This is a genomic window from Bradyrhizobium sp. 18BD, assembly GCF_054185225.1.
The window spans coordinates 1-113,172 of the sequence record NZ_JAVAYL010000025.1 but is presented as its reverse complement, the minus strand read 5'-3'; the positions used below and the strand labels follow the sequence as shown (position 1 = coordinate 113,172).

Annotated in this window: 104 protein-coding genes and 10 pseudogenes (1 of these 114 only partly in view); 57 read left to right on the top strand and 57 right to left on the bottom strand. The window is 63.1% G+C overall.

The window, feature by feature from the left end; genetic code table 11:
- From RAD16_RS34650 to RAD16_RS34635, 4 genes are all read left to right on the top strand, one after another.
- Positions 1–1,112: the 3' portion of an AMP-binding protein gene (locus RAD16_RS34650; protein ID WP_458162335.1), read on the top strand. The gene continues 382 nt to the left of window position 1, outside the view; 1,112 of the gene's 1,494 nt are visible here — the last part of the coding sequence; the start codon falls outside the window, past its left edge; it ends in the stop codon at positions 1,110–1,112.
- Positions 1,109–1,744, top strand: coding sequence for a TetR/AcrR family transcriptional regulator (locus tag RAD16_RS34645; RefSeq protein ID WP_458162334.1), 636 nt, complete (start codon positions 1,109–1,111; stop codon positions 1,742–1,744). The genes RAD16_RS34650 and RAD16_RS34645 overlap by 4 nt, the downstream gene beginning before the upstream one ends.
- Positions 1,741–3,651 (top strand): flavin-containing monooxygenase, encoded by a 1,911-nt coding sequence (locus RAD16_RS34640; protein WP_458162333.1) that lies wholly within the window; start codon positions 1,741–1,743, stop codon positions 3,649–3,651. Before RAD16_RS34645 ends, RAD16_RS34640 begins: the two co-directional genes overlap by 4 nt.
- A gap of 176 nt (positions 3,652–3,827) precedes the next feature.
- On the top strand, positions 3,828–4,463 hold the full coding sequence (locus RAD16_RS34635; RefSeq protein WP_458162332.1) for a DsbA family protein: 636 nt from the start codon (positions 3,828–3,830) through the stop codon (positions 4,461–4,463).
- 3 nt (positions 4,464–4,466) lie between these two features.
- Here RAD16_RS34635 and ald read toward each other — a convergent pair whose 3' ends face one another.
- Complete coding sequence (gene ald / locus RAD16_RS34630) at positions 4,467–5,582, bottom strand: alanine dehydrogenase (protein ID WP_458162331.1); 1,116 nt, start codon at positions 5,580–5,582, stop codon at positions 4,467–4,469.
- Between the two features lie 142 nt (positions 5,583–5,724).
- Between ald and RAD16_RS34625 the strand changes: the two genes are divergently transcribed.
- The 3 genes from RAD16_RS34625 (at position 5,725) to RAD16_RS34615 (ending at position 9,240) form a co-directional block, all read left to right on the top strand.
- Positions 5,725–6,204, top strand: coding sequence for an Lrp/AsnC family transcriptional regulator (locus RAD16_RS34625; RefSeq protein ID WP_458162330.1), 480 nt, complete (start codon positions 5,725–5,727; stop codon positions 6,202–6,204).
- A 96-nt stretch (positions 6,205–6,300) separates the two neighbouring features.
- Positions 6,301–8,658, top strand: a complete 2,358-nt coding sequence (locus tag RAD16_RS34620; protein ID WP_458162329.1) for an Orn/Lys/Arg family decarboxylase — start codon at positions 6,301–6,303, stop codon at positions 8,656–8,658.
- Positions 8,659–8,664: 6 nt separating this feature from the next.
- Positions 8,665–9,240 (top strand): N-acetyltransferase family protein, encoded by a 576-nt coding sequence (locus RAD16_RS34615; RefSeq protein WP_458162328.1) that lies wholly within the window; start codon positions 8,665–8,667, stop codon positions 9,238–9,240.
- A 3-nt stretch (positions 9,241–9,243) separates the two neighbouring features.
- On the opposite strand, the gene RAD16_RS34610 is transcribed toward RAD16_RS34615, so the two are convergent.
- Positions 9,244–9,456, bottom strand: coding sequence for a hypothetical protein (locus RAD16_RS34610; RefSeq protein WP_458162327.1), 213 nt, complete (start codon positions 9,454–9,456; stop codon positions 9,244–9,246).
- A gap of 170 nt (positions 9,457–9,626) precedes the next feature.
- On the opposite strand from RAD16_RS34610, the gene RAD16_RS34605 reads away from it, so the two are divergent.
- Positions 9,627–10,568, top strand: coding sequence for an ornithine cyclodeaminase family protein (locus RAD16_RS34605; protein ID WP_458162326.1), 942 nt, complete (start codon positions 9,627–9,629; stop codon positions 10,566–10,568).
- A gap of 24 nt (positions 10,569–10,592) precedes the next feature.
- Here the strand turns inward: RAD16_RS34605 and RAD16_RS34600 are convergent, their stop codons facing one another.
- Together RAD16_RS34600 and RAD16_RS34595 are read right to left on the bottom strand one after the other, a co-directional pair.
- Entirely contained in the window at positions 10,593–11,018 is a 426-nt protein-coding gene (locus RAD16_RS34600; RefSeq protein WP_458162325.1) for a flagellar basal body rod protein FlgC, read from the bottom strand.
- A gap of 116 nt (positions 11,019–11,134) precedes the next feature.
- Positions 11,135–12,184, bottom strand: a complete 1,050-nt coding sequence (locus RAD16_RS34595) for a hydroxyacid dehydrogenase (RefSeq protein ID WP_458162324.1) — start codon at positions 12,182–12,184, stop codon at positions 11,135–11,137.
- Positions 12,185–12,426: 242 nt separating this feature from the next.
- Between RAD16_RS34595 and RAD16_RS34590 the strand changes: the two genes are divergently transcribed.
- The 3 genes from RAD16_RS34590 (at position 12,427) to RAD16_RS34580 (ending at position 14,032) form a co-directional block, all read left to right on the top strand.
- Complete coding sequence (locus RAD16_RS34590; RefSeq protein ID WP_458162323.1) at positions 12,427–12,987, top strand: thiamine pyrophosphate-binding protein; 561 nt, start codon at positions 12,427–12,429, stop codon at positions 12,985–12,987.
- 8 nt (positions 12,988–12,995) lie between these two features.
- Entirely contained in the window at positions 12,996–13,592 is a 597-nt protein-coding gene (locus RAD16_RS34585; RefSeq protein ID WP_458162322.1) for a thiamine pyrophosphate-dependent enzyme, read from the top strand.
- Between the two features lie 77 nt (positions 13,593–13,669).
- On the top strand, positions 13,670–14,032 hold the full coding sequence (locus RAD16_RS34580; RefSeq protein ID WP_458162321.1) for a VanZ family protein: 363 nt from the start codon (positions 13,670–13,672) through the stop codon (positions 14,030–14,032).
- A 58-nt stretch (positions 14,033–14,090) separates the two neighbouring features.
- On the opposite strand, the gene RAD16_RS34575 is transcribed toward RAD16_RS34580, so the two are convergent.
- The 11 genes from RAD16_RS34575 to RAD16_RS34525 all read right to left on the bottom strand — a co-directional run bounded on the left by RAD16_RS34575 (position 14,091) and on the right by RAD16_RS34525 (position 27,193).
- Entirely contained in the window at positions 14,091–14,474 is a 384-nt protein-coding gene (locus RAD16_RS34575) for a DUF1236 domain-containing protein (RefSeq protein ID WP_458162319.1), read from the bottom strand.
- A 111-nt stretch (positions 14,475–14,585) separates the two neighbouring features.
- Entirely contained in the window at positions 14,586–15,473 is an 888-nt protein-coding gene (locus RAD16_RS34570) for a 2-hydroxy-3-oxopropionate reductase (protein ID WP_458162318.1), read from the bottom strand.
- Between the two features lie 12 nt (positions 15,474–15,485).
- Positions 15,486–16,271: a hydroxypyruvate isomerase gene (gene hyi / locus RAD16_RS34565; protein ID WP_458162316.1), complete on the bottom strand. Its 786-nt coding sequence runs from the start codon at positions 16,269–16,271 to the stop codon at positions 15,486–15,488.
- 11 nt (positions 16,272–16,282) lie between these two features.
- On the bottom strand, positions 16,283–18,073 hold the full coding sequence (gene gcl, locus RAD16_RS34560; RefSeq protein ID WP_458162315.1) for a glyoxylate carboligase: 1,791 nt from the start codon (positions 18,071–18,073) through the stop codon (positions 16,283–16,285).
- Positions 18,074–18,225: 152 nt separating this feature from the next.
- Entirely contained in the window at positions 18,226–20,028 is a 1,803-nt protein-coding gene (locus RAD16_RS34555; protein ID WP_458162313.1) for an adenine deaminase C-terminal domain-containing protein, read from the bottom strand.
- A gap of 85 nt (positions 20,029–20,113) precedes the next feature.
- Positions 20,114–20,911, bottom strand: a complete 798-nt coding sequence (locus RAD16_RS34550; protein ID WP_458162312.1) for an NYN domain-containing protein — start codon at positions 20,909–20,911, stop codon at positions 20,114–20,116.
- Between the two features lie 53 nt (positions 20,912–20,964).
- Complete coding sequence (locus tag RAD16_RS34545) at positions 20,965–22,464, bottom strand: tripartite tricarboxylate transporter permease (protein ID WP_458162311.1); 1,500 nt, start codon at positions 22,462–22,464, stop codon at positions 20,965–20,967.
- Positions 22,464–22,949: a tripartite tricarboxylate transporter TctB family protein gene (locus RAD16_RS34540; RefSeq protein ID WP_458162310.1), complete on the bottom strand. Its 486-nt coding sequence runs from the start codon at positions 22,947–22,949 to the stop codon at positions 22,464–22,466. Before RAD16_RS34540 ends, RAD16_RS34545 begins: the two co-directional genes overlap by 1 nt.
- Entirely contained in the window at positions 22,946–23,914 is a 969-nt protein-coding gene (locus tag RAD16_RS34535) for a Bug family tripartite tricarboxylate transporter substrate binding protein (RefSeq protein WP_458162309.1), read from the bottom strand. The genes RAD16_RS34540 and RAD16_RS34535 overlap by 4 nt, the downstream gene beginning before the upstream one ends.
- A 113-nt stretch (positions 23,915–24,027) precedes the next feature.
- Positions 24,028–24,870 (bottom strand): IclR family transcriptional regulator, encoded by an 843-nt coding sequence (locus RAD16_RS34530; protein ID WP_458162356.1) that lies wholly within the window; start codon positions 24,868–24,870, stop codon positions 24,028–24,030.
- A gap of 193 nt (positions 24,871–25,063) precedes the next feature.
- Positions 25,064–27,193: an acetate--CoA ligase family protein gene (locus RAD16_RS34525; RefSeq protein WP_458162308.1), complete on the bottom strand. Its 2,130-nt coding sequence runs from the start codon at positions 27,191–27,193 to the stop codon at positions 25,064–25,066.
- A 349-nt stretch (positions 27,194–27,542) separates the two neighbouring features.
- On the opposite strand from RAD16_RS34525, the gene RAD16_RS34520 reads away from it, so the two are divergent.
- The 4 genes from RAD16_RS34520 to RAD16_RS34505 all read left to right on the top strand — a co-directional run bounded on the left by RAD16_RS34520 (position 27,543) and on the right by RAD16_RS34505 (position 32,037).
- On the top strand, positions 27,543–28,238 hold the full coding sequence (locus RAD16_RS34520; RefSeq protein ID WP_157282741.1) for a GntR family transcriptional regulator: 696 nt from the start codon (positions 27,543–27,545) through the stop codon (positions 28,236–28,238).
- 72 nt (positions 28,239–28,310) lie between these two features.
- Positions 28,311–30,044 (top strand): oxalyl-CoA decarboxylase, encoded by a 1,734-nt coding sequence (gene oxc, locus RAD16_RS34515; protein WP_458162307.1) that lies wholly within the window; start codon positions 28,311–28,313, stop codon positions 30,042–30,044.
- A gap of 64 nt (positions 30,045–30,108) precedes the next feature.
- Positions 30,109–31,386 carry a formyl-CoA transferase gene (frc, locus tag RAD16_RS34510; RefSeq protein ID WP_458162306.1) on the top strand — a complete coding sequence of 426 codons (1,278 nt, stop codon included), beginning with the start codon at positions 30,109–30,111 and terminating at the stop codon, positions 31,384–31,386.
- 471 nt (positions 31,387–31,857) lie between these two features.
- Positions 31,858–32,037, top strand: a complete 180-nt coding sequence (locus RAD16_RS34505; protein ID WP_458162355.1) for a hypothetical protein — start codon at positions 31,858–31,860, stop codon at positions 32,035–32,037.
- Positions 32,038–32,049: 12 nt separating this feature from the next.
- Here RAD16_RS34505 and RAD16_RS34500 read toward each other — a convergent pair whose 3' ends face one another.
- From RAD16_RS34500 to RAD16_RS34490, 3 genes are all read right to left on the bottom strand, one after another.
- Positions 32,050–32,274 (bottom strand): hypothetical protein, encoded by a 225-nt coding sequence (locus tag RAD16_RS34500; RefSeq protein WP_458162305.1) that lies wholly within the window; start codon positions 32,272–32,274, stop codon positions 32,050–32,052.
- 54 nt (positions 32,275–32,328) lie between these two features.
- On the bottom strand, positions 32,329–32,571 hold the full coding sequence (locus RAD16_RS34495) for a transcriptional regulator (RefSeq protein WP_458162304.1): 243 nt from the start codon (positions 32,569–32,571) through the stop codon (positions 32,329–32,331).
- Positions 32,572–32,668: 97 nt separating this feature from the next.
- Positions 32,669–32,878 carry a cold-shock protein gene (locus RAD16_RS34490; RefSeq protein WP_026201564.1) on the bottom strand — a complete coding sequence of 70 codons (210 nt, stop codon included), beginning with the start codon at positions 32,876–32,878 and terminating at the stop codon, positions 32,669–32,671.
- A 434-nt stretch (positions 32,879–33,312) separates the two neighbouring features.
- Between RAD16_RS34490 and RAD16_RS34485 the strand changes: the two are divergent.
- Positions 33,313–33,388, top strand: a pseudogene (locus RAD16_RS34485) (30S ribosomal protein S21); the annotation flags it as partial.
- A 107-nt stretch (positions 33,389–33,495) separates the two neighbouring features.
- Here RAD16_RS34485 and RAD16_RS34480 read toward each other — a convergent pair.
- Positions 33,496–34,323, bottom strand: coding sequence for an alpha/beta hydrolase family protein (locus RAD16_RS34480; protein WP_458162303.1), 828 nt, complete (start codon positions 34,321–34,323; stop codon positions 33,496–33,498).
- Positions 34,324–34,578: 255 nt separating this feature from the next.
- The gene (locus RAD16_RS34475; protein WP_458162302.1) at positions 34,579–34,962 is read right to left on the bottom strand and encodes a tautomerase family protein; all 384 of its coding nucleotides are present in this window, start codon (positions 34,960–34,962) and stop codon (positions 34,579–34,581) included.
- Between the two features lie 533 nt (positions 34,963–35,495).
- Between RAD16_RS34475 and RAD16_RS34470 the strand changes: the two genes are divergently transcribed.
- Positions 35,496–36,185, top strand: a complete 690-nt coding sequence (locus tag RAD16_RS34470; RefSeq protein ID WP_458162301.1) for a hypothetical protein — start codon at positions 35,496–35,498, stop codon at positions 36,183–36,185.
- Positions 36,186–36,219: 34 nt separating this feature from the next.
- Here RAD16_RS34470 and RAD16_RS34465 read toward each other — a convergent pair whose 3' ends face one another.
- Positions 36,220–36,459, bottom strand: a complete 240-nt coding sequence (locus tag RAD16_RS34465) for a helix-turn-helix domain-containing protein (protein WP_458162354.1) — start codon at positions 36,457–36,459, stop codon at positions 36,220–36,222.
- Positions 36,460–36,470: 11 nt separating this feature from the next.
- Positions 36,471–37,037: a DUF2975 domain-containing protein gene (locus RAD16_RS34460; protein WP_458162300.1), complete on the bottom strand. Its 567-nt coding sequence runs from the start codon at positions 37,035–37,037 to the stop codon at positions 36,471–36,473.
- A 138-nt stretch (positions 37,038–37,175) separates the two neighbouring features.
- Here RAD16_RS34460 and RAD16_RS34455 point away from each other — a divergent pair, with 138 nt between their 5' ends.
- Together RAD16_RS34455 and RAD16_RS34450 are read left to right on the top strand one after the other, a co-directional pair.
- On the top strand, positions 37,176–37,613 hold the full coding sequence (locus tag RAD16_RS34455; protein ID WP_458162299.1) for a DUF2147 domain-containing protein: 438 nt from the start codon (positions 37,176–37,178) through the stop codon (positions 37,611–37,613).
- A gap of 166 nt (positions 37,614–37,779) precedes the next feature.
- Entirely contained in the window at positions 37,780–38,223 is a 444-nt protein-coding gene (locus RAD16_RS34450) for an SRPBCC family protein (protein ID WP_326898542.1), read from the top strand.
- Between the two features lie 281 nt (positions 38,224–38,504).
- Here the strand turns inward: RAD16_RS34450 and RAD16_RS34445 are convergent, their stop codons facing one another.
- The gene (locus tag RAD16_RS34445; protein ID WP_458162298.1) at positions 38,505–39,833 is read right to left on the bottom strand and encodes an Hsp70 family protein; all 1,329 of its coding nucleotides are present in this window, start codon (positions 39,831–39,833) and stop codon (positions 38,505–38,507) included.
- A gap of 334 nt (positions 39,834–40,167) precedes the next feature.
- Between RAD16_RS34445 and RAD16_RS34440 the strand changes: the two genes are divergently transcribed.
- From RAD16_RS34440 to RAD16_RS34375, 14 genes are all read left to right on the top strand, one after another.
- Positions 40,168–40,305, top strand: coding sequence for a hypothetical protein (locus RAD16_RS34440; RefSeq protein ID WP_220009704.1), 138 nt, complete (start codon positions 40,168–40,170; stop codon positions 40,303–40,305).
- A gap of 246 nt (positions 40,306–40,551) precedes the next feature.
- Positions 40,552–41,838: an oxalate/formate MFS antiporter gene (gene oxlT / locus RAD16_RS34435; protein ID WP_458162297.1), complete on the top strand. Its 1,287-nt coding sequence runs from the start codon at positions 40,552–40,554 to the stop codon at positions 41,836–41,838.
- A 263-nt stretch (positions 41,839–42,101) separates the two neighbouring features.
- The gene (gene oxlT, locus RAD16_RS34430; RefSeq protein WP_458162296.1) at positions 42,102–43,424 is read left to right on the top strand and encodes an oxalate/formate MFS antiporter; all 1,323 of its coding nucleotides are present in this window, start codon (positions 42,102–42,104) and stop codon (positions 43,422–43,424) included.
- Positions 43,425–43,610: 186 nt separating this feature from the next.
- On the top strand, positions 43,611–44,039 hold the full coding sequence (locus RAD16_RS34425; protein ID WP_458162295.1) for a CBS domain-containing protein: 429 nt from the start codon (positions 43,611–43,613) through the stop codon (positions 44,037–44,039).
- Between the two features lie 122 nt (positions 44,040–44,161).
- Positions 44,162–45,181, top strand: a complete 1,020-nt coding sequence (locus RAD16_RS34420; RefSeq protein ID WP_326898536.1) for a 2-dehydropantoate 2-reductase — start codon at positions 44,162–44,164, stop codon at positions 45,179–45,181.
- 11 nt (positions 45,182–45,192) lie between these two features.
- Entirely contained in the window at positions 45,193–45,966 is a 774-nt protein-coding gene (locus tag RAD16_RS34415; protein ID WP_458162294.1) for a fumarylacetoacetate hydrolase family protein, read from the top strand.
- Between the two features lie 346 nt (positions 45,967–46,312).
- Entirely contained in the window at positions 46,313–47,719 is a 1,407-nt protein-coding gene (locus RAD16_RS34410; protein WP_458162293.1) for a hypothetical protein, read from the top strand.
- A gap of 141 nt (positions 47,720–47,860) precedes the next feature.
- Entirely contained in the window at positions 47,861–48,577 is a 717-nt protein-coding gene (locus RAD16_RS34405) for a hypothetical protein (protein ID WP_458162292.1), read from the top strand.
- Positions 48,578–48,843: 266 nt separating this feature from the next.
- Positions 48,844–49,047 (top strand): hypothetical protein, encoded by a 204-nt coding sequence (locus RAD16_RS34400; RefSeq protein WP_458162291.1) that lies wholly within the window; start codon positions 48,844–48,846, stop codon positions 49,045–49,047.
- Between the two features lie 44 nt (positions 49,048–49,091).
- Entirely contained in the window at positions 49,092–49,742 is a 651-nt protein-coding gene (locus RAD16_RS34395) for a hypothetical protein (RefSeq protein WP_458162290.1), read from the top strand.
- 549 nt (positions 49,743–50,291) lie between these two features.
- Positions 50,292–51,287, top strand: coding sequence for an NAD(P)H-dependent flavin oxidoreductase (locus RAD16_RS34390; protein WP_458162289.1), 996 nt, complete (start codon positions 50,292–50,294; stop codon positions 51,285–51,287).
- Between the two features lie 25 nt (positions 51,288–51,312).
- Complete coding sequence (locus RAD16_RS34385; protein ID WP_458162288.1) at positions 51,313–52,281, top strand: zinc-binding dehydrogenase; 969 nt, start codon at positions 51,313–51,315, stop codon at positions 52,279–52,281.
- A gap of 263 nt (positions 52,282–52,544) precedes the next feature.
- Positions 52,545–53,918 carry a cation diffusion facilitator family transporter gene (locus RAD16_RS34380; protein WP_458162287.1) on the top strand — a complete coding sequence of 458 codons (1,374 nt, stop codon included), beginning with the start codon at positions 52,545–52,547 and terminating at the stop codon, positions 53,916–53,918.
- A gap of 224 nt (positions 53,919–54,142) precedes the next feature.
- A complete protein-coding gene (locus RAD16_RS34375; RefSeq protein WP_458162286.1) occupies positions 54,143–56,473 on the top strand; it encodes a PAS domain-containing sensor histidine kinase in 2,331 nt (776 codons plus the stop codon).
- A 103-nt stretch (positions 56,474–56,576) separates the two neighbouring features.
- Here the strand turns inward: RAD16_RS34375 and RAD16_RS34370 are convergent, their stop codons facing one another.
- Positions 56,577–57,470: a LysR family transcriptional regulator gene (locus RAD16_RS34370; protein WP_458162285.1), complete on the bottom strand. Its 894-nt coding sequence runs from the start codon at positions 57,468–57,470 to the stop codon at positions 56,577–56,579.
- A 224-nt stretch (positions 57,471–57,694) separates the two neighbouring features.
- On the opposite strand from RAD16_RS34370, the gene RAD16_RS34365 reads away from it, so the two are divergent.
- The 5 genes from RAD16_RS34365 to RAD16_RS34345 are packed head-to-tail and all read left to right on the top strand — an operon-like array spanning position 57,695 to position 63,666.
- Positions 57,695–58,171: a formate dehydrogenase subunit gamma gene (locus RAD16_RS34365; protein WP_458162284.1), complete on the top strand. Its 477-nt coding sequence runs from the start codon at positions 57,695–57,697 to the stop codon at positions 58,169–58,171.
- The gene (locus tag RAD16_RS34360; protein ID WP_458162283.1) at positions 58,168–59,724 is read left to right on the top strand and encodes a formate dehydrogenase beta subunit; all 1,557 of its coding nucleotides are present in this window, start codon (positions 58,168–58,170) and stop codon (positions 59,722–59,724) included. The genes RAD16_RS34365 and RAD16_RS34360 overlap by 4 nt, the downstream gene beginning before the upstream one ends.
- A 10-nt stretch (positions 59,725–59,734) precedes the next feature.
- Positions 59,735–62,608: a formate dehydrogenase subunit alpha gene (fdhF, locus tag RAD16_RS34355; RefSeq protein ID WP_458162282.1), complete on the top strand. Its 2,874-nt coding sequence runs from the start codon at positions 59,735–59,737 to the stop codon at positions 62,606–62,608.
- A gap of 4 nt (positions 62,609–62,612) precedes the next feature.
- Entirely contained in the window at positions 62,613–63,443 is an 831-nt protein-coding gene (gene fdhD, locus RAD16_RS34350; protein WP_458162281.1) for a formate dehydrogenase accessory sulfurtransferase FdhD, read from the top strand.
- The gene (locus RAD16_RS34345) at positions 63,430–63,666 is read left to right on the top strand and encodes a formate dehydrogenase subunit delta (RefSeq protein WP_458162280.1); all 237 of its coding nucleotides are present in this window, start codon (positions 63,430–63,432) and stop codon (positions 63,664–63,666) included. Before fdhD ends, RAD16_RS34345 begins: the two co-directional genes overlap by 14 nt.
- Here RAD16_RS34345 and RAD16_RS34340 read toward each other — a convergent pair.
- Both RAD16_RS34340 and RAD16_RS34335 read right to left on the bottom strand, forming a co-directional pair.
- The gene (locus RAD16_RS34340; RefSeq protein ID WP_458162278.1) at positions 63,641–66,610 is read right to left on the bottom strand and encodes a bifunctional [glutamine synthetase] adenylyltransferase/[glutamine synthetase]-adenylyl-L-tyrosine phosphorylase; all 2,970 of its coding nucleotides are present in this window, start codon (positions 66,608–66,610) and stop codon (positions 63,641–63,643) included. The genes RAD16_RS34345 and RAD16_RS34340 overlap by 26 nt on opposite strands.
- Positions 66,607–68,067, bottom strand: coding sequence for a sensor histidine kinase (locus tag RAD16_RS34335; protein WP_458162277.1), 1,461 nt, complete (start codon positions 68,065–68,067; stop codon positions 66,607–66,609). The genes RAD16_RS34340 and RAD16_RS34335 overlap by 4 nt, the downstream gene beginning before the upstream one ends.
- Before the next feature lie 283 nt (positions 68,068–68,350).
- On the opposite strand from RAD16_RS34335, the gene RAD16_RS34330 reads away from it, so the two are divergent.
- From RAD16_RS34330 to RAD16_RS34315, 4 genes and pseudogenes are all read left to right on the top strand, one after another.
- Entirely contained in the window at positions 68,351–69,604 is a 1,254-nt protein-coding gene (locus tag RAD16_RS34330; protein ID WP_458162276.1) for a tyrosine-type recombinase/integrase, read from the top strand.
- Between the two features lie 320 nt (positions 69,605–69,924).
- Positions 69,925–70,320: pseudogene (locus tag RAD16_RS34325) on the top strand (SOS response-associated peptidase family protein); the annotation flags it as partial.
- Positions 70,317–70,490, top strand: a pseudogene (locus tag RAD16_RS34320) (Y-family DNA polymerase); the annotation flags it as partial. The pseudogenes RAD16_RS34325 and RAD16_RS34320, both read left to right, overlap by 4 nt.
- Complete coding sequence (locus RAD16_RS34315) at positions 70,450–70,851, top strand: ATP dependent DNA ligase (protein ID WP_458162275.1); 402 nt, start codon at positions 70,450–70,452, stop codon at positions 70,849–70,851. The pseudogene RAD16_RS34320 and the gene RAD16_RS34315, both read left to right, overlap by 41 nt.
- A 107-nt stretch (positions 70,852–70,958) precedes the next feature.
- Here the strand turns inward: RAD16_RS34315 and RAD16_RS34310 are convergent, their stop codons facing one another.
- The 3 genes from RAD16_RS34310 to RAD16_RS34300 all read right to left on the bottom strand — a co-directional run bounded on the left by RAD16_RS34310 (position 70,959) and on the right by RAD16_RS34300 (position 73,564).
- Positions 70,959–71,186: a general stress protein gene (locus tag RAD16_RS34310; RefSeq protein WP_458162274.1), complete on the bottom strand. Its 228-nt coding sequence runs from the start codon at positions 71,184–71,186 to the stop codon at positions 70,959–70,961.
- An 84-nt stretch (positions 71,187–71,270) separates the two neighbouring features.
- On the bottom strand, positions 71,271–72,389 hold the full coding sequence (locus RAD16_RS34305) for a DUF305 domain-containing protein (protein WP_458162273.1): 1,119 nt from the start codon (positions 72,387–72,389) through the stop codon (positions 71,271–71,273).
- Positions 72,389–73,564, bottom strand: coding sequence for a zinc-dependent alcohol dehydrogenase (locus tag RAD16_RS34300; protein ID WP_458162272.1), 1,176 nt, complete (start codon positions 73,562–73,564; stop codon positions 72,389–72,391). The genes RAD16_RS34305 and RAD16_RS34300 overlap by 1 nt, the downstream gene beginning before the upstream one ends.
- A 131-nt stretch (positions 73,565–73,695) precedes the next feature.
- Between RAD16_RS34300 and RAD16_RS34295 the strand changes: the two genes are divergently transcribed.
- Positions 73,696–74,481 carry an SDR family NAD(P)-dependent oxidoreductase gene (locus tag RAD16_RS34295; RefSeq protein WP_458162270.1) on the top strand — a complete coding sequence of 262 codons (786 nt, stop codon included), beginning with the start codon at positions 73,696–73,698 and terminating at the stop codon, positions 74,479–74,481.
- Between the two features lie 18 nt (positions 74,482–74,499).
- Here the strand turns inward: RAD16_RS34295 and RAD16_RS34290 are convergent, their stop codons facing one another.
- From RAD16_RS34290 to RAD16_RS34265, 6 genes and pseudogenes are all read right to left on the bottom strand, one after another.
- The gene (locus RAD16_RS34290; RefSeq protein ID WP_458162269.1) at positions 74,500–75,441 is read right to left on the bottom strand and encodes an arginase family protein; all 942 of its coding nucleotides are present in this window, start codon (positions 75,439–75,441) and stop codon (positions 74,500–74,502) included.
- A gap of 428 nt (positions 75,442–75,869) precedes the next feature.
- Positions 75,870–77,144 carry a DUF892 family protein gene (locus RAD16_RS34285; RefSeq protein WP_458162268.1) on the bottom strand — a complete coding sequence of 425 codons (1,275 nt, stop codon included), beginning with the start codon at positions 77,142–77,144 and terminating at the stop codon, positions 75,870–75,872.
- A gap of 110 nt (positions 77,145–77,254) precedes the next feature.
- A complete protein-coding gene (locus tag RAD16_RS34280; protein WP_458162267.1) occupies positions 77,255–77,665 on the bottom strand; it encodes a response regulator in 411 nt (136 codons plus the stop codon).
- Between the two features lie 65 nt (positions 77,666–77,730).
- Positions 77,731–78,033 (bottom strand): annotated as a pseudogene (locus tag RAD16_RS34275) (ATP-binding protein); the annotation flags it as partial.
- A gap of 57 nt (positions 78,034–78,090) precedes the next feature.
- Positions 78,091–79,089 (bottom strand): annotated as a pseudogene (locus RAD16_RS34270) (PAS domain S-box protein); the annotation flags it as partial.
- A 48-nt stretch (positions 79,090–79,137) separates the two neighbouring features.
- Positions 79,138–80,445, bottom strand: a pseudogene (locus RAD16_RS34265) (PAS domain S-box protein); the annotation flags it as partial.
- Positions 80,446–80,739: 294 nt separating this feature from the next.
- Between RAD16_RS34265 and RAD16_RS34260 the strand changes: the two are divergent.
- Positions 80,740–81,018 (top strand): hypothetical protein, encoded by a 279-nt coding sequence (locus RAD16_RS34260; RefSeq protein WP_458162266.1) that lies wholly within the window; start codon positions 80,740–80,742, stop codon positions 81,016–81,018.
- Here the strand turns inward: RAD16_RS34260 and RAD16_RS34255 are convergent.
- Positions 81,015–82,100: pseudogene (locus tag RAD16_RS34255) on the bottom strand (NAD(P)/FAD-dependent oxidoreductase). The gene RAD16_RS34260 and the pseudogene RAD16_RS34255 sit on opposite strands and share 4 nt — an antisense overlap.
- 174 nt (positions 82,101–82,274) lie before the next feature.
- Positions 82,275–83,775: pseudogene (locus RAD16_RS34250) on the bottom strand (FAD-dependent oxidoreductase).
- Between the two features lie 209 nt (positions 83,776–83,984).
- Between RAD16_RS34250 and RAD16_RS34245 the strand changes: the two are divergent.
- The 3 genes and pseudogenes from RAD16_RS34245 to RAD16_RS34235 all read left to right on the top strand — a co-directional run.
- Positions 83,985–84,500 (top strand): YciE/YciF ferroxidase family protein, encoded by a 516-nt coding sequence (locus RAD16_RS34245; protein ID WP_458162265.1) that lies wholly within the window; start codon positions 83,985–83,987, stop codon positions 84,498–84,500.
- Between the two features lie 69 nt (positions 84,501–84,569).
- Positions 84,570–85,085 carry an inorganic diphosphatase gene (locus RAD16_RS34240; RefSeq protein ID WP_458162264.1) on the top strand — a complete coding sequence of 172 codons (516 nt, stop codon included), beginning with the start codon at positions 84,570–84,572 and terminating at the stop codon, positions 85,083–85,085.
- 485 nt (positions 85,086–85,570) lie between these two features.
- Positions 85,571–85,768, top strand: a pseudogene (locus tag RAD16_RS34235) (DUF6496 domain-containing protein); the annotation flags it as partial.
- Positions 85,769–85,842: 74 nt separating this feature from the next.
- Here RAD16_RS34235 and RAD16_RS34230 read toward each other — a convergent pair.
- The 3 genes from RAD16_RS34230 to RAD16_RS34220 all read right to left on the bottom strand — a co-directional run bounded on the left by RAD16_RS34230 (position 85,843) and on the right by RAD16_RS34220 (position 88,359).
- Positions 85,843–87,252 carry a carbohydrate porin gene (locus tag RAD16_RS34230; RefSeq protein ID WP_458162353.1) on the bottom strand — a complete coding sequence of 470 codons (1,410 nt, stop codon included), beginning with the start codon at positions 87,250–87,252 and terminating at the stop codon, positions 85,843–85,845.
- A gap of 141 nt (positions 87,253–87,393) precedes the next feature.
- Positions 87,394–87,903 (bottom strand): cysteine hydrolase, encoded by a 510-nt coding sequence (locus RAD16_RS34225; RefSeq protein WP_458162263.1) that lies wholly within the window; start codon positions 87,901–87,903, stop codon positions 87,394–87,396.
- 99 nt (positions 87,904–88,002) lie between these two features.
- Positions 88,003–88,359 (bottom strand): phosphatase PAP2 family protein, encoded by a 357-nt coding sequence (locus RAD16_RS34220; protein WP_458162262.1) that lies wholly within the window; start codon positions 88,357–88,359, stop codon positions 88,003–88,005.
- A 320-nt stretch (positions 88,360–88,679) separates the two neighbouring features.
- On the opposite strand from RAD16_RS34220, the gene RAD16_RS34215 reads away from it, so the two are divergent.
- On the top strand, positions 88,680–89,060 hold the full coding sequence (locus RAD16_RS34215) for a response regulator transcription factor (RefSeq protein WP_458162261.1): 381 nt from the start codon (positions 88,680–88,682) through the stop codon (positions 89,058–89,060).
- Between the two features lie 16 nt (positions 89,061–89,076).
- Here the strand turns inward: RAD16_RS34215 and RAD16_RS34210 are convergent, their stop codons facing one another.
- The 3 genes from RAD16_RS34210 to RAD16_RS34200 are packed head-to-tail and all read right to left on the bottom strand — an operon-like array spanning position 89,077 to position 92,173.
- On the bottom strand, positions 89,077–89,934 hold the full coding sequence (locus RAD16_RS34210) for a carbohydrate ABC transporter permease (protein WP_458162260.1): 858 nt from the start codon (positions 89,932–89,934) through the stop codon (positions 89,077–89,079).
- Positions 89,907–90,857: a carbohydrate ABC transporter permease gene (locus RAD16_RS34205; protein WP_458162259.1), complete on the bottom strand. Its 951-nt coding sequence runs from the start codon at positions 90,855–90,857 to the stop codon at positions 89,907–89,909. Before RAD16_RS34205 ends, RAD16_RS34210 begins: the two co-directional genes overlap by 28 nt.
- Entirely contained in the window at positions 90,854–92,173 is a 1,320-nt protein-coding gene (locus tag RAD16_RS34200) for an extracellular solute-binding protein (protein ID WP_458162258.1), read from the bottom strand. Before RAD16_RS34200 ends, RAD16_RS34205 begins: the two co-directional genes overlap by 4 nt.
- A gap of 313 nt (positions 92,174–92,486) precedes the next feature.
- On the opposite strand from RAD16_RS34200, the gene RAD16_RS34195 reads away from it, so the two are divergent.
- The 3 genes from RAD16_RS34195 to RAD16_RS34185 all read left to right on the top strand — a co-directional run bounded on the left by RAD16_RS34195 (position 92,487) and on the right by RAD16_RS34185 (position 100,643).
- Positions 92,487–97,991 carry a trifunctional serine/threonine-protein kinase/ATP-binding protein/sensor histidine kinase gene (locus RAD16_RS34195; RefSeq protein ID WP_458162257.1) on the top strand — a complete coding sequence of 1,835 codons (5,505 nt, stop codon included), beginning with the start codon at positions 92,487–92,489 and terminating at the stop codon, positions 97,989–97,991.
- Positions 97,975–98,607, top strand: a complete 633-nt coding sequence (locus RAD16_RS34190) for a response regulator transcription factor (RefSeq protein ID WP_458162256.1) — start codon at positions 97,975–97,977, stop codon at positions 98,605–98,607. The genes RAD16_RS34195 and RAD16_RS34190 overlap by 17 nt, the downstream gene beginning before the upstream one ends.
- A gap of 422 nt (positions 98,608–99,029) precedes the next feature.
- The gene (locus tag RAD16_RS34185) at positions 99,030–100,643 is read left to right on the top strand and encodes an ATP-binding protein (RefSeq protein ID WP_458162255.1); all 1,614 of its coding nucleotides are present in this window, start codon (positions 99,030–99,032) and stop codon (positions 100,641–100,643) included.
- Between the two features lie 804 nt (positions 100,644–101,447).
- Here RAD16_RS34185 and RAD16_RS34180 read toward each other — a convergent pair.
- Positions 101,448–102,398 carry a sensor histidine kinase gene (locus tag RAD16_RS34180; RefSeq protein WP_458162254.1) on the bottom strand — a complete coding sequence of 317 codons (951 nt, stop codon included), beginning with the start codon at positions 102,396–102,398 and terminating at the stop codon, positions 101,448–101,450.
- Positions 102,399–102,543: 145 nt separating this feature from the next.
- Here RAD16_RS34180 and RAD16_RS34175 point away from each other — a divergent pair, with 145 nt between their 5' ends.
- Complete coding sequence (locus RAD16_RS34175; protein ID WP_458162253.1) at positions 102,544–102,909, top strand: response regulator transcription factor; 366 nt, start codon at positions 102,544–102,546, stop codon at positions 102,907–102,909.
- Between the two features lie 246 nt (positions 102,910–103,155).
- On the opposite strand, the gene RAD16_RS34170 is transcribed toward RAD16_RS34175, so the two are convergent.
- The 3 genes from RAD16_RS34170 to RAD16_RS34160 all read right to left on the bottom strand — a co-directional run bounded on the left by RAD16_RS34170 (position 103,156) and on the right by RAD16_RS34160 (position 104,840).
- Positions 103,156–103,326: a hypothetical protein gene (locus RAD16_RS34170; RefSeq protein WP_458162252.1), complete on the bottom strand. Its 171-nt coding sequence runs from the start codon at positions 103,324–103,326 to the stop codon at positions 103,156–103,158.
- A gap of 65 nt (positions 103,327–103,391) precedes the next feature.
- Positions 103,392–103,709, bottom strand: a complete 318-nt coding sequence (locus RAD16_RS34165) for a hypothetical protein (protein WP_458162251.1) — start codon at positions 103,707–103,709, stop codon at positions 103,392–103,394.
- 24 nt (positions 103,710–103,733) lie between these two features.
- Entirely contained in the window at positions 103,734–104,840 is a 1,107-nt protein-coding gene (locus tag RAD16_RS34160; RefSeq protein ID WP_458162250.1) for a DUF1236 domain-containing protein, read from the bottom strand.
- A gap of 208 nt (positions 104,841–105,048) precedes the next feature.
- On the opposite strand from RAD16_RS34160, the gene RAD16_RS34155 reads away from it, so the two are divergent.
- A complete protein-coding gene (locus tag RAD16_RS34155; protein WP_458162249.1) occupies positions 105,049–105,276 on the top strand; it encodes a hypothetical protein in 228 nt (75 codons plus the stop codon).
- A gap of 270 nt (positions 105,277–105,546) precedes the next feature.
- Here the strand turns inward: RAD16_RS34155 and RAD16_RS34150 are convergent, their stop codons facing one another.
- The 4 genes from RAD16_RS34150 to RAD16_RS34135 all read right to left on the bottom strand — a co-directional run bounded on the left by RAD16_RS34150 (position 105,547) and on the right by RAD16_RS34135 (position 108,384).
- Positions 105,547–106,059, bottom strand: a complete 513-nt coding sequence (locus RAD16_RS34150; RefSeq protein ID WP_458162248.1) for a PRC-barrel domain-containing protein — start codon at positions 106,057–106,059, stop codon at positions 105,547–105,549.
- Between the two features lie 387 nt (positions 106,060–106,446).
- On the bottom strand, positions 106,447–107,529 hold the full coding sequence (locus RAD16_RS34145; protein ID WP_458162247.1) for a glycosyltransferase family 4 protein: 1,083 nt from the start codon (positions 107,527–107,529) through the stop codon (positions 106,447–106,449).
- Between the two features lie 131 nt (positions 107,530–107,660).
- On the bottom strand, positions 107,661–107,870 hold the full coding sequence (locus RAD16_RS34140) for a hypothetical protein (RefSeq protein WP_458162246.1): 210 nt from the start codon (positions 107,868–107,870) through the stop codon (positions 107,661–107,663).
- Positions 107,871–107,958: 88 nt separating this feature from the next.
- Positions 107,959–108,384, bottom strand: coding sequence for a hypothetical protein (locus tag RAD16_RS34135; RefSeq protein WP_458162245.1), 426 nt, complete (start codon positions 108,382–108,384; stop codon positions 107,959–107,961).
- A 57-nt stretch (positions 108,385–108,441) separates the two neighbouring features.
- Here RAD16_RS34135 and RAD16_RS34130 point away from each other — a divergent pair, with 57 nt between their 5' ends.
- Positions 108,442–108,885, top strand: a complete 444-nt coding sequence (locus RAD16_RS34130) for a hypothetical protein (RefSeq protein ID WP_458162244.1) — start codon at positions 108,442–108,444, stop codon at positions 108,883–108,885.
- Between the two features lie 63 nt (positions 108,886–108,948).
- On the opposite strand, the gene RAD16_RS34125 is transcribed toward RAD16_RS34130, so the two are convergent.
- Together RAD16_RS34125 and RAD16_RS34120 are read right to left on the bottom strand one after the other, a co-directional pair.
- Positions 108,949–109,368, bottom strand: coding sequence for a hypothetical protein (locus RAD16_RS34125; protein WP_458162243.1), 420 nt, complete (start codon positions 109,366–109,368; stop codon positions 108,949–108,951).
- 92 nt (positions 109,369–109,460) lie between these two features.
- A complete protein-coding gene (locus RAD16_RS34120) occupies positions 109,461–109,805 on the bottom strand; it encodes a DUF1236 domain-containing protein (protein WP_458162242.1) in 345 nt (114 codons plus the stop codon).
- A gap of 211 nt (positions 109,806–110,016) precedes the next feature.
- Between RAD16_RS34120 and RAD16_RS34115 the strand changes: the two genes are divergently transcribed.
- The 3 genes and pseudogenes from RAD16_RS34115 to RAD16_RS34105 all read left to right on the top strand — a co-directional run bounded on the left by RAD16_RS34115 (position 110,017) and on the right by RAD16_RS34105 (position 112,014).
- The gene (locus RAD16_RS34115; RefSeq protein WP_458162241.1) at positions 110,017–111,417 is read left to right on the top strand and encodes a TAXI family TRAP transporter solute-binding subunit; all 1,401 of its coding nucleotides are present in this window, start codon (positions 110,017–110,019) and stop codon (positions 111,415–111,417) included.
- 53 nt (positions 111,418–111,470) lie between these two features.
- A pseudogene (locus RAD16_RS34110) lies at positions 111,471–111,635 on the top strand (SOS response-associated peptidase); the annotation flags it as partial.
- A 127-nt stretch (positions 111,636–111,762) separates the two neighbouring features.
- Positions 111,763–112,014, top strand: coding sequence for a hypothetical protein (locus RAD16_RS34105; RefSeq protein WP_458162239.1), 252 nt, complete (start codon positions 111,763–111,765; stop codon positions 112,012–112,014).
- On the opposite strand, the gene RAD16_RS34100 is transcribed toward RAD16_RS34105, so the two are convergent.
- From RAD16_RS34100 to RAD16_RS34085, 4 genes are all read right to left on the bottom strand, one after another.
- Positions 112,015–112,254, bottom strand: a complete 240-nt coding sequence (locus RAD16_RS34100) for a hypothetical protein (protein WP_458159132.1) — start codon at positions 112,252–112,254, stop codon at positions 112,015–112,017. It abuts the gene before it with no gap.
- Positions 112,251–112,493: a hypothetical protein gene (locus RAD16_RS34095; protein WP_458162352.1), complete on the bottom strand. Its 243-nt coding sequence runs from the start codon at positions 112,491–112,493 to the stop codon at positions 112,251–112,253. Before RAD16_RS34095 ends, RAD16_RS34100 begins: the two co-directional genes overlap by 4 nt.
- 20 nt (positions 112,494–112,513) lie before the next feature.
- The gene (locus RAD16_RS34090; protein ID WP_458162238.1) at positions 112,514–112,834 is read right to left on the bottom strand and encodes a hypothetical protein; all 321 of its coding nucleotides are present in this window, start codon (positions 112,832–112,834) and stop codon (positions 112,514–112,516) included.
- A gap of 84 nt (positions 112,835–112,918) precedes the next feature.
- Positions 112,919–113,172, bottom strand: a 254-nt coding sequence (locus tag RAD16_RS34085) for an Hsp20 family protein (protein WP_458162237.1), incomplete at its 5' end; no start/stop codon positions are given.

The window sequence follows — 113,172 nt, the reverse complement described above, 5'->3', positions numbered from 1 at the left end:
GCATCACACACCTCGCAGGCGACGCCGCGCCCGCACCGATGCATGCGCGCGCGCCGTCCGACCTGATGCGGCTGATGTACACCTCGGGCACGACCGACCGGCCCAAGGGCGTGATGCTCTCTTACGATAATTTCTACTGGAAGTCGGCCGACCAGACGATCGCCCTCGGCCTCCGCGCCGACACGCGCCTCCTCGTCGTCGGCCCGCTCTATCACGTCGGTGCGCTCGACCTGCCCGGCATCGCCGTGCTCTGGCATGGCGGCTTCATCCGCATCGAGCGCAATTTCGAGCCGGAGACGGCGCTTGCGGCCATCGCGGAGGACAAGCTCAACGCCGCCTGGTTCGCGCCTGTCATGACCACCACGATGCTCACCTGCCCCACCCGTGACCGCTACGACGTTTCCAGCCTGACATGGGCGATCGGCGGCGGCGAGAAGACGCCGGAGCTGCGCATCCGCGCCTTTTCGCAACTCTTCCGCAATGCGCGCTACATCGATGCCTATGGCCTGACCGAGACTGTCGGCGGCGACACCTTCATGGAAGCCGGCCGCGAGATCGAGAAGATCGGCTCGACCGGCCGCGCCATCGCCCATGTCGAGATCGAGATTCGCGACGAGGACGGCAAGACGCTGCCACCGAACGTGAACGGCGAGATCTGTTTGCGCGGACCGAAGATCACGCGCGGCTATTGGAAAGACCCCGAGAAGACGGCGTCAGCTTTCTTCGACGACTGGTTCCGCAGCGGCGATGTCGGCTATCTCGACGACGAGGGCTTTCTGTACCTGACCGACCGCAAGAAGGACATGATCATCTCCGGCGGCGAGAACATCGCCTCCTCCGAAGTCGAGCGCGTCATCTACGATTTGCCCGAGGTGCGTGAGGTCGCCGTGATTGGCCTGCGCGATGCCCGCTGGGGCGAGCGCCCGGTCGCCATCGTCGTGCTGGCGGAAGGGGCCAGCCTGGCGCTCCCTGCTCTCACCGAACATTGTCGCGCCCGGCTAGCAAGCTTCAAGGTGCCGAAAGAGCTGATCATCCGCGACAGCCTTCCCCGCAATCCCAGTGGCAAGATCCTCAAGCGCGTGCTGCGCGCCGAGCTGGAGACGTCTGAATGAATCAAGCGAGCGCCAAGTTGACCAAGCTGAACCGCGTCGAGCGCAACGCCTGGACCAAGCAGAAGATCTTTGACGCCGCGACAAAAGTCGTCGGCAAGCACGGCTATGCCGAAGCCTCCGTCGCCCGTATCACCGAGGAGGCCGGCGTCGCGCAGGGCACCTTCTACAATCATTTCGAGAACCGCCAGGAGCTGCTGGATCAGATGCTGCCGAAGATCGGCCTCGACATGGTCGAGTTCATCCGCGCCCGCACCGGCACCGCAGATGCCGCGCGGCAGGAGATTTCGCGCTTCTCCGCCTTCTTCGACTTCATCCGCGAAGTCCCGGAGTTCCTGCGCATCCTCAACGAGGCCGAATTCTTCGCACCGATCGGCTACCAGAAACACCTCGACAACATCTCGGTCGCCTATGTCCGCATCCTACGCCGCGCGCGCGCAGCCGGTGCGATCCACGATTACAGCGACGAGGAATTCGAGGCCATCGTCCACATGCTGATGGGCTCGCGCGGCTATCTCAGCCGCCGCTACTCCTATTCGGAAGGCGGCGTCACCGCTGTGCCCGACCACGTCATCTCCGCCTATCGCAAGCTGATGACGCGCGGCCTCTTCAGCGCATCCGGGGACCAGCCATGAACATCGCATCTTCCCACAAGCCGCTCGACCTTGCCTCGGCGATTGCCGAAGCCGACATCCGCTGCCTGCTGATGGTGCTGGTGCACATGACGGGCGACGAGAAATGGCTCGAGCCGCCCTATCTGCCCAAGCGCGACATCCGCCTCATCCCCGATCCCGAGGCCGGCGTGCCCCGGGAAATCCAGGACGAGATCCGCGCCGCCGTGGTCAGGCTGTTTGCCGACGGCACGCCAAAGCCCGTCATCACCGATCCCGGCGAAGAGCTGCTGCTCAGGATGATGCGCGCCTGCCTCGGCGAGAACGTCGCGCCGGAATATGCGCCGCTGATGCGCGAGGAGATGGGCTTTGTGTCGCGCGAGGCGCGCTGGACCAGGAAGCCCTCCGACGACAAGCTCGCCGCGCAGCACGTCCTGATCGTCGGCGCCGGCGTCTGTGCCATCGCGCTCGGCGTGGCGCTCGGTCATCTCGACATCCCCTACACCATCGTCGAGAAGAACGCCGAGCTCGGCGGCACCTGGTGGATCAACCGCTATCCCGGCTGCGGCGTCGACACGCCCAACCACTCCTATTCCTACTCGTTCGGCTCCGGCAACGCCTGGACCCGCTATTTCTGCCAGCGCGAGGAGCTGCTCGGCTATCTGCTGAAAGTCGCCGAGGAATATGGCATCCGAAAACATCTGCGCGTCAACACCGAGCTGACGTCGTCCCGCTGGGACGAAGCCAAGCGCCGCTGGATCTCGACGCTGAAGACGAAGGACGGCGAAGAGACCTTCGAATCCACCGCACTGGTTTCGGCCATCGGCCAGCTCAACGATCCCTCCCGTGCGCACTTCAAGGGTGAGGAGAGCTTCAAGGGAACGATCTTGCATTCGGCGCTGTGGTCCGGCGACATCGATTTCGACGGCAAGCATGTCGCCGTGATCGGCACCGGCGCAACGTCGATGCAGCTGGTGCCAACGATTGCGGGCAGCGTCACCTCCGTCACGGTCTACCAGCGCAGCGCACAATGGGCGCGTCCGGTGAAGGGCTATTCCGATCCGATCACCGAGGGCGCGCGCTGGCTGCTCGCGCATCTGCCGTTCTATGTGCAGTGGTATCGCTTCAACATGTTCTGGCGCTATGGCGACGGCCTGCTGCCCTTCCTGCGCAAGGACCCGGCCTGGCCGCATCCCGAGCGCGCCGTCAACAAGGGCAATGACCGGCACCGCCAGGAACTGACCGACTTCATCCTGTCCGAATTGCAAGGCCGGCCCGACCTGATCGAGAAATGCGTGCCGACCTATCCGCCCTACGGCAAGCGCATCCTGCTCGACAACAACTGGTTCAAGACGCTGACGCGCGACAATGTCGAGCTCGTCACCGACACGATCGACCATTTCGACGCAACCGGCATCGTCACCGCCGACGGCAAGCACCGCCCGGCTGATATCATCGTGGTCGCAACCGGCTTCAAGGTCACGGAGATGGCCGCCCGCCTCAATATCAGCGGCCGCGGCGGCAAGGATTTGCGCAAGGCCTGGGCCAACGACAATCCGACGGCATTCCTCGGCCTCACCGTGCCCGATTTTCCCAACTTCTTCTGCATGCTCGGCCCGAACTCGGGCCCGGCCCATGGCGGGAGCGTCATCTTCCAGTCGGAATGCCAGAGCCGCTACATATCCGCCTGTCTCGCCGGCATGATCGAGCAGGACGTCGCCGCCATCGACGTCCGCCCGGACGTGCTCGACGACTACGTCCGCAAGGTCGATGCCGAGCACGAGACCATGATCTGGACCCATCCCGGCATGAGCACCTACTACCGCAACGCCAGCGGCCGCGTGTTTTCGGCGATGCCCTGGCGGTTCGTGGACTACTGGCGCATGACCCATGATCCGGATTTGGGGCAGTACAGGCTGACGAAGGCGTAACTTCTTGATCGACGCGAACGTGATGTCGATTTAGCCTACACTTTCACCACACCGTCATTGCGAGCGAAGCGAAGCAATCCAGGGTGCCTCCGCGGAAAGATTCTGGATTGCTTCGCTTCGCTCGCAATGACGAGGCTTGCGGCAGGCCGCGCCGCACATCCGAAAGGACGCCCGCCATGCCCAAGCCGATCGTCCGCGTCTACACCGACTACAAGAGCCCCTACGCGTTCGTGGCCAACAAGCGCCTGTTCGAGCTCGAACAGACCCACGGCGTTGAGCTGGAATGGCTGCCCTACACGCTGCGCATCGCCGAGTTCATGGGGAAGGTCGAGGAGCGCACGCCGCATTTCTGGCGCAAGGTGCGCTACCTCTATATGGACGCGCGGCGCTATGCCAATGCGCAAGGGCTCGTCATGAAGGGGCCGCGGCGGATCTATGACGCCTTCTACTCCAGCGCCGGCATGCTGTTCGCACAGGCCAACGGCTTCTTCCGCCCCTATCACGACACGGTGTTCCGAAAATTCTGGAGCCGTGAGCTGGAAATCGACGATCTCGCCGCCATCACGGACGTCGTCACCGGATGCGGCGGCTCGGCCGGCGCGTTCGAAGCCTATGTCAACGGACCTGCCCGCGCCGAGCATGACCGCGTCATCGACGAGGCCGAAACGCTCGGCGTGTTCGGCGTGCCGACCATGGTCTTCAACGGCGAGCTGTTCTGGGGCGGCGACCGCATCGACATGCTGATCGAACGCATCGAGAAGCCCGAGACGGTCGCGGCTGCTCTCGGCAGCCGCCATCGCAAGCCGGCCTAAGACTTACGCCGCCAGCCCACTATCGACCGGAGCAAACTCCAGCCCGAGGCTCTCGGCCACCGCCTTGTTGGTGATGCGGCCGCGATGCACGTTGAGCCCGTTGCGCAAGTGCGGATTCTCCAGCACCGCGGCAAAACCCTTGTTGGCGAGCATCAGGCCGAACGGCAGCGTCGCGTTGTTCAGCGCCTGGCTCGACGTCACCGGCACCGCGCCCGGCATATTCGCCACGCAATAATGCACGATGCCGTCGACCTCGTAGGTCGGCTCCGTGTGCGTGGTCGGATGCGAGGTCTCGAAGCAGCCACCCTGGTCGATGGCGACATCGACCAGCACGGCGCCCGGCCGCATCGACGTGAGCATCGCGCGCGTGACGAGCTTGGGTGCGCTGGCGCCCGGCACGAGCACCGCGCCGATCACGACGTCGGCATTGAAGACTTCGTCTTCGACGGACTCGATCGTGGAGAAGCGGGTGCGCACGCGTCCGATAAAGATGTCATCGAGCTCGCGCAGCCGGGAGACGGAGCGATCGATCACGGTGACCTCGGCGCCAAGGCCGGCCGCCATGCGTGCCGCCTGCGTTCCCACCACGCCGCCGCCGAGCACGACGACCCGTGCCGGCTGCACGCCGGGCACACCGCCGAGCAGCAGCCCGCGGCCGCCGGCCGATCGCTTGAGCGCGGCGCCGGCTGCCTCGATGGCGAGGCGGCCGGCGACTTCGCTCATCGGCGCGAGCAGGGGGAGGTGGCCAGCCGCGTCGGTGACCGTTTCATAGGCGATCGCCGTGCAACCGGAAGCGAGCAGGCCCTTGGCCTGTTCGGGATCCGGCGCAAGATGCAGGTAAGTAAACACGATCTGGCTTTCCCGGAGCTGGGCCCACTCGTTCTTCTGCGGCTCCTTCACCTTCACGATCATGTCGGACTTGGCGAAGATGTCGCGCGCACTTGCGGCGATGGAGGCCCCTGCCCGCTGATACACCTCATCGGACGCGCCGATGCCGCTGCCCGCGCCGGTCTCGACCGTCACCTGGTGCCCGGCCGCGACATATTCGCGGACGGCGCCCGGGGTGAGCCCGACGCGATATTCCTGGACCTTGATCTCCCTGGGCACACCGACGCGCATCTCGAGCTCCCTTCCAACGGATTGATTCCGGTGTTGATCGTACCGAGGGGGCCGGTTTGGTTTCGTGCAAATATCCGCTAGTTTCGGACCACGCGCGCCGGTTTCCGGCGCGGAAACGATCTTTCACGCTGGAAACAAAACATTGGCCCTCGACCGGAAAGATCTCACCATCCTCGCGGAACTCACCACCAATGCGCGCGCCAGCCACACCGAGCTCGCCAACAAGGTTGGGCTGTCGAGCACCGCGCTGGCGCGCCGGCAGAAGGCGCTGGAGGACGACGGCTATATCCAGGCCTACCAGGCCGCGCTCGACCTGGCGCAATTCGGCCTCACCACGACTGTGCTTGTGCGCATCGCGCTGGAGAGCCAGAGCGACGAGGCGCTGAAGGCGTTCGAGGCGGAGGTGGTGAAATGCCCCTCGGTGGTGCGCTGCTTCCTGATGTCGGGAACCGACGACTACATCCTGATCGTGCTCGCCCGCGACATCCAGGATTTCGAGCGCATCCACCGCACCGAGCTGTCGCGCCTGCCGCGTGTCGCACGGGTGCAATCGAGCTTCGCGCTGCGCGAGATCGTCAACCGCGCCGTGCCGACGGTGGTGTTCGGCGAAGGCAAGCGGTAGCGCGCCTTCCCCACTAACCTTGTCCCTGCCGTTATTGTCATAGAACTGTCATCGAATGTGCCGAGAGCTGTGTCTCCTGCATATTCGGGACAGCCAATGGATTATTTCAAGCGCTTCAACTTCCTGTTCGCCGCACCCGTGTTCGACGCCGACGATCTCGAGGGCATCCGCTTCAACCAGATCGTCGAGGAGATCCAGCGCTCCGGCTTCGAGGTGGTCCGGGCGCGCAAGCTGGAAGACGCCGAGATCGCGGTGCAGACCGATGCCGCGATCGGCTGCATGGTGGTGGACTGGGGCAAGAAGGGCCTCGAAGGCAAGACCTCCGCGCTGATCAATCTGATGCGGCGCCGGGGCCTCGACTTCCCGATCATCCTGCTGATCCGGCGCAAGCGCTTCGAGGACCTGCCGGTCGAGGTGCTCGACTTCATCGACGGCTATGTCTTCCTGTCCGAGGAGACACCGACCTTCATCGCCAAGAATTTGATCAGCCGCCTCAAGCAATATGCCGAGACGTTGAAGACGCCGTTCTTCGGCGCGCTGGTCGACTATGCCGAGGAAGGCAACCAGCTCTGGACCTGCCCGGGTCACAATGGCGGCGTGTTCTACAACCGTAGCCCGATCGGCCGGGTCTTCGTCGAGCATCTCGGCGAATCCGTGTTCCGCGACGACCTCGACAATTCCGTGCTCGATCTCGGTGACCTCCTCACCCACGAGGGCCCGGCGCTGAAGGCGCAGAAGGAAGCCGCGCAGATCTTCGGCGCAGAAAAGACCTATTTCGTGCTCAACGGCACCTCGACCTCGAACAAGGTCGCGCTCGGTGCACTCGTCACCGATGGCGACCTTGTGCTGTTCGACCGCAACAACCACAAGGCCGCCCATCATGGCGCGCTGATGATCAATGGCGGCATCCCGATCTACGTGCCGACCATCCGCAACGCCTGGGGCCTGATCGGCCCGATGCGCTGGGACATGCTCGACGAGAAGGCCCTGCGCGAGGCGATCCGCAACCATCCGCTGGTCACGGACAAGGAGGCCTGGCGCAAGGAGCGGCCGTTCCGCGTCGCGGTGGTCGAGCAATGCACCTATGACGGCTCGATCCACAGCGCCGAGATGATCCTGAAGCGCATCGGCCATCTCTGCGAATACATCCTGTTCGACGAGGCCTGGGCCGGCTTCATGAAGTTCCACCCGCTCTACGCCGGCCGCTTCGCCATGGGCCTGACCAACCTTCCGCCGGAGGCGCCGGGCATCATCGCGACGCAATCGACCCACAAGCAGCTCGCGAGCTTCTCCCAGGCCTCCCAGATCCACATCAAGGACCGCCACATCCGCGGCCAGAAGCGCCGCGTCGAGCATCGCCGCTTCAACGAAAGCTTCATGCAGCACGCGTCCACCTCGCCGTTCTATCCGCTGTTCGCCTCGCTCGACGTCGGCGCGCAGATGATGAAGGGGAGATCGGGCGAAGTGCTGTGGGACGACACGATCCGCCTCGGCATCGAGCTGCGCAAGAAGATCCGCGCGATGCGCCGGGAGTTCGAGGAGAAGGAGCAGAACCCGGACCGGCGCTGGTTCTTCGAGCCCTTCGTTCCGGATCGCGTCGCCATTCCCGATGTCAGCCGCCCCGGTGCCGCGCACAACGTCGCCTGGGAAACGCTCTCCACCGACGAGCTCGCGACCAATCCCGCACTGTGGCAACTCTCACCCGATACCAACTGGCACGGCTTCCCCGGTCTGGCTGAAGGCTTCGCCATGACCGATCCGAACAAGCTGACGCTGCTCACGCCCGGCTTCGACCGGGCCACCGGCGCCTATGCCGAGCACGGCATCCCCGCCCCGGTCGTCGCGCAATACTTACGTGAAAACCGCATCGTGCCCGAGAAGAACGATCTCAACTCCCTGCTCTTCCTGCTCACGCCGGGCGTCGAGGCGAGCAAGGCCGGCACGCTGATCTCCGGCCTCGTCGCGTTCAAGCGATTGCACGACGACAATGCGCTCCTGGCCGACGTGATCCCGGAGTTCTACCAGCGGCGGCAGGCGCGGTATGCCGGCGTGCGGCTGCGCGACCTCTGCGGCGAGATGCATCGCTTCTTCCGTGCCGCCGACGTCAGCGGCCTCCAGGCCCGGCAATTCTTGCCCGAGCACATGCCCGAGATCGCGATGTCGCCGCGCGACGCCGCGCGTTTCCTGTTCAAGAACGACGTCGACTATCTGCCGATCGAGGCGATCGCGGGCCGCATCGCCACCACGCCCTTCGTGGTCTATCCGCCGGGGATCGCCACCATCGTGCCCGGCGAGCGGCTGACGGAACGGGCCAAGCCCATGGTGGATTACCTGAAGATGTTCGAGACCTGCTTCAACACGTTCGCGGGTTTCGATGTGGAAATCCAGGGTGTCTACAAGGAGATCGATGCACAGGGCCGGATCGGGCTCTATACTTACGTCGTTGCCGAGTAGGTGCCGATGAACGAAACAGCTGCGCGCACGAGTGACGAACCGGTCCTGGTCAGGCCGTCACGCGAGAGCGATGTCGAGGCGATGCTGGCGATCTACCGCCATCACGTCCGCAATGGCGTGCCGCGCGACGTCGAGGGAACCGGCGCGCCCGAGCCGGACGACTTACGCGACCGCCGCAAGAACCTGAAGCAGACCCGCCTGCCGCATCTGGTCGCGACCTGGCGCGGCGAGGTCGTCGGCTATTCCTATGCGGTGCTGTTCCGCAAGCGCCCGGCCTATCGCTACACGGCCAAGCACTCGATCTATGTCCACCACGAGCATCTCGGCCGTGGGGTCGGGCGGATCCTGCTCCAGGACCTGATCGATGCATGTGCGGCGGCCGGCTTCCGCCAGATGATCGGCTATATCGATGCCGACAACGCACCCTCACTGGCGCTGCACGAAAAGTTCGGCTTTACGCGCGCGGGCCTCTTGTGCGGCGTCGCCTATCGCCACGGCCGCTGGTCCGACACCGTCATGGTGCAGCGTTCGCTCGGCGCCGGCGTCACGGCGCCGCCGCCTGTCACCGCGCCAGGGCGGTAGAACTCAAGATGGAAAGTCAGCCGGCCTGACGTGAATGCGGTCGGCATGCAGCGACCAGTGACGCAACGCCTGGTCCTTGCAGAACCTCGCCTTCGCCCGCTCCGTGGCCTCGGTCTCGTCGGCCGCGTCGATCTCGAGCGTACCCTGGCAGACCTCGATCTGCCGGCCGTACTCGCCAAGCACGTCCTTCATGAACCTGACGACATAAGTAGACATGGGACCTCCTGCTGCCCCGGCGGACGGCACTCTAATCTCATTTAGGCCGGACCGGGGAAGGAGATTTTGACGCGGATCAAGGCGGAGGGAGCGATGCGGACAATCCGTTGCGGAACCGGCCGCCTGGGGCTAAAGGCGGAAGGCCAGCCGCACGCCTTGAGGATTTCCCCTTGCACTTTGTCTCCGATACCGAAGTCACGAAAGTTCTGACCTTTCAGATCCTCGTTGCAGCCCTGGAAGCGGCGCATCGCCGGCCGAAGATGGAGGTGCTGGACGCCTTCCTCGGCGACGAGAAAGGGCAATACGTCATCCGCAGCGCCGTCGATCCCGGCCGGTACATGGCGAGCAAGATGTTCACCAGCTTCCCGACCAACCTCGCGGAAGGGAAGATGCCGGCGGTGCAGGCCGTATGCGTGCTGTTCGACGGCACCAACGGAAAGCCGCTGGCGGCGATGGACGGGACCGAGATCACGCATTGGCGCACCGCCGCCGATTCCGCGCTCGGCACGAAGCTGCTCGCCCCGCCCAATCCCGAGACGCTGCTCTGCGCTGGTGCCGGCGAGATGTCCGAATGGCTGATCCGGGGCCATCGCACCGTGCGGCCGTCGCTCAAGCGTGTGCTGATCTGGAATCGAAGCCCGGAACGCGCCGAGGAACTCGTCCAGCGTCTGACGAAGGACGGCGTCAAGGCGGAGACGATCACGGATCTCGACGCGGCGACGCGCGAGGCTGATGTCATCACTGCCTGCACCCGGGCGCATCAACCGCTGATCAAGGGTCGCAATTTGCGGCCGGGCACGCATCTGGACCTCGTCGGCGGCTACACGCCGCAAACCCGCGAGGCCGATGATGACGCAGCAAGGATGTCGCGTGTGTTCGTCGACATGCGGGAATCCGCCTTCCACGGCGTCGGCGATATCCTGCAGCCGATCGCGAGCGGTGCGATCAGCGAGACAGACGTCCTCGGCGACCACTACGATCTCGCCAGCGGTCGCGTACAGGGGCGCACCTCACCGTCCGACATCACCTTCTTCAAGAACGCGGGCGGCGGTCATCTCGACCTCATGACGTGCGAGGCCGTGTTCCAGCAGCTTGGCGCGAAGCTGGGGTAGGCGCCCTACCCCCGGCGTCAGCCGTCACGTCTTGATGTCGAGGAGCGTGTCTGTCGTTTCCGCGTAGGCCCGGATGACCTTCGCGTTGGCGATGAAGCTGTACTTTGCGGTCTCCAGCTCAACGAATTCGCCGACGAGGTCGACATTCGGCGCGGCAACCAGGCCATCCTGGTTGGCGAAGGGAGCGCCGGGATCGTATTGGGCGGTAAAGCTCGGGGACACCGTCGACACGGTCGCGGCCGTACCGCCCGGCGTCGAGACCTGATCGACCCGCAACGGCACATAGGCCGCGGGAAATGTCGGAGCAATGCCCGAGCCGGCCGTCGTGCCCGATCCGCCCGATGAGGGTAGCGGGCCGGTCGTGTTGGCATTGGCGATGTTGCTCGCGGCCACGCTCACGCGCAGGCTCGCTGCAGAAAGTCCTGAAGTCGCGATCGAGAGTATGCTCATGCTCCCTGATCTACAGGACAAGTCATACGCCTTCATTCACGCCATCGGTAAAATCCGCCGCTTTCTGTTTTGATCCTCGTAACCAGCGATCGGAGCACGATCCGACGTCGCGCTCCCTACCCCGGCATCACGCCAAAGGCCTGCTTGAAGCGCTCGGCATAGCGCGGCCAGACCTCAGGGTTGATGATGCGCGGCGGCCGCTTGCCGTCGAGCGTATCGAGCACCTGCTCGGCAGCGATGCGGCCCATGTTCTGGCGCGCCTCGATGGTGACGCCTGCGGTGTGCGGGCTCGCCAGTACGTTGTCGAACTGGAGCAGCGGATGCTCCGGCGGCGGCGGCTCCTTCGACCAGACGTCGAGGCCGGCACCGGCGATGCGCTTGTCGCGCAGGGCCTGGAGCAGCGCGTCCTCGTCGTGGATGAAGCCGCGCGCCGTGGTGATGAAATACGCATGCGGCTGCATCAGCGCGAACTCGCGCGTGCTGATCATGTTGCGGCTGCGTTTGTCGAGCGGGCAGGAAATCGAGACAAAATCAGCACGGCGCAGCAGTTCGTCGAGCTCAACCTTCTCCCCGCCCCGCTCGGCCATGACTTCGGCCGTGAGGTACGGATCGTAGGCCAGCACCTTCATGCCGAACAGGCTCTTGCACAGGGCGGCGATACGGCGGCCGACATTGCCGAGGCCGATGATGCCGACGGTCTTGTGCTCGATCTCGTTGCCGACGAGATCGTTGCGGTTGACGTTGGCCTCCCGGCGGAGCCTGCGGTCGGACTGGATGATGCGCTTGGACAGCGTCAGCATCATCGCCAGCGCGTGCTCGGCAACCGAATGGGCGTTGCCGCCAGACTGGTTGACGACCAGCACGCCCGCCTCGGTGCAGGCCTCGACGTCGACGGGGTCGAAGCCCGCGCCGTTGCTGGAGACCAGCAGCAGGTTCGGCGTGCGCTTGAGCAAGGCAGCGTCGACATGGAAATGCGGCGCCAGTTCGTCGCGGGCCGCGCCGATCTGGTAGACATGGGCCGCGCTCAGGATCGGCGCGTAGAAGTCCTCAGGACTCTCGTTCTCGATGCGATCGAGCCGCACGTCCGGCCGCGCCTTCATGATGTCGATATAGATCGGATTGGCCAGATATTTGACGTAGAAGACGCGCTTGTTGTTGACGGACATCAGGACCCTTCCGGCTCTCTCGCGGAGACCCGCAAGGCCGCCGCAACCCGCGCCCCGTCCATGCGTCCCTCCCGTTTTCTCGTTGTCGCCGCTTATGACATGGCGGTGCCGGCCACGGCAGGCCGTCTGGCGCAGATCACGGTGCCGGCCCGGACATGTTGACAATCCCGTCCGCTCCGTCAAGTTCGGCAGATCGCCGCGACGGACCAAGAAGAAGCATGCGCGGCATGAGGGAGAGCGCGATGGCGATTGCGGAACAGCCCGCCTCGGCGGGACAGGCGTCCAGCGACAAGAGCTGGCACAGCATCGTCCTGCAGACCCTGAAGCGGAACGAGATCAGCCTCATCCCTTACGTGCCCGACCGGGTGCTGACGCCGCTGATCAAGAACCTGCACGCCGATCCCTTCTTCACCACCTTCGCCACCGCCCGCGAGGAAGAGGCCGTCGGCATCGTCTCCGGCGCCTGGATGGGCGGACGGCGCGGCGCGGTGCTGATGCAGACCTCCGGCTTTGCCACGCTCGCCAACGTGCTCGCCTCGCTGGCGGTGCCCTACCAAATCCCGCTGATCATGTTCGTGTCCGAACGCGGCACGCTCGGCGAGTTCAATTACGGCCAGTCGCTGGTGTGCCGCACCATGCGCCCGGTGCTGGACTCGCTGGCGCTGGAGCACCACACCATCACCCGGCTGGACGAGCTCGAATTCATCGCCGACCGCTCGATCAAGCAGGCCGTCACCACGCAGGCGCCGGTGGCGCTGATCCTCAACCCGCTGCTCACCGGCGGCAAGACCTTCGACAAGTGAGCGCCGCCATGAATACGCGCAACACCAAGGTGATGAACCGGTTCGATGTGACCTCGCGCCTGATCGCAAAGCTCAAGCACGAGGAAGCCGTGATCGGCGGCATCGGCAACACCAATTTCGATCTCTGGGCCGCCGGCCACCGTCCGCAGAATTTCTACATGCTCGGCAGCATGGGCCTCGCCTTCCCGATCGCGCTCGGCGTGGCGCTGGCACAGCCCGATCGCCGCGTCTTCGCGCTCGAAGGCGATGGCTCGCTGCTGATGCAGCTCGGCGCGCTCTCGACGATCGCGACATTGAAGCCGAAGAACCTGATCATGATCGTGATGGACAACGGCATCTACCAGATTACCGGCGCGCAGCCGACGCCGGCTGCAAGTGTCGCCGACATCGTCGGTATCGCCACCGCGTCGGGGCTCGCCAACAGCACCTGGGCCGCGGACGAGGAGGATTTCGAGCGCCTGGTCGACGAGGCCATGGCCGCCTCGGAGCCGAGCCTGATCGCCGTCCGCATCGACGACAAGCCGGGCGTCGGCACCACCCGGCGCGATCCGGTCCAGATCCGGGAACGCTTCATGCACGGCCTCGGCGTGCGCGAGCCACTTTAACGCTTCGTCATTAACTACACGACGATCTGATCCCGCCTCCGCGACAGGCTGCTGCAAATCCGTGCTATGGGCACCGGATGTCCATTTTCGTTCGGTCTTTTGCCTGGCTGCTCGCCGCCGCCGTGACCTTCGCAACCCTCGGGCCCCCGGGCCTGCGGCCCCATTCCGACCTCGGTCAGGACGGCGAGCACGCGCTTGCCTTCATTCTGGTGGGGCTGGCCTTCGGCCTCGCCTATCGCAACCGGCGCTGGGTCGTCGCCGCCATCGCGGTGGCGCTGATCGGCGCGCTCGAGTTGATGCAGTTCCTGGCACCCGGCCGGCATGCGCGGCTGGAGGATTTTCTGGTCGATGCCGGCACCGCCTGCATCGGCTTTGCGCTCGCGGCGATCGCCGATTGGGTGATGACGCGCGTCCGCACCAATTCGGCCCTCACAAGCTAAGGCCCCGCGGAGCGATGCTCCGCAGGGCCCAGTTCTTCAAAGCCTGCGCTCTGATCGATCAGTCGATGATCCTGACGACCCGGCGCGTGCGCGGCTCGACGATCACGCGGCGATCGTTCACGACCGCATAGCGATACTCGGTGTAGTTCGGCACCGGGCGCAGCACCACGGTCGGAGGCAGCGGCTCGCCGACCACGACACGCTCGTGGATCACGACGGAATCATCGCGCGGGATTCCGCCCAGCACCGCATTCGGAATTTCCAATCCGGCGCCGACGGCCGCACCGACGGTACCGCCGACCATTGCGCCGATCGGGCCGCCGATGTCGCCACCCGCGCGTGCGCCGTCCCTGGCGCCCTGTTCGGTCGTCGACTGAGCAAAGGCTGCACTCGACGCCAGCAGCGAGGCGGCAGCCAACGAAATCGCAAGACGGGTCTTCATATCCACACTCTCCAGTGTTGTTGTGCGCCATCAACCGCGGGGCGGGAGCATTGTTCCCGTTCCCCCGCGATGAAACTCACATCAAATCGGAGACTGTTACCCCGTAACAGTTCAGGCCGCGGCGATCTCGTGACCGGCCATCAGTTCCAGCGCCCGCACCATTGCCGAGTGATCCCAGGCCTTGCCGCCATGCGCGGTGCAGGACGAGAACAATTGCTGCGCCACCGCCGTGCTCGGCAGCGACAGGCCGAGCGCACGCGCACCTTCGAGCGCGAGGTTGAGATCCTTCTGATGCAGCTCGATGCGGAAGCCGGGATCGAAATTGCGCTTCACCATGCGCTCGCCATGCACCTCGAGAATGCGCGAGGAGGCAAAGCCGCCCATCAGCGCCTTGCGCACCAGCGCAGGGTTGGCCCCCGCCTTGGACGCGAACAGCAGCGCCTCGCTCACCGCCTCGATCGTCAGCGCGACGATGATCTGGTTGGCGACCTTGGTCGTCTGACCGTCGCCATTGGCACCGACATGGGTGACGTTCTTGCCCATTTTGTCGAAGACCGGCTTCATGGTGCCAAAGGCGCGCTCGGGCCCGCCCACCATGATGGTGAGGCTCGCCGCCTTGGCGCCGACCTCGCCGCCCGACACCGGCGCATCGAGATAGTCCGCACCCAGCGCCTCGATCTTCTTCGCGAACTCTTTCGTCGCCAGCGGCGAGATCGAGCTCATGTCGACCACGATCTTGCCCTTAGAGATGCCGCTCGCGACACCGTCCTTGCCGAACAGCACGGCTTCCACGTGCGGCGTATCCGGCACCATGATGATGACGGCATCCGCCTCCTCGGCGACCTCCCTGGCCGACTTGCAGGCAACGCCGCCCGCCTTGACCAGATCCGGCGGGACCGGCGCGACGTCGTGTAGGAGAACACGATGGCCCGCGGTCAGAAGATGGCCGGCCATCGGCCGTCCCATGGTGCCAAGTCCGATAAAGCCGATGTCGATCATGTCACTCGTTCCTCAGGTCTCGAAGGTTTGCGCGGCGTGCCAGGACAGGCCTTCCAGCGTCGTGGTGCGCGGCTTGTATTCGCAGCCGATCCAGCCGCGATAGCCGATCGCGTCGAGATGGCGGAACAGGAAGGGGTAGTTGATCTCGCCGGTGCCCGGCTCGTGGCGACCGGGATTGTCGGCGAGCTGGATATGGGCGATCTGCGGCAGATATTCCTGCATGGTGCGGGCGAGATCGCCCTCCATGATCTGCATGTGATAGATGTCGTACTGGACGAACAGATTGTTCGACCGCACCTCGGAGACGAGCTGCACCGCCTGCTCGGTGCCGTTGAGGTAGAAGCCGGGAATGTCGAGCGTGTTGATCGGCTCGACCAGCAGCTTGATGTTCTCCCGCGCCAGCGTCGAGGCGGCGAAGCGCAGGTTTCCGACCAGCGTCTCCTGAAGCTCGCGCGGATCGGCATCGACGGGCGCGATGCCGACGAGGCAGTTGAGCTGGTCGCAATCGAGCGCCTTGGCATAGTCGATGGCGCGGAACACGCCATCGCGGAATTCGGCCGTGCGATCGGGCAGGATCGCGATGCCGCGCTCGCCGCCGGCCCAGTTGCCGGCGGGGAGATTGTGCAGCACCTGCGTCAGGCCATGGGCCTCAAGCTGCTCGCGGAGCTGCGCCTTGTCGAAATCATAGGGGAAGAGATATTCGACCCCGGAGAAGCCGGCCGACTTCGCCGCAGCGAAGCGGTCGAGAAACGGCATTTCGTTGAAGAGCATGGTGAGGTTGGCGGCGAATTTCGGCATGATGCTCTCCCCTATTCAGCCGGCTGCAGCACGCCGGGCTTCCTGGTCCCGACCTCGTCGAGTGGCAGATCCAGCACCTCCTCGAACTCGACGATGTTGTCGATCTCGGTCCCCATCGCGATGTTGGTGACGCGTTCGAGGATGAATTCGACGACGACGGGCACGCGGTACTTGGCCATCAGCTCACGCGCTGTCGTGAACGCCGCCTGGGTGTCCTTGGGATCGGTGACGCGGATCGCCTTGCAGCCGAGGCCTTCGGCCACCGTGACATGGTCGACGCCGTAGACGCCGATCTCCGGTGCGTTGATGTTCTCGAACGAGAGCTGGACGTGATAGTCCATGTCGAAGCCGCGCTGGGCCTGGCGGATCAGGCCGAGATAGGAATTGTTCACGACGACGTGGATGTAGGGCAGATTGAACTGCGCCCCGACTGCGAGCTCCTCGATCAGGAACTGGAAATCGTAGTCACCGGAGAGCGCGACGATCTCGCGATCCGGGCACGCGGCACGCACGCCGAGCGCGGCGGGCAGCGTCCAGCCGAGCGGGCCCGCCTGCCCGGCATTGATCCAGTTGCGCGGCTTGTAGACGCCCAGGAACTGCGCGCCGGCGATCTGCGACAGGCCGATCACCGTGACATAGGTGGTGTCGCGGCCGAACGCCTTGTTCATCTCCTCATAGACGCGCTGCGGCTTGATCGGGACGTTGTCGAAATGGCTCTTGCGCAGCATGGTCTTCTTGCGATCGCGGCAGGCCGCGGGCCACGCCTGGCGCTCGCGAAGCCTGCCTGACCGGCGCCACTCCCTGGCGACGGCGACGAAAAGCTCGAGCGCGGCCTTGGCGTCCGAGACGATGCCGAGATCGGGGTTGAACACGCGCCCGATCTGGGTCGGCTCGATGTCGACGTGCACGAAGGTGCGGCCCTTGGTGTAGGTCTCGACCGAGCCGGTGTGACGGTTGGCCCAGCGATTGCCGATGCCGAGCACGAAATCGGATTCCAGCAGCGTGGCGTTGCCATAGCGGTGGCTGGTCTGAAGACCGACCATGCCGGCCATCAGCACGTGATCGTCGGGGATCGCGCCCCATCCCATCAGCGTCGGGACGACGGGCACGTTGGCGATCTCGGCGAACTCGACCAGCAGGTCCGACGCATCGGCGTTGATGATGCCGCCGCCCGCGACGATCAGCGGCCGCTCGGCGGCGTTGAGCATCTCCAGCGCCTTCTCGACCTGCTTGCGGGTCGCCGTCGGCTTGTAGACCGGCAGCGGCTCATAGGTCTCGTCGTCGAACTCGATCTCGGCGAGCTGCACGTCGAGCGGCATGTCGATCAGCACCGGCCCCGGCCGGCCCGACCGCATCACATGAAACGCCTGGCTGAACACGCGCGGCACCAGCGCCGGCTCACGCACCGTCACCGCCCATTTGGTCACGGGCTTTGCGATCGACTCGATGTCGACCGCCTGGAAGTCCTCCTTGTAGAGCCGCGCCCGCGGCGCCTGCCCGGTGATGCAGAGGATCGGAATGGAATCGGCGATGGCCGAATAGAGCCCGGTGATCATGTCGGTGCCGGCCGGCCCCGAGGTTCCGATGCACACGCCGATATTGCTGGCCTTGGCCCGCGTATAGCCCTCGGCCATGTGCGATGCGCCTTCGACATGGCGCGCGAGGATGTGGCGGATCGACCCGCGCTTCTTCAGCGCCGAGTAAAGCGGATTGATCGCAGCCCCGGGAACGCCGAAGGCAGTCGAGATGCCTTCCTTCTCCAGAATTCGCACGGCAGCATCGACAGCGCGCATTTTCGCCATATCGGACCTCGCTTGGGTTGCGTCAGCGAGCGAGATCATCGGGCGCGCAAGAAGCGATCTCAACGAGATCGATTTTATTTTCCACGATGCGGCAGCCGTGGAAAAAACAAGGGTCTCTCAAGCGGTTAAGCCGCGATATCCGTGAAAGCGCCTCACTCGAACAGCGGCGCCAGCTCCATCTGCGGGACCAGCACAAGGCCCTTGTCGGTGATGCGAATTTCCGGAATGACCGATAGCGGAATCAAATTGAAGCCCATGTAGGGGATGGTGCAGCCGGCCTCGGCCCATTCCTTCTTCAGCACCTTGACCTCGTCGGCCACCTCGGTGACGCGCTTTTCGGAGAGCAGGCCGGCGATGGGCAGCGGGACCAGCGCCCTCACCTTTCCGTCGGCGACGACGCAGACGCCGCCCTGCTTCTCCTTGATCGCCGAGATTGCGACCTGCATATCCGGCTCATTGGTTCCGGCGACGATGATATTGTGGCTGTCATGCCCGACGCTGGAGGCGACCGCGCCGCGCTTGAGGCCAAATTCCCTGAGCAGGCCATGGGCGACGTTGCCGGCCGACTTGCCGTGGCGCTCGACCACCGCGACGAAGCAGAGGCCGTAGCGCTCGAACAACGAGGGCCAATCCTTTGCCGGTTCGATCCTGATCTTTTCGTGGATCAGCGTGATGCCGGGCAGCGCGGTCTTGATCGCGTTGACGATGCAGGCCTTCGCCGGAAGCTCCGGCGTCAGCTTCATCGTCTCCGGCAGTTTGACCGTCGCATAGGCCGCCTTGGGATATTGATAGCGCTGCGACAGCGCCTGATCGAGCAGCGGCGTGATCTTGCCGCGCTCGACCACGAGCTCGCCGCCATACCAGGTGCATTGCGGCTTGAGCTGATCGTCCATCAGCACGAGATCGGCACGGCGGCCGCCGCCGAGCCCACCGATATCGCCCTCCATGCCGAAGCGCGTGGCACCATGCAGCGAGCCCATCGACCAGGCCTGCTCCGGCGACATCCCCGCCTTCACCGCTTCGCGCACCACCCAGTCGAGACCGAACAACAGCAGATCATCGGCGTCGCGATCGTCGGTGCACACGGCGGTGCGCTTGTGGGAGGCCCCGAGCTCGGTGATCGTCCGGATCGCCTGCGGCAACGAATGCCATGGCGTCGTCGGCGGCCCGCCACGCAGGAAGATCCAGACGCCGGCGTCGAGCAGATCGTCGGCGATATCGCGGTCTATCGCCTCGTGGGTGTCCGTGACGCCGGAGGCCGCATAGGCCGCGACGAATTCGCGGCCGTAGATATGGCCGGACACCGGGCGCCCGCGCTTCAAGGCCGCGGCGAGGATTGCATGGCTGCGCTCGTCGCCCATCGTGACAGGGACAAAGTCCATCTTCTCACCGAGCGCGACGGCTTCGGGCCAGCGGTCGAACAGACCGGCGATCTTGTCGGGCGTGAGATCGCCGCCCGCCGTCTCCAGCGCGGCCGATGTCGCCGGCACCGTACTCGGCACGGTCAGGAAGATCGAGAGCGGCGCCTCGCGCGCGTCCTCCAGCATCGCCTCGACACCGGCGACGTCCATGACGTTGCCGATCTCGTGGCTGTCGCAGAAGATCGTGGTGGTGCCGTTGAGCAGGGCCGCCTCGGCATAGGCGCAGGCCGTCACCATCGAGGATTCGATGTGGATGTGCGGATCAACCAGGCCTGGCGCGATGATGCCGCCGGCTGCGTCATACAACGACACGCCACTCCAGACCTTCTTCGCCGCTCCGGCCGGCTTCACCGCGGCAATGCGGCCGCCGGTGATCCAGACCTCGCGGTTCCCATGGATGCGCTCCGAATAGGTCGAGAGCACCCGCGCGCCGGTGATGACGAGTTCCGGCGCGAGACGCGCCGAGGCGACGTCGGCCAGGCGCCGCGTCATGCTGTGCAGCGGCGCGACGGCAAAACGGGTGAGCTTGGTCATGGGAACCCTCGCTTGGCGTTACGGCCGAACGAGTGTTACGCCCTGCGCCAGACCGGGCAAACTCAAATATAACGGCACGCCCTGCTTACGCCTTAGGCGCCGAACCGCCTGCCGCCCTCGACCTTGGACGTCTGCGCGACTTCTGTGCTGTCGGCGGCGATGCGGCGGCCTTGACCCTGATCCGCACCGACCGCCCGTTTGTATCATCGATCTCAAATGAGTTCGTCTTTCGGACGAGGTCGCTCAGCTTGCGGAAACCGAAAGTTCTTGGATCGAAATCGGAAGCCAGGTTGGCGAGCCGCTGCCCGAGTTCACGGAGCGCGACCCAACCGTCCTCGGTTTCCATCTGGGTGATCACCTTCTTGATGATCGGCGTGGCCGCATCGGGCGGCTGAAGCGGCGCAGACTTCGAGGAGGCATCCTGGGTGGTCGCGGTACCCGCGAGCAGGTTCTCGGTATAGACGAACCTTCGGCAAGCCTGCCTGAAGCTTTCCGGTGTCTTCTGCTCGCCGAACCCAAAGACATCGACGCCCTGCTCCCGGATGCGGGCGGCTAGACGGGTAAAGTCGCTATCGGATGACACCAGGCAAAAGCCATCGAACCGGCCGCTGTGAAGCAGGTCCATTGCGTCAATGACCAGCGTTATGTCCGATGCATTCTTTCCCGTCGTGTAGGCGAACTGCTGTTGCGGGATGATCGCATGCTTCGACAGGATATCGGCCCACCCCCTGGACCGCGCGTTGGAGAAATCGCCGTAGATGCGACGCACGCTGGCCTCGCCGATCTTGGCAATCTCCTCGAACAGCCCATCCGCGATTTTTGCGGAGGCATTGTCCGCGTCGATCAGGACGGCGAGACGAGGCGAGCGAAGTTCCGACGGCATGGCGTTTCCCCACAAGATGAACGCAGCATCGGAAGATGCGTGCGCCAGGACGGCTAATCCTCGTTCGCCTTGAACCGCCCCAGCCCCTTTAGCACGAACGGCGCCAGCAGCGCGATCAGCGCGAGCGCGAGCAGCGTCGCCGAGATCGGGCTCTGGAGCAGAGTCATGGGATCGCCGAGACTGATCGCGAGCGCGCGTCGCAACTGGCTCTCGGCGATCGGCCCGAGGATCAGGCCGACGACAACGGGCGCGATCGGAAAATCGAACCGGCGCATCAGGAAGCCGAGCACGCCGAAACCGGCCAACATCGACAATTCCACCACCGACGGCTTTGCCGCGATGGTGCCCATGGTCGCGAACACGAGGATGCCGGCATAGAGCCAGGGCTGCGGGATCGCGAGCAGCCGCACCCACAGGCCGACCAACGGCAGGTTGAGCACCAGCAGCATGCAGTTGGCGATGAAGAGGCTGGCGATCAGACCCCAGACCAGATCAGGCCGCTCGGCGAACAGCAGCGGCCCCGGGTTGAGGCCGTATTGCTGGAAGCCCGCCAGCATCATCGCGGCGGTTGCCGAGGTCGGCAGGCCCAGCGTCAACAGCGGCACCAGCGTGCCGGCAGCGGAGGCGTTGTTGGCGGCCTCAGGTCCGGCGACCCCTTCGATCGCGCCCTTGCCGAACTCTTCGGGATGCTTTGTGAGCCGCTTCTCGGTCGAGTAGGACAGGAAGGTCGGGATCTCCGCGCCGCCCGCCGGCAGCGCACCAATCGGAAAGCCGAACATCGTGCCGCGCAGCCACGGCTTCCACGACCGCTTCCAGTCCTCTTTGGTCATCCACAGTGAACCGCGCACCGGCTCGAGCTTTTCCTCGGTGTGGTGGCGCCGCGAAGCGACATAGAGCGCCTCGCCCACCGCGAACAGGCCGACCGCCAGCGTCGTCACCTCGACGCCATCGAGCAGCTCAGGCACGCCGAACGCGAGCCGTGCCTGCCCGGTCAGCTTGTCGATGCCGACGAGGCCGAGCGTCAGGCCGATGAACAGGCTGGTCAGGCCGCGGATCGGGGAATCACCGAACGTCGCCGACACCGTGACGAAGGCGACGCACATCAGCGCGAAGTAATCCTCGGGGCCGAAGCGCACGGCGAAATCGACCAGCCACGGCGCCAGAAAGGCGAGCCCGATGGTGGCGATGGTGCCGGCGACGAAGGAGCCGATCGCGGAGGTCGCCAGCGCCGGGCCGCCGCGGCCGGCCTTGGCCATCTTGTTACCCTCGAGCGCAGTCGCCATCGAGGCGCTCTCGCCGGGTGTGTTAATGAGAATCGCGGTGGTCGATCCGCCATACATGCCGCCGTAATAGATGCCCGCGAACATGATCAGCGAGCCGCCGGGATCGAGCTTGTAGGTGACCGGTAGCAGCAGCGCGACCGTCAGCGCCGGGCCGATGCCGGGCAGCACGCCCACGGCGGTGCCGAGGAATACGCCGATCAGCGCATAAAGCAGGTTCATCGGCTGGATGGCGACCGCCATGCCGTGGGCCAGCGCCGCAAAAGTGTCCATCACAGCAGTCGCTCCAGCGGGCCGGTCGGAAGGCTGAGCGTGAGCAGCCGGTCAAATGCGAGGTAGATGAGCGTCGACATCACGAGCGCGATGATGCTGTCGACCATGATGGCACGGCGCCCGAACGCCGCCGACGTCGTCACGAACAGCGCCGACGTCGCCAGGATGAAGCCGCCGCCGAAGCCGATGATGGCGATCAGAAGTGCGAGGCCAACGAGGATCAGAAACACCGGCACCGGATCGGCGCTCTCGCGCTCCGGCAGATTCCCGCGCAACGCATCGATGAAATTGCCGATCGCCAGCAGCGCAAGGCCGCATGCGACCACCACCGGCATCGCCTCCGGCCCCATGCCGTACATCGCGGTCGATTGCAAGCCGCGCGCGTCCCAGACCAGCACCGCGGCGAGGCCCGCCAGCAATGCAGCGATGACGATGCCGGCGCGATCGACGCGCCGCGGCGGCTGGGCGGGATCGCCTGAGGTCATGACTTGACGAGGCCGACCGACTTCAGCACGTCAGTGACGCGCACGGTTTCCTTCTTCAGGAAGTCGGCGAAGGCGTCGCCGCCGAGATAGGCATCCTCCCAGCCCTTCTGCTTGAGGATCTCCTTCCAGGCGTCAGACTTCACCATCTTCTCGACCGCATCGCTCAGCGTCTTCTTCTGCTCGGGCGTGATGCCGGGAGGCGCGACCACCGAACGCCAGTTGGCGATCACGAGGTCGATGCCTTGCTCCCTAAAGGTCGGGATATCGCTGCCCGCGATGCGCTTCTCCGAAGTCACGCCGATCGCGCGCAGCTTGCCGGACTTGATCTGGCCTTCATATTCGCTCAGCCCCGAAATGCCTGCGGTGACCTTGCCGCCGAGGATCGCGGCGAGCGACTCGCCGCCGCCGGAGAACGGGATGTAGTTGATCTTCTTCGCATCGGCGCCGACCGCGCCCGCAAACAGCGCCGCCATCACATGGTCGACGCCACCGGCCGAACCGCCTGCGAAGGTGACCTTGGCGATATCGGCCTTCACCGCCGCGGCGAGGTCCTGCGCGTTCTTGATGGGCGAATTCGCGGGCACGACGATCACCTGGATTTCCTCGGTGAGGCGCGCGATCGGGGTCACCTGCTCGAGCGTGACGGGCGACTTGTTCATGGCGAGCGCGCCCACCATGACGAAGCCGTTGACCATCAGCTGGTTGCCGTCGCCCTTGGCGCCGTTGACGAACTGGGCGATGCCGACGCTGCCGCCCGCGCCGGGAACGTTGGTGACTTGCACGCTGCGCGCCACGCCGGAAGCCACCAGCGCCTGCTGCATCGAGCGCGCGGTCTGGTCCCAGCCGCCGCCCGGAGCCGCCGGCGCCATCAGCTTGAGCTCGAGCTGCTGGGCAAAGGCAGGCGTCGCGGCCGCAAGGGTCAGCGCGACAGCTGCGCCGACAAGGCGCGCGGGAAATTGAAACATCGGGGTATTCTCCAGGCTCGTGCGGACGTGTTGATCGTTTGCCGCATTGTGTCGTTTGGTCGCATATCAGCCAAAACGACCTATGCTGTCCAGCGACAGCGGCTGGTTCCTGGTCAGCCGGATTTTGGCAGCACACCGCCGAGTGCGAGCGTCAGCTCGCCGGCGACTTCGCGCACGATCTGGCCGATTTCAGGCAATCTGTCGTCGGTCAGGCGGCTGGTCATGCCGGAGACGGAGATCGCCGCCAGCGGCTCGGCGCAGTCGTTGTAGACGACTGCGGCAATACAGCGCAGGCCCATGCAGGCCTCTTCATCGTCGAGCGCAAAACCCTGCTTGCGGATCTTTTCGAGCTCCTTGAACAGGTCGCTCGGCCGCACGATCGATTTCTCGGTCAGGCGCGGCATACCGTGATGGCGGATGACCGCGGCGACCTCCTCGTCGGAGTAAGTCGCGAGCACGGCCTTGCCGACGCCTGATGTCACCATGGCGACGCGGCCGCCGACCTGGGTCAGCGAGCGCATGATCTCGCGGCTCTCCATGCGGGTCAGTACGATGATGAATTCGTCGTCGACCACGGCGAGGTTGGCGGTCTCACGGGTGAGATCGCGCAGCTTCCGCAAGTAAGGAATCGCCTGCGTGGAGAAATTGCGCCGCCGCGCAAAGCTGGCGCCGACCGTGAAGCTGCGCACGCCGACATGCCATTTGGATTCAGCGCGATCGAATTGCACGAAGCGGCGGCTTTCCAGCGTCGCCAGCAGGCGGTGCACGGTCGAGGCCGACAGGCCGGTGCGGACCGCGAGATCGCTGAGGCGATAGCCTTCGTCGTCTTCGGACAGTGTTTCGAGGATCGACAGCGCGCGGTCGACGGACTGTACGCCGCCGTCACGCGCGTCATGGTCGGCCTCCGATGGCGATCGGGGCTCGAGCGATTTGCGCCGGATCACGTTCTTGCTCATCGCGACCTGCATTTGCCAATCAGACAAGACGCGAGCCGCCTCTTCTCCCTCGCCCCGTTCTTACGGGGAGAGGGACGGGGTGAGGGGCTATCTCCGCAGATGCGGTGAGAGTTGGGCTCGCGGAGCCCCCCCTCACCCGAATTGCTGCGCAATTCGACTTCTCCCCGCACGCGGGGAGAGGTGAAGTAACAGCTCAGAGCAACCCTGCCCCGCGCGCCCACTTGTACTTGGCGCCGAGCACCTCGACCGGAAGCTCGGTCGAGTACGCGTAGGCCGGGATGCCGTTCTGGTAGAGATATTCGGCGGCTTCCTCGACCTCGACGTCGCCGGCGAGGGACGCCACGATCGGCTTCACGAAGCCCTTGGCCTCCATCTCCTTCTTCACCTCAACCATGTTGCGGGCGAACACCATCGGCGGCGTGACGATGGTGTGCCAGTAGCCGAGGATCAGCGAGTGGATGCGCTCGTCCGACAGGCCGAGCTTCACCGTGTTGACGTAGGTGATCGGGGGCTCGCCGCCGGTGATATCCACAGGATTTCCGGCCGCGCCGAACGGCGGGATGAACTTGCGGAAGGCCGCATCGAGATCCGGCGGCATCGACATCAGCGACAGGCCGTTGTCGACGCAGGAGTCCGACAGCAGCACGCCCGAGCCGCCGGCACCGGTGATGATCAGCACGTTCTCGCCCTTCGGCGTCGGCAGCACCGGCACGCCGCGGGCGAATTCGAGCAACTGCCGCAGGCTGCGGGCGCGGATCACGCCCGACTGCGCGAGCACGTCCTCGTAGATCTTGTCGTTACCGGCGAGCGCGCCGGTGTGCGACGAGGCCGCCTTCGCGCCGGCCGAGGTGCGGCCGGCCTTGAGCACGACGACCGGCTTCTTCTTGGAGACGCGCTTGGCGGCTTCCGCGAAGGCGCGGCCGTCCTTGAGGTCTTCGCAGTGCTGCGCGATCAGATTCGTGTTCGGGTCCTGTTCGAAGAAGGCGAGCAGATCGTCCTCGTCAATATCGGACTTGTTGCCGAGGCCGACGATCGCCGACACGCCCATCTTCGCCGAGCGCGAGAAGCCGATGATCGCCATGCCGATACCGCCCGACTGCGACGACAGCGCCGCGTGGCCCTTCACGTCATAGGCCGTGCAGAAGGTCGCGCAGAGATTCGCTGGCGTATAATAGAAGCCGTAGATGTTCGGCCCCATCAGGCGGATGTCGTACTTCTTGCCGACCTCGACGATCTCGGCCTGCAGCTCCGGCGCGCCGGCTTCGGCGAAGCCCGACGGAATCAGCACCGCACCCGGGATTTTTTTCTCGCCGCATTCGGTGAGCGCGGCGGCCACGAACTTGGCGGGGATCGCGAACACCGCGGTGTCGATCACACCCGGCACGTCCTTGACGCTCTTGTACGCCTTGTAGCCAAGGATCTCGGCGGCCTTGGGATGGATCGGATAGATCTCGCCCTTGTAGCCGCCGTTGATGAGGTTCTTCATCACGGAGTTGCCGATCTTGCCGTCCTCGGCGGAGGCGCCGACCACGGCTACCGCCTTCGGCTGCATGATGCGGCTCATCGCGGCGACGATCTCTTCGGTCGGACGCGGCTTGGGCTTCGGCTTGTAGGCGAAGTCGACGACGATGCGGACGTCGGCAGCGATCGCGCTCTTCGCCGTCGCGAACACCGGGTTGAGGTCGAGCTCGACGATCTCAGGGAAATCGGTGACGAGCTGCGAGACCTTGACGATGACGTCGGCGAGCGCCGTGCGGTTCACCGGCTCGCCGCCGCGGACGCCCTTCAGGATCTCGTGGGCCTGGATGCCGTCGAGCATCGAGAGCGCGTCTTCCTTGGTCGCGGGCGCCAGGCGGAAGGTGATGTCCTTCAGCACCTCGACCAGCACGCCGCCGAGGCCGAAGGCGACCAGCTTGCCGAACGAGCCGTCGGTGATGGAGCCGACGATGACCTCGGTTCCGCCGGCCAGCATCTGCTGCACCTGGACGCCCTCGATCTTGGCGTCAGACTTATATTTCTTGGCATTGGAGAGGATGGTCTCGTAGGCCTTTTCGGCATCCTCGGCCGTCTTGAGGCCGACGATGACGCCGCCGGCTTCGGTCTTGTGGAGAATGTCCGGCGAGACGATCTTCATCACCACCGGGAAGCCCATCGAGGAGGCCATCTTGCCGGCCTCGCCCGCCGACTTGGCCACACCTTCCTTCGGCACCGGAATGCCGTAGGCGTCGCAGACCAGCTTGCCTTCCGGCGCCGTCAGGCTGGTGCGGTTGTCCGCCTTGACCTGGTCAAGCACTTTGCGGACGACATCTTTGGAATTGGACATGTGGCTTCTCCCTTGACCTCAGTTCGTTCTTTTCAAAGCGCGCGCGTGTTGCGGCTGCCCATGGATGCTTGCCATTCGCCGCGCTCTGTTCCATGTCGCGGACCGGAGTGGCATAAAGCCGAGATTACTCCGCCGCCTTGGATCAAAAATGGCTGGCGATGGCATTTGGTATGCCAGAAGCCAACTTGTCAAGCTGCTGCATGCTTTAGAACGCCGCAAAAAATAGGCAGCTTGACATTCTGGCATGTGGTATGCCAAAAACTTTCCCGTTAATAATCGGGTAAAAGACGACTCCCACTGGAGGAGATTCGTCGTGTCACTGCGGAAACCAACCAAGGCGTTGCCGAATATGGCCGAGGCAGATATCGCAATCGTTCGTATTGCCCCGGAGAGCAGCTTCAAGAACAAGGCGTATGACGCCTTGAAGGAAGCCATCCTCAAGATGGACATCTACTCGACGCCCGAGCCGGTGATGCTCGACGAGCGCGCGTTGTCCGAACGACTGGGCGTCAGCCGCACGCCGATCCGCGAAGCCATCGCGATGCTTGAGCAGGACGGTTTCGTGAAGACCGTGCCGCGCCGCGGCATCATGGTCGTGCGCAGAACCAAGAGCGAGATCGTCGACATGATCCGCGCCTGGGCGGCGCTGGAGAGCATGGCGGCGCGCCTCATCACCACCACCGCGCGCAAGAAGGACATCACGGCGCTGCGCGACTACTTCAAGGACTTTGGCAAGGACCGCCTGCCCGAGGATCACGTCGAGGAATATTCGCGCGCCAACATCGCCTTCCATCAGGCGCTGATCTCGCTGTCGGAATCGCCGGTGCTGGTCGATCTCACCAACGACCTGCTGCTGCACGTGCGCGGCTATCGCCAGCTCACGATCGGACGCAAGGACCGCACCGCGACCTCCCTGCCCGAGCATCTCGGCATAATCGAAGCGCTGGAAGCGCGCGACACCGAGCTCGCCGAGAAGCGCGCCCGCGACCACACCCTTGGCCTTGCCGCTTACGTCGAAGCGCATGGCCAGGAACTGTTCACGTAACTGTTCACCTAGCAACGTTCACCAGAAGGGCGAAAAACTCGCCCCAGTATTGAGACCAGGGAGACAAGGCCCATGCTGAACACCGCGACCAAGTCCGAAGCACCGGGCACCGAGCAGGAACTGACGGATGGCTTCCATCTCGTCATCGACGCGCTCAAGCTGAACGGCATCAACACTATCTATAATGTGCCGGGCATCCCGATCACGGATTTGGGCCGCATGGCGCAAGCCGCCGGCATTCGCGTGATCTCCTTCCGCCACGAGCAGAACGCCGGCTACGCCGCGGGCATCGCCGGCTATCTCACCAAGAAGCCCGGCGTCTGCCTCACGGTTTCCGCGCCCGGCTTCCTCAACGGTCTCACCGCGCTCGCGCACGCGACCACCAACTGCTACCCGATGATCCTGGTCTCGGGCTCCTCCGAGCGCGAGATCGTCGATCTCCAGCAGGGCGACTACGAGGAGATGGACCAGCTCGCGATCGCAAAGCCGCTGTGCAAGGCGGCCTATCGCGTGCTGCACGCCCAGGACATCGGCATCGGTTTCGCCCGCGCCATCCGCGCCGCGGTCTCCGGCCGTCCCGGCGGCGTCTATCTCGACCTGCCGGCAAAGCTGTTCGGTCAGGTGATGAACGCCGATGCCGGCCAGAAGTCGCTGGTCAAGGTGATCGACGCGGCTCCTGCGCAGATCCCCTCGCCCGCTTCGGTCAAGCGCGCGCTCGATGTTCTGAAGAGCGCGAAGCGTCCGCTCATCATCCTCGGCAAGGGCGCGGCCTACGCGCAGGCCGATGAAGAGATCAAGAGCTTCGTTGAGAAGAGCGGCGTGCCGTTCCTGCCGATGAGCATGGCCAAGGGCCTGCTGCCCGACTCGCATCCGCAATGCGCGGGTGCGGCGCGTTCGACGGTGCTGAAGGACTCCGACGTCGTCATGCTGATCGGCGCGCGGCTGAACTGGCTGCTCTCGCACGGCAAGGGCAAGAACTGGGGCGAATCCCCGAAGAAGTTCATCCAGGTCGACATCGAGCCACGTGAGATGGACTCCAACGTCGAGATCGTCGCGCCCGTCGTCGGCGACATCGGCTCGGTCGTCTCCGCCTTCAACCAGGCGATGGGAACGGGCTGGACTGCCCCGCCCGCCGAATGGACCAAGGCCATCGTGACCAAGCGCGACGAGAACGTCGCTAAGATGGCGCCGAAGCTCATGAACAACAAATCGCCGATGGACTATCACGGCGCGCTCGGCGTGCTGAAGAACGCGATCAAGGATCACCCCGAGGCGATCCTCGTCAACGAAGGCGCCAACACGCTCGACCTCGCCCGCGGCGTGATCGACATGTACCGCCCGCGCAAACGTCTCGACGTCGGCACTTGGGGCGTGATGGGCATCGGCATGGGCCAGGCGATCGCCGCCGCGCTCGAGACCGGCCACCCGGTGCTGGCGGTTGAAGGCGACTCGGCCTTCGGCTTCTCCGGCATGGAGGTCGAGACCATCTGCCGCTACAACCTGCCGATCTGCGTCGTCATCTTCAACAATGACGGCATCTATCGCGGCACCGACGTCAACGGCGTCAACGACGATCCGGCAACGACGGTGTTCGTCAAGGGCGCGCGTTACGACAAGATGATGGAAGCCTTCGGCGGCGTCGGCGTGAATGCGACCTCGCCGGACGAGCTGAAGCGCGCCGTCAACGAGGCGATGGCGTCGCGCAAGCCGACGCTCATCAACGCGGTGATCGATCCGGCTGCGGGCTCTGAGAGCGGCCGCATCGGCAACCTCAATCCGCAGAGCGTTCTGCAGAAGAAAAAGTAAGTCCACCCCTTCAACCCTTTATTCCCTGTGGTTCGCAGGGGCAGACAGAGTACGGAGCAATACAATGACCAAAGCGCTCGAGGGCGTTCGCATTCTCGACTTCACCCACGTCCAGTCCGGACCGACCTGCACGCAGCTGCTGGCATGGTTCGGCGCCGACGTGATCAAGGTGGAACGCCCGGGCGTGGGTGACATCACCCGCGGCCAGCTGCAGGACATCCCGAACGTGGACAGCCTGTATTTCACCATGCTCAACCACAACAAGCGCTCGATCACGCTCGACACCAAGAACCCCAAGGGCAAGGAAGTCCTCACGGAGCTGATCAAGAAGTGCGACGTGCTGGTCGAAAATTTCGGCCCCGGCGTGCTCGACCGCATGGGCTTCCCCTGGGAGAAGATCCAGTCGATCAACCCGAAGATGATCGTCGCCTCGATCAAGGGCTTTGGCCCCGGGCCGTACGAAGACTGCAAGGTCTATGAGAACGTCGCGCAGTGCACCGGCGGCGCCGCCTCCACCACCGGCTTCCGCGACGGTCTTCCGCTCGTCACCGGCGCGCAGATCGGCGACAGCGGCACCGGCCTGCATCTGGCGCTCGGCATCGTCACGGCGCTCTACCAGCGCACGCATTCGGGCAAGGGCCAGCGCGTCACGGCTGCAATGCAGGACGGCGTGCTCAACCTCGCCCGCGTCAAGCTGCGCGACCAGCAGCGCCTCGCCCACGGTCCGCTTAGGGAATACAGCCAGTTCGGCGAAGGCATTCCGTTCGGCGATGCCGTGCCGCGTGCCGGCAACGACTCGGGCGGCGGCCAGCCCGGCCGCATCCTGAAGTGCAAGGGTTATGAGACCGACCCCAACGCCTACATCTACTTCATCACCCAGGCTCCGGTCTGGGAGAAGATCTGCGACGTGATCGGCGAGCCCACCTGGAAGACCGATCCGAACTACGCCAAGCCGGCGGCCCGCCTGCCGCGCCTGAACGAGATCTTCGCCCGCATCGAGCAGTGGACGATGACTAAGACCAAGTTCGAGGCGATGGAGATCCTCAACAAGGACGACATCCCGTGTGGACCGATCCTGTCGATGAAGGAAATCGCCGAGGACCAGTCGCTGCGCGCGACCGGCACCGTGGTCGAGGTCGATCACCCCACCCGCGGCAAGTACATCTCGGTCGGCAACCCGATCAAGCTGTCGGACTCCCCGAGCGACGTCACCCGCTCTCCGCTGCTCGGCGAGCATACCGACGAGATCCTGCGCGCGGTGCTCGGCTTCAGCGACCACCAGGTCGCCGATATCCACAAGTCCGGCGCGCTCGACCCGCCGCAGAAGCAGGCCGCTGAGTAAGCGACACTGCCTCGATCAAGACGAAAGGGCCGCCCTCGGGGCGGCCCTTTTTTCGTGAGCAATGCCGTGCAGCCGTAGGCCCAAAGCCAAAAAGTCGAAAAACAACCCCATGCACAGTAGCCAACCCGTTGGCCGCAATGAATATTTCGGATTAATAGAATCGACTTTGACTCGTCGGGCAAAACAGGGGTAGTATGTCATTGCTCGAGAAGTGAACACCGGCCCATTGAAGGGCATCTCGACGCAGAGGCTCGCCACTGCCGCGCGCCGACGACTAGTCAGGTGGCAACCAGCCGGCCTTTTATTGGCGTCGGACAGCCTTTTCGAGGAACCGACGTGGCGGCAGCCAGTTGTTTCTCCAGACCCGATTTCTCCACTCCAGGAACAACGCTCTGTTTCACCGACCCGCGAACGCGGACGGGATGTCAGCGCATTCGCGGACCACACACGTTCAACCAAATCGAGACCGACATGTTGAGAAATCAATCCTCTGATCGCGCCAGGCGTGAAGCCGACAAGGCGTTCAAGCCTGCCAAAACTCAGAAGCCGATGAGCGACTATGCGAGGGCCCAACACTCCCTGCACGAGAACCGCGAGCGGCTGAAAGCGGAACGACTGGCCCGCGAGGCCAAGAAGGACCGCGAAGCATAAGATAGACGCGCCCTAGAGCATCGACAGCACGACGACGCCGTCTTCGAGCTGTCCCGAATCCATCCGCGCTCGCGCGATGCGCTCGAATTCCGTCCTGTATTTCTGAAGATAGCTGAAGGCCTGCTTCTGCGTCGCAAAGGTGGTCGCCAGCCGGCACATCTGTCGGCCCGCGCCGAGCGCAAGAAAGAAGGTGATGGTGCCACCATCGTCCGATTTGACTCTAGGCACGATCCGCACTCCCTGGCATGTGACGGGCCCTCTTCCGTCGTTCGTCAGCGATGTCGACGTCGGCTATTGCGGCGGCCTTCTCTTGCGCTTGGTGACGCTCGGTGCCGGCAGCGACGCCTGAATTGTAGCGTCGGCCGCTTCCCTGGCTTCGCGCAACTCGCGAAGCCTCGCCATGTTCTTGCGAATATCGACAGCCTGCCTTTCGGCATCCGCCATCGCGCGCGCGCCTTCTTCAACAGCCAACCGCTGACGGCTGGAGCGCGCGATGCTTTCGGGTGACGGTTCGGCCGGTTTTCTGGCGCTCATCTTTCACCCCTTCGGCAACGGACAAAACCCGCTCAATCCGGGGATCGAGCGGGTCGCATGGCCGTTTCAGTACATCCGTGAAACGGCACTGGAGGACTTAGGCCAGCGAGAGATTCTCAGCGCTGACCTTGCCCCGCATCTTGTCGGTCTTGGCCTCGAAGTTGACCTTTTGGCCCTCGGCGAGACCCGCAAGACCAGCCCGCTCGACCGCGCTGATGTGAACAAACACATCATTGCCGCCGTCGTCGGGCTGAATGAATCCAAAGCCCTTCTGACCGTTGAACCACTTCACAGTACCTGTCGTCATTTTTCTTCTCCAAGGCGCACAGACGCGCATTCCGCATGACGCTCACGCAGAACAGATCAATTCGTCGATGTCTCTGGAAAAAGGAGCCCGCAGGCGCATTCAACAAGGCACAGCGGCTGAACGAACAACCGTAAGGTATACCTCACCATCGAAATTAGCAAGGCTACAGCAGGATTTAATCGCGCCCGCTGCTTCTACGGAACCTTGGCGGGTTTGAGGACTGAAACTCAAGTCGTCCAGTGCAAGGCGGACGAGCCTTCGCGAGCGCTGTTTGACGTGTGCTGTCGGGGCGCGTCACATCGACAAATGCACCCGCGCGACCATGTCGGATCGACGTCATCGCGCAGCTGCCATATCCGATCCAATCATCCCTACGCACGCGGCTGTCGCGCAGTCCTGGTCGACCATGGCAGCCTCAACCAAAGGAGCCACCGGTGCAGGTTTTCGTTCGCGACAACAATGTCGATCAAGCCCTACGCGTATTGAAGAAAAAGATGCAGCGCGAAAGGCGTCTTCAAGGAGATGCGGCGCGCACGGTTCTGCGCAAGCAAGCCGATCACGCAGCCAAGTCGTTGCATCGCAGCCTCCCCGGTTCGCACGTCATCGCCTCGGAGTGCTCAGTGCTCTCCGAGCTGCTCACGAAAATACTTCACCACCGCCGCATTGAACTCGCGGTGGAAGCCTGCCCGGTCGAACCCCGCGGGCACGTCGGTGCAAATGCGCGGGACGGCTACCGCAAGCTCAGCCGAGCATGGCGCGAGGAAAGCGAAATGTCCGGCCGGCACGACATGGATTTCGGGCTTGCCCGGCAACCACCCGGCGACGCGCGCTATGGGCGAACCGTCGCCGACGCCGGGGCCACCGAACTGCGAGCGCCAGAACTGGAACGGAAGCTTGACCGCCGTGAGATTTTCCCGCGTCAGGACAATCGGCGCGGGGTCTACGATGACTGCAGCGCGGATGCGCGCATCCTGCGGCGGAGTGGGCGGCGCCTCTCCTTTGTGAAGCTCGACGCAAGCCGGCATCGTCTCGTTACAAAAGCGGGCAAGCGCTGTGAAATCCGGCTTGGTCCCCATCAGCGCCAGGCCGGTATAGCCGCCAAGCGAGAAGCCGAAGAAGCCGACCCTGGCGGGATCGATCACCGCCCGGTCCTTCCAGTCGTTCAATAGAAAATCGAGCAGACGGATCATGTCCGCCGGCCGCGATCCCCAGACCGACAGGGTGTCGCGCCGCGAGGAATCGTTGGCGGTGTCGCCGGGATGATTGATCGCCGCGACGACGAAGCCGGCATCGGCCAGCGCCTCCGCGGTGTCGTGATGCTGGCCGAAAAATCCGCCCCTTCCGTGCGAGAAGAGGATGAGCGGGAGCTTTGCGCCCGTGACAGGACAATCCTTCGCGCCCTTCAGGCCGAAATCAGCGCCGGGCGAAAGACTGCCAAGCGCCACATGCGCCGGCTCCGCCGCGCACGGATACCAGATTGCGCCTGACAGCGCCGGATCGGATTCGAGAAGCTGGATGCCTGCCGCCCTGGCGAATGAGCCAAAACACGAGCCAAGACAGCAGAGTGCGACGGCGAAAGCCCAAACAACCCTGCGCAACGGACGCCCCCCTGATTTCGCGCGGGAGTTGAGCGGGCAACGATAGCGGAATTGTGGCTTCAGCCGATCAAACGCCGGCCGAAGGTCGTGCCCGCCGCCTGTTCACGTCGCGTACTGCGCGATGCCATGCCCGAACGACCAGTTTTCCTTTGCGACTTCCACGAGGTTGATCACGATGTCATCCGGTCGTCCCTTGAGCTGCTTCTGATATTCCTCGACGATGCGCTTGTAGAAGGCCTTCTTGAGCTCGATGGAGCGACCCGCATTCAGGGTGATCTGGATGAAGACGACATCCTCGCTGTAGCGATTGCCCAAATAGCTTTCGGCATGGTTGAGGTCTTCGCGGTCATGCTCCGTGATGACCTGGAATTTGTCGTCTTGCGGCACGTTGATCAGTTCGATCATGGCGTTGTAAATGATCTCGCCCAGCGTCTTCCGATATTCCTTCGATTTGCCTTTGCGAAGATCGATGCGAACAAATGGCATGGGTCGTACTCCTTTTCCTCGTGGCGGGATGACCCGGACACGGCTTGAGCGCGTTGAAGGAGCAGATAACGCGTGATGCCCAGACATCCAATCAAGCCACGGTGAAGATCCCAGGCGATCGCATATGCGCTTTTGAGCGACCTGCACGCACGCCTCGTCCTTGGATTCGTCGCGCGGCCACGTCATAAGACGCGACCGGCGACTGACTCATCGCTGAGACCAGAGGCAAAAATCCGGCTCAAGTGTTTCGAAGTATATCCGCCCACATGCTCGCGAATTGTGCGAACGCTGCAAGGCGTACAGTCGCAGGGCTCAAGCTCAAACCGGAAAACAACCCCGTGCACAGCAGCTATCCCCTTGGCATCAAAGAGCATTTCTGATTTGGCGAAAGCGCTTTGACCGGTCTGGCAAAACAGGGGCATTATGTCATCATCGGAAACACGGCGCCGAGGCGTGGGACCAAGCCCTCATTCGCCGTCACCGGCGCCGGTGAACGCCTCGGTCCGAAGCCGCCACGAAATATGGAGGTCGGTATGTCACTGTTCGGCAAGGCAGCCGTCGCGATGTGGTGGACGATCCGCCCCGAACAGCGCGCGGAGTTCGGCGACTGGCACTCGCACGAGCATTTTCCGGAGCGCATGAGCATTCCCGGCTTCCGGCGGGGATCGCGCTGGACCAGCACCGATGATGCCGAAGGCTTCTTCGTGCTCTACGAGCTCGAGAAGTATGACGTTCTCACATCAACGGGATATCTCGACCGGCTCAATGCACCGACGCCATGGTCGACCAAGATGATGCCGCATCATGTCGGCATGGTCCGCAGCCAGTGCCGGATCGTCGCGAGCTTTGGCGGCGGCGTCGCGACCTCGCTCGCCACCATCAGGCTCTCGCCGGAGAGCGGGCGCGAGGCGGAGTTGCAGACTCATCTCGCGGAGACGCTGGCAGGATTGGCGCAGAAGCCGGGACTGACAGGCGCCCACCTCCTCCTGACCGACACGCCGCGGACGAACGCGCCCACGACCGAGCAGCAGATCCGCGGCAGGGACGGCGCGGCCGACTGGATCGTGCTGCTGTCCGGCTACGATACCGACGCGGTTGACGCTGTGATCGCCGGCCAGCTCTCGCCGTCATCGCTTCAGATGGCGGGCGCCGGCAAGAAGCCGACGACCGGCCGCTACAGGCTGGGGCTCACGATGACGCCGCAGGATGTGGCGATGGTCTGACGGATCGATCGGCGGCCTCCCGCCTGGCGAGAGCTCAGTTGCCCTCGCCTGCGTTTCCGTCACTCTCCTCGCCCGCGACATATTCGAGGATGTCGCCGGGCTGGCAGTCGAGCTCGCGGCAGATCGCGGCGAGGGTGGAGAAACGCATCGCCCTCGCCTTGCCCGTCTTCAGGATCGACAGGTTCTGGATCGAAATGCCGATGGCGTCGGCGAGGTCACCGAGGCGGCGCTTCCGCTTCGCAAGCATGACATCGAGGTTCACGACGATCGGCACCAGCATTCACCTCAGATCGTCAATTCGTTTTCGGACTGCAGCAGGATGGCGTGCTCGATGACGAATTTCAGTGCCATCAGGAACACCCCGCCCGCGATCGTGCCGATGTCGACATTGTAGGACGGCAGGAAGAACTTGATGTCGCCGATCTCATGCAAGGCATAAGCCACCGCATTGCCAGTGATCAGATCAATGAACGGCCAGATCACCAGAATGATCCCCATCCACCACATGCCCTGGAGCGTCTCCGACACGAAGATCCGGCCGCGCGCGAATCGATGCACCATGTGGTGAAGGATGCCGGTGAACACGGCAAAGAACGACAGCTGAAACAAAAATAACGTCCAGAACAGCATCTGCCCCTGGCGCGACATGTCGAGCGGGTTGCTGACGATGCCCGCGCATTTCGCCTGCTCGGGGCTGAGGCTGGCCGCAATCGACGCGGAGGCGGTCGTGTTGTGGCGATAGGCAAGCCATATCACCACCGGGAATGCCGCCCAGATCATCCAGAACGCAAGATCGAGGCGCCGAAACCAGCGTTGCCGGGCCTCGCGCACCGACGTCCCCACCGCAACCATCTCCAGGCACTCCGCAATGCAAGGGTCATCTACGGGAGCCAGTATGCCCGCTCCATCAGCTTGACTCAACCTTAAGCGCGATATATTGATCGTTTATCATGAAATAATTCATGATAATTAATCCGATATGGAGCTCCCATGCGTTCGACCCTCGTCCGGCACGTGCTCGCAGCCCTGTTGTCCATCTCGCCGCTTGGGGATGCCAAAGCCGCAACAGCCAGCGATCCCGGCGGCGTCTGGCTGACACAGTCGGGCGATGCGAAGATCAAGGTGAGCCGGTGCGGCACTTCCCTGTGCGGCCGCGTCGTCTGGCTGAAGGATCCGATCGACAAGAAGACGGGGAAGCCGCAGCTCGACGACCACAATTCCGATCCTGCGCTGCGCGGCCGCAAGATCGTCGGCATCTCCCTCTTCATCGACATGCAGGCGGCCGGCGCCAACAAATGGTCGGGCCGCATCTACAATGCCGACGACGGCAAGACCTATGCGAGCACGGTGACCTTGCTGCCGTCGGGCACTCTCAACGTCCAGGGCTGCATGGGAACGTTGTGCGCGGGTGAAGACTGGACGCGGTGAGCGCGCCATCGACACGACACCAACCGAGGCCGCCGGTTCCGGCGGCTCTTCTTTGTTTGCCTTATTTGCGATGCGATGTCGGATCGGCAGCACCTCGTTCGTCCTCGGTGCATGAAGGGGCAACAGACGTTAATGTCGAGCCCGTCAATTCACAGGGAAAACGAACATGCCCAGCACTGTCCGCCTGCACCGCGTTCTCGCCACCAGCCCGCAGAAAGTCTACCGCGCCTTCATCGAGGCGGACGCGCTTGCAAAGTGGCTGCCGCCGAACGGTTTTACCTGCACCGTCCACCATCTCGAACCCAAGGTCGGCGGCACGTTCAAGATGTCGTTCCGCAACTTCACGACCGGCAACAGCCATTCGTTCGGCGGCGAATATCTCGAGCTCGTTCCCGGCGAGCGGCTGCGCTACACCGACAAGTTCGACGATCCGAACTTGCCCGGCGAGATCCAGGTGACCGTGATCCTGAAGAAGGTGTCTGTCGGCACCGAGGTGGACATCACGCAGGCGGGTATCCCCGACGTCATCCCGCCGGAGGCCTGCTATCTCGGCTGGCAGGAATCGCTGCGGAACCTGGCCAAGCTCGTCGAGCCCGAGATCAATCAGTAGCTGAAAGCCACTATCCGCGGGTCGATCCGTTCGATCGGGTGCGCGGATCTAACCACGTCGTCATTGCGAGCCAACGGGTCCGCGCGAAGCGCGGCCCGATGACAGGCTCCGCGAAGCGATCCAGAATCCCTCGGCGGAAAAACTCTGGATTGCTTCGTCGCTTCGCTCCTCGCAATGACGGAGAATGAGGAACGGTCCGCGAGAACGGCTCACATCGAGTCTGCAGAACCCTATTGGACCGGAGCTGCGAGCAAAGCAGATCTGACCGATGCGAACGATCGCTACGCCCCCTTCGGCTTGAGCCCGCCATCGGCCGTCCACTTGTCCGGCTCGGGACTGTGTCCGATCAGCGCCAGGCCATAGGCGATCGACTCGAACTGGTCGCCCGACATCAGCCGCTCGTTGCCGAAGCGGTCGGCGAACAGCTTTCGCACGGCGGGCACGAAGGAGGTGCCGCCGGTCAGGAACACCTTCTCCACCTCGCGCGCGGTGATGCCGGCTTCACCCAGCACCTTGTCGACGGTGGCGCCGAGCCGGGCAATGTCGTCGGCAATCCAGGATTCGAAATTCTTCCGCGTGATGGCCGCGCCGATGTCGACGCCACCGCCCTTGAAGCGGAAGTCCACCTCGTCGTGGCCCGACAGCGCGACCTTGGCGTCGGACACTGCGCGGTACAGCGAGAAGCCGAGGTCGAGATCGACGATGGTGATGAAATCCTCGAGCAATTCCGGCTTCAGCGCGGTGCGCGCCAGCTCGCGGAGCTCGCGCAGATCGCCATTGCTCTTCATCATCGCGAGCTGATGCCAGCGCGCGAGGTTGGTGTAGTGGCCGCTCGGGACCGGCAGCACCTTATCGAACGAGCGGAAGCTCGAGCCCTTGCCGAGCCGCGGCGAGACGACGTGGTCGACGATGCGATAGTCGAACGTGTCGCCGGCAATACCGATGCCGGCGTGGCCGAGCGGCTCGGCGCGCAGCGTCCCGCCCGCGCGCGAAAAGCGCATCACCGAGAAGTCGCTGGTGCCGCCGCCGAAATCCGCAACCAGCACGGTCGCATCGCGCTCCAGTCTTCGGGCGAAGGAGAATGCCGCACCGACGGGCTCATAGACATAGCGCGCGTGACCAGCGCCGAGACGCTCGAATGCGGCGCGGTAGCGCTGCATCGCCAGCACCTCATCGGGATTGCCGCCGGCGAAGCGCACGGGACGGCCGACCGTGATGTTGGACGTCTCGAAGCCGAACTTCTCGCCGCCATGGCGCGCCAGCGTGCGCAGGAACGCCGCCAGGATGTCCTCGAACTTGAAGCGCTGCCGGAACACCTGAGTGGTCTGGAAGCTCGAGCTTGCCGCAAAAGTCTTGAACGACTGGAGGAAGCGGTAGACGTGGCGGCCTTCGAGGAAGGTCTCGATCGCCCACGGACCGCCTTCGGCCTGGGCGCCGGCACCCGGCCGGTCCTCCCAGAAGCAGAGAGCCGAGACGTAGACGCTGTGACGCTGGCCGCCATGGTCGAAACGGATGGCCTCTACCCGGCGATCGTCCGCCGCGAGCGCGACGACCGTGTTGCTGGTCCCAAAATCGATGCCGATCGAGACGGCGGGCGAGGCGCTCGACATGAACCACTCTGACAGTTGATTGGAAAAGGGGGCGAACCACTACCGGTTTTGCACTGCGGTGCCAACCCCGGTCCAGCGGGTTCCGGCCGGAATTCGCCCCGGTCCCCGCGATTCCGGGCCCCGTTTGGCGCTGGATGGAGGCATTTCCACCGCCATCACCTCCGCCGCAGCGGCCGTTAAGGCCGAACCGGCCCCGTTAACGCGGCATTATGCTGCATTGCGAGATGGCGCATGCTGCTATGCAATGGCATGCATAGACATTGGCATCTGGTATACATAGATTGCCTTTCGAAATGAGGCAGCAATATTGACTGTCTCGGGAAAGGAAATTCAGATGTCCAAGACCGCCGCCGTCGCCCTCGCCCCCTCCGCCTCGCTGTTCGCCCGCTTCATGGCTGCGGTCGACCGCTTCCTGATGGCGAGCGCCGAGATCTCGAATCACAACGGCGACCTGCCGCGTTTCGGCCTGTAAGCAGGCGCTTCCCGATCGCGGGAACGACGCGCCCGTTTTAGAACCGTCAACATGCTACTTTTGATGAATGGCCCCGCAACGCGGGGCCATTTCTACTTGTGCTGTCCCTAAGTCACAGCCGCAGCCGGGCAAGATCCTGCGGCATTTGCGCACGGTGACCGGACCAGCGCTTGAACCTTGGCATAATGAATACAAGAATGCCTCTCCAGCGCTCGCATAAAAATTAGAGGCGCCACGGGAGGCTTTATGACGGACATGGTGCAGGCAACGGCCCCGACAGCCGCGCGCGTTAGCGACACGTATCGCTGGGCGCAATTGGCGATCGGTGTAGCGGCGATGGTGATGATCGCCAATTATCAATACGGCTGGACGTTCTTCGTCCCCGACATCCAGAAGAAGTTCGGCTGGGATCGCGCGTCGATCCAATGGGCCTTCACGCTCTTCGTGCTGTTCGAGACCTGGCTCGTGCCGATCGAAGGATGGTTCGTCGACAAATACGGTCCGCGCATCGTCGTGCTGGTCGGCGGTGTGCTCTGCGCCATCGGCTGGGTGATCAACGCGCAGGCGACCTCGCTCAACGGCTACTATCTCGGCATGATCATCGCGGGCATCGGCGCCGGTGGCGTCTACGGCACCTGCGTCGGCAACGCGCTGAAGTGGTTTCCGGACAAGCGCGGTCTTGCTGCCGGCATCACCGCGGCGGGCTTCGGTGCGGGCTCCGCGCTGACCGTCGCGCCGATCCAGGCCATGATCAAGGACAGTGGCTTCCAGACCACCTTCCTCTATTTCGGCCTCGGACAAGGCATCATCATCTGCATCCTCGCCTTCTTTCTGCTGGCGCCGAAGCCGGGCCAGGTGCCGAGCGTGGTGGCGAACGCCAATCTGATGCAAACGCGCCGCAACTATCAGCCGACGGAAGTTCTGCGTCAGCCGATCTTCTGGCTGATGTACTTCATGTTCGTGATCGTCGGCGCCGGCGGCCTGATGGTGACGGCGAACCTGAAGCCGATCGCGGCGGACTGGAAGGTCGACAACGTGCCGGTCACGCTGATGGCGGTGACGATGACGGCGGTGACGTTCGCGGCGACGATCGACCGCGTGCTCAACGGCCTGACGCGTCCGTTCTTCGGCTGGATCTCCGACATGATCGGCCGCGAGAACACGATGTTCATCGCCTTCGGCATGGAGGGGATCGGCATCTGGATGCTCTACCTCTGGGGCCACGATCCGCTCTGGTTCGTGCTGCTCTCGGGCTTCGTGTTCTTCGCCTGGGGTGAGATCTACTCGCTGTTCCCCTCGACCTGCACCGACACGTTCGGCGCCAAGTTCGCGACCACCAATGCCGGCCTGCTCTACACCGCGAAGGGCACCGCCGCGCTGCTAGTGCCGATCGCCAACTACATGCAGCAGTCGTCGGGCACATGGGACAGCGTGTTCATCATCGCCGCAGGCGCCAACATCCTGGCCTCGGCGCTGGCGATCGCGGTGCTCAAGCCCTGGCGCAGGATCGTAGTCGCCAAATCCACCGTCTGACGCGCGACGACATAGCGACTTTAAGCAGCGACGCCCGGCCTCACGGCCGGGCGTTTTCGTTTTTGCAGAACCCGCGCCGGTTACCGCTCGCCGCCGAGGGAACCTGCACTTTTCTTGCGGCGCATCACAAGATTGGGCTTGCCTTCTGGGATATGGTATACCAATCTCCCGCCGCGCTTGCGACGATAAGCCACAATATTTGCGACACCGGGTCATCTTGCAATCCCAGGTCGCAATCAATCAGGCGCGTTGGGAGGTTGTTGATGATTTCCAGCACGGATGGCGCCGTCACGGCCGCGCCTCTTCGCACAGGTTTCCGTTGGCTCCAGCTCGCGATGGGCATCGTCTGCATGGCGATGATTGCCAACCTGCAATACGGCTGGACGCTGTTCGTCGATCCGATCGATCACGAGTACCATTGGGGTCGCGCCGCGATCCAGCTCGCTTTCACCATCTTCGTCGTCACCGAGACCTGGCTGGTTCCCGTCGAGGCGTGGTTCGTCGACAAATACGGCCCGCGCATCGTCATCATGTTCGGCGGCGTGATGATCGCGCTCTCGTGGATCCTCAACTCCTACGCCAACTCGCTTGCCCTGCTCTACACCGCCGCCGTGGTCGGCGGCATGGGCGCAGGCGCGGTGTACGGCACCTGCGTCGGCAATGCGCTGAAATGGTTCCCTGACCGCCGAGGCCTCGCCGCCGGTGCGACCGCCGCCGGCTTCGGCGCCGGCGCTGCGCTCACCATCGTGCCGATCGCGACCATGATCGTCTCGAGCGGCTATCAGCAGGCGTTCCTCACCTTCGGCATCGGCCAGGGCGTGATCGTGTTCGTGCTCGCCTTCTTCATCCAGCCGCCGCGGATCTCGATCCCGCCGAAGAAGAAGCAGCTCAACCTGCCGCAGACCAAGATCGACTTCACCCCGCCGCAAGTGCTGCGCGCCCCTATTTTCTGGGTGATGTATCTCGTCTTCGTGATGGTCGCTTCCGGCGGCCTGATGACCGCGGCGCAGATCGCCCCGATCGCGCACGACTTCAAGATCGCCGACACGCCGGTCACGCTCGCCGGCTTCCAGATGGCGGCCCTGACATTCGCGATCTCGCTCGACCGCATCTTCGACGGCTTCGGCCGCCCGTTCTTCGGCTTCGTGTCCGACACGATCGGCCGCGAGCACACGATGTTCATCGCGTTCGGCACCGCCGCGGTGATGTTGCTGACACTGTCGGCCTACGGCCACATTCCGATCGTTTTCGTGCTGGCGACCGCGGTTTACTTCGGCGTGTTCGGCGAAATCTATTCGCTGTTCCCCGCCACATGCGGCGACACGTTCGGCTCGAAATTCGCGACCACCAATAACGGCATGCTCTACACCGCGAAGGGCACGGCCTCCCTGCTCGTCCCGCTCGCCAGCGTGATCTCGGCGGCCTATGGCTGGAAGGCCGTGTTCGTGGTGGCGGTGGCGCTCAACGCCACGGCGGCGCTGATGGCGCTGTTCGTGATCAAGCCGCTGCGGCGCTCCTTCATCCTCGGCAAGGAAGCCGAGAGCGCCAACACCGCGACGGCCAACGCCAAGACCGAGACGGCATAAGCCGGCACATCGATTGTACGGCTGAGACAGGGGCGCAGCGATGCGCCCCTTTTCTTTTGGTCGTTTGCCGCGACGACAAACGTCAGCATCGCTGTCGCAAGATTTTTCGGATCAGCCAAATCCAATGCTTGACGATTGGCATTATGTATACCACACTTCCCTCATCGTTCACCCAGGGAGGTTGCCATGCTGGTCGGAGACATTCTGCGCAAGAAGACGCCGCGCGTTGTCACGGTGCGAATGAACGAAACGGTGGGTATTGCCGCCAAGCTGATGCGCGCGAACAACATCAGCGCGCTCGTGGTCAAGGACGTGGTCCGCTCGGAAGGAAACACCGCGGTCGGCATGTTCACCGAGCGCGACGTGGTGCGCGCGGTCGCCGAGCACGGCGCCAACGCCATCAATGTGAAGGTCTCGCAGCTCGTCTCGGTGCAGCAGCTCGTGTCCTGCTCGTCGAGCGACACGATCGAGCACGTGCGGCATCTGATGAACCGTCATCACATCCGCCATCTGCCCGTGATCGACGATTACAGCCTCGTCTCCGTCATCAGCATGCGCGACATCGCCGCTGCCGTTGACGAAGCGATCAACGGCGCGCCGCAAGCGGCCGCCTAAACCAAAGCGCACCGCGCTTTAGAGCGTCACACTTCCCCTGCGACTACCGGCCCCGGCTCGGAAGCATCCGAGCCGGACCGGATCCTTCGTCCCAAAATCCGGTCACTGCTCGCGAGGATTTCATGAAGATCTGCATCTACGGCGCCGGCGCGATCGGCGGATATCTCGGAGTTCAGCTCGCGCGTGCGGGCGCCGACGTCAGCCTGGTCGCCCGCGGCGCGCATCTCGCCGCCATGCGCGAGCGCGGCCTGACGCTGCTCGCGGGCGAGGAGAAGCACACCGTGCATCCGCGCTGCACCGACGATCCCGCCGAGCTCGGCGTGCAGGACTACATCATCATCACGCTGAAGGCGCATTCGATCACCGGCGTGATCGAGAAGATGCAGCCGCTGCTCGGCCCGCACACCCGCATCGTCACCGCCGTCAACGGCATCCCCTATTGGTACTTCTACAAGCACGGCGGCCAATACGAGAACTCGACGCTGGAGAGCATCGATCCCGGCGGGCGGCAGTGGCGCGAGATCGGCGCCGAGCGCGCCATCGGCTGCATCGTCTATCCCGCCACCGAGATCGAGGCGCCCGGCGTGATCCGCCACGTCTACGGCAACAATTTTCCGCTCGGCGAGCCCTCCGGCGAGATCACCTCCGACGTGCAGCGCCTCGCCGACCTCTTCGTCGCCGCCGGGCTGAAGGCGCCGGTGCTCGACCGCATCCGCGACGAGATCTGGCTCAAGCTCTGGGGCAATGTCTGCTTCAACCCGATCAGCGCGCTGACCCATGCCACGCTCGACGTGATCTGCACCGATCCGTCCACCCGTGCGCTGTCGCGCGCGATCATGGTGGAGACGCAAGGCATCGCCGAGACTTTCGGCGTCAAATTCCGCGTCGACGTCGAACGCCGCATCGAGGGCGCCCGCAAGGTCGGCGCGCACAAGACCTCGATGCTGCAGGATCTCGAGCGCGGCCGCCCCATGGAGATCGACCCGCTCGTGACCGTGGTGCAGGAGATGGGCCGCCTCACCGGCATCGCCACGCCCGCACTCGACTCGGTGCTGGCGATGGTGACCCAGCGCGCCCGCATCGCCGGTCTCTATGACGGCGTCTCCGCCCCGAACGATCCCCGCGCACTGGCGGTGGCGTGATGGCGGGCGAGATGAAACAATGGCTGCGCTTCCGCCACGCCGGCGCGACCGGCTTCGGCACGCTGAGCTCTTCCGGCATCAGCGTGCATGAAGGCGAGATGTTCGGCCGCCATGCTGCGACCGGCAAGATTCTGGCGCTGTCGGAGGTCGAGCTGCTGGCGCCCTGTGCGCCCAGCAAGATCGTCGCGCTCTGGAATAATTTTCACGCGCTCGCGGCCAAGCTGAACCAGCCCGAGCCGCCGGAGCCGCTCTATCTGCTGAAAGCCACCACCAGCATTACGACGCCGGGCGCCGTGATCCGCCGTCCCTCCTACTACGACGGCAAGACCACCTATGAAGGCGAGCTCGGCATCGTCATCGGCAAGACCTGCGCCCGCGTCTCGCCTGATGAGGCCGACAGCTTCATCTTCGGCTACACCTGCGTCAACGACATCACCGCCAACGATATCCTGACCAGCGATCCCACTTTCCCGCAATGGGCCCGCGCCAAGGGCATCGACGATTACGGCCCGTTCGGCCCGGTGATCGCGACCGGCCTCGATCCGGCCAGGCTCGTGGTGCGTACCATCCTCAACGGAGCGGAGCGGCAGAACTATCCGATCTCGGACATGATCTTCACCGCCCAGCAATTGGTCAGCAAGATCTCCCACGACATGACCCTGCTGCCCGGCGACCTCATCGCCGTCGGCACCTCGGTCGGCGTCGGCGTGATGAAGGAGCCGGTGAATACGGTGACGGTCGCGATCGACGGTATCGGCGAGTTGACGAACGAGTTTCGGCTGTAGCCGCTGTTACCGTGCCGTAGCCCGGATGAGCGAAGCGATATCCGGGACAAGTCTTTGCTGTGACACCCCGCATGTCGCTTCGCTTATGCGGGCTACGGACTCCCTCGTCCGTCATTCCGGGCTCGGCGCTGTGCGCCGCCCCGGAACGACGGCGGAGCGACTTGGCGCCACCGCCTCCCTCTCGGGAAAATCCGGCACCTCTTCCCACGCCTCCGCCGATCGGCTTCCGCAACCAACGGTGGATGGCGCACCCGGAAACCTGCGGCAAGCCCTGCGCCCCTTGATCTCGGTTCCGCTCTCCAATAGCAAATATGGCGATAATGTGTGCCGGCTTGAGGAAGTCACGATGTGGCTGTTTTTCCTGGTTGCCTGGTTTGTCCTGCTGGCCGCCATCGCCATGCTTGCCCAGCAGGCGTTTGGTTATGACATCGCCCATCTGCCGGCCCTGTTCGGCAGCCTCCCGATGCCACAGCGCGTCACAACCGGCGCGGTCACGGCGGTCGGGCTGGCGCTGATCGGAGCAACCGCCTGGCGGCTGTCACGCCAGGACCGGCGCCTCGACACCTTGCGCGACCGCCTCAAGAAGACCCGCGAAGACGTGGTCGTCGCCCACGCCCTGCAGAACCACCTCGACGCCACCGTTCAACATTTGATCGAGAGCGATCCCCGAGAGGCCGTCTCCGCGCTCCACGACAAGCTGGGTGAGACCGAGCAGCGCGCCTTGCTCCAGCAGGGCCGCAACGAATCCACCGACATGCACGACCAGCTCGCCGAGATCCGCCGCCGCCAGCAGGCGCTGCGCGAGACGGTCGGCAAGGTCGCCGATCAGCGCCGCGCGGTCGAGCCTGTCTTCACCGAGATCCGCGACCGCCAGAACCAGCTCGAACGCTCGCTGCACGACCTCGAGACCGACGACCGCAAGAACAACCTCGCCGACCGGCAGCGGGACATCGCGCGCGACATCTCGGCACTGCTGGGGCGGGTGAACGCGGTCCAGGACACGTTCGCGATGCTGAACCAGTACAAGGAGGATCTGGCGAAATCCCATGCCGAGCTGGTCCCGCTGCGCTCCTCGGATGCCGGCATCAACGCCCTGATCTCCGAGCTCGGCCTCAGTCATGACCGCCTCGCCAAAAGCATCGACGAGCTCGAGACCGGCGGCGAGGCGCCGCTCGGCACCCGCGTCGAGACGCTGTCGAAGAACAAGATCGAGATCGAGCAGCGCCTCGCCCGCATCGACGACAGTTTCAACATCCTCAAGTCCATCCGGCTCGACTTCGAGGAGCTCGGCCAGCGCCAGGCCCAGCTCGAACGCTCGCTCGCCGACGTCGAGACCGACCCCGACGGCAAGACCCTTGCCGACCGCCAGAACGCGCTGAACGAGTTCGTCCTCCAGTCGCGCCGACGCCTCGGCGCCTTGCAGGAAACGGTGACAACGCTCAACACCTTCAAGGCGGAGCTGTCGAAGTCGCAGGCCGATCTCGTTCCGCTGAAGGCGCCGGTGTTCGGCATCGAGGCCCTGATCGCCGAGGTCGGCACCACGCGCGACCTCCTCGCCAAGACCGTCAGCGAGATCGAGGCGAATGGCGACGTCACCCTCGCCTCGCGCGTCGACGCGCTGACCAGGAGCAAGCGCGAGGTCGAGGACCGCCTCGTCCGCATCTTCGACAATTTCAATGCGCTCGATGCCTTGCGCAAGGACATCGGCGGCATCTTCTCGACGATCCGGAACAGCCTCAACAGGATCGGGTGAGGAGCATCGGTGTCGTAGCCCGGATGAGCGAAGCGACATCCGGGACGCATGCCCCTCCGCAAAAGCACCCCGCATATCGCTTCGCTCATGCGGGCTACGACAATCTCGAACCGCGATCTCCATCATTGCGACCAATCGCACATGCGCTTCGTCCTCGGCTTCCTGTCTGCCCTCCTTGGTGCGCTGGCCGGCTGGTCCGGCCTGGCCGCGCTGGTGGTCATGCTGGCGGGGCCGGATCGCGACGGCGGCATTGCCATGGGCGCCTTCGTCGACATCGGCCCGATCGGCGGCATAGCCGGCCTGATTGCCGGCATCTGGCTGTTCATGCGCTTCGGCCTGATCCGAAACACGGCGCCGCCGCCAACGGCGGAAAGCTCCGATGACGCGCCTCGCCGCACGGCGCGGCTGTCGCTTCCGTTCGCGATCCCCGTCCTTCTCATCGCGGCAGGCCTCGCCTGGTGGGGATGGCATGAATTCATCCGCTCGCCCAATCTCAGCCATGGCTTCATGACGCTCGACATCGAATTCCGGCTTCCCGCCGGGATGGCGCTGCCTGACAGCGAAGAAGATTTGAAGATCGAGGTCGAGGAGGCGCAGGGATATGCCAACCCGCTGTTGCCGGCGAACTGGCGCGCGCATGACGGCGATCGCCGCGCGATCATTGCCTCGGCCTCGCTGATGTACAAGACGCGCCACCGCGCCATCAGCCTGACGCTCCCGGGCGTTCCCACGCAACGCTGGCCGGTCGATCTTCGCTCCGATCCGGATCCAACGCCCGGCTTTTCGCCCTGGCGCGTTGCGAGCGAAGGATCACCGGCGAAGATCGAGATGCATTTCCGGCTGCGTGCCGATCGCTAAGCAGCCCACCTCGCGTAGGATGGGTAGAGCGCAGCGAAACCCATCATCTCTCATGCAAATGGCCGATGGGTTTCGCTGCGCTCTAACCATCCTACAGACCGCATTGCGGTGCCCCGAAACATCCAGACACATCACATCCTCTCGCGCACGATCAATGCCGCCAACATGTCGCGAGCGTGCCGCAACTTGGTCGCATTCCGCCGCCCTTCTGTGAGGCGTGTCTGGGGGCACGGGTCAGCCGTGTTTGGACCAAACCTGCTAGGGGTATGACTGTGAAGAAGATTGTATTTGTTCTCGGCACCACGCTTGCTCTGGTGACGGCCGCAAACGCTGCGGATCTGCCGCGGCGGCAGCCCGTGCCGGTGTATCCGGCTGGGCCGGCCCCGATCGGCAAGATGCCGATTGGCAAGAGCCCGGTCGGTAAGGCCCCGATCGGCAAGGCGCCCGGCCCGGTCGCTGCGCGCTACTGAGGCGCAGAACTAGCGTAAGCGGCCGACAGTCGAGGGGGCATAGCGTGACGAATAGACCTGATCGAACGGAATCCTGCATCCTTGCGGGATTTGCGCTCGCGGCGATGCTCGCGTGCACGACACCCTCGGCCTCGGCCCATGAAGCGAACAAGCGCGTTGCCGATGCCAATGCGCTTGCCACGACCGACACCGCGTCACGACCTCAGCCGCAAGCAACGCGGCGCCCGGTCGCGCGCGCGGAGAAAGGTCCATACTACGTCGACTTCCGCGCCCGCACGGCGGCGAGCTGGGGCCATGCCTTCGTCTGGTACGGCAAGACCAGCGAGCGCGCCGTCGAGGTTGCAGGCCTGACGCCCGCCGGCGACACCTTGGCCTATGTGCTCGGCCACCTCACCTGGGTGCCAGCCGAGACCGGCGCCAGCTACGGCGATCTCGACCCGGAATATCTGACCGCGAGCTATCGCGTGTACCTCAACGAAGCCGACGCCAAGCGGGTGTTCGCCTACATCAAGAAATTGCAGGCGAGCTCGCCGGTCTGGAATGCCGAGACCACCAACTGCACCGGCTTCATCGGCGACATCGCCGAGTTCATGGGCCTGCAGGTCCCCTACCGCTGGCAGCGCCCGGAAAACTTCGTCAACCGCCTCAAGGAAATGAACGGCGGCCGCCAGATGGTGCGGCTGTCGGCGGAGTAGGCGTCGCAGCCCGCGAAGCCTCGTAGCCCGGATGGAGCGCAGCGAAATCCGGGGCAGACGTCGTTTGTTGCACGAACCCCGGATTGCGCTTCGCTCCATCCGGGCTACGGCCCCCGTCATCATATTCGCCGTCATTGCGAGGAGCGTAGCGACAAAATTGCGAAGCAATTTTGCGTTGGCGACGACGCAATCCAGAATCCGTCCGTGGAAAGATTCTGGATTGCTTCGCTGCGCTCGCAATGACGGTGTTGAAGCAGCGGGCACTCATTTTCGACCGTCGCCCTGAGGTGCCGGAGCGAAGCGGAGGCCTCGAAGGGCGACAGCCCGGCTCTTGCAGCGGGGCCGCTCGTCCTTCGAGGCTCGCTGCGCTCGCGCCTCAGGATGACGGATTGAGCATCAATTATCCGTCCCGCGGAATCACCCTCATCTCCCGCATGATCGCCCCGCCCTGACCGCACGGCGGCGCAATAGACATTTCCCGACCCGGGCGGCATCCTGCCGCCATCGACCGATAACAGAGCCTGCGGGCCGGCCAGGGGGAAACAGATCATGCTGCAGACACGGTTCACGAAGCTCGTCGGCGTCGAGCACCCGATCGTCCAGGGCGGCATGCAATGGGTCGGACGGGCCGAGCTGGTCGCCGCGGTCGCCAATGCCGGCGCGCTCGGCTTCATCACGGCGCTGACCCAGCCGACGCCGGAGGACCTCACCAGGGAGATCGCGCGTTGCCGCGACCTCACCGACAAGCCGTTCGGCGTCAACCTGACCATCCTGCCGGCGATCAAGCCGCCGCCCTACGCCGAATACCGCGCCGCCATCATCGAAGCCGGCATCACGGTGGTCGAGACCGCCGGCAACAAGCCGCAGGAGCATGTCGACGAGTTCAAAAAACACGGCGTCAAGGTCGTGCACAAATGCACCAGTGTCCGCCACGCGCTCTCGGCCGAGCGGATGGGGGTCGACGCCATCTCGATCGACGGGTTCGAATGCGCCGGGCACCCCGGCGAGGACGACACCCCCGGCCTGATCCTGATCCCGGCCGCCGCCAACAAGGTCAAGATCCCGATGATCGCCTCGGGCGGCTTTGCCGACGCCCGCGGCCTCGTCGCGGCGCTCGCGCTGGGGGCCGAGGGCATCAACATGGGCACCCGTTTCATGGCGACCAAGGAGAGCCCGATCCACCAGCTCATCAAGGAGAAGATCGTCGCCAATGACGAGCGCGAGACCGAGCTGATCTTCCGCACCATGCGCAACACCTCGCGCGTCGCCAGGAACGAGATCTCGACCAAGGTCGTCGCGATGGAGAAGGAAGGCGCCAAGTTCGAGGACATCCGCGAGCTCGTTGCGGGTGCCCGCGGCAAGATGGTCTATGCGACCGGCAATTCGGACGAAGGCATCTGGTCGGCCGGCCAGGTGCAGGGCCTGATCCAGGACATCCCGAGCTGCGGCGAGCTCATCTCGCGCATCGTGCGCGAAGCCGAGGCCATCATTCGCAGCCGGCTCGAAGGGATGATCGCTCAACCAAGCGCGCAAGCCGCGGAATAATCACTTCAAGAAGCGAGAGTAATTCATGAAGGCTTACGTCTACGGCCCTGGTGGCGCTCAGATTTCCGACGTCGCTCAACCAAAGCCTAAGGGCACGCAGGTGCTGGTGCGCGTGCGTGCCTGTGGCCTCAATCGCGCCGACACCGGCATGCGCAAAGGCCACGCGCATGGCGCGGCCGGCGGCGTCGGCACCGTGCTCGGCATGGAATGGGCCGGCGAAGTCGCCGAGCTCGGGCCTGATGCGAAGGGTGTGAAGGTCGGCGATCGCATCATGGGATCCGGCGGCGCCGCCTTCGCCGAGTATACGCTCGCCGATCACGGCCGGCTGTTCCGCGCCCCCTCGAACATGAACTTCGAGGAAGCCGCCACCCTCCCCGTCGCGCTCGCGACCATGCACAACGCCGTCGTCACCGTCGGCGGCGTGCAGCCCGGCCAGGCCGTGCTGATCCAGGGCGCCAGCTCCGGCGTCGGCCTGATGGCGATGCAGATCGCCAAGCTCAAGGGCGCCAGGCTCGTGATCGGCTCCTCGACCGATGCCTATCGCCGCGGCCGGCTGACGGCGTACGGCGCCGACCTCGCGGTCGATTCCTCCGATCCCAAATGGGTCGACGAGGTGCTGAAGGCGACCAACGGCGAAGGCGTCGACCTCATCGTCGACCAGGTCTCGGGCAAGGCCGCCAACCAGAACCTTGCGGCCACGAAGATCCTCGGCCGCATCGTCAATGTCGGCCGGCTCGGCGGCACCCATGCCGATTTCAACTTCGACCTCCATGCGGCCCGCCGCATCAGCTACATCGGCGTCACCTTCCGCACCCGCAGCATCGAGGAGGTCCGCGAGATCTTCGACGAGGTCAGGAAGGACATCTGGGGCGCGGTGGAGTCGCGGAAGCTGCAGCTGCCGATCGACAAGGTCTATCCGTTCGACCAGATCGACCAGGCGTTCGAGCACATGGAGGCGAACAAGCATCTGGGGAAGATTGTGGTGACGGTGTGAGGCTCGGGGTGCGGTAAAGCAAGAGCGATCGGGCACCGCTCTCTCCGCTCGTCACGGCCGGGCTTGACCCGGCCATCCACGTCTTTGCCACGCGGCATCAAGAACGTGGATGCCCGGGACAAGCCCGGGCATGACGGAGCCAGTGACGCAAATCACCATTCAATTCGGAAGCATTCGCAATAGCTTCGCTCCTGCAACTCACTTGCGACTAGAGCTGTGGATCGTCGCTTGATGTTCACGAGCGCCCTGCTAAATCCCCGGCCATGACCTCCCAACACGACAAGACCTCGGTCGCGGCTATCTCGATCCTCGCCAGCGGCGGCATGGCGGCGGCCAAATTCGTGGTCGGCATCGCGATCGGCTCGCTGGCGCTGATCTCCGAAGCCCTGCACTCCTCGATCGACCTGGTCGCGACCATCATCACCTGGGCGGTGGTGCGGGTCTCCGACAAGCCGGCGGACGACGAGCACCATTACGGCCACGGCAAGCTGGAGAGCGTCTCCGCGCTCGGCGTCACCGCCCTGCTCTACGTGCTGGCCGGCGGCATCCTGGTCGAGTCCTATAGCCGGCTGCGCGAGGGAACCGCGCCGCCGACCATCTCGGCGGTGCCGTTCGTGGTGCTGGTGATCGACATCGTCGTGAACCTGTGGCGCGCCCGCGCCCTGCACCGCGCCGCCCGCGAAACCAGGAGCGAGGCGCTCGCCGCCGACGCGCTGCATTTCGCCTCCGACGTCATGGGCTCGTGCGCCGTGATCGTCGGCCTGATCCTCGCCGCCTTCGGCTTCTGGTGGGGTGACGCGGCGGCGGCCGCGGCGGTGGCGGTGATGATCGCCCTGCTCGGCCTGCGCATGGCCGGCTCGACCGTGCAGACGCTGGTCGACCGTGCCCCCGAGGGCGCCCAGGAGAAGGCCACGGCCGCGATCCGCAGCGTGCCGGGCGTGATCGAGGTCGAGCGGCTGCGCGTCCGCATGGTTGGGGCGACCACGTTCATCGACACGATCGCAAAGGTGCCGCGGACCTATCCGATCGACCGCGTCGAGAGCATCAAGCGTAAGGCGCAGGCCGCCCTCGACCAGGCGTTCGGTGATGCCGACCTGACCTTCACCCCGGTCCCCGTCGCCCGCGACAACGAGACCGTGCGCGACCGCATCATGGTGATCGCGCGCAATTCGAGCCTCGCCATCCACCATGTCACGGTGCACGATCTCGGCACCAAGCTGATCGTCAGCATCGACCTCGAAGTCGACGCCGGGATGCGGCTCGATGCCGCCCATGACATCGCCAACACGCTGGAGCGCAACATCCAGGAGGAGTTCGGCGAGGACGTCGAGGTCGACGTCCATATCGAGCCGCTGGAACCGGAATTGCCATTCGGCGTCGATGCCGCGCCGGAGCGGGTGCAGATCATCGCTGCCGCGCTGACCGAATATGCCGCCGGCGGCGAGATCCACGACATCCACAATGTGCGCGTCCGCAACACCGACGCCGGCGAGATCGTCAACTTCCACTGCCGCGCCGCGCCATCGATGAGCGTGATCAAGGTGCACGAGCACGTCGACGCGATCGAGCGCGCCCTGCGTCGCGCGTTCCCGAGCGTAAAGCGCGTCATCAGTCACGCCGAGCCGCCGCGCGCGTGATACAATGTGCGCGGAGTCACACGTTCTTGTTTCGGACTCATCGCGCACGCCGATTTGCTGACGCCAGCAGCGCGAAGTCTCCGTTGGATAAGAATTATTCGGCATTAACGATTCATTGACTCTCGACAGCCTGCGAAAACTGGATTCAAATCGGTGTGATTCGAAAGCGACGTGGGGCTGCTTTCGAAATTCGTCGTAAGCTGGTTTTTCAGGGGGCCGAAGGCATGGCGCGCGCAGACGCCGCGAACGCGTGCGTCCAATCCGATTCGATCAAGGGATTGGCGCAATCGATCGCGAAACCTGCCTATCATCGGCTCCTGATCGCGGAGCCGGCGCTACGCCGTGCCGTGCCGACGCTCATCATCGCATTCCTCATCACGATCTGCCTCGGCGCGTTCGTGCAGGTCGTCGACCAGACCCGCCAGAAGCGGGTGGTGATCCGGCACGACATCTCGGCGCTGGCCGATCTGCTCGCCGAACGCATCGACCGCCTTGCCTCCTCGCGGATCGAGCGACAGAAGAACATCGAGCTGCTGCCGACCTTGCTGCCCGACCTGATCCCCTCCTGGGGCACGGCCACGGGCCGCCACGTCATCGTCACCTCGGCCGGCATCGACCGCCGCATCCTCGCCCGCATTCCGATCGACAGCGATCCCGCCGGCAACGACCGCCTGCTCGATGCCATCACCACCGCGCAGCTGCTGGCGGCGCCGCCGCGCGACGGCAACATCTCCGACATGACGCTGCCGAACGGCAATTCCGCGATGGCGACCGCGCGTCAGATCAAGTCGCTGCCCGGCTTCGTCACCGTGCTGCAGGAACGCAACGAGCCGATCTGGGGCTCGGACGCCGCGCTCTCGGTGACGCTGTCGGCCACCACCGGCTTCGTCGTCCTGATCCTCGGCTTCGCCTTCCACTGGCAGTCGACCCGCGCCCGCGAGGGCGACCTCATCAACGACGCCGTCCGCGGCCGCATCGACACCGCGCTCAACCGCGGCCGCTGCGGGCTGTGGGACTGGGACCTGTCGCGCGGCCGGATCTTCTGGTCGCAGTCGATGTTCTCAATGCTGGGCCTCGACGGCCGCAACGAGCTCCTCACGTTCGGCGAGGTCAACGCGCTGGTGAAGTCCGACGACATCGACCTGTTCGAGATCGCCGACCAGTTGATCTCCGAGAAGATCGACCACATCGACCAGACCTTCCGCATGCAACATGTCGACGGCCACTGGATCTGGCTCCGCGTCCGCTGCGAGAAGACCCGCGGGGCGACCGATTCCAGCGTCCACCTGATCGGCATCGCCGTCGACATCACCGAGCAGAAGAGCCTGGCCGAGCGCACCGTCGAAGCCGACCTTCGCCTGCGCGACGCCATCGAGACCATTCCGGAAGCCTTCGTGCTGTGGGACGCCAGCGACCGCCTCGTGCTCTGCAACTCGCACTTCCAGCGCCTGCACAAGCTGCCCGACAGCGCCGTCATCCCCGGCACCTCCTACGAGACCGTGCTCGAGGTCGGCCGCATGCCGGAGGTGCGCACCCGCCACAACGAGACCAGCATCCAGGGCCCGGGCGCGCGCACCTTCGAGGCGCAGCTCGACGATGGCAGCTGGCTGCACATCAGCGAGCGCCGCACCAAGGACGGCGGCTACGTCTCTGTTGGTACCGACATCACCCGGATCAAGGAGCACGAGCAGAAGCTGGTCGACAACGATCTGCGCCTGCGCGCCACCGTCATCGATCTGAAGCGCTCGCAGGCAGCCCTTGAGCGCCAGACCAACGAGCTCGCCGATCTCGCCGAAAAGTACCAGCGCGAGAAGACCCGTGCCGAGGAAGCCAACCAGACCAAGTCGAAATTCCTCGCCAATATGAGCCACGAGCTGCGCACGCCGCTCAACGCCATCATCGGCTTCTCCGAGATCATGGGCTCAGGGATGTTCGGCGATCTCGGCAGCGAGAAGTACCAGGAATACTGCCAGGACATCCTGAACAGCGGCCATTACCTGCTCGAAGTCATCAACGACATCCTCGACATGTCCAAGATCGAAGCGGGCCGCATGAAGCTCGACATGGAAGAGCTCGACCTCGGCCAGACCCTTGCGGAGTCGCTGCGCGTCGTCTCCGGCCGCGCCGAGGACAAGAGTTTGACGCTCGATGCCGAGATCGAGAAATCGATCTCCGTCGTCGCCGACCGCCGCGCCACCAAGCAGATCATCGTCAACCTGCTCTCCAACGCGGTGAAGTTCACGCCCGACGGCGGCCGCATCGTGGTGCGCAGCCGGCAGCTCGAGGACCGGATCGTGCTGATGATCGCCGACACCGGCATCGGCATCGCGCCGCATTCGCTGGCGCGGCTCGGCCACCCGTTCGAGCAGGTCGAGAGCCAGCTCACCAAGACCTATCACGGCTCCGGCCTCGGCCTCGCCATCGCCCGCTCGCTGGCGCAGCTCCACGGCGGCTCGATGCGGCTGCGCTCGAAGATCGATGTCGGCACCGTCGTCCGCGTGACCCTGCCGCGCGACGCCGTCAAGGCAGCCTCCGGAATATCGGCCGCGGCCTAGAGTTTCGATTCTGATTGCATCAGAATCGAAACTCTAAGTTCTTGCTTTGACGCGTTTTCTTCACGCGAACCGGCAACCACTTCGCTCGAAAACGCTTTGGCCCCTACAGCTGCAACGACGGTGCGACCTCACGCGCGACATTGACCAGCGCCGCGATCAGCGGCGTCATCGGATCGCGCTGCGGGATCACCATGCCGATGCTGTAATTGACCTCGGGGTCGACGATCGGGATCGAGCGCACCGTGTCGGACAGGCCGAGCGTCTCGGCGAGCTTGGCTGGCATCACGCTCGCCCAGCGTCCCGTCTTCACATGCGTGAACAGAACCAGCAGCGAGTTTGAAGTCAGGGTCGGCGTCGCCTCCGCACCGACCGAGCGCAGCGCGCGATCGATGATGCGGCGGTTCTGCATGTCGGGCGTCAGCAGGCACAGCGGCACCTGCCCGACCTCCTTCCAGGTCACCGTCTCGCGGTCGCCGAACATTCCGTCCGGCGCAGTCAGCAGGCGATAGCTCTCATTGTAGAGCGGAATGGTGCGCACCTTGCCGATCGGCTCGTTCTCGATATAGGTCAGCCCCGCATCGACCTCGAGATTTTCGAGCAACCCCAGCACCTCCGACGAGGTCGTCGAGCGGATGCTGAAGCGCACCTCGGGATGCCGCGCGCGGAACGGCGTCGTCAGCGACGCGACCATGCCGAGCACGGTCGGGATCGCGGCAATGCGGATCTCGCCGGAGAGCTGATGCTTGAGCCCGTTGATCTCGTCGCGCATCGCGCGGGCATCGCCCACGATCCGCCGCGCCCAGTCCAGCGCCCGCTCGCCCTCGGGGGTAAAACCCTGGAAACGGGACCCGCGCTGGACCAGCATCACGCCGAGGATCTCCTCGAGCTGCTTCAGCCCGGTCGACATGGTCGGCTGGGTCACCCCGCAAGCCTCTGCCGCGCGACCAAAATGCCGTTCCTTCGCCAGCGCCAGCAGCAGTTCAAGCTTGTCGATCAACCGGACGTCCCCTCGAAATTTCTCGTGGCATGCAAGCTAGCACGGCAAGCCCTTACCAACACGGAAAAACCGGCAAGCGGAACAGCGTCGATAGCGATTTCATATCGATCTATTGGCCTCGTCAATCGATCAGAATTCGCAATCGCAGCATGAGACAGCTTTATTGATCTTCGAACGATTCCAAATAGTTTGCGAGCAAGGGACGCTCAATCTGAGAACGAAGAATGACAGCGGTATACGAGCCTTGGGACGAGACGCGCGGCGCCGAGATCATCGCCGAACATGCGAAGCAGGAAGGCGCGACGCTCGTCATCCTGCACGCCCTTCAGGAGGCGTTCGGCTACGTGCCGGAGGCAGCGATTCCCATGGTGGCGCAGGCGCTCAATCTGTCGCGCGCCGAGGTGCACGGCGTGTTCACCTTCTACCATGATTTCCGGCACAAGCCGGCCGGCCGCCATGTGCTGAAGCTGTGCCGCGCGGAGGCCTGCCAGGCCGCCGGCGGCGATGCGCTGGCCGCGCGCGCCGAGTCGAAGCTCGGCGTTTCGCTCGGACATACGACGGCGGATGATCGCGTCACGCTGGAGCCGATCTACTGCCTCGGCCTGTGCGCAACCGCGCCGTCGGCGATGCTCGACGGCCGCCTCGTCGGCCGGCTCAACGAGAAGCGCCTCGATGCACTGGTTGCGGAGGCCCAGCGATGAGTATGCGTCTATTCGTCTCACGCGACGCGGGTGCCGTGGCCGTAGGTGCCGACGAGGTTGCACTGGCACTGGAGCAGGCCGCGGCCAAGCGCGGCATCAAGGTCGAGATCGTCAGGACCGGCTCCCGCGGCATGTATTGGCTGGAGCCGCTGGTCGAGGTCGCAACGCCGCAGGGCCGGATCGCGTTCGGTCCGGTCAGCGAGACCGATGTGCCTTCCCTGCTCGATGCGCTCGCCAGCAACACGCCGCATCTGTTGCGGCTCGGCGCGACCGACGAGATTCCCTGGCTGAAGCGCCAGACCCGCCTCACCTTCGCCCGCTGCGGCGTGATCGATCCGCGCTCGCTCGACGACTACCGCGCCCATGGCGGTTACAAGGGCCTTGAGCGTGCACTCTCGCTCGGCTCGGATGCGATCCTCAACGAAGTCACTGCCTCGGGCCTGCGCGGCCGCGGCGGTGCGGGTTTTCCGACCGGCATCAAGTGGAAGACGGTTGCCCAGGCGAAGGCCGACCGCAAGTTCATCGTCTGCAATGCCGACGAAGGCGACAGCGGCACCTTCGCCGACCGCATGATCATGGAAGGCGATCCCTTCCTGGTGATCGAGGGCATGACGACATCAGGCATCACTGTCGGCGCCACCAAGGGCTACATCTACATCCGTAGCGAATATCCGCACGCGGTCGAGGCGATGAACGCCGCGATCCAGGCGGCGAAGCGTGGCGGCTATCTCGGCGACAGGATCGGCGGCTCGACCTACAGCTTCGATCTCGAGGTGCGCGTCGGCGCCGGCGCTTATGTCTGCGGCGAAGAAACCTCGCTGCTGGAGAGCCTCGAAGGCCGCCGCGGCATCGTGCGCGCCAAGCCGCCGCTGCCCGCGCATCACGGCCTGTTCGGCAAGCCGACCGTCATCAACAACGTGCTGTCCTTCGCCGCGATCCCCTTCATCCTCGCCGAAGGCGCCAAGGCCTATGCCGATTTCGGCATGGGCCGCTCGCGCGGCACGATGCCGATCCAGCTCGCCGGCAACATCCGCCATGGCGGGCTGTTCGAGACCGCGTTCGGCGTGACGCTCGGCGAGCTCGTCGACGATATCGGCGGTGGCACGGCCACGGGCCGTCCGGTTCGCGCGGTGCAGGTCGGCGGCCCCTTGGGCGCCTATTTCCCCCGCGCCCTGTTCGACACGCCGTTCGACTACGAGGCCTTCGCCGCGCGCGACGGCCTGATCGGCCATGGCGGCATCGTCGTGTTCGACGACAGCGTCGACATGCGCAGGCAGGCGCGCTTCGCGATGGAATTCTGCGCCGTCGAATCCTGCGGCAAGTGCACGCCCTGCCGGATCGGCTCGACCCGCGGCGTCGAGACCATCGAGAAGATCATCAACGGCGAGCGGGTAGCCGAAAACCTCGCGCTCGTCGAAGACCTCTGCAACACCATGAAATTCGGCTCGCTCTGCGCACTCGGCGGCTTCACGCCCTACCCCGTGCTCAGCGCATTGAAGCACTTCCGGGAGGATTTCGCACCCGTGCCGACCACGCTTCAGGCCGCGGAATAGGAGAACGACGATGTCTCTGATCGAAGAAATCGACTACGGCACGCCGCGCTCGAAATCGGAAACGATGGTCACGCTGACCATCGACGGCAACCAGGTCACGGTGCCCGAGGGCACCTCGATCATGCGCGCCGCGATGGACGCCGGCCACCAGATCCCGAAGCTGTGCGCGACCGACATGGTCGACGCCTACGGCTCCTGCCGGCTCTGCCTCGTCGAGATCGAGGGCCGTGCCGGCACGCCGGCCTCCTGCACCACGCCTGTGACGAACGGCATCGTCGTCCACACCCAGACCGAGCGGCTCAAAAAGCTGCGCAAGGGCGTGATGGAGCTCTACATCTCCGACCATCCGCTCGACTGCCTCACCTGCGGCGCCAACGGCGATTGCGAATTGCAGGACATGGCGGGCGCCGTGGGCCTGCGCGACGTCCGCTACGGCTATGAGGGCGAGAACCACGTCTTCGCCAAGACCGACGGCTGCACCAACGACAACTGGATGCCGAAGGACGAGTCCAACCCGTACTTCACCTACGATCCCTCCAAGTGCATCGTCTGCTCGCGCTGCGTCCGCGCCTGCGAGGAGGTGCAAGGCACCTTCGCCCTAACGATCTCCGGCCGCGGCTTCGACAGCCGCGTCTCGCCCGGCATGAGCGAGAGTTTCCTCGGCTCGGAATGCGTCTCCTGCGGCGCCTGCGTGCAGGCCTGCCCGACCGCAACGCTGACGGAGAAGTCCGTGATCGAGATCGGCCAGCCCGAGCATTCCGTCGTCACCACCTGCGCCTATTGCGGCGTCGGCTGCGCCTTCAAGGCCGAAATGCGCGGCGAGGAAGTCGTGCGCATGGTGCCGTACAAGGACGGCAAGGCCAATCGCGGCCATTCCTGCGTCAAGGGCCGCTTCGCCTGGGGCTACACCAACCACAAGGAACGCATTCTCAAGCCGATGATCCGCGACCGGATCGAGGATCCCTGGAAAGAAGTCTCCTGGGACGAAGCGTTCTCGTTCGCCGCGGCCAAGATGCGCGGCATCCAGAAGAAATATGGCCGCGACGCCATCGGCGGCATCACCTCGTCCCGCTGCACCAATGAAGAAACCTATCTGGTGCAGAAGCTGATCCGCGCCGGCTTCGGCAACAACAATGTCGACACCTGCGCTCGCGTCTGCCACTCGCCGACCGGCTATGGCCTGTCGCAGACTTTTGGCACGTCGGCCGGCACCCAGGATTTCGACTCGGTCGAGCACACGGACGTTGCAGTCATCATTGGTGCAAATCCCGCCTCGGCTCACCCCGTCTTCGCTTCCCGCCTGAAGAAGCGGCTGCGCCAGGGTGCCAAGCTGATCGTGATCGATCCGCGCCGCACCGAGATGGTGGAATCGCCGCATGTGAAGGCGCTGCATTTGCCCTTGATGCCCGGCACCAACGTCGCGGTCGTGACCGCGCTCGCGCATGTCATCGTCACCGAAGGCCTCGTCAACGAAGCCTTCGTGCGCGAGCGCTGTGACTGGAGTGAGTTCGAGGAATGGGCCGCTTTCGTCGCCCAGCCCAAGCACAGCCCGGAAGCGACCGCTATCCTCACCGGCGTCGATCCGAAGGTGCTGCGCGAAGCCGCCCGCGTCTACGCCACCGGCGGCAACGGCGCGATCTATTACGGCCTCGGCGTCACCGAGCACAGCCAGGGCTCGACCACCGTGATCGCGATCGCCAACCTCGCGATGGCGACCGGCAATATCGGCCGTCCCGGCGTCGGCGTGAACCCGCTGCGCGGCCAGAACAACGTGCAGGGCTCCTGCGACATGGGCTCGTTCCCGCATGAGCTGCCGGGCTATCGCCACATCTCGGGCGATGCGGTGCGCGACCAGTTCGAGGCGCTGTGGAACGTCAAGCTCAATCCCGAACCGGGCCTGCGCATTCCCAACATGTTCGACGCCGCGATCGAAGGCACGTTCATGGGCATCTACGTGCAGGGCGAGGACATCCTCCAGTCCGACCCCAACACCACGCACGTGGTCGCCGCGCTGTCGTCGATGGAATGCGTCATCGTCCACGACCTCTTCCTGAACGAGACCGCGAACTACGCCCACGTGTTCCTGCCCGGCTCGAGCTTCCTCGAGAAGGACGGCACCTTCACCAACGCCGAGCGCCGCATCCAGCGCGTCCGCAAGGTGATGACGCCGAAGAACGGCATGGCCGACTGGGAAGTCACGATCGCGCTCGCCAAGGCGATGGGCTTCGAGATGAACTACAGCCACCCGTCCGAGATCATGGACGAGATCGCGGCGCTGACGCCGACCTTCACCGGCGTCTCCTACGCCAAGCTCGACGAGCTCGGCTCGGTGCAATGGCCCTGCAACGAGAAGGCGCCGGAAGGCACGCCGGTGATGCATATCGGCGGCTTCGTCCGCGGCAAGGGCAAGTTCATCGTCACCGAATATGTCGCGACCGACGAACGCACCGGTCCCCGCTTCCCGCTGCTGCTCACCACGGGCCGCATCCTCAGCCAGTACAATGTCGGTGCGCAGACGCGGCGCACCGAGAACGTGGTCTGGCACGCCGAGGACCGGCTCGAGATCCATCCGCACGATGCCGAGCAGCGCGGCGTGCGCGACGGCGACTGGGTGCGGCTGACGAGCCGCGCCGGCGAGACCACGCTGCGCGCGGAGATCACCGACCGCGTGTCGCCGGGCGTCGTCTACACGACGTTCCACCATCCGGATACGCAGGCCAACGTGATCACGACCGACTATTCGGACTGGGCGACCAACTGTCCGGAATACAAGGTCACGGCGGTGCAGATTTCGCCGTCGAACGGCCCGTCCGACTGGCAGAAGTCCTACGACCAGCAGGCGCGGCACTCCCGCCGCATCGCGCCGGCCGAGGCCGCGGAGTAACCGCATGCACGTGCCGGTCCAGGCGATCGACCGCGAAATCTGGCGCGACGGTGTCGCGTCGGAGGGCGCGCGGCTGATCCCCGAGGAGACGCCGCTGGCGCTGACCTATAATGGCGGCACCTATGCCGTCATGATGGGGACGCCGCAGAACCTCGAGGATTTCGCTGTCGGCTTCAGCCTGGATGAAGGCATCATCAAGTCCGTCGACGACATCAAGTCACTCGACGTGGTCCGCCTCGACGACGGCATCGAGCTGCGGATGTGGCTGGCCTCGGAAGACGCCGCGCGCATCAGCGAACGCCGTCGCCACATCGCCGGGCCGACCGGGTGCGGCATCTGCGGCATCGACTCGATCGCGGAGGCGGTGCGCCCTGCCGCTATCGTGCCGCAAGGGACCAGCTTCTCGCCGCAGCAGATCATGACCGCGATGCAGGCGATCGCGCCCCTGCAGGCGATCAACATGCAGACCCGCGCCGTCCACGCCGCAGCCTTCTGGTCGCCGGCCAACGGCATGGCCGCGCTGCGCGAGGACGTCGGCCGCCACAATGCGCTCGACAAGCTGGCCGGTGCGCTCGCACGCAGCCGCACCGACGCAAGCGGCGGCATGGTGCTGTTGACCAGCCGCGTCTCGGTCGAGATGGTGCAGAAGACGGCCGCGATCGGCGCGCCTGTGATGGTCGCGGTCTCCGCCCCCACCGCGCTCGCGGTCCGCACCGCCGCCGCCGCCGGCATCACGCTGATTGCAATCGCCCGCAGCGACGGGTTTGAAGTGTTCACGCACGAAGGCCGCATCACGGCTCTTCGTACCCAGGAGATCATCGATGTCGTCGCCTGACCGCCTCGTCTACATGGCCAACCAGATCGGCACCTTCTTCCGCAGCCAGGGCCACGACAAGGCCGTGCCTGGGATCGCCGACCACATCAAGAAATTCTGGGATCCCCGGATGAAGAAGGCCATCTTCGCCCATCTCGATGCCGGCGGCGCCGGCCTCGAGCCGAACGTGCGCGAAGCCCTCACCTCGTTGAAGCCCGCTACTTCGCTTCCAACAACGCCGTAAATACGCGCCGCACCTCGCCCTGCGTCTCCTTCACGCGCGCCTCCAGCGACGAGAAGTCCGGCGCATCGCCGGCGCGGGCCATCACGCGCAGCAGGTCAGTGCCGGCGGTGTCAGGCTTGAAGCCGTCGCTGACGCAAAGTCGCAGGATCTGCGTCAAATCGTGATAGAGCCGCGCTGCGGCGCGCAGGATCTCCGCCTCCGACTGCGGCAGCACACCGAGCTTGGCGGCGTTGTCCAGCACCTGAAGCGTGCTGACGTCGAGGATCTCGGGCTTGTGATGGGCATGCACGAGCTGGAGATATTGCGCGATGAAGTCGATGTCGATCATGCCGCCGGCGGCATATTTGAGATCCCAATGATCGGTCTCGCCCTTCTCCTGCGCGATCGCGCCCCGCATGTCGGCGACGTCGTTGGCGATGATCGCGCGGTCGCGGCGGCGGGTCAGGACCTCGCGAATGACGCGCTCGATCCGCTCGCGGAATTCGGCTGACGCCGACACGACGCGCGCGCGCGTCAGCGCCATGTGCTCCCAGGTCCAGGCCTCGTTGGCCTGATAGTCGGCGAAGGAGGCTAGGCTCGAGGCCACGGGGCCGGCGCGCCCCGACGGGCGCAGCCGCATGTCGATCTCGTAGAGCACGCCGTAATTGGTGCGCGTCGTGAAGGCGCTGATCAGGCGCTGGGTGAAGCGGGCAAAATAATGCGCGCCTTGCAGCGACTTCGCCCCATCCGAGTCCGGATTCTCGCCGTCGAAATCGTAGAGCAGGATCAGGTCGAGATCGGACGAGGCCGTCATCTCGCGGCTGCCGAGCCGACCCATCGCGATGATCGCGGTCTCCTGCCCCTCGATGCGGCCGTGCTGCGCGGCAAAGCGGTCGGCGACGAGGCCATGCACGGTGTGGACGACGCCTTCGGCGACGTCCGCGAAGGCCGTGCTCGCCTGCTGCGCCGACACGGTGCCGGAGAGGATGCGCGTGCCGATCAGGAACAGGCTCTCCTGCCCGAACAGCCGCAGGCGATCGAGGAATTCTTCGTAGGAGGCCGCGTCCTGCACTGTCGCCGCAAGCCGCGCCGACAATTCCTGCCGGTCGGGCATCGCGCCGAAGAAGCGCGGATCGATCAGGCCATCCATGAGCTGCGGCTGCCGCGCCAGCATCTCGCCGAGCCGCGGGGCCGCGCCGAGCACGAGCGCCACCAGCGCGACGAGGTCACGGTTCTGGCCGAGCAGCGTGATTAGCCGGCCGCCGCGCTGGAGCGCTCCGAGGAATTGATCGAACGCCACGACGGCGCGGTCAGGCTCCTCGGCATGCGCGAGGCCGTCGATCAGGGCCGGCACGAATTCGATGAAGGCGTTTCGCGTCGCCTCGTTGCGGAAGACGCGGTAGTCGCCGGTGATCCAGTCGCGCACGGTCTGCGCCACGGCGGCCGGCTTCTTGAAGCCGAGCGTCGCGAGGTGCTGCAGCAGGCGCGGATCGTCGGGGCCCGCACTGTAGTCGAGCGCCGGCAGCTTTGCCGTGCCGGTCGGATCGTCGCCCTCGAACAGCTTCTCGTAGTGTCCCTGCACGATCTCGAGCTGACGCAGCAGGTCGCGCGCGAAGGCTTCGCGGTCGGGATAGCCGAAGAAGCGGGCGAAGCGCTCGACGGCCTCCTTGTCTTCGGGGAGCGCATGGGTCTGCTCGTCCGCGACCATCTGGAGACGATGCTCGACCCGGCGCAGGAATTCGTATGCGGTGGTCAGCTCGTCGCACGCGGCAGAGGTGATCCAGTTGCTGGAGGCGAGCACGTTGAGCGCGGCGAGCGTCGGCCGCACCCGCAATTCCGGATGGCGGCCGCCGGCGATGAGCTGCTGGGTCTGCGCGAAGAACTCGATCTCGCGGATGCCGCCGCGGCCGACCTTGACGTTATGGCCTTCGACCGCGACCTCGCTCTGGCCGCGATAGGTCTGCATCTGCCGCTTCATGTCGTGGACGTCGGCGAGCGCGGCGAAGTCGAGATGCTTGCGCCAGACGAACGGCGCGATCTCGGCGAGCAGCGCTTCGCCTGCCTTGGCATCGCCGGCGCAGGCACGCGCCTTGATCATCGCGGCGCGCTCCCAGGTGCGCCCTTCCCGCTCGTAGTAATGCAATGCGGCGTCGCGCGAGATCGCCACCTGCGTCGACGACGGATCGGGCCGCAGCCGCAGGTCGACGCGGAACACATAGCCGTCATAGGTGCGCTGCTGGAGGACGCGCGCGATGCCTTGCGTCACCCGGACGAAGAACGGCTGCGGCTCGATGTCGGGCGCGAGCGTCGTATTGTCGGGATCGAAGAAGACGATGAGATCGATGTCGCTGGAATAGTTCAGCTCGCCCGCGCCCATCTTGCCCATGGCGAGCACGATCAGGCCGCAGCCTTCTTCGGGCGCCTCGGGATTTGGCGGCAGGATCTTGCCACGTGCGGCTTCCTGCCGCAGCTGGTACTGGAGCGCCGCCTGCACCGAGGACACCGCGACATCGGTCAACGCTGCTGTCACCCGCATCACCGGCCAGACCCCGCCGATGTCGCACAGCGCTGTCAGCAGTGCGGCCTCGGCCTTCATGCGGCGGAGCAGCCGCATCACCTCGGCTTCATCCGCCGCGGCAAGCACCGCGTCTCTCGCCTCAGCGATCAGGGCGGGCAGATGCAGATCGGGATCGCATTCGAGCAAACGGATCAGGCGCAGCGCATCGGCGCGCACGAGATCGAACAAATAAGGCGAGAATTCCGCGATTCCGGCCAGAATATCCCGCGCGAAGGGATGAGCCAGCAGCGCTTCGAGACGAGTCAATTGTGCCGGCTCGAGCTCGGCCAGCCAACTTTCAAAACGTCGTTCGTCGGTTGCGGAAGCGGCAATATGGGGGGCCTCCGCAAAGCGCGCGGCCAGGCCCTCTCCAGTCTTGTCCGCGTTTCCCGGCGCGGAGTGGTTCATGCCACCTTCTGTGGCACATCCGGTATTGGAGGAGCAACCCTGTCGCCGGCGCCCGCGCGCGCCGGCAGCGCCAGCGTGGCGACGAGCCCGGGATTGGCATCGCCCAGCCGCAATTCGCCGCCATGGAGCGTCGCGACTGCCGAGGCAAGGCTGAGGCCGAGGCCGGAGCCCGGCAGCGTGCGGCTCGCCTCCAGCCGGACAAATCGTTCGACGGCGTGCTTGCGGTCGCCTTCGGGGATGCCGGGACCGCGATCGGTGACGCTGAGCAGCACCTGGTCACCCTCGCGCCGCGCTTCGATGGTGATCTGCCGCGCGTCCATGCTGACCACGGTTCCAGCGGACTGCGGCGGCGGCTTGCCATATTTGATCGCGTTCTCGACGAGATTGGCGAGCGCCTGGCTGATCAGTTCGCGGTTGGCGTGAATCGGCGTCGGATCGGCCTTGACCTTCAGGGTCATGCCGTCGTCCTCGGCGAGCGGCTCGTAGAGCTCGTGGATGCCCTGGGCCACATCGGCCGCGTCGAAATCGTCCATGTTGCCGCGCGCCTGGCCGGATTCCGCGCGCGCGATCATCAGCAGCGCGTTGAAGGTACGGATCAGGCCGTCGGATTCCTCGATGGTCCGCTCCAACGCGGCGCGGTAATCGGCCTCGGTGCCCGATTTCGCCAGGGCCTCCTCGGCGCGGTTGCGCAGGCGCGTCAGCGGCGTCTTGAGATCGTGGGCGATGTTGTCGGAGACCTCCTTCAGCCCCAGCATCAGCGCCTCGATCCGCTCCAGCATGGCGTTGAGGTTCTCCGCGAGCCGGTCGAGCTCGTCGCCGCTGCGCCCCACCGGCAGGCGTCCGCTGAGATCGCCGGTCATGATGCGCTGCGCGGTGCCGGTCATCGCGTCGATGCGCGTCAGCACCCTGCGCGCGACGAAAACGCCGCCGCCCAGGCCAAGCACCACGACGATCAGGACCGACCATTGTGCCGCCTTGGCCACGATGCCGAACAGGCGCCGCCGCTCGTCGAGATCGCGGCCGATCAGCAGGCGGAAACCGTTTTCCAATTCGGTGACGCGCACCAGCGCGCGATGGTCGCGTTCGTCGGCGTCCTCGATCCGCCGGTAGGCCGTTTCCGTCCAGCCGCGCGTCGCCATGACGCCGGGGGCGAGCGAGCCGACATTACCGGCAACCGCCTGCCCGGTCGGCGTGGTCACGAGATAGAGGTTGGCGCCCGGCCGCAGCGCCCGATACTCGATCGTGCGCACCAGGCGATACATGCCGCCGCGGCCGTAGATCTCAGAGATCTCCGAGGTCTCGGCATTCACCGTCTGCGTGATCTCTTCGGTGATCAGCCGCCGCGTATTCCAGGCGAAATAGCCGAGCAGCGAGGCCGCGAACATCGCGAACAGAAGCAGATAGACCAGCGTCAGCCGGAATGCCGTGGTGCGGACGAGTTTACCGAATGCCGTCACGGATCATGTATCCAATCTGAGTGTTGCGTCTTCCATCACTGACCATCGTCACGCTTCATATTTTACTGTAATTTCAGTTACTTAACAGCATCTGCTGTCGTCTGACTTCGCTGAAAATCGTCGAACGCCGGCCGGAACTGGCGAAAAAGTGGTAAGTTGACTCGGCTCTCCCTTCCAAAGTATCCGTGACGGCCACATATCCAAAACAGGTCGATTTTGGAACAACTAACCCACGAGCGAAGCAACCGTGACGGTAGCTGGTAAGCCGAAGGGGAACGTTAAAGTGGCACTCAATTCGAACCAAGTTAAATCCCTGCAAGCTGGCGTTCATGCGGACGGCGGCGGGCTTTATTTGGTGGTGCGCGAAAGCGGTGATCGAGTGTGGGCCTTCCGCTTCACCGACCTCGAGGGAAAGCGGGCGCAGATGGAGTTCGCCAAGGCTGGCGACCGCGACAGCCCAAGCGGTGACGTTCTGACCCTAAGCAACGCCCGCGAGAAGGCGCGCGACTATAAGGTCGCGTTGAAGCGCCAGGGTATCGATCCGCGCATCAAGAAGCGGGCCACCGCTCAGGGTAGCAAGACGTTCAAGCAGTTTGCCGAGGAGCAGTACCCTGTTTGGTGCCAAGGGCTGTCCGAAGAGGAGTTGAAGCAGTGGCAGCGCTCCATTCGGGACGTGCCGAGCCTGCACGACAAGAAGCTCCAGGAGATCACCACCGAGCACGTGTTGGAGGCCCTCAAGGCGATCTGGACCGTGAAGCCGGTTACAGCGTCGCGGACGCGCCAGCGGATCGAGCGGCTGATGGACGCTGCAAAAGCGTTGAGGCTGCGCGCGGGCGAGAACCCGGCCGCATGGCGTGGCAACCTCAAGCACCTGCTTCCGTCGCCCCGCAAGCTGAATCGCAAGAAGGGACATCGGTCCGCGCCGTATACGAAGATGCCGGGAATGATGACAGGGCTGCGCTTTGATCCCGGAAACGCCGCGCGCTGCGCAGAGGTCGGCATCCTCACCGTGTCGCGGAGCCAAGAAATCCGTCTGATGGAGTGGACGGAACTCGACTTCGAAGCAAGGACGTGGATGGTTCCGGCTGAGAAGATGAAGATTAAGGGCGACCTAGAGCCAAAGCCGCATCTCGTCCCGTTGTCGGATCAGGCAATCGAGATCATCCAATCGATGCCCCGCACCGATAAGTACGTATTCCCCTCCGACCACGCGGAGGAACATCAGCCGTTCCGGGCGAACGCGCTTGTTGGGGCCATCGAACGCACTGCCGTCAAATCCACGATGCATGGCTGCCGCACGAGCTTCCGAAATTGGGGCGCTGATAACAAGGAGCACAATTTCCGCCGCGAAGTGCTCGAGTTCTGCCTGTCACACCGTATCGGTGATGAGGCCGAACTGTCGTATTGGGACAGCGAGATGATTAAGCGACGCCGCGAGACACTGCAGGCGTGGGCTGACTTCATCAAGCCGCGCAAGAACACGTCGCGCGAGCAGCCACGCGATCGAAAGGGGCAAAAGCTCACACTTGTCGCCTAAGGAAGCGCACCGAGATTTCAATGAGCGCCCCACAGCGTCCGGTGTCAAATTAGTCTAGTGCGGCTTTCTTTCTGTAAGGCATCCTAACTGACGATGTAGCACCTTGATGTTTCGCAAAGCCCGCCGTTCGTTCGCAGGATCTCCGAATGGCGGAATCAAAACCTGCTCGATTATTCAATGATTTCAACGCGCATTTGGAAACAACGGTCAGAAACACGCGTTAGCAATATCAATAGCTTACGAGCCGTTTCCAAATAGCGCCACGCCGACGAGCCGCTTGAGACAGCGTTACGTTCGAGATCGATGCACCCGAGACGTCGACACGAAGGCTGGGGATCGGGAATCGCTGCTTGGTGCCGTTCAACTCCTTCAGTGAATTCAACAAGGCCGAGGGCGACATCTGGCTCGCGCTCGATGAGACCCATCCCCTCGCCTGCTTCGCCGGCATCTGGACCAGCTGGCAGTCTGTCCGGAAGGTCAAGGAAGGTGAAACGACCAACGACCTCTACGCGTTCCTCACGACGGAGCCGAACGGCGAGGTCGGCGCCATCAACCCCAAGGCGATGCCAGTCATCCTGACAACGCCGGAGGAAGTCGAGACCTGGATGACGGCTTCACCGGACGAAGTCTTGAACCTGCAGCGGCCGCTTCCGGACGGATCGCTCAGGATCGTCGCCCGTGGCGTCAAGGAAGACCCGGCCGGGCAGACAACGTGACCGACGAGGACCACGACGAGGCCGAGCCCTCGGCCCGCCAACGCAAGATCATCCTCGTCGACTTGGACGCCTTCTATGCGTCCGTCGAACAACGTGACAATCCGGATCTGCGCGGCAAGCCGGTAGCCGTTGGCGGATCCCGCGAGCGGGGCGTCGTGGCTGCCGCGAGTCGGCTCGCTGTTGCTTAGTCTCTACGACAAGGAGGGGCTTCTGCATCATGTCGGACTTACGACTGGCATCCGATCATCCGATCGACTGGCTCTCACCGACCGGCTGGAGAAACTCGTCAGATCGCAGAGCTTCACCGGCAACAAGCCTGGCGGCCCAAGTCGGTGGTCAACGAAGCGATCTACTGAATGCAAAGCCGTACGTCCGACATATGTCATTGAAGTGTCCTTTGACCACATCTCGGGCGGCCGGTTTCGTCACGGCACGAAGATCGTTCGCTGGCGTCCGGACAAGAAGCCTTCGCAAGGTCGCATGGATCAACTTCGGCAGAAAGTAGCGAAGCGGTTGAAGGCCACCGCGTAACACAATTTGAGGGAGAGTTCGGAGGGCGGAAAGGCTCACGGGCGTTTTCGAAAGTTTCAAGCCAGGACATCTCGTCGACGTCCTGGCCTTGCTTGGTCAGTGGAGCCTTAGGACTGGCCGCCCTTGCGTCCGGCTTCGCTGGCCTTTTCGCGGTCATTGGCGAAGTTGCCCGGATTGTCGGTCGAGCCGCCGCCCTGCTGGCCGGGCTTGTTTCCACCCTGCGTCTGCTGTCCCTGCTGGCCGTGGCTCTGCTCGCCACCCTTCTTGCCGGCTTCCGATGCGCGCTGCGGGTCGTTGGCAAAATTTCCGGAGCCACCACGTTGTTCGTCTGCCATCACTCTTCTCCTTGTTTGTTGCCCGGCCCAGGAAGGCTAATGGCGAGATCAGCAGCTCGTTCCTGGGAGAAAGATTAAGATTGGTCAGAGGTTGTTGGCCAGCATGTTGCGCGTCGCCTGTCGCACGGCATCGATGCCTGTGACATTGTTCATCAGTGCAATCTCGCCTTGCTGCTCATGTCGTATGGCATGCGCCATCAGACGCAGGCGGGGATCGCCGGATGAATGCCATTGGCTGTCTGCCATCTGGACGGCCCCGGCGTGATGCAGGCTCATCTGGCGGATAAAGATGGCATCAAACTCTCCATCAGCCGCGTTGCGCACCTCCGCGATTTGTGCCGGTGTCAAATAGCCGGGCATAGTCGCCCGCTCCTCGCTGGAGCAGACCGCCATCGGCTCGCTGAACCAACCGCCCCACCAATGTTCGAAGATACGGTTTTCGCCTTGCTGGCTGGCAACCATCAAGGCCGCGAGTGCGCGCAGATGTGGATCCTGCGCACGCTGCTGGCCAAGCTTTGCAAGCTCAATGCCTTGTTCGTGATGCGTCACCATATGGCGGATATAGCGCTGATCGCCAGCGACATCGCGGCTGAGGATCGGCAGCGGCCAACCCGTACGATTAGCCATTGCAACAAGGCCCGACGTTGCAAGCACGAGAAGCGCTCCCGCTGCCCAACGTTTGGCAAAGCGTACTGCGGATGTGGGCGGCGCGCGTCCCAGCGGCCAACGCAGCCAGGCGAACAGGGGATAGATCAAAGCGGACGAGAGATGAACGAGAAAGCCGATCCAGTAGGGCTGTTGCAGGGTGAAGATCGGCTGAAAGAACGGAAACAACGGCACCAGTCCGAACCACTCGGTCGCCGATGTAAAGGCGGCCCACGGGATCGCGAGCCAGAAAAGAGTGCCGGGCGCGAGACCGCTCGTCCAGCGCCCAAATAGACCAAAAAATACCAGTGCCCAGGAGAAGTCCGCCCATTGATGAAAGGCGATGCCGAGCGCAATGGCCTGACCTGAGGGCACAGAATTCAGCACGGCGTCGCGTCCGGGAATAGCAGCAACCGTCATCCAGTCAACCGCCGCGTCCCGGCCGAGCAGCGCCGCCGCAAGCTGGCTGACAAGCGTCGAGAATGTGCTGCTGATGAGCCCGAGCTGGGCGGCTGCCAGCCAATGCGACTTCGGCTCTTTCGCGGCGCCCTCCCCCATCAGCCGAACGGCTTCATCATGACCTTGATGCAGCCATCCCGCTTGGCTCGGAATGTCTTGTAGAGTTCGGGACCTTCCTCGAGCGTCGCACGATGGGTGATGACGAAGCTTGGATCGATCTCGCCCTTTTCGATGCGTTGCAAAAGCTTGGGCAGATAATGCTGAACAGGAGTCTGGGCCATGCGGAAGGTAAGCCCGCGATTGATGGCGCTGCCCATCGGGATGTTGTCGAGCATGCCGCCATAGACGCCTACGATCGAGACGGTGCCGAAGTTGCGGCAGCACTGGATAGCCTGCCGCAAGACATGCGGCCGATCGGTTCCCATGAAGGTCGCGGCCTTGATGCGATCGACCACAGAATCCTTGCTTGCCATGGTCTCCGGCTCTGTTCCGACCGCATCGATGCAGGCATCGGCGCCGCGGCCCTGCGTGAGCTGCTGGATGCGCTCATAGACATCCTCCTTCATGAAATCCAGCGTCATGGCACCCGATTGCATGGCGAGCGTGAGCCGCTCGGGCACCGTGTCGATGGCGATCACCCGTTCGGCCCCGAGCAGAAATGCGCTCTTGATTGCAAACTGCCCGACCGGCCCGCATCCCCATACGGCCACTGTCTCTCCGCCTTTGATGTTGCAAAATTCCGCGGCCATGTAACCAGTCGGGAAGATATCCGAGAGGAACAAGACCTGTTCGTCCGTGAGCCCCTCCGGGACCTTATAGGGCCCGACATCCGCGTACGGCACGCGCATATATTCGGCCTGGCCGCCGGCAAAGCCGCCCAGCATGTGCGAATAGCCGAAGAGGCCAGCGGGCGAATGTCCCCACATTTTCTCAGCTTCTTTGGCGTTGGGGTTGGAGCGCTCGCAGCCGGAATAAAAGCCATTCTTGCAGAAGAAGCATTCGCCGCAGGCAATGGTGAAGGGCACCACCACGCGGTCGCCGACCTTGAGCTTTCTGTTGTCCTTGCCGACCTCGACAACCTCGCCCATGGTCTCGTGGCCGAGCACATCGCCCTTCTTCATGGTCGGCATGATGCCGTCAAACAAGTGAAGATCCGAGCCGCAGATCGCGCAGGCCGTCACCTTGATGATCGCGTCGCGCCCGTCCTGGATCTTGGGATCGGGAACGGATTCACAGCGAATGTCGCTCTTGCCGTGCCAGGTGAGGGCTTTCATGGACCGCTCCAAAGGTTGCGCGACCAGACCAAGCATCAATCTTGCGGCTGGTTCCTACGCCGCTTAGGAACAGTCTCGCCTGTCCCCCATTAGGCTCAAAGCCACGTAAAAACCCGAGAGGGAATACGCCCATGGCGGGACAGTTTGCGATCGTGACGGGTGCCTCGACCGGCATTGGTTTTGAGCTTGCGCGGCTTTGCGCTTCCAAAGGATACGACCTTCTCATCGCGGCGGACGAGCCCGAGATCGAAACGGCGGCGCAAGCGCTGCGCCAAGAAGTTAACAGCATCGCTGTGGTGGCGCTGCACGCCGATCTCGCCACCGTTAAAGGCGTCGACAAGCTCTATGAGCTCGCACAGGGCCGCAAGATCGACGTGCTGATGGCCAATGCAGGCCGCGGCCTGGGCCACGCTTTTTTGGACCAGGACTGGGCGCGCATCCGTCAGGTGATCGATACCAATATCATGGGTACGACGTATTTGCTTCATCGCGTGGGTCAGGATATGCGCCGGCGCAATGAGGGACAGATCTTGATTACCGGGTCGATCGCCGGCTTCACCCCAGGCAGCTTTCAGGCCGTCTACAACGGCTCGAAGTCGTACCTGAATTCTCTCTCCTTTGCTCTACGCGAGGAACTGCGCGACACGAAGGTGACCGTCACCTGCCTGATGCCAGGAGCAACCGAAACCGAGTTCTTCGCCCGCGCAGACATGCTCGACACCAAGGTCGGCTCCGAGGACAAGGACGATGCGGCGATGGTCGCCCGCAAGGGTTTCGAGGCGATGATGAATGGCGAAGGTGACGTCGTGACGGGTCTCAAGAACAAGATCCAGTCGGCGGTTGCCAATTTGACGCCGGCCGAAACCCTCGCCAAGCAGCATCGTAAGCAGGCGGAGCCCGGCACCGCGAAATCCTGAGCGCTCCTCAAGTCGTCACTAATCCGCTGGCCTCGTAGCGGATCGCTGCTGTGCCATGCAGCCGAGAGCAACGCAGAGGATCCGTGAGGCGGCAAGCACGCCCAAGCCCCGCACATCCGCATCCGGCACCAGTTCCACGAGATCAAAACCAATGATCCGTGCCCGCTGCGTAACGCCATGCAACAGCTCAACGATATCCAGATAGCCGAGACCACCCGGCTGTGGGACCAGCACCGCCGGAATGACAGCCGGGTCGAGGCCGTCGCAATCGAGGGCGACGATGCAGTGACTGCCCGGCGGGATGTGGTCGATGACCGGCTGCACGCCATATCGTCGCACCGACGTGGCGGTGAACAGCTTCACGCCCCAAGCGCGGGCTGCGGCAAGGTCCTCCACGCGCGAGCCGCCGATGCCGCGTTGGCCGACCTGAATGATCCGCTCCACCCACGGCATTTCGCTCGCGCGGCGCATGGTACTGGAGAACGTATGTTTGAGACCGTCCCGCTCGTCCCGCCAGTCGAGATGCGCATCGATCTGCACAATAGTGAGCGGGCCGAACTGCTCGAACCCCGCGAAGAATGGAATGGGCACCGAGTCATCGCCGCCAAGCAGCAGGGGTATGGCGCCCGCCTTCAGAATGCTCGCGGTTGTAGAGGTGATCAGCGAGCGATTTTCCTGCGGTGTTCCCGGATCGGTTGGAAGGTCGCCAAGATCAATCGTCCGCAGTCCCTCCGGTATCAAGGGACCGTCCTGATCGAAATCCCACCGCATTGGATCACGCGCAATCTGCTGGGTGCTTTCACGAAGGGCTGAAGGAGCACGGGCGGCATGGCTCGCGACGCCTGGCACATGCGGCGTCGCGTCCGGCGCACCAAAGATCACGACATCGGCGCTTGAGAACGTGTCGGGCGGCGCAGCAGGGAGGCCTAGAAAGGTGGCGGGGATGACCGGATGTGTCATGGCGTGAAGGCCTAAATGCCTATTGGTATTGGCAACTGCACGTCGGCGAAGCGTCCTTGATAGTGGTCGGTAAAGGCATACGGGGGCCTCCGGTACATCGCGGAGCTGGAGATCCCAGGGTCGCCGCAACTCGTGAACCACTTCAGCCGACGCATCGCGCACGCAGCCTTGAGCGATATTGAAGACTGCGACCCGCCGCGGGCATCGATAGTTCTTCTCAAGCAAATCCATCACAACTGCTTCGAAGTCGTTGCCGACGACGGGCGCCTCACAGCAGACTGGACCCGAGGTGCCACGATCTCTTCAACGAGATAGATGTCCTGCTCGTCACGCTGAGGGACGTGGACGACGTCAGCAATGCCTCCGACTAAAAGCAAGGCACGAGCTGCGCAGTTACCGTGGCATTGCCGGGGACCGCCCTCATCCGCCTATTGTTCGGTCTGTTCGACGGCGGCCGGCATCTTGGCGACTGACATCAGGGACCGAGCGACCTGATTGAGCAATTGATCGGCGTTCTCTTCTTCCGCCAACGATTTCGACAGAAGGTTGACGATGGCGCTATGGCGTAGCTGTTGGGCGAGGTTGCGCGCGGTCGTGTAGCCGGCAATCTCGTAATGCTCGACGCGCTGCGCCGCGCCGATCAAGGCGAGGTCGGCCGCGGCGTCTTCCTTTTCTTCGCCCTCCTCCATGATTTCCTGACCTTCTTCGACAAGGCCCATCATGCCCTTGCAGGGCTTGGCGCGTGCGGACTTGCCGAGCAGCTCAAAGCATTCGTTGATGCGTTCGATCTGGGTTTCGGTCTCGCCGAGATGCAGCTCGAACAGCTCGCGCAACTGATCGAACCGCGCCGCTTCCGCCATCTTGGGAAGTGCCTTCGTCAACTGCTTCTCGGCATGCAAGATATCGCGAAGTTCGTCGATGAGCAGATCGCCAAGACCGGCTTCGTCGACCGGCGATGAGCTTTCGGTGACGATCGCCGTCGCGGGACCGGGTTCACCGGCCTGAATAGCCGGCGATTCCGTGAAGACCCATTCGCCGCCCTCGTTCCAGGGCCCGCGGGTGTCGATCTCACCATGATCACCCGTGCCGGTGGAATCGTTGAAGAACTGATCGACGAGGCCTGGCGTCGGCGCAATGCGACCGATACTGAAGGCCGGTTTGCTCATGCTCTCGAGCGCGAGCGAGAAGGCCTTCATGTGGGTGATTTCGCGAGTCATCAGGAACTGCAAGGCGTCCTTGGTGCCCGCGTCATCGGTAAAGTTGATCAGGCGTTCGTAGACGATCTTGGCCCGCGCCTCGGCGGCAATATTGCTGCGTAGGTCAACGTCGAGTTCGCCGGTGATCTTGAGGTAGTCGGCGGTCCACGCGTTGCCTTGCGAGTTGAAGAGGTTGATCCCACCCCCACCCGCGATTGCGATCAGCGGATCGGCCTCGGCCGCCTGGCGGTCGAACTTGGCCGGCTTGAGATGCATACGGGCCAGCGTGCCGACGACTTCCAGATGGCTCAGCTCTTCGGTGCCGATATCCATCAGAAGGTCCTTGCGATCGGGGTCCTCGCAATTGAGCCCCTGGATCGAATATTGCATGGCGGCCGCTAGTTCGCCGTTGGCGCCGCCGAACTGTTCAAGAAGCATATTGCCAAAACGCGGGTCCGGCTCGTCGACGCGAACAGTGAACATCAGCTTCTTGACGTGGTGATACATGGAAGAGCCTCGGGTTTGAAGAGGAAGATCACAACCGAACAGTCAGGCGCTGCGGTTTGTTCCTATCGAGGCCGAGGTGCCGAGGCATCGAAGCCATTTACGGCGGGAAGCTAGCTTGTCCGCGCCAACGCTTCGCGGACCACGCTCGTCAGCGAAGCCATGGTGTAAGGCTTCGAGAGCCAGCCAAGCGGCGCGAACGGCTCCGCTCGCGTCCGGGTCAGGAGATCGTCATGGGCGGTAGCGAAGACGCAACGCAAGCCAAGTTCGCGAAAGAGATCACCGGCTGCATCAACGCCGTCGCGACGGCCGGCCAGTCGGATATCCATGATGGCGAGGGCCGGCTTCTGTTCCATCGCCATCGCAAAGGCTTCCTCGGCCGTGGTTGCGATGCCGGTCACCCGAAAGCCGGCATCGAGCAGGGCAGCTTCGGCCTGCATGGCGATCAGAAAATCATCTTCGACGATCAGGACCGCGTATGGCTGATCAGCACGATCGCTCGCTTCGTCGGCGGCCAGCCGCACCTTACTATCAGGCAGACGATCGGTCGGCGCAGCCACCTCATAGCAGTCGGTCGCGCTTGCCGGCATCATGCACCTCGCGACGCGCTGAAACGAAGCGTGGTGCGCGACGGTGACCGGGTCGCGGCAAAGTCGGCGTGGAGCTGGCGGGCAAGGCCAAGCACCAGGCGCAAGCCCGACGAGGTTTGGCGTACCGTATCGAGGTCAAAACCAGGCCCATCATCCTCGACATGAAGCTCGAACTGTCCCGCCTGCTCAATAAGGCCGACGCGAATGCTGTCGGTGGCCGGATCGCTGATCCCGTGCTTGGCCGCATTGGTCAGCAATTCATTGAGGATCAGCGCGAGCGGCATGGCGATATCGTTGGACAGCGTGCCGGTTGCCGGCATCCGCGTGATCTTGATACCTGCCGGCAGAGTCTGCTGGATGGTTTGGACCACAGCGCCGAGAAACTCATCCGCTGCGAAGCTGGTCGCGTCGGTGGTGCCATAGAGGACACGCTGCGCGGCAGCCATGGCGGCGATCCGGCTGCAGGCGTCGTCGAGCACGCGCCGTGCTTCCTCGCTCCGGGCGCTACGCGCCGCCGTGTACAGGAGCCCCTGGAGCATCTGCATGTTGTTCTTGGTACGATGGTTGAGCTCATTGAGCAGAAGGCGCTGCTGCGTTTCGGCCTGCTTTCGCTCGCTCAAATCAACCAGCATGTTGATGGCGCCGGTGACCCGGCCGGATGCATCGAACAGGGGCGTCGGGAACGGGATGAAGGGAACGCGCGTCCCGTCCGGCCGTTCGGCAACCGCCTCGACCCCGCGCACCGGGCGGCCTTCCTTGAGGGCAATCGCCATCGGGCATTGATCATGCGGCAACGGCGTGCCGTCGGGAAGATAGAGTTTCCAGGTCACGCACCATTCGTCGTTGCCCAGCGACGGCGTCCGGCCGGCAAATTCAACGGCGGTCTGATTGAAATAGGTGATCTTGCCGTCGGCATCGGTCGTGTAGATGGCGGCTGGTATGGCGGCGAGCAGTTCTTGCAGCCGTCGCTCGCTCTCCTGCAATCTCTTTTCGCTAAGCTTGCGCTCGGTGATGTCGCGGGCGATCTTCGAGGCTCCGATTACGCGGCCCGCGCGATCGCGGATCGGCGAGATCGTGAGCGAAATATCAACCAGGCTGCCATCCTTGCGGCGACGCACGGTCTCGAAATGATCGACCCGCTCGCCGGCTCTGATCTTGGCCAGAATGCGCGGCTCCTCATCCTGCCGGTCGGGCGGAATAAGCATCGTGATCAATCGGCCGACAGCCTCATCCCGGCTGTAGCCAAACAGACGCCGAGCGCCATCATTCCAAGTCTGGATAATGCCATCGAGATTCTTGCTGACGATGGCATCGGCTGACGATTCGACGATGGCCGCCAATTGCTGGGCATCACGCTCGGCCAGACGGCGAGCCTCATCGCCGGCAAGACGCGCGAGGGCAAAGCCGAGCAGGCGCGCCAACGTGAGCGCCGTATCTAGCTCGGATGGCGTGAAGTGATGGGGCTCGCCATGATAGGCCATGAACTTGCCGGCGAGTCGGCCATCCTGGACAATAGGCGTAAAGGCCGCAGCTTTGATGGCTTCATTGAGGATTGTCTGTTTCAGATCATCGGGTAGGTCGCTGCGGTCGATATCTTCGATGCAAACAGGCGCCGGTCTGGCCTCATCACGATCCCACGGGGAATGTCCTTCGACCGCCTTCCGGTAAGCCTCCGAGAGGTCGCGCCAGGCCGCGAACCGCATGACGTCGGCCTGATCGTACAGCAAAATCGAGGCGCGCGTGCAGCCCAGCGCGCGCGTGATGGCATCAAGCGCGGCCTGGTGGACTTGCTCGGCCGATTGGCAGTGCTGAAGTCTCTCCGAGAAAGCGAACAAGGCGGCTTGCTCTTCCATGCGCCGCGCGAGCGCCTGTTCGGCGCGCTTGCGGTCCGTAATGTCATGCTGCACACGGACGGCATAGAGAAAATTGCCGGCGGCGTCGCGAATGCTCGATGAGGTGACGGCCGCCCAAATATGTCCGCCATTTTTGCGGTAGATGCGCTTCTCGATGCTATAGCGATCGAATTCGCCCGCAATCTGACGGCTGAATTGCGCGCGATCCTCGGCAACATCTTCCGGCAGCGTCTCCTCGAAGATCGTTCGTCCCAGGAGCTCGGAGGCCGTATAGCCGGTCAACCGGCAGAGCTGCTGGTTGACCCGCAGCATGCGGCCGTCGCGATCGATTTCAACGATGCCGGCGCCCACATGCTCGTAGGTGGCGGCGAGCCGTTCGTCGCGGGCCTGCACCCAGTCGTCAGAACGGGCGTCAGACATTTCCAAACGGCCGCCGCCGACGCGTTCGTGAAAACAGTTGATGGCGCCGGCCAGGACACCGTCGGCATCGAAGACCGGCGCAATATGGGCGCTGGTCCAGACGTGCGAGCCATCGGGCCTTTCCACGCGCCCCTCGATACCACGGATCGGAGTGCCGGTGCGCAGCACTTCGGCCATTGGCGTCTGCTCGCGCGAGATCGGTTGCCCGTCAAGGAAGAGCTTGTGGGAACCACAGAAGAGTTCGCTATCATCGCCAATCCGTGGCGTGCGTCCCCACAAGTCAGCCGCGCGCGGGCTGAACCATAAAATGCGGCCCTCCGCATCACAAGCGTAGATCGCGATGGGAAGCTGCGCGAGAAAAGCGGACGACGGGCTTTGCAAACTGAGCGATGCGAGCGGTTCGAGACTGTCTAGATCGACCGCCGTCTGCTGAATATTCATAGGCTTCATCCCCCCGCGTCAGACCAAGAGAGTGCGGCACCATTGGCGTTCCCGCCCCCTGGGTCGCCTTGGCCGGCTGGTTCCTGACTCCGCGAAACATGCCTAAACGCCCGGCCGCGATCAGAAGTTCCTAACTCGGGTCTTCCGTATGGCCCACGCGACCCGGCGCGGCGAACCCTTACACTACGATAAGCGGACGCGCTGAAGCTCGCGCTCCGTCTTTCGTCTCAGGCGCTGGGGTAGGCCTAAGCCGATGGGTTTGGGTCACCCCGTCACCGCGGCTCATCAAAGGTCATGGTGAAGGCCAGGACGGTCGAGGAACGACTGGGCGCCCATGAGCTTGGCTTGCTGGATATGCCGGAGGAGGATGAAATGGACAGTGAAGACGCCCTGACAAAAGTGAAGGACGTTTCGGAAGGCGTGCGTGAGACCGCCCGCACGGTGCGGCAGAGTCTGGAAGAGGGACAGCCGCCGGGCCAAGCGCTCGCCTTTCTGCGCGATGTAGTGCGGGAGGCCCCTCTGCCCTCGCTGCTCGTCGCCTTCATGCTGGGCTGCCTGATCGCGCGTCGCTAGCCGGAAATATCGCGGTCAATCGCAAGATCATCGAGCAGGGGCGAAGAGCCTCCGGCAAGCAACGCGGCCAGAAGTTCCGCCGCGAGGAAGCTGAAGGTAATGCCGTTGCCGCCATAGCCAAAGGCGGCGAAGATATTCTTGCAACCGGGCACCACGCCGATCAACGGCAGGCCGTCGGCGGTGGTATCAAAGGCGCCCGACCAACGGAAGTCGACGTGATCCGATGCTTGCGGCCAAAGCACCTTCAGATAATTCCTGAGCGCCCTCACCTTTGCGGGCGTGGCGCCATCACGAGCGTCAGGCTCGATGAGCGCTCTGTCGTCCTCGCCACCAAGAATGATGCGGCCATTAGCAGTGGTCCGCGCATAGTGATAGTTCCGGCTCGCTTCCCAGATGAGCGCCTGTTCGGGCCACAGGTGGCTTGGCTGCTGGCGGGTCGCGATGGCCCAGCTGGAAGCCGGCTGCTGCCTCATCGGCCGCACAATATCGGGCATCACATAGCCGGTCGCGAGCACGACATGGCGCGCCTCGATCGAAAGCCCGCCTTCAAGGCCGACGGCTACGCTCTGAGCTATGCTATCGTACGCAATCGCGTTGGCCTTTCGAAGGCGAGCGCCGCGCCGGAGGGAGATATCAAGCAGGCCATGCGTGAGTAGCACCGGGTCGGCATCAGCCGCGTCCCATGACAAAAGGGCGCCCGCCCGGGCGATGCCGAAGCGCTTCAGCAGCGCGGCATGATCGAGATGGAGGGACGGCAGATCGGCGCGGCCCCTCAGCGCATATTCATCCTGAACAAGCTTCGGACTGTCATCGACGGCGAGATAGAGCGAAAGATGCGGCCGCATCTGGCAGGCAATTCCATGATACGCGACCAGCGACAGCAGACCTTACGCGGCATGGTGGCTGGCCCGATAGCAACGCACCGCCTTCTCGAAACCATAGAGCTGCGTGAGTTCAAACAGCGGCCTGTCGATTTCCCAGAGCATCATGGCGGTGCTGGAAACCGTGCTGCCGAGACTTGGAAGCTCGCGATCGATAATGACAACCTGGTGGCCATGCCGTGTCAGGCGCTCGGCCACCAGTGCACCGGTTATGCCGGCGCCGATGATCAGAACCTCACATCGAAAGCTTTCAGCGATCGGCTCAATCGGCCGCGGCGGCGGGACGGCCCACGGTGTATGCGGGCCGCGCAGATCATCCTGCTCGATGTCATCGTCCTTGAAGATGGAACGCTCCCTGAGCCTGACCGGATCTCGCTAGACCTTCGCCGGGCGCAAAGCCGACACAGCCGGAGCATTGATCGGCTGTCCGTTCGGGGCAAAGATCGAACCGTGACACGGACAGTCCCAGCAGCTCTCAAAGCTGTTCCAGTGCAGATGACAGCCGATATGGGTGCAACTCGCCGAATGAAGATGCAGTTCGCCAGCCTTGTCCTTGTAGGCGCCGATCTTTTCTAAGCCTCGGCGCAGGATGGCGCCCTCACCCGGCTCAAGCTCTTCGATCGAGGCGATTTCACCCGGCGCCACATACTCGGCGAGGTTTTGCAGGATCGTTATGTTCTCGCGCAGGAAATTCCCCGCGGCTGCGAGCGGTTTGCGATCCAGCGCATAGACGGACTCCCACGGATGATCCTCGCCGAGAATGAGGGCCGTGTTCAGCATCGCGCCCATTGCGCCATGAGTGAGACCCTGGCCTGAATCGCCCATCGCAAGGTAGACGCGCTCGCCCCCGGGCTCGCGGCCGATGAAGCCGGCATAATCGATCGTATCGAGAACCTGGCCCGACCAGCGATGGGTGATGCGGCCCAGCGCCGGGATCAGGTCGCGTGCCCAACTCTCCAGCCGGGCAAAGCGTTGGTCGGCGTCATTGGCCTCGCCGCTTTTATGGTCTTCGCCGCCGACAAGAACAAATTCATGATCGTCCGGACCCGCTTGCAGCCGCACATAGTGGTAGGGATCTTCAGTGTCCCAATAGAGCGCGTCGGGAAGTTCGCCCCGTGCGATGGCAAACGCGACAACATAAGTGCGATAGGGAGCCACCTTTGTGTGCAGTTGAAAGCGATCGGCGATGGAGGCGTTGGTCGCGATCACGGCATGGCCGGCCGTGATCTGTCCCTGCGAGGCTCGCAGCGTGACGGCGTCGTCTTGTTCGGCGACTTCTTCAACCGGACTGTTGGCAAAGATACGCACGCCGCCGCGCTTGCAAACGGCGCCAAGTCCGGCGAGATATTTGAGGGAATGGAATTTTGCCTGGCGGGGATATCGAAGGACGTGCCGGTTCTCGCAGCCTTTGAGTGGTACCCCGACCAGCCGGTGAACCGGCGCGCCGACCTCGCGCACCGCTTCTAGCTCCTCATCGAATATGTCGGCTGGCATGCCGTTGCCCTGAAACAGATACCCGTCAAGACGAAGAAAATCGCAGGCGATCTTCTCGCTGGCTTGGATTTCCTCGATCCGGTCGACGGCGGCGGATTTGGTAGAACAGCTTGGCGGCTTCGACGCCGCGCAACTTTTTGAATTCGCTCATCAGATCATCGCAAAGCGGCGCAAGATGCGCCGAAGTCCGCGCCGTCATGCCGCTGCCGATACCTTTGCGGTCGATGACGATGACCGACCGGCCGTGCTTCATGAGCTCGTAGGCCGTCGAGAGACCTGCAATCCCGGAGCCAACGACGGCGACATCGCAGTGCACATCGCCTTTTAGCGAACCCGCCTCCGGCAGGATTTCGGTCTCCATCCAGAGCGAGGTGCTGACCATGCCGAACTCCACCTAAAGAGGCAAAACGCGGGCTGTTTGCGCGGGTTCCTGCGGGCGCGTGGGAAGCCGCCTCCGGGCGGACTTTGGGGATGATCAACCCGCGACAGCTCATGGGTCGCTAACGGTCCGGGACCGTGACAGCGGCAATAGCGCGAGGAACAAAGCCCTGTCGCCGCCGTTCCATCGCTTTGAATTCGAGGAGCGTCGTCATGGGACTATTCACGAAAGACACCAAGACGATGGGTGACCTGCTGCTGCATGGCTTGCAGGACATCTATTATGCCGAACAGCAGATCACCAAGTCCTTGCCGAAAATGATCGGCAAGGCCACCAACCGGGATCTGGCCTCGGGCCTCAAGACTCATCTCGAAGAGACGAACAAGCAGATCGAGCGCCTCGAAAAGGTCTTCGAAAAACTCGGCCAATCGCCAAGCGGCACGCAATGTCCGGCCATCGACGGTATCCTCAAGGAAGCCGACGAGACGGCCGGCGAGATCGAGGACAAGATGGTGCTGGATGCGGCGATCGTTGCCAACGCGCAGGCCGTCGAGCACTACGAGATATGCCGCTACGGCACCTTGATCGCCTGGGCAGAGGAACTCGGCCACGACGATATCGTGCGCTTCCTGACCACGAACCTGAACGAAGAGAAGGCGGCGAATACCAAGCTCAACACAGTTGCGTTGCGCAAGGGCGTCAACAAGAAGGCTTCCACCGCCGCCTGATCCGGCAGGGCCTGGCGGATCAAGCTTCCGTCGGGCCCGCTTCTCCTTTCGAGGCTCAAGTCATCCGCCATGACCAATCTGATAAAACTGCCGAGTTGGGCTGACGACGACAATGTCTTCGCCGTGGTCGAGACGCCGCGCGGCAGTTCTTGCAAGCTCGATTTCGATGCCAAGCTTGGCGTTTTCGCCTTGGCGAAGCCGCTGATGGCGGGTCTGACCTATCCTTACGATTGGGGCTTCATTCCCTCGACCAAGGCCGAAGATGGCGATCCGCTGGACGTGCTAATCCTGCACGATGCGCAGACCTATCCGGGGGTCGTGCTGCGCTGCCGCCCGGTCGGCATTCTCGAAGTCGAGCAGAAGAAAAAGGGCAAGACGGAGCGCAACGACCGGGTGTTTGCCGTGCCTGACAGGTCACCGCTCGAAACGGATCTCAAAGATATCCGCAATCTTCCGTCCCATGCGCGCGATGATCTCGAACAATTCTTTCGCGCGACGAATGCGCTGGAGAACAAGGAGCTGAAGTTTCTCGGATGGCATGGGCCGAACCGTGCGGCCAAGACCATTAAGCGGCTGGCCCGCTGAATCGCGACTTTGCGACGAGCCATCGCCCGACCAGAGCCTGTATTTTGCTCGACAAGCAGTCGGGTAGCTGCGCTAATCCGCAGTTCGTGTGGGAACGATTTCCGGGACTATTTGCCGTTCAAGTCGACGAGCTCTCGCCTCCACCGACCATCCAGTCCTCGATACCTTCTTCGTCTTCCTCAGTGCTAAGCCGCCGACCGCGTCGACCGGCTTGGCCGGATGTCTGGTGCTTGAGCCGAATTCTGGTGCGGCGCATCGATCGAGGTTCTCCAACCTATCAAGCCAGAAGCACCTGGCAGCGTTCCTATGCGGGTACTGGTTCAGTGCGTTCTGTGGCGGATGCTCGGAACCGTGCGTTGGAACTTGCCATGGCCATCAAGATTGTCGATGCATTGAATGGGACAGCCAGACGGCGTCGCAGCCATGCTTCTCAATTTGGCACCAGCAGCGTCATTAAACGTCCTCATACGGAAAGAGAAAAACCCATGGCAAAGAAAGCCAAGAAGAAACGTCGCTACTCGAAGAGCTCGGGCTCGGACGTCAAGAGCGAGATGCGACGGTACAAGAAGGGGACGGCCAAAAGTGGCCGTGGCGGAAAGGGCGGCAAGGTAAAAAGCAAAAAGCAGGCGATCGCGATCGGCCTTTCAAAGGCCCGCAAAAAAGGCAAGAAAGTCCCCAAGAAAAAGAAGTAATGGAGCCGATGTACAGTCACTACGCAGTGACGCGTATGCCGGCGCTACGTTTACCGGCACTCGGCCTAAAACTTCAGGGTCGTGCGTAAGCCAAGCACGGTTGCGTTATGTAGAACCTTGCCGGGCATTGCACTGGAAGCGCTGGTGGCACCTCCTCCCGGATGGATGATGTATTGCAGGTTGGGCTGCAACGTCCACCCGTCCCTGATCTGATATTGATACACGGCTGTCAGAAGGGCTTCGAAACTCCGCATCGGCCAAGTTGGATCGACGAATGTGCGGTAGTCAGCATCGAGCGCCTGGGAGCGTTTCGAAACATGCGCGTAGCCAGCCGCGATTCCGAACTTGTCGTCGGGCCGGCTGTCGTTGAGACCTATGAATTCGATGCCGGCGTCGGCGTAACGGTCGATCAGATTGCGGTCGGCGGGCGCGCCCGACACGCGCGCAAAAATGCCGATGCCGCGATCATCGCTGTTCGGCACACGATAGAGCTTCTGCTCGAAGACCATCCAGCCGCCGATACCCCCGGATAGGAGCAAGGGCTCACCACTACTGGCGGGCGAAGCCAGCGAGACGCCATTGGACGCTAATCTCTGATCGGCGAAAGACCCAAAATGTCGCCAGCCACCAAACTTGATTTGGCCGGCGGGATTTGGATCGCCCTTCGTGTTATTCCAGGCATACTGGATCTGGCCGAGCAGGAGTGGCGGATCGTTGACGCGGAAGTTGACGCCATAGCGGTTGCGCTCCTGCGGATCGCCGGTGCCTGGCCCCGCTTGGTCGCCATCGAATATGCCGCCGAGAACGGACAGTTGATCCGTGACATTGACCAGGAGCCTTGCCCCCATCGCAGCCAAGGGAGGCGATGGACCGCCGCTTGGCAAATTAAGCGAGGTGATTGCCGGCCATCCCATCGAGGCGTTTGTCAGTACGTCGGTGTATTTGGTGTTGAAGAACTCGCTGTCGGCCGCGAGTTGTCCCGCCTTGAGCGAGATTTTCTTGTTGCGCCACTGCTTTTCAAAATAGGCCTCGTAAAGACGCGTAGACGGCAACGCCTCGATACCGCTGACCACGAAGTAGTTCTGCAAACTGCCACGCGACAGCCCGCCACCATGAATCTGAAACACGTTGGCATGGAATGTCAGTTGATCGAGATCGGCGAGCTTTTGCAGATCAAGGTCGATGGCGAGATTTAGGCGCCCTTCATAGACCGAGCCCTGTTTCAGTCCGCCGGAGGGATTGCGCAACACCTCGCCGATATAGGTGGCTGCGAATTTGACGCCGTACTTCTGCACTGGATTGGGCAGGAGACCAAGCGTCTTTTCCTCGACGGTACTTTCGCCGGTATCGGGATCGGCCGGTTTGTCGTCATCGGTCTTCTTGTCCTCCTGCGCGGCCGCCGTCCCCGCCGCAAGCAGCGTGGCGGCGACAAGCAGTTGGCCAAGACGTCTTTTGGTGCGGCTCACAGCTTCCATCCTGATCGTCGGGGCGCCCGTCCATCGGGCCATGTGACGGGCTTCAATTCAAGTCCGTTGATCGAAGAGTTTGCTTTGCAAGCGAAAGTCTAACCTTTGTTAAGAGCGCCCAAAAAGTTCCATTGTCCGACGGCTGCGCGCTTAGTCATCGACCGACCAACTCGCGAGAATGCGGGCAGTCGACGCCACCTCAATTTGCAGGCTGAAGCGCTTGGTATAGAGATCGAGCAGTGCGTCGTGGCTCTCATCGGACGAGCTGCATAGCGCGTCTTCGGCAAGGATCACGCGATAGCCGATATCGACCGCGGCCAGCACAGTGGCCAGCACACAAACATCGGTCTCACCGCCGGAGACGATCAGCGTGTCCACCTGATGCTCATCCAGGAAAGTTTGCAGCCGGCCGCTGGCAAAGGCGCAATAGGAGTGCCGGTCGATCACAGCCGCCGGCGGCGCGAAGCGGGCCAGGGGCGACACCAATTCGAGCAAGGCGAGATCGACCTTGTCACGTGTCACGCATTCCCATTTCTCGTAACAGGCCTTCCAGGCGCCACGCGCCTCGGTCTTGTTGCGGACGGGAATGAAGCGCGTGAAAGCGGTACGTTGCGGTGCGAGCGCTGTCAGGCCGAGCATTTGCGGGAGCGCGCGCTCCATCCAGGGCATTGCCCATGGAGCGCCGGTGCGAACAATGCTGCATATCGATGCAGAGGTGGACGGCATGCGGGTCAGGCGGTGAGAGCAACTGCCCCATGACTAGTCTGACCTTCCGAAACCGGTCAGTCGCCGCATCAGGCGTTCGAGGACAGCGCCGATCGCCAGACCTGCAACCACGTCGCTCGCCCAGTGCGCCAGCAAAAGGATGCGCGTCGAGACGAGAACGGCGCCGACGGCCCAGACGCGGTTTCTCTTGGCTGGCGGAAGTTCTTTGGCGGCGGAAGCAAGGGCTCCTACATGCACGGCATGGCCTGAGGGAAACGCATCGGGCGCCTTGCCCGAGAGTGGAATGCCGTGCAGATGGCCGCGCACGGTCCGGCGATCGGGCGCACCTGATCGAACTGCGATTTCAAAAGGTGCGGCAACGCGACCGCGGCAAGCGACCAGAGCCACCATCCGACGGCAAGATCATGGGCACACAGAAGTCGTGGGTGCGCGCCAGACGGTCGCCCAGCCGCGCAGCCCGCGAGCCGTTCCAGCCGTTGAAATTGAGGTCTCGCGATGGTGTCGCCGCCGCACTTGGCGAACACAGGCGCAATCTCGCATTGCGCGATTTGGCTCAGGTGCCAGCTGCATTAGGTTTCCGACAGGGACACGTCGCGACATAGACCATGGTCTAGCCAGACGCGACTATCAGCCAACCCTCGACGCTTCGACATGGCTTGAGCTATTGCCTGTTTGGGCGATATGATTGATCTCGTCGTGAGGATGCCGCTTTGACATCAGATCCTCTTATTGCCTGCATCGACGATAACAAGGCTGTCTGTGACGCAATAGCCGGATTTCTCAAGGCGCTTGGCTTCAGGGCTGCAATATTTACTTCGGCTGAGGAGTTCTTGCAATCCAATCTGCTTGAGCAGACATCGTGTCTGATTACCGACATCAAACTGCCCGGGATATCCGGACTTCAACTGCTAAACGAGCTGGCGAGCTCCAGCAGCCGAGTTCCGACGATCGTCATCACCGCGTTCTCCGGTGAACACGTTCGCGCACAGGCACTGAAGGCCGGAGCGATTTGCGTTCTGGACAAGCCCGTCACCAAAGACGATCTGCTCGCCTGCATCAGGTCGGCTCTGGAGCGATCGGAGAAACTTTGATGGCGCAAGCAACCCTCTATTCCTTCACCGCGCCGGCCGTCAAACCGCCCACGACGAAGTTTTGAAGGAGGACGACGATCACGATGATCGGGAGTAGCGACAACACGCTCGCCGCGGCGACGAGTTGCATCGCCGAACCGGCGTAGGCGCCGAAGAAGTAAAAGATGCCGACCGAGATCGGCAACATATCGGGCTGACTGAGCAAAATGAAGGGGACGATGAACTGCGACCATCCAAGCATCGCCGTTAGAATGAAGGTCGACGCCAGCCCCGGCAGGCTGACCGGAAGTATGATACGCAAGAACGCCTGTAAACGACTGCAACCGTCAATCATCGCCGCCTCATCGAGCTCTCTGGGAACGGCATCGATGCTCCCCTTTATCGCCCATGTGGCGATCGGCGAGTACATCGCGATATAGACGAGAGTGGCACCAAAATGAGACTCGGTCAGGCCCAACGCCTGCATGGAGCGATTGAGCGGCACCATCATCACCAGCGGCGAAACCATTTGAAATCCCAGGACCAAAAAGAGCAACTGAGCTTTGCCTCGGAATTGCAGTCGGGAGAACGCGTAGGACGCGGGAGCGGCGACAACGCAGGCGCCGGCAGCCCCGGCGATCGAGAGTTTGAGAGCATTCCATAGGTAGCCAAGGAATTGATGATTGTTCAGAACTTGGGCGAAGTTTTGCAGCGTAGGTGAATGCGGAATGACATGCAGATTCCTCACAAGGATTTCCGCCGGCGTCCGAATGGATAATGACAGCAACCAAAGCAAAGGAAGCGCAAAGAACAACATGATCAGCGCAAGCGCGATGTAGATTGTGATCCCCCGCTTGTTGCGATAATTCAACGCGATCCCCTGAATAACAGCCAAACGGTTGTCGCGACCGCAAGGTTGATGAGCAGCATCAGGACCGCCAGCACGCTGCCTTGTGCTAGATTGAAATCATGAAAAACCATATTGTACGCCGCCAATGCGAGGACCTCGGTTGAACGCCCGGGCCCTCCGCCGGTCAGCGGCATCACGATTTCAAAAGTGTTTAGAGAGAGGACGCTGACAATGATGACGTTGATCAGAAGCGTCGGTCTCAGTCCTGGCAGCGTAATGTGCCAGAAAGTTTGACTGGTGGTCGCGCCGTCGACCGCCGCCGCTTCGTACAAGGTCGGGGAGATGGTCTGTAAGCCGGCATAAAGCAAAATCACGCTGAGCGCAGTGCCATACCAGATGTTTGCTATGGTCGCAGACCGGACCGCCATCCAGGGTTCCGATAACCATGGCACGGGTGGCAGCGAGGTGAACCTCAGCATGGCGTTGAAGAGGCCGAAGTCCGCTTCGCTCAAAAGCAACTGCCACGCGATAGCGGAAGCAACGCTGGGAACGACCCACGTTGCCAGCACGGTGACCCGAACCACTCTGACGCCGAACAGGTGCCGTTTGAGTCCAGCCTGAAGAGCCAACGCGATCAACAATCCAAGTGCGGTTTGGCCAATCACGCTGCCGGCGACGAAAACAAAGCTCGCCTCCAGGATCTGCAACAGAGCGGGATCTGCCAAGATGGATCGATAGCTACCCAGAGTGTAGCGGTAGGACGTGTCCAACAGCGTTGCGTCTGTAAAGCTTGTGCGCAGGACCTCAAGAACCGGATAGACGTAAAAGACCGCCAGCAGGATGGCGACAGGACAAAGCCACCAGAAGGGATGATCACCGTGATTGAACCGTAAAGCGCTGCGCGCCGCGCCCGGGGAGTTCGTCTTTCGGTCTTCGCCCAAGTGCCGACGCTGCAGTCCCATTTTCATTTATGGCGTGGGAGCGACTTGGCGACCTGCTCCATCGCCTCATCCACGGCGGTCTCCGCAGTGCGGGAGCCCGAAAGCACGCTGCTGATTGCGATTTGCAATCTGTTTGAGATTGCGGTGTAGATCGGAAAGCCCGGTCGCGCCTGGCTCTTGTTCAGATATTGCTTGATTCGCTGATAGACCTCGGAGCGAAACATTGGCATGGAATCGAACGCGCTTTGCCGTGTCGGCAACAATTGAAGAACTTCGACCGCCGGCAACATGTAGACTTCACGAACCAGGTCCATGCACGCCTTGACCTTCTCCGGATCCTTCGAAAAGGACGCAAACGTCCAGCCGCCGCTGGCCGTCGAACGTTGCTCCGCCGTCGGCCCGGGCAACATCGAAATTTCCCATTTTGCGAAAGCATCAGGCGTCATCGATGCCTGCATCTGTCCGATCACCCAGTCGCCATTGATCATCATGGCGGTGCTCCCTGCGATAGCCGATGCAGTGAGGTCGCTGTAGTCGCTGATGCTCGCGACACGGGCCGGTGCCGCGCCTGACTTAATCAGGTCCTGATAATAAGCAATCGCGTTCAGCAGATAGGCCCTGTTCGGCTCCCTTCCAAATACAGGTGTCCCCTTTTCGTCGACGAGCTTGCCGCCTTGCGCCCAGAAGTTTGGCAGGAAATCGACCATCGTGGTCTCGTTGCGGCCGCCATTGAACAGCAGGCCATCGAGGCCTGGGGTCCTCCGCTTGGCCGCCAGTGCCGCCTCTTTCGTTTGCTGCCAAGTGTCGGGTGGGTTGGGCACGTGCGCCGTATTGCGGAATAGCAGTCGCAGATCGGTCGTCCACCACCAAGCATAGATATGGCCCTCGGCATCGGTCACGATGGGCCTGACGAAAGCAAAGAGTTCCTCGACCTCCTCCTTCGTGAAATATTGTTCGATCGGTTTCAGAAGGCCCTGTTGAATGAATAGAGGGACCGCGAATGAATCCATTGAAGTACAATCGGGTGCGATGCCATTCCTGGCCTGCTCCAGCAGCCGCGCATGTTCCTGCGGGATTTGAAGAGACATTAATTGAATTCGAACGCGCCAGTCAGGATGGTTGCGGGCATACTTTTCGTAAAGCTCCGCCATTCCCCTTGCAAACTTCGGTTGTGCGTTGTTGTTCGAATGCGCCGTTAGAACACGGAAAGTGAAACTCTTGGGTGCACCGGAGCGGCCGATGCGATCTGGCGCAACAAGGTCTTCGGCCCATGCATTGCCCGTCGGCTGAAGACGGCCGATCAAGAGAATGACGAGCAGTAGCAACGTTCGGTTGAAGTTCATTGCCGTCGGTCCCACTGTACGCGCATGATGCCGCTGAAGCCGAGGGGGCCAAGTGCGAATTTTGGCCTATTTTTTGCCCTTGCGCAAATATGCTGTTCTACTTTGGCTATTAAGAAAATATGCTGTTTTACTTGGGACCAACAAGAAAAGATGGCCTCCTGGCACTCGATTAGCGCGAAATTACAGCGCCGGCCAAGGCGAAGCAGTTGCCGCTCCTCGGTTGATAAGACAGACGGGTAAACATAAGAATTACCGTCCAAGGCTGCTTCCGGAATCGATCACGACGGTCTGGCGCGATCATCGGGGAAGGTGAATGAACCTCAGCCACTACCAGCTTGAGATGCTGCGAGACGACGGGGAGTTTGCGCTACACCGGGCCCGCGAGCGCAACAATCCGGTTTCCGTTTTAGTGCTTACCACCTGTCGGCCAACGCTCATTAAGAGGCTCGAACGCCAGTACGCGCTCGCGGACGACCTCGATCCCAGCTGGGCGGCGCGGCCTCTGGCGCTAATCAGGGGCGATGGGTCTGCCACCCTCGTACTCGAGGACAACGGCGCCGAACCTCTCAGTCGCCTACTCAATCGGAGGCTGGAGCCAGCGCAGTTTTTGCGCCTGGCCATCAGACTCACAGCAGCTGTCGGTCAAGTCCATCAGAGCGGCTTCGTTCACAAGGACATCAAGCCGGCGAACGTGCTGGTCGATGCCGCGGGCAACGTCCGGCTCACTGGATTCGGTATCGCGTCGCGATTGTTGCATGAGTGGCAGGCTGCCGGGCCGCCCGAGGACATTGCTGGCACGCTTGCCTACATCGCTCCCGAGCAGACCGGGCGGATGAACCGCTCAATCGACGCTCGCAGTGATCTCTATTCGCTCGGGATCTCCCTTTACGAAGTACTCACCGGCGCATTGCCGTTTGCTGCCTCTGATCCGATGGAATGGGTCCATTGCCACATTGCCCGTCTTCCCGTTCCGCCATGCAATCGATCAACTGCGGTCCCGATTCAACTCTCATGCATTGTGATGAAGCTGCTGGCGAAGAACGCCGAAGATAGATACCAATCCGCAGCGGGTCTGGAGGCGGACCTGCGGCGTTGCCTGAAGGCATGGGAAGCACACCGCCGTATCGATCCGTTTTCACTAGCCGAGCACGACGGTTCGGATCGGCTGTTCATCCCCGAGAAACTCTACGGACGCGAGGCCGCAATCGGCGCGCTTGTCTCGGCTTTCGATCATGTTGTGACGCAGGGCACGATCGAATTCGTGGCCGTGTCCGGCTATTCAGGTGTCGGCAAATCCTCGGTCGTGAACGAACTTCATAAATCGTTGACGCCGGTGCGCGGCCTTTTCGCGGTTGGCAAGTTCGACCAGTACAAGCGCGGCATCCCGTACGCCACGTTGGCGCAGGCTTTCCAGTCTCTCGTCAGGCAGATCCTTGCCAAGAGCGAAACGGAGGTCAGCCAGTGGCGGTCGGCGTTGCTCGAGGCGCTTGGTACCTACGGGCAGCTGATGGTCAATTTGATACCGGAGCTTGCTCTCGTCATCGGAGCGCAGCAACCGGTTCCGGAGCTCCCGCCGCAGGATGGACAAAATCGGTTCCAGGCCGTGTTTCGCCGCTTCCTCGGCGTCTTCGCCACGCCGGAGCATCCGCTTGCCTTATTTCTCGATGATCTGCAGTGGCTGGACGCCGCCAGCCTCGATTTGCTTGGACACCTCGTCACACATCCCGATGTGAAGCACCTCCTGCTGATCGGCGCTTATCGGGACAACGAAGTAGATTCTGCGCACCCGTTGACGCACATGTTGGCGTCAGCCCGCCAGGCCGAGGCGCGGGTCACACAAATTGTGCTGGCGCCCCTGGGCAGCGACGACATCTGCAGCCTAGTTGCAGACGCGCTTCGCTGCGAAAAGAATGCGGTTCAGCCTCTGGCCGATTTGGTGCATGAGAAAACTGCCGGCAATCCGTTTTTTACGATCCAGTTTCTCACTGCATTGGCAGAGGAAAGACTGATCGGGTTCGATCCGGAGACGCTCGCCTGGCGTTGGGACATGGAGCGGATCCGCGCCAAGGGGTTCACTGACAACGTCGTGTCTCTCATGATCGGAAAGCTGCAACGGCTGCCCAAAGTCACCCAGGAAATTCTGAAGCAGCTGGCGTGTCTGGGTAACAGTTGCAAGACCGTCACGCTGAGCAAGGTATCCGGCGCAACCGAGGCGCAGATTCACGCGGCTTTCTGGGAAGCAGTTCGCGCCGGCCTCGTCCTCCACCAGGGCAGCGGTTACACGTTTCTCCATGATCGCGTCCAGGAGGCTGCTTACGCACTTATCCGCGAGGGTGAGCGGGCGGCGGCCCATCTAACGATCGGCAGAGCACTCGCTTCACCATCGACGGGGCCGGAAGAACTTGAGGAGAGCATTTTCGAGATCGTCGGCCAATTCGATCGCGGCGTCGGACTAATCACGAACCAGGAAGAGCGCGAACTCGTTGCTGAACTCAATCTCATGGCTGGAAAGCATGCTAGAGAGACTTCCGCTTACGCATCGGCGCTGGCCTTTCTGACCGCTGGAAGCGAGCTACTGGCGGCGGACAAATGGCAAAGGACTTATCGGCTCGCTTTTGCGCTCGAACTCTTCAGAGGCGAATGCGAGTACCTGACGGGGGACCTGGCGTCCTCGGAAGAACGGCTCAGGCTGCTTTCGGGTCGCGCGGCGAACCCGGTCGATGAGGCCGCCGTCACATGCCTGCGTGTGATGTTGCACACCAATTTGGATCAAAGCGACAGGGCGCTCGAGATAGGCTTGGAATATCTGCGGCGGGCCGGCATCCGCCTGCAGCTGCGCCCAACGACAGAGGATGTCCGCCTGGACTATGAGGGATTGTGGCAGCGACTTGGGGCCCGCCCGATCGAGTCCCTCATTGACTTGCCGCCAATGCTTGACGCCGATCAGTACGCAGTCATGAACGTGCTGTCGGTACTTGTGGTACCAGCCACCTTCAGCGGCAAGAGCAAGAACCTCGGGGTGATCATCTCCATTCGGATGGCGGCGCTTAGTCTTGAACATGGCAACAGCGATGCGTCGGCCTATGCCTACGTGGCTTTGGGCATATATTTGGGCCATGTCTTCGACGACTTTCAGTCGGGTTACCGTTTGAGCAAAGTTGGCCTGGAATTAACGGAGACGTATGATCGTTTCCGGGCCCGCGTGTACCAGACTTTCAGCAATCACATCGCTCCATGGATGCAACACCTTCCGACCTGCCGTTCCCTTGTGCGGCGCGCTTTCGAAGCGGCGCAAGAGGCCGGCGACCTTTTTTTTGCAGCCTGTAGCTCTGCCGACATGGTTACCAACCTCCTCGCTGCTGGAGAGCCGCTCAGCGAAGTCGAGTTGGAGGCGGAGAATGCCCTTGCATCTGCACGAAAGGCGAAGTTCGGTCTCGTCATGGATGTCATAACTGGGCAACTCGTGCTGATCCGGAATCTTAGAGTCCCCACCTCGCATCTTGTCTCCGTCAATGACGCAGTGATTGTGGAGAAGCAATTCGAACAGCGTTTGGAGAGTGATCCCCAGCTGGCAAAGCCGATGGCTTGTTATTGGATACGCAAGCTTCAAGTGCACTTCCTTTTGGGTGACTACCCATCCGCGCTCGCGATGGCGTCGAAAGCGGCGCCTTTGTTTTGGTCGTTTTTCGGGGACTTCGAACTGGTTGAATATCATTTCTACAGCGCGCTCACGCTGGCGGCGGTCTGTGACTCGGCGATTCCTGCTCAACGGCAGCAACATCTGGAAGCACTGTCCGCACATCATGGACGGATTGTTGGTTGGGCAAGGAACTGCCCCGAGAATTTCGCAGACCGCGCTGCCGTGCTCGGAGCCGAAATCGCGCGCCTGGACGGTCGCGCCCTCGACGCAGAGCACCTATACGAGGAGGCCATTCTGTTGGCCCGCGAACACGGCTTCGTCCAGAACGAGGCGATCGCCAATGAACTCGCCGCACGATTTTACATGGTGCGCGGATTCAACAAAATCTCCGACACATATCTCCGTGACGCGCGAAATTGTTATCTCCGTTGGGGGGCGGAGGCCAAGGTTCATCAGCTTGATCGCGACTACCCGGATGTCCGAAGCTATCCGACCTCGCCGATTCCGACCAGAACCTTCGACGCGCCCGTCGAGCAACTGGATATCGGAACGATGTTCAAGGCCTCGCAAGCTCTTTCCAGCGAGATCGTGCTGGACTCCTTGATTGAGACACTGATGCGAATCGCCGTTCAAAATGCGGGAGCTGAGCGGGGCATGCTCATCCTTCTGCACAACAACGAGCCGCAGATTGCGGCGGAAGCCAACACTATTCACGGCACGATCGAGGTCACGCTTCAGAGGAAGTCAATTTCGTCAGGCAGCTTCCCTCATTCCGCACTTAAATATGTGGTTAGGACGCGAGAGGGCCTGATCCTGGACGATGCCACGGCAAGCGATTTGCTATCGGGCGATGATTATGTGAAGGAGCGCCGTCCCAAGTCTGTTCTGTGTCTACCTATCATCAAGCAGGCCAAGCTCGTCGGCGCACTCTACCTCGAAAACAACCTGGCGGCGAATGCGTTTTCGCCGAACCACGTCGCAGTGCTGGAATTCCTGGCGTCGCAGGCCGCGATCTCTCTAGAGAACGCATACCTCTATGCTAACCTGTCACGGAGCGAAGCCTTTCTCGCGGAAGGGCAAAGAATGAGCCACACCGGCAGCTGGAGCTGGAATATTGCGACCGGAAAGCTCGTTTGGTCGGAGGAACATAGTCGAATCTTCGGCTACAATCCGACGGCGGAGAATGGGCTGACTTTCCAGCTGTTCGAGCAGAGAGTGCATCCGGAAGATCGCCCCTATCTTCAGCAAAGGCTCGACGCAGCGGTCCGCAACGGCACCGGTTTCGCGTTTGATTTCCGGATTTTGCTTCCGGACGGATCGGTCAAATATGTACACGGCGCAGGCCGGCCAATTGTAGGGCAATCCGGAGAAGTGCGGGAATATATCGGCACGACAATCGATGTCACAGAGCGCAAACGCAACGAAGACGCATTACGCGATGCCCAGGCGGACCTCGTGCATGTTGCCCGGCTGACAACGATGGGTGAACTCGTCGCATCGATCGCACACGAAGTAAATCAGCCGCTGATGGCAATCGTGACCAACGCCGAAACGTGTTTGAGCTGGCTTGCCAGGCCCGAACCTGATCTTGCCGAAGCGCGAAATGCCGCAGAACGCATCGTCAGAAATGGCCACCGGGCCGGAGAAATCATCAGGAGTATTCGCGCGCTGGCCAGCAAATCGCCATCACAAATGGCTAATCTTGACGTGAATGGCTTGATCGAGAGCATTCTCGAATTGATTCGGGCTGAACTTGCCAGACATGAAGTCTTCGTCGAAACTGATCTGTTCAGCGGACTCGAGCCAATCATGGGGGACCGGGTTCAGTTGCAGCAGGTTGTCGCTAACCTGGTCATGAACGGCATCGAGGCAATGAGCGGCCTCCAGCACCAGCGGCGAGTAGTAAGGATCAAAACGCGGCTCGGCGGCGAGGATGACGTTCTCGTTGCGGTGGAAGACGAAGGCATCGGGCTTGATCCAGCAAATGGCGATCGCATTTTCGATCCCCTATTCACAACCAAGCACGAGGGTCTGGGCATGGGCTTGTCGATCTCGCGCTCGATTGTGGAGGCGCATGGTGGCCGGCTCTGGGCATCGCCGCGCTTTCCTGTTGGTTCCAGTTTTCAATTTACGTTACCAGTGCCGAAGAAAGGAACGCCGATTGACGACCTCGCGTAACGATGCTCAGCCGACCGTAATCGTTATTGATGACGATCAGGATATTCGCGACGCGCTCGAAGGCCTTCTGAAGTCAGTAGGCTTGCGAACAAAACTGTTCGCTTCGGTTCAGGAGTTTCTCGACAGTGATCCTCCGAGCGGCCTCAGATGTCTCGTCCTCGATATCAGGTTGCCAGGGCGAAGCGGGTTGGATTTCTACGATAGTCTCGTGGCGGAAGACATATTTCTGCCGGTCGTCTTTATCAGCGGCCATGCCGATATCCCAATGTCGGTCCGGGCCATGAAAGCAGGCGCGGTCGAATTCCTGACCAAGCCGGTTCGTCATCAGGATTTGCTGGATGCAATCCACCTGGCCATCGATAAGGACCGCGAACACCGCGAGACGGAGAGTTCGGTTGCGAATATCCGGGCGAACCTCGCTACTTTGACGCAGCGCGAACGTGAGGTGCTGGAGCACGTGGTGGCTGGTCGCCTGAACAAGCAGATCGCCGCGGACATCGGAATCAGCATAGCGACGGTCAAACTCCATCGCGGCCACGTGATGCAAAAAATGCAGGCGGTATCGTTGGCTGAACTGGTTAGAATGGTCGACAGGATAGGTCTCTCAAAGCCGTAGAGAATCGCGGGCCTCCCCGACCTGCCGACGGTCACGGTCGCAATTCCGGTCTCGCTGTCACGCGAAGATGGCACGAACGGGCGCCATTCCGGCCCGATCCAATTCAATCGGCCGAAGAGCGGACTTCCCCATACTTCACTATCCTTTGGTCTAGGTCCCCTGGACCAGGGTGGACTGCTGCTACACCCTTCGGTCCACCTTGCCGTCACAAGTTCAGTTGGGCGCGATATCCCGTGGCGTTAGTATCGCCGACGCCTCGGGAGACTCGTCGCTCCCTATTGACATGCAAAGGGAATAGTTCGCAGCCGGCACAACCATTCATGACCCGAGCTATTGGTGTGGTTTCCAGGCCCGAACTATCCGCCGTTGCCTACTCGAGAAGGGATCAGAGTATGCGGACGAGCAACCAGACAGAGCCTCAGGTGAACAACATTACCTCGTTCGGTCCATTCAGGTTGGACCTGAAGCAGAGGCGACTCGATAAAGGCGACACTCCGCTCCGTCTCGGCAGTCGCGCTTTCGATATTCTGGCGCATCTGGTCGAACGCGCCGGAACAATTGTCAGTAAGAGTGATCTGATGGAGCATGTCTGGCCGGATGTTACGGTCGACGAAGGATGCCTTAGAGTTCACGTCGCTTCGCTTCGCAAGGCACTCGGGGATTGCGAGGCGGGAGCGAGATATGTGACCACGCACTCCGGGCGGGGCTATTGCTTCGTGGCACCCGTCTCCCGTTCTAGCGCAACAGTCCTGACAAATGGCGAACGGCGAGTGGACGATGGATCATGCAAGCTGCCGAATTGCCCGGCTGGAACGGTAGGACGTGATGAAGCGATTCAACAACCATTGGCGCAGTTGGTCGCTGGGCGTTTTGTCTCCGTCGTTGGAACCGGCGGCATCGGCAAGACGACCATCGCTCTTTCCGTGGGTCACAGGCAGATGGAGGATTTTGCGGGCGCCGTTTGCTTCGTCGATCTGGGATCCGTCAATGATTCACTTCTCGTGCCGAGCGCGGTCGCGTCGGCCCTCGGTTTTTGCATCAAACCCGACGACCCAACTCCCGACCTGATCAACTTCCTGCAGGACCGGCGGATGTTGCTGATTCTCGATAACTGCGAGCATGTGATCGAGACCGTAGCGGCATTGGCCGAACGTCTCTTTATCGAAGCGCCGCGGGTTCATCTTTTGGCGACGAGCCGGGAACCATTGCGCGTCAGGGGCGAATTTGTGTATCGGTTGCCCCTGCTGGGCGGGCCCCCTGCTGAAGCGGGGCTCTCAGCGAAGCGCGCGCTGGACTTCCCGGCAGTTCAGCTATTCGTTGAGCGCGTGGCCGCCAGCGGGACCGGCTTCGAATTGAGTGATGCGGATGCCCCCGTTGTTGGCGAAATATGCCGCCGGCTCGACGGAATTGCTCTTGCGATTGAGTTTGCCGCGGGATGCGTCAACGCTTGGGGTCTGAAAAAAACCCTAGAAATCCCTGCCGATCGGTTCAACCTGCTTCGAACCGGCCGACGCACGGCACCACCCAGACATAAAACTCTAAGCGCAATGCTGGACTGGAGTTACGATCTGCTATCCGAGCCTGAGCGATTGATCCTCTGCCGGCTCTCGACCTTTTCAAGCGCCTTCACACTAGAGGACGCCATCGCGGTCGCGGCGGATAAAGGCGTTGACGATACGGAAGTCATCGACGGGCTCGCGAACCTGGTCAATAAGTCGCTTGTTGCGGTGACTCCCTTCGGGGACACCACAAATTATAGATTGCTCAATGCCATCCGCTCCTATGCATCGGGCAAGCTCGTCGAACTTGGCGAAGCGGATGCAATCAAGCGGCGCCACACGGCCTGCTTTCGCGGACTGCTGGAGCGAACTCCACTCAGCGACGGGGTCAATGTCGAGCATCTCGACAATACACCCGCCGGGCGTGAAGTAAGGTTTCTCGGGGAACAGCGATATCGGAGTCGGTATTGGGGTGACCGCAAATTCGTGTCGAAAACTGGCCAAAGCGGTGGAGATCGCGGAACGCCTCTACACTAACGCCCTGAAGTATTCCGCCGCGTGTTTTGAGGAAATGGCTCTTGTCGTCTCGGAGGTTTCGAGATCGCCGCAACAATATCGAATGTTGGTCATTGCCCCCGATTTGCCATCGGTTCACTGCGTCGAGCGTGCGTTCGAAACCGCAATTCTCAATGTTGTACAGTCCGAAACGCACTCCTGAGAATAGTGGGTCACGCTTGGTAGCGGGGGTCCGTTACATCGTGAAACCCACTATTTCAGAAGCCTTGTTTTCTTACAGGAGGGCATCGTAGCTCGCGAGTGGGGCAACGTCAGCCCGCCAAAAACCGCCGTTCGCACGAACGCTGCCTGATTGATCCCAACCGGGTTCAAATCCCGGAGGCGCAACCACCGATACCGACATTCGGTTCAAGTTGCGATCTGACTGAGGGATGCCCTGCGTCCCGAACGCAGTGAGGATCTTCTAAGTCATTGACTTTCTTGATACGGCAGCCTCGCCGGTCGCGTTCTGTTCACGATCGTTTCGCCCAATTCGTTGCGATTTCATTGCGGCGTCCCTTGGGAGAACGGAGTGCGCTCCATGGGTCTTCGTTTGCGTCCGACCCGTGCGCGCTGGTTTGAACTTCGCGTTGGCTGATTGAGAGGTGTTTGTGAGAGTTCAAGCAAGCAGAGAACTGGCGTCCCTCACATCGCATCAAGAGCAAGCAAAACAGTCGGTCAGAAAAAATAGCGCCCAAACGTGAAAAGCAGCCCGTCTGTGGGTATGAAATCCGATCTCTCGGTAGGCGAACGTTGGAACTGGTGAAGCGCTCCGCTTAAGGACATCTAACGCGGATGTGCCCGGACCCGGACCCTAAGGCCAGGATCGAGCCTGTCGTAGGAAGTTTCGCCTTCCAGCTGTTGGGCCAGCAGCTGAACGATCCGCGACCCCAATCCGCCCGGCTGCTCCCCCTCCCGGAGGCCTACGCCGTTGTCGGAGACCGAGAGCTCGATGCCGCTGCCACTGGAGAACGTAACCGGGATGTGGCCGGGTCTGTCGCCGGGAAAAGCGTACTTAATCGAGTTCGTCACCAGCTCGTTCGTGATCGTGCCGATAGCAAGCGCATGTTTGCTCGCGAGGTCGATGTCGTCGCAGACCACCTGGGACGCGATCGGTCCGGAAGGAGCCAAGGACTGGAAGACCTTCTCGACGACGTCGTTCAGGAAATAGCGCATGTTCACCGAGCGCGAGTCCCGCTTAGGCGAGAGGTGGTCGTAGAGCTCCGCCATCACCTGCAGCCGGCGCGCAGTGGCTTCCAGCGCGGCCGCAGCTTCGGAACCGCCGTGCCTTGCCTCCAACCTGATCATCCCGCCGAGGATCGCCAGGTTGTTCTTGGTCCGGTGGGCCATCTCCTGCAGAAGCAAGGCTTTCGTCTTGTCCGCCAGGACTACCCGCTGCAGTTCGGCGCGTTGAAATTCGGCGACGGCGGCCGTCCCGGCTGCAGTGATCGCGAAGAGCGCATTGGTCGCCAAATAGTCAATGCCGTTCCCACCGGCATAGCTGACGTAGACGCCTACCGCGACCGCGATGATGGCTGCGAAAATTCCGGAGCCGCGGTCGAAGATCAGGCCGGAAAGAAACACGCCTGGAAGCAGAAGAAAGTACCCCGGCGAGCCGGTCTGCATCTGCAGCGCCATCTGCAGTACGGCGCTGGTCAGCATGATGCTCGCGGAGATGCCGTACCGAACGGGAGTCGGAAGCCGATGCTCCAGAACCAGCGGGTAGAGCCTGTTCATAAACAAAAAACCGTCTGTCCGGACAGCCGTTCCTCGACTCTAAGCAACGACCCGGCTCTCGTGCAAGCCTCCACCGAATCAGGGAACGACCGACCCGTTGCGCCGTTCGACTGCTTGATGACGCAAGCGATTTTAAGAGCCAACAGTGAGCATACTTCTGGTAGAAGACGACCCGCTGATCCGCGAATTCGTCGTCGATGCCTTGCGTGAGGCAGGCTATCACGTGATCCACGCGAGCACGGGAGAGGAGGCGCTGGCCTGGTGCAAACGCCGCGTCGTGGATGTGCTGGTCACCGACGTCAGGCTGCCCGGACAGGTGGATGGGTGGCAGATCGCGGAACGCTATCGGGAGCAGTATCCGAATTTGCCGGTCATCTACGCCACCGGCTTCTCACCCGTCACGCCACGCCCCGTCCCCAGCAGCCGCATCGTGAAGAAGCCCTTCCATCCGGAAGAGATCGTGCGGATGGTCAAGGAGCTCGGTGAGGCCAAGGGCACACCCAACCCCTAGCTTCTCTAGCAGCCGCGCCTCACCGATCAAATCGAAGCTTCCGCTGCGCGCCTCCTCTCAGGTCGACTAAACACCACTCTGAGTAGGAACGAGAACGCCACTGCCAAGTTTCCCCAGTGCCCCTGGCCCCCCAAGGGGCGACCCCGAACTGGCCCCAGCTCATAGCCCCCAAGCCCCCCGAGCTGGGGCCTTCATCCCAGCAGGAAGTCCATCGGGACTAGCTTCAGGGAAATCGCTCGCTGAGTGCTATTCGTCGGCTTGGGCAGCGGCGGAATCCTGGGCGCCGAGCAGCTTCAGCGCGGTCTCGATCTTGGCGAGGAGCGCCTGGATTTCGGTGCGCTCGTTCGGGCCCGGATCGTTGTCGAGGCGCGCGAGCAGCTCCTCCTTCTGCTTCAGGAGCTTCGCAACAGCAGACATCTCTTCTCCACGAAAGCGAGCATAATGCCGAAGGGGCCGCTCGAAGAGCGGCCCCTTTCTCGAGTTCACCAGCTCCGGGTGCCGAAGCTGAAGCCGATGCTCGGGCCACCGCCGTAGTAGCCATAGCCGCGATCGTGGTAGCCGGGGCCGCCGTAGTAGCCGTAGCTTCGGCGAACCACATACCCGTCGTCCCCGCCGTAGTAGCGCTGGACGTAGCGGGGGCCGCGGGTCCGGTAGCAGCGGCCATACTCGTCACAGACGAGACGGACCTGCTCGACGCCACTAACCTCGGTCGACGCGATGGCCGCAGGCGCGAACGGGGCGGCATTTGCCGACGCCGCCATCAGGGTTGCCGTGAGCGCTCCCAGCACGATGGTCTTCATGGTTCTTCTCCTTCCGCTGCGGGATCAATCGATCTCTTCGATGACGCGACGCTCATGTGGTTCGACGATGTAGGTGCGGCTGTCTCGGTTGATGTACCGGTACTCCCGCAGTGTCGGAGCATCCCGATAGACCTCTTCCGGAAACGCCTCGATCTCAACGCCCTCCGGTACGCGCTCGCCGGTCCGGATCTCGGTCCGGACGGTGCTGCCGGTCGTGCGACGCTCGCGTTCGATCGGGCGCGCGTTGGCGTGCTTGCGGACGACCTCGCGATCGCGGTCGCTGAACGTTACCTTGCGCTGCTCGGTGCGCGCCGGCGCCGACGCGGTCGAGCGGCCGGAGTACGGCAGGACCGTCACGATCTTGTAGGTGGACGGTTCCACGACGACGATCTCGTCCTTCACCAGGACGAAGTTGTAGCCCCGATACTGGGGCACGATCTCGACGACCTCGGCCGGCAGCGGCTGCAGGCGGACATCACGGGGAACGACGGTGCCCACCGACAAGGAGAAGTTCACGTTGGTGAGGGGCTGCACGTTCAGGTGCGAGATCGACGCGCTGATGCGGGTCCGCTGCTGATCGTTGATGTTCAGCGAAGCATTCACGTTGGTGTTCGACGAACGGTCGGCCGTGGTCTGCTGATTGTTCGGCTGCTGCGCGGTGTTCGTCGATCCGCTCCCCGTCGGCGACTGCGCCTGGTTGGCGCCCGAGGCAGGCGGATTGGCGCTCTGCGTCTGATTGTTCGTACTCGACGGCGAGTTGGTCTGCGCCTGGTTCGAGGGCGTCGTGTTCTGGCTGGAGGGATTGGTCTGAGCCTGGTTGGTCGAATTGTTCGAGGCAGGCGCCTGCGTCGTGTTGGTGCCGCTGCCGGAGTTGGACCCGCCCGCCGCGGTCTGACCGGTCGAGGACGGAGACTGCGTCTGGGCGGAATTCGTCGGAGGATTGGTCTGCGCGGACCCGGACGACGCACCGGGTGACGTGGTCGGTGTCGATGGCGACGTGGTCGATGTGGAATCCTGCTGACGCTGCGTCGCGGACGGACTGGAGTTCGACGTGCCAGGAGTAGATTGCGCTAATGCCGAAGTCGCGAGGGCGACTAAAGCGGTCGTAGCCAAGAATAAACGCTTGTTCATCTGAAACCTCCTAAGTGGACGTCGACCAAACCACTAATGCGTCGTGCAGTTCCTATCCGGGAAATGTAGGCAACGAATATTCCCGAATTTCTTCCTCCGACGGAGTGTAGCGAAATGGTACGCACCGTCTGGAGGCGGGAAGAACCGGAACTTCGGCCACGCCTCCTCGTTGGCAGTGACTACTTACGAACTGCTTGAGCAGGACACCATGAAGAAGCTGATCGTGTGCGGCGCTCTGGCCGCTTTCGCCCTCGGTACCCAGGGCGCGAGCGCCGCCGAGTTTTACATCGTTCGCGACGCGACCACCAAGAAGTGCACCGTCGTCGACACCAAGCCGACGACGACCACCACGACGGTCGTTGGCGACGGCGTCTACAAGACCAACACGGAGGCCGAGTCCGCCGTGAAGACCACCAAGGTCTGCACCGAACAGTAAACGGCTATCGCAGGGCCGAGCCGGCCTGGCGAAACGTTCTGACAGCAATTGGAGGAGAAGATGCCTGTACTGATTTTATGGGCCGTTCCCGCCGTGCTCGTTGTTGGCGGCGTCGGCTATTGGATAGTTCACATGCACTGAGCGAACACGCGTTCGTACGAACGGCTCGCCCGGCATACCGGGCGGGCCGTTTTTGCTTCGGCACGCGGGATCCGAAACGAAAAGGGCCTCCAGATGGAGGCCCTCGAACTCGAAGGACATTTTATCCTGTCAGTGGTAATCCGAATACTTGAACTGCGGGAGCGCCTTGAGCTGCTCCTTGTTGCCGCTCATGACGGCATGGTCGGGCACCCAATCGTTCGCGTTGCGGCTCGTCGTGTTGGTCGAAGCCGCGCCGGTGGTCGTTTCGCGGGACGTGGTCAAGGTGCTGGTCGAGCTTGTCCGGACAGGCTCTTCGACGAACTTCAGCTTGTCCATGGACACGGCGATGTCGTGCTCGCCCATTCCCAGGAAGCCGCCGATTCCGATTACCACTGCGTTGATCTTGCCGGTCTTGTCGACGAGCAATTCGTTGACGTCTCCGAGCTTCTCGTTGGCCTCGTTGTAGACGTTCAGGCCCATCAACTTCGAGGCGCGCCAATTGCCCTTGAGCGCCATTTTCGCATCGGCAGACTGAGCGGCGGCCGCCGGCGCAGCGCGATCGGCCGGCTGAGTGGATTGCGCGAACGCAACGCCGCCGATCGCGGCAGTACTAAGCAGAGCGACGGCAAGAAAGCCTTTCATCGATTATCTCCTTCAACGTGAGCTGCACCCGTTCAGATGCCGGGCCCCAACGCCCGCGATTGCCACATGTTCCCGACCAACATTTCAGAACGCTCCGCAAAGCATTCGATCCATACTTCATGAGGTCCGGACCAAGTCAGCTACCGACGTTCGGTGGTCACGAGCCGTACGGAAACGCCGCTACCCTCGGAGGGGAGGCAAGCCTGCGAGAAATGCGGCCAAACCTGCTTCGAAACAGTCTTCGGCTTGCTTCGCTGAGTCGTCGGCCCGAGCCGCGTTCGGCTTTGGAGGAGGCACTTCGGCCGCAGGCGCGGCCGTCGTTGCGAGGAGAACAAAAGCAGCCGTCGCGGAAATAACGATGTTCATGCGAGCCTCCTGATCGCCGACTCAACGAAGAGACTCCGAGGCTGTTCCGACTGGCTTTTTCTCGTATCCCTCGCGTTCTCCGCGACCGAGCAGCTCGCGATATCGGTGTTCGTACTCCTTCGCCATCCGCCTCGCGGGGAAGCGCTCCTCGAACCTGGCGCGGACCACTCTTCTGTCCAGCCGACCCAGTTCGTTCACCGCCCTGATCGCCTGCTCCTCGTTGTCCACGATAAAGCCGGTGACGCCGTCTTCCACCACTTCGGGCACCGAACCCGCTCGGTAGGCAATCACGGGCGTACCGCACGCCATCGCTTCGATCATGACGAGCCCGAACGGCTCCGGCCACTCGATCGGGAACAGCAAGGCGGCGGCCCCGGCGAGGAACGGTTGCTTCCTGATTTCGTCCACCTCGCCGACAAGTTGGATCTCCCCGCCGTCGATGTTCGGCTCGAGCTTCTTCTTGAAGTAGGCCGTCTCCGCGCGAGGTATCTTAGCCGCTATCCGCAGCGGCATCCGCGCGGCGCGTGCGATGCGTATGGCGGCTTCCGGTCCCTTGTCCGCCGTCAGCCGCCCGAGAAAGGCCAGGTACGAACCACGTTCGTAGGACGGCCTAAACAGATCATTGGGCAGCCCGTGCTGGATCGTCGCGAGCCAGTTCGCATCTGGAAGCGGTCGACGCTGGTTGTCGGAAATCGAGACGAAGGCGGCGTCCGGGAAAGCCCCGATCACATCGGACAGACCCGGAAGGTCCAGCCGGCCGTGCATCGTCGTCAGGAACGGGACGCCTGTCCGCCGCAGCACCGGTAGAGGGAGCCAGTCGACGTGGGAGTGGATCGCGTCGAAGTCACCCGCGCGCGCGGCGATCGCTTCGATCAACAGGGCGCAGGTGGCGCTCGGATCCGCGCCCCTCCGCCCCAGGCGCAGCGCGCGCGGCCAGACCGGGTGGAGCTTTCCCTTCGTCTTCGAATCCCCGCTCGCGAACAGGGTGACGTCGTGTCCGAGCTCGACCAGTTCGTCGACGAGCCAGGCGATCACGCGCTCCGTGCCGCCATAAAGCTTCGGCGGAACGCTCTCGGCCAATGGAGCAAGCTGGGCAATCCGCATCGGCTAGGCCCCGACCGCGAACCGCAGGGCAATCACGATGGCCGCAGAAATGAGGTACCAAATCGCGAGCAGCGACCAACCGGGCCTTGTGCTCTCGCGAGCAACGCGCGCGACGAACGTCTTCATACCCGTCAACATTCGTCTTCGGGAAGCTGATGCAGGTAGGCTATCTCGAAGCTGGCGAGTTCTTCGGCATCGCTCTCTCGCTCGTCCCGTCCCTTTTGCAGATAGCGCTCGAGCAGGCAGCGGCGGCTGTCCTGAACGTCGACGTCAGGGCGCGCCGCCCGATACACGGTCCAGGCCGTCTCTGCCGCCGTTCTCACCGTGACTTCGTCGACCATCCTCACGCTCCAAGCGATCGCATCTTGTCGCTGCTAACTCAACGCGATGGCGAAAGTTTCTGCTTTTTCCCGATCCTTAGACGAAGGGTCAGGACGCCTTGGCACGCGCTCGCGCTCGCGCCGCACTGCGGCGCTGCAGGCGTTGGCTGCGGCCAACCCTTGTGGAGGCGATAAATCTGGGCGCGGGCTCTGTGGTCGAGAGATCTTCGACAGGAGCATCCCGTTCCGTCTGCGGCCCGGAAGACCTGTTCTCAATGAAGTCGAGTACCGTCCAGCCCTTGTCGGTGATCCGCCAGCCGCCGTTCAGGCGCTCGACCAGCGCCTGCGAGAAGATATCGAGATCGGGCACGCGTGCGGCAAGGCGCTTTTCTTGCGGAGCCCTGTGGAGGCTCTCGCGCCGCAGCATCGGATCGAACTCCTCTCCGACGTGGATGTTGTTGTCGAAGCTCGAAGCTTCGAGTGACGTTGCCCGGCGCCGAGCCCATTGCCTCTCGCCGCCGGGGGCCAGCAGCAACCATTGCCTGTTTTTCCCGTTATCGGCGGGGCATGCGCGCAATGGAAAGGATTCTCGATGAAGAAGATTGCAATGTCGGCGCTGATGGTCGGCGCTCTTGGTCTGAGCTCGGTGGCCACGACGTCTCCCGCCGAAGCTCACTGGCGAGGCGGCTGGGGTGGCTGGGGACCGGGCATCGCCGGCGGCCTGGTTGCGGGCGCCGTCATTGGCGGGCTTGCTTCCTCGGCATATGGCTGGGGGCCCGGCTATGGCTACTACAGCGGCCCCGGCTACTACGGTGCCGGATATTATGGCGGGCCCTATGCCTACGACTACGGATACGACGAACCCTATCGTTGGGGCGGAGGCTACACCACGACCTACTACACGGCGCCGTCCTACGGTTATCGCTATCGCCATGTCGTCCGGCCGGCCTACGCCTACTACCAGCGGATCGTATCCGGTCGTTCGCCACCACTGGTATCGGCACCACCGCCACTGGTGAGAGCCGGGCGCACCTGAAGGCAACAAGGGCCGCCCCCGAGGGAGCGGCCTTTTTCCGTTAGGCCATTGCAGGTTTTCCGCTCACCACCATCCGCCGGCAAACGGGTCGTGCCGCTCGAAGGCGAGACGTCGGTCGCGCGTCCTTTTTTGTAGCTTTGCCGATCGCTTCGGTTGCGGGCGGGACCCTGCGGAGGCGCGCACAGGCGCCTCTTTCTTCACCTCGACGGCAGGTGTTGTTGGCATTGCAGCCATGGCTTCGCGCACGTGCTGCCGTTCTTCAGGAATTGGATCGGCCTGCGCGATCATCGGCGCATCGGCGCGAGGACGCGTATCGAACACGATCTTCTCCGGAAGGCTTCTCGCCGAGGTAATCCGGATGATGGTCCTGTCCGGATCGGAGGGGCCCGCGCGCTCGACAGGGGTCGGCAGGTATCGGTCCGCAGCGAAGAGCAGGGCCAGCAGTAGCGCGCCGACAAAGACGAAGTATCGGATGATCGGCATGGACGGCCGCTTGCAAGGAAGGAAACAGGAATCGGCCGGGGCCGGAGCGGACACGGGCGGGCCGCTTGCTTCAGCGCCCCGCCCGGGAGGATTCAGTCGATCTCCTGGACGACCGTGCGCGTCGACGGATCGATCAGCATCACGCGTTCGCCCGAGTAGACGTAACCATATTTGCTGAGCGACGGACCCCAATCGGCGGGCACGGACTCGAGTTCAACTTCGCGAGGCACGGGCTGACCGACGACGATCTTCTCGCGGGTCTGCACGGGCCGGACCTTGTGCTCGGTGACGTAGGTGCGGATCTTCGTGCGGTATTCCGGCTCGATCTGCACGGCGGCAGCGTGACCAGTGCCCGTGGTGGTGACGACCGTCGACTGCGCCATCGCGCCCGTCGAGATCAGCGCGGCCATCGCCGTCGTCAGTAGAAGCATGTTCATGTCGTTCTCCTCGCCGCCATATGCGGCATGCGAGAACCCACGAATGATGGCAAGGTTCCGCCATCGGTAGTTGAAGGGAGTATTGCATCGCGGTCGAATCCACGGGCAGCTCCCGCGCGACGGAACATTCCGGACTGACAGTGGTTCGCCAAAGTTAACGGCGGCGCGCTCGTGGCTCGCAAGCAGACGTTTGTTCTCTTAGGTTCTGCCGATGTCACCATCCGACCTAATCAGGAATGCTCCCGACCGACGCCAACGAAGGCTGCTGATCCTCTTGGCTTTGGGGTTCGTCGTTTTTGGCGCCGCTGCGGCCGCCCTGCTCTACGTCCTTCAGCCCGAGATATTCCGGATCGCCGTCGGCCCCGCAGGCAGCGAGGACCATCAGGTGGTCCTCGCGATGGCGGATGCTTTCGGTGAGGAAAGCAGGACGGTTAGACTGTCCCCTGTCACCACCGCCGGAGCGGCCGAATCCCTTGCCCTCCTTGGTGCCGGCAAAACTGACCTGGCAATCGGTCGCGGCGACCTCGCTATGCCGGCTGATGCGCAGACGCTGGCCGTGCTGCGCAAGAACTACGTCGTCATATGGTCGCCGTCTGGACGCGCAGGCAAGGACTCCAAGAAGAAGGCCGCTGCGAAGATCGGAGAGATCGCCGATCTTGCGGGGCATAAGGTCGGCATCATCGGAAAGACCGGCGCCAACGTCGCGCTCCTACGGACAATTCTGGAGGGCTCGGGCGTGCAACCCGACAAGGTTGCCACGGCTCAATTCGGGACCGAAGAGATCGAAATGCTTGCCCAGGACACCACGCTGGACGCGTATCTCGCCGTCGGTCCCCTCGACAGCAAGATCACGGCCGCGGCCATGGCCGCGACGTCCCGAGGGCGCGGAGCGCCGAAGTTTCTTCCAATCGATGCGTCCGAGGCGATCGCCCTGCGGCACTCCCGCTACGAAGCCGAGGAAATCCCCGCCAGCGTCTTCAACGCCAACCCGGCCTGGCCCGAGGACAAGATCGACACCATCAGCGTCAACCATCTCATCCTGGCCAGAAAAGAATTGTCCGAAACCAAGGCGGCCGCCTTTTATCGGCAGCTCTTTGCGGTCCGCGACACGATCACGCAACGGGTCGCTGGCGCCGCGCACATCACGAAGCCCGAGACGGAGAAGGAGGCAGAGCCGTCCGTGCACAGAGGCGCCGCAGCTGTCATCAACGGCACCGAGCGGACCTTTCTGGACAAGTACAGCGACTACTTCTGGTTTGCTCTGCTTCTGCTTTCCGGGATCGGTTCGGCCGCCGCCTGGCTGCGTCGGTATCTGAACCGGGACGAACGCGACGACAACACGAACCAGCGCAATCGCATTCTCACCGTGGTCTCGGAAGTTCGCGATGCCGGGTCCGAACAGGATCTGCTGGCATCGCAGCGGGAGGTCGACGCGATCATCGGCGAAACCCTCAAGTGCTACGACGAGGCAGCCATCGAACCGGAGGATCTGGCCGCGTTCGGCTTGGCCCTTGAACTGTTCGATCATGCGGTCGCGGAAAGGCGGGCGGCGCTGCAGGGCGGCCCCATCGAACCAAGGGCGCCGGGACCAACCATCGCCTCTCGCCGATAGTCGCACCCGGCAGGCCAAACGTCATCGCTTCTGCAACGCGGTCGAGAGCGCCGATCCACCCCAAGGCCATGCCCGTGATCCTGACGACGCCCGACGAGGTCGAGACCTGGATGACAGCGCCTACAGACGAAGCTCTGAAGCTGCAGCGCCCGCTTCCGGATGGAGCGCTGCAGATCGTCGCCCGCGGTGTGAAGGAAGATCCGGCGCCGACGACATAGGTTCTGCACAGGCTCGGCGGAACACGTGGACAAGCCCTGGCTCTGCGGATTGCGAATCCCTGCTCCGTGCTAACCGCTCGGAACGATCATGGGGGCGGAAGGATTCGTCCGAGCAGGAGCGAACTCGATGCTGACGAAGGAGCGACGACCGGCAACCCGCACGTTGCGCGGCTGGGCCATAAACGTGCTGCAGGAGGTAGGTGCCATCCACGAATGCGAGGAGCACGGCTGGGCAAAGGACCGGGCCGACCCGCACGCCCGCGAACGCGCATTCGAAATCGCCCGCCGGGATCCGCCACCCGGCATCTCGCCCGACGAAGCCCAAGCCGAGCTCCGGAGCGTAATGGAATCGATCGGCGACACCTGTCCGGAGTGCTGATCAGCCCGAGTTGGCCGCCCTGCCGTCGCCGGCTGACATCGCACGCGATGCGCTCGCGCACAGCAACATGAACAGCGCCCGCCCCGCCTTGTACCTCGCGCCCGCACGGCTGGATTCGGAGCCGGTCATCACGGCTCCTCCTTCGGGCCCGCAGACGGCCCACTTCCACCGCCCCCGCCCGCGCGGCTTCAACACGATGTCGTAGCCTGGATGGCGATCTTTTTCGATGTCGAGCTTCATGCCGCGGACCTCCGCGGCATGCCGTCCCGAAGCTGGTCCAGCAGTCTCGGACTCGGGGGCAAGGGAAGCGCGATGGGAAACGTCCGGGACGTCAACGCCTCCAGCGCCGAGCTCTCCTCCGATAGGCGCCGCTCGACGAACTGGCGCTCGATGTCCGACAGCGTCGTCTTCAGCAGGCTGCGATAACGGAGGATGTTGTTGCGGTGTGCACGGATGCGGGCAAGATTCTCATCAAGCATCTTCTTCACTCCTCCGTCTCCTAGGCCGCGGCCCTCTCAATCGGCCGCAGCCGCATCGCCTTGCCGCCGGGCGGATTCCGGGGGCCGTCATCCAGCGCGCATAGTGCCTCCAAGATCTCGTCGATGGTCACCGGCACTTTCAGGCCGGGTGGCGCACGCAGCGCGGGGCACGATGCGATCGCGGAAGCGTCCGATGCCCAGGAAGCCAGGACGGCCCGTTTCTCGGACCGGCTCAAAGTGAGGTGAGAGACCACATCGCGAGGATGTTCGAACGCCGTACCGGGATGAATGATGGCGTTGAGATCGACAACGTTGTCGTGAAGAGCGGTCGTCGGCCGCATGGCTTCCTCCATTTCCAAGACGAGTTGAGGGGACAGCCGCGCGGGAAGGCTCGCGCGGCCTGGTCGTTGGTCCGCGGGATGGCCTCAGGCAGCCTTGGATTCGATCTGCGTGGCGTTGCTGGGCACGACACCGTTGATCGCGATGCGACGCGGCTTCATCGCTTCCGGAATCTCCCGCTGCAGGTCGATGACAAGCAAGCCGTTCTCGAAGCTGGCGCCCTTGACCTCGACGTGGTCGGCGAGCGTGAACTGCCGCTTGAAGTTGCGGGCCGAGATGCCACGGTGCAGGAAGGTCTTGCCCTCCTTCTCGCTCTTCTGGCCTTCCAGCGTCAGGACGT

Excerpts from the sequence above, each read along its gene's own strand:
- RAD16_RS34645 (WP_458162334.1), top strand. The coding sequence starts at position 1,109 with ATGAATCAAGCGAGCGCCAAGTTGACCAAGCTGAACCGCGTCGAGCGC.
- RAD16_RS34640 (WP_458162333.1), top strand. The coding sequence starts at position 1,741 with ATGAACATCGCATCTTCCCACAAGCCGCTCGACCTTGCCTCGGCGATT.
- RAD16_RS34635 (WP_458162332.1), top strand. The coding sequence starts at position 3,828 with ATGCCCAAGCCGATCGTCCGCGTCTACACCGACTACAAGAGCCCCTAC.
- ald (WP_458162331.1), bottom strand. The coding sequence starts at position 5,582 with ATGCGCGTCGGTGTGCCCAGGGAGATCAAGGTCCAGGAATATCGCGTC.
- RAD16_RS34620 (WP_458162329.1), top strand. The coding sequence starts at position 6,301 with ATGGATTATTTCAAGCGCTTCAACTTCCTGTTCGCCGCACCCGTGTTC.
- RAD16_RS34615 (WP_458162328.1), top strand. The coding sequence starts at position 8,665 with ATGAACGAAACAGCTGCGCGCACGAGTGACGAACCGGTCCTGGTCAGG.
- RAD16_RS34610 (WP_458162327.1), bottom strand. The coding sequence starts at position 9,456 with ATGTCTACTTATGTCGTCAGGTTCATGAAGGACGTGCTTGGCGAGTAC.
- RAD16_RS34600 (WP_458162325.1), bottom strand. The coding sequence starts at position 11,018 with ATGAGCATACTCTCGATCGCGACTTCAGGACTTTCTGCAGCGAGCCTG.
- RAD16_RS34595 (WP_458162324.1), bottom strand. The coding sequence starts at position 12,184 with ATGTCCGTCAACAACAAGCGCGTCTTCTACGTCAAATATCTGGCCAAT.
- RAD16_RS34590 (WP_458162323.1), top strand. The coding sequence starts at position 12,427 with ATGGCGATTGCGGAACAGCCCGCCTCGGCGGGACAGGCGTCCAGCGAC.
- RAD16_RS34585 (WP_458162322.1), top strand. The coding sequence starts at position 12,996 with ATGAATACGCGCAACACCAAGGTGATGAACCGGTTCGATGTGACCTCG.
- RAD16_RS34580 (WP_458162321.1), top strand. The coding sequence starts at position 13,670 with ATGTCCATTTTCGTTCGGTCTTTTGCCTGGCTGCTCGCCGCCGCCGTG.
- RAD16_RS34575 (WP_458162319.1), bottom strand. The coding sequence starts at position 14,474 with ATGAAGACCCGTCTTGCGATTTCGTTGGCTGCCGCCTCGCTGCTGGCG.
- RAD16_RS34570 (WP_458162318.1), bottom strand. The coding sequence starts at position 15,473 with ATGATCGACATCGGCTTTATCGGACTTGGCACCATGGGACGGCCGATG.
- hyi (WP_458162316.1), bottom strand. The coding sequence starts at position 16,271 with ATGCCGAAATTCGCCGCCAACCTCACCATGCTCTTCAACGAAATGCCG.
- gcl (WP_458162315.1), bottom strand. The coding sequence starts at position 18,073 with ATGGCGAAAATGCGCGCTGTCGATGCTGCCGTGCGAATTCTGGAGAAG.
- RAD16_RS34555 (WP_458162313.1), bottom strand. The coding sequence starts at position 20,028 with ATGACCAAGCTCACCCGTTTTGCCGTCGCGCCGCTGCACAGCATGACG.
- RAD16_RS34550 (WP_458162312.1), bottom strand. The coding sequence starts at position 20,911 with ATGCCGTCGGAACTTCGCTCGCCTCGTCTCGCCGTCCTGATCGACGCG.
- RAD16_RS34545 (WP_458162311.1), bottom strand. The coding sequence starts at position 22,464 with ATGGACACTTTTGCGGCGCTGGCCCACGGCATGGCGGTCGCCATCCAG.
- RAD16_RS34540 (WP_458162310.1), bottom strand. The coding sequence starts at position 22,949 with ATGACCTCAGGCGATCCCGCCCAGCCGCCGCGGCGCGTCGATCGCGCC.
- RAD16_RS34535 (WP_458162309.1), bottom strand. The coding sequence starts at position 23,914 with ATGTTTCAATTTCCCGCGCGCCTTGTCGGCGCAGCTGTCGCGCTGACC.
- RAD16_RS34530 (WP_458162356.1), bottom strand. The coding sequence starts at position 24,870 with ATGAGCAAGAACGTGATCCGGCGCAAATCGCTCGAGCCCCGATCGCCA.
- RAD16_RS34525 (WP_458162308.1), bottom strand. The coding sequence starts at position 27,193 with ATGTCCAATTCCAAAGATGTCGTCCGCAAAGTGCTTGACCAGGTCAAG.
- RAD16_RS34520 (WP_157282741.1), top strand. The coding sequence starts at position 27,543 with ATGGCCGAGGCAGATATCGCAATCGTTCGTATTGCCCCGGAGAGCAGC.
- oxc (WP_458162307.1), top strand. The coding sequence starts at position 28,311 with ATGCTGAACACCGCGACCAAGTCCGAAGCACCGGGCACCGAGCAGGAA.
- frc (WP_458162306.1), top strand. The coding sequence starts at position 30,109 with ATGACCAAAGCGCTCGAGGGCGTTCGCATTCTCGACTTCACCCACGTC.
- RAD16_RS34505 (WP_458162355.1), top strand. The coding sequence starts at position 31,858 with ATGTTGAGAAATCAATCCTCTGATCGCGCCAGGCGTGAAGCCGACAAG.
- RAD16_RS34495 (WP_458162304.1), bottom strand. The coding sequence starts at position 32,571 with ATGAGCGCCAGAAAACCGGCCGAACCGTCACCCGAAAGCATCGCGCGC.
- RAD16_RS34490 (WP_026201564.1), bottom strand. The coding sequence starts at position 32,878 with ATGACGACAGGTACTGTGAAGTGGTTCAACGGTCAGAAGGGCTTTGGA.
- RAD16_RS34475 (WP_458162302.1), bottom strand. The coding sequence starts at position 34,962 with ATGCCATTTGTTCGCATCGATCTTCGCAAAGGCAAATCGAAGGAATAT.
- RAD16_RS34470 (WP_458162301.1), top strand. The coding sequence starts at position 35,496 with ATGTCACTGTTCGGCAAGGCAGCCGTCGCGATGTGGTGGACGATCCGC.
- RAD16_RS34460 (WP_458162300.1), bottom strand. The coding sequence starts at position 37,037 with ATGGTTGCGGTGGGGACGTCGGTGCGCGAGGCCCGGCAACGCTGGTTT.
- RAD16_RS34455 (WP_458162299.1), top strand. The coding sequence starts at position 37,176 with ATGCGTTCGACCCTCGTCCGGCACGTGCTCGCAGCCCTGTTGTCCATC.
- RAD16_RS34450 (WP_326898542.1), top strand. The coding sequence starts at position 37,780 with ATGCCCAGCACTGTCCGCCTGCACCGCGTTCTCGCCACCAGCCCGCAG.
- RAD16_RS34445 (WP_458162298.1), bottom strand. The coding sequence starts at position 39,833 with ATGTCGAGCGCCTCGCCCGCCGTCTCGATCGGCATCGATTTTGGGACC.
- RAD16_RS34440 (WP_220009704.1), top strand. The coding sequence starts at position 40,168 with ATGTCCAAGACCGCCGCCGTCGCCCTCGCCCCCTCCGCCTCGCTGTTC.
- oxlT (WP_458162297.1), top strand. The coding sequence starts at position 40,552 with ATGACGGACATGGTGCAGGCAACGGCCCCGACAGCCGCGCGCGTTAGC.
- oxlT (WP_458162296.1), top strand. The coding sequence starts at position 42,102 with ATGATTTCCAGCACGGATGGCGCCGTCACGGCCGCGCCTCTTCGCACA.
- RAD16_RS34425 (WP_458162295.1), top strand. The coding sequence starts at position 43,611 with ATGCTGGTCGGAGACATTCTGCGCAAGAAGACGCCGCGCGTTGTCACG.
- RAD16_RS34420 (WP_326898536.1), top strand. The coding sequence starts at position 44,162 with ATGAAGATCTGCATCTACGGCGCCGGCGCGATCGGCGGATATCTCGGA.
- RAD16_RS34415 (WP_458162294.1), top strand. The coding sequence starts at position 45,193 with ATGAAACAATGGCTGCGCTTCCGCCACGCCGGCGCGACCGGCTTCGGC.
- RAD16_RS34410 (WP_458162293.1), top strand. The coding sequence starts at position 46,313 with ATGTGGCTGTTTTTCCTGGTTGCCTGGTTTGTCCTGCTGGCCGCCATC.
- RAD16_RS34405 (WP_458162292.1), top strand. The coding sequence starts at position 47,861 with ATGCGCTTCGTCCTCGGCTTCCTGTCTGCCCTCCTTGGTGCGCTGGCC.
- RAD16_RS34400 (WP_458162291.1), top strand. The coding sequence starts at position 48,844 with ATGACTGTGAAGAAGATTGTATTTGTTCTCGGCACCACGCTTGCTCTG.
- RAD16_RS34390 (WP_458162289.1), top strand. The coding sequence starts at position 50,292 with ATGCTGCAGACACGGTTCACGAAGCTCGTCGGCGTCGAGCACCCGATC.
- RAD16_RS34385 (WP_458162288.1), top strand. The coding sequence starts at position 51,313 with ATGAAGGCTTACGTCTACGGCCCTGGTGGCGCTCAGATTTCCGACGTC.
- RAD16_RS34380 (WP_458162287.1), top strand. The coding sequence starts at position 52,545 with ATGACCTCCCAACACGACAAGACCTCGGTCGCGGCTATCTCGATCCTC.
- RAD16_RS34375 (WP_458162286.1), top strand. The coding sequence starts at position 54,143 with ATGGCGCGCGCAGACGCCGCGAACGCGTGCGTCCAATCCGATTCGATC.
- RAD16_RS34365 (WP_458162284.1), top strand. The coding sequence starts at position 57,695 with ATGACAGCGGTATACGAGCCTTGGGACGAGACGCGCGGCGCCGAGATC.
- RAD16_RS34360 (WP_458162283.1), top strand. The coding sequence starts at position 58,168 with ATGAGTATGCGTCTATTCGTCTCACGCGACGCGGGTGCCGTGGCCGTA.
- fdhF (WP_458162282.1), top strand. The coding sequence starts at position 59,735 with ATGTCTCTGATCGAAGAAATCGACTACGGCACGCCGCGCTCGAAATCG.
- fdhD (WP_458162281.1), top strand. The coding sequence starts at position 62,613 with ATGCACGTGCCGGTCCAGGCGATCGACCGCGAAATCTGGCGCGACGGT.
- RAD16_RS34345 (WP_458162280.1), top strand. The coding sequence starts at position 63,430 with ATGTCGTCGCCTGACCGCCTCGTCTACATGGCCAACCAGATCGGCACC.
- RAD16_RS34340 (WP_458162278.1), bottom strand. The coding sequence starts at position 66,610 with ATGAACCACTCCGCGCCGGGAAACGCGGACAAGACTGGAGAGGGCCTG.
- RAD16_RS34310 (WP_458162274.1), bottom strand. The coding sequence starts at position 71,186 with ATGGCAGACGAACAACGTGGTGGCTCCGGAAATTTTGCCAACGACCCG.
- RAD16_RS34305 (WP_458162273.1), bottom strand. The coding sequence starts at position 72,389 with ATGGGGGAGGGCGCCGCGAAAGAGCCGAAGTCGCATTGGCTGGCAGCC.
- RAD16_RS34300 (WP_458162272.1), bottom strand. The coding sequence starts at position 73,564 with ATGAAAGCCCTCACCTGGCACGGCAAGAGCGACATTCGCTGTGAATCC.
- RAD16_RS34295 (WP_458162270.1), top strand. The coding sequence starts at position 73,696 with ATGGCGGGACAGTTTGCGATCGTGACGGGTGCCTCGACCGGCATTGGT.
- RAD16_RS34290 (WP_458162269.1), bottom strand. The coding sequence starts at position 75,441 with ATGACACATCCGGTCATCCCCGCCACCTTTCTAGGCCTCCCTGCTGCG.
- RAD16_RS34285 (WP_458162268.1), bottom strand. The coding sequence starts at position 77,144 with ATGTATCACCACGTCAAGAAGCTGATGTTCACTGTTCGCGTCGACGAG.
- RAD16_RS34260 (WP_458162266.1), top strand. The coding sequence starts at position 80,740 with ATGGTGAAGGCCAGGACGGTCGAGGAACGACTGGGCGCCCATGAGCTT.
- RAD16_RS34245 (WP_458162265.1), top strand. The coding sequence starts at position 83,985 with ATGGGACTATTCACGAAAGACACCAAGACGATGGGTGACCTGCTGCTG.
- RAD16_RS34240 (WP_458162264.1), top strand. The coding sequence starts at position 84,570 with ATGACCAATCTGATAAAACTGCCGAGTTGGGCTGACGACGACAATGTC.
- RAD16_RS34230 (WP_458162353.1), bottom strand. The coding sequence starts at position 87,252 with ATGGAAGCTGTGAGCCGCACCAAAAGACGTCTTGGCCAACTGCTTGTC.
- RAD16_RS34225 (WP_458162263.1), bottom strand. The coding sequence starts at position 87,903 with ATGGAGCGCGCGCTCCCGCAAATGCTCGGCCTGACAGCGCTCGCACCG.
- RAD16_RS34220 (WP_458162262.1), bottom strand. The coding sequence starts at position 88,359 with ATGGTGGCTCTGGTCGCTTGCCGCGGTCGCGTTGCCGCACCTTTTGAA.
- RAD16_RS34205 (WP_458162259.1), bottom strand. The coding sequence starts at position 90,857 with ATGAAAATGGGACTGCAGCGTCGGCACTTGGGCGAAGACCGAAAGACG.
- RAD16_RS34200 (WP_458162258.1), bottom strand. The coding sequence starts at position 92,173 with ATGAACTTCAACCGAACGTTGCTACTGCTCGTCATTCTCTTGATCGGC.
- RAD16_RS34195 (WP_458162257.1), top strand. The coding sequence starts at position 92,487 with ATGAACCTCAGCCACTACCAGCTTGAGATGCTGCGAGACGACGGGGAG.
- RAD16_RS34180 (WP_458162254.1), bottom strand. The coding sequence starts at position 102,398 with ATGAACAGGCTCTACCCGCTGGTTCTGGAGCATCGGCTTCCGACTCCC.
- RAD16_RS34170 (WP_458162252.1), bottom strand. The coding sequence starts at position 103,326 with ATGTCTGCTGTTGCGAAGCTCCTGAAGCAGAAGGAGGAGCTGCTCGCG.
- RAD16_RS34165 (WP_458162251.1), bottom strand. The coding sequence starts at position 103,709 with ATGAAGACCATCGTGCTGGGAGCGCTCACGGCAACCCTGATGGCGGCG.
- RAD16_RS34160 (WP_458162250.1), bottom strand. The coding sequence starts at position 104,840 with ATGAACAAGCGTTTATTCTTGGCTACGACCGCTTTAGTCGCCCTCGCG.
- RAD16_RS34155 (WP_458162249.1), top strand. The coding sequence starts at position 105,049 with ATGAAGAAGCTGATCGTGTGCGGCGCTCTGGCCGCTTTCGCCCTCGGT.
- RAD16_RS34150 (WP_458162248.1), bottom strand. The coding sequence starts at position 106,059 with ATGAAAGGCTTTCTTGCCGTCGCTCTGCTTAGTACTGCCGCGATCGGC.
- RAD16_RS34145 (WP_458162247.1), bottom strand. The coding sequence starts at position 107,529 with ATGCGGATTGCCCAGCTTGCTCCATTGGCCGAGAGCGTTCCGCCGAAG.
- RAD16_RS34140 (WP_458162246.1), bottom strand. The coding sequence starts at position 107,870 with ATGGTCGACGAAGTCACGGTGAGAACGGCGGCAGAGACGGCCTGGACC.
- RAD16_RS34130 (WP_458162244.1), top strand. The coding sequence starts at position 108,442 with ATGAAGAAGATTGCAATGTCGGCGCTGATGGTCGGCGCTCTTGGTCTG.
- RAD16_RS34125 (WP_458162243.1), bottom strand. The coding sequence starts at position 109,368 with ATGCCGATCATCCGATACTTCGTCTTTGTCGGCGCGCTACTGCTGGCC.
- RAD16_RS34120 (WP_458162242.1), bottom strand. The coding sequence starts at position 109,805 with ATGAACATGCTTCTACTGACGACGGCGATGGCCGCGCTGATCTCGACG.
- RAD16_RS34115 (WP_458162241.1), top strand. The coding sequence starts at position 110,017 with ATGTCACCATCCGACCTAATCAGGAATGCTCCCGACCGACGCCAACGA.
- RAD16_RS34105 (WP_458162239.1), top strand. The coding sequence starts at position 111,763 with ATGCTGACGAAGGAGCGACGACCGGCAACCCGCACGTTGCGCGGCTGG.
- RAD16_RS34100 (WP_458159132.1), bottom strand. The coding sequence starts at position 112,254 with ATGAAGCTCGACATCGAAAAAGATCGCCATCCAGGCTACGACATCGTG.
- RAD16_RS34095 (WP_458162352.1), bottom strand. The coding sequence starts at position 112,493 with ATGCTTGATGAGAATCTTGCCCGCATCCGTGCACACCGCAACAACATC.
- RAD16_RS34090 (WP_458162238.1), bottom strand. The coding sequence starts at position 112,834 with ATGCGGCCGACGACCGCTCTTCACGACAACGTTGTCGATCTCAACGCC.